The organism is Nonomuraea candida (genome assembly GCF_000725485.1).
Classification (GTDB): domain Bacteria; phylum Actinomycetota; class Actinomycetes; order Streptosporangiales; family Streptosporangiaceae; genus Nonomuraea; species Nonomuraea candida.
On record NZ_JOAG01000042.1, the window covers coordinates 1 to 112467 of the forward strand.

Sequence of the window (112467 nt, forward strand, 5' to 3'; positions counted from 1 at the left end):
CGTCGTCGTTGTAGGCGAACTCGACGCTCTCCGCGCGCCCGGTCCCGCCCTTGGTCCTGGTCGCCTTGACCAGGTTGCCGTTGGCGTCATAGGCGTAGGCGCTCTTGCGGGCCAGCTCGGAGGGGTCGAACGTCTCAGAGGTCAGGCGGCCCGCCGCGTCGATCGCGTAGGTCATCTCCTCGATGCCGCCACCACCGACGACCTTCACGACGTTGCCGGCCGCGTCGTAGGTGTTCTCCTCCAGCACCACGTCCCGCGCGGTGGTGGCGCCGTTCAGCTTGACGTCGTCGGCGATCACCTCGTGGAGCCGGTTGTCGCCGTGGTACGTGTAGCTGATCTTGCGGCCCATGGCGTCCGACTCGGCGACCAGTCGCCCCCCGGGGTCGTACGAGAACGACTGCAGCACCACGTCCACGGCCGGCTGCGGCGACACCGGGCTGCCGGTCCACCCCTTGAGCGTCGTGGTGTGCAGCTGGCCGCGCTCCGTGTACGCGTACTCGAAGCGGTTGCCCAGCTCGTCCACCATGTGGGTCTGGTTGCCCATGCCGTCATGGCCGTAGGAGACCTTGCCGCCCTCGGGGCCGGTCACCGTCTCCACCCGGCCGAAGTCGTCATAGGTGTATGTGACCGTGCGCGCAGGGTCCCCGCCGGTCAGGTCGGAGGCGGTCTCCGTGAGGGTGTTGCCGTCCGGGTCGTAGGTGTACGTCACCTCAGAGGTGTGCGTGACCCCGGTGACCTCGTTCTTGACGCCCGGCCCCTTGTTGGAGACCAACCGGCCGACGGCGTCGTAGGCGTAGGTCGTCGTCACGCCGTCGGGATGGGCCGACGACACCTCGGTCTTGGACACCACCCGGCCCAGCGCGTCGTGACCGTACCTGGTCACCAGGCCGGCCGGCAGCCGCACCTCCGCGTGGTCGCCCGCGGCCGTGTAGGCGTGGGTGGTGGTCTTGCCCCGGTAGTCCGTCTCCGACTTCACCAGCCCGGCCGGCATGGTGCCGCCGCCCACCGCGGGCTCGGTGCCGTCAGTGTAGGCGATCGTCGAGGAGCGCCCGTCGGGGAAGTCCGGCGTGGCCGGGATCGTGTGCTTGACCTGCTCGCCGAAGGAGTTGTAGTCGATCGTGGTGGCGTAGGTGTTGTCGCTCTCGTCGGACGAGCGGGCGTCGCGCACGGCGGTGAGCCGGTTGTTGCGCGGGTCGAGGGGCTCGTCCGCGTTCCAGTAGTAGCTGCGGTAAACGAACTGGCAGTCACCGGCCTTGCGGCAGGTCTTCACCTTGATGGCGTTACCGCGCTTGTCGTGCCACTGCTCGGAGAGGTTGCCGTTGGGGTCGGTCTGCTTGACCGCGAATCCGCCGGTGTCGTACTCGTAGGTGGTCTTGCCCCCGGCCTGGTCGATCGTGTACGCCAGCCGCAGGTTGCGCAGCGAGTCGTAGGCGTAGGTCATCTTCTCGCCGCGCGGGTCGGTCAGCTCGAACTCGTAGACTCCCTCGACCCACTCGATGTCGTAGTCGCCGAGCTGCCAGGCGCCGCCGTTGCCGTCGGTGTGGGTCTGGAGGCGGTCGGTCGCGGGATGGTAGACGTTCTCGGCCCAGATCCGGCCGGACGGCAGCGTGGTCCGCGCCAGCTTGTTGCCGACCTTCACCCGGGCGGCGTGATGCGCGGAGATCTCGGCGCCCGTCAGCGGCTTGCCGTAGAGCGCGAACTCGTCGATCGTGCCCTTGAACGCGAACGCGCCCGTCGCGGTCTGGCCACCGGGGACGTCCCGCCAGGAGGTCGCCCGGTCGCCGCTGCCCACGTACGCTTCGGCGCGGTACTCCTCCGTCAGGGTCCCGGTCAGCTCCCCGACCTGCTGCCCGTCGAGGTAGAGCCGCTGCTTGTCGCCCGCCACGGTGAGCGCCACGTGGTGCCACCGGTCGTCGTTGACGGGACCGGCCGACGTGATCGGGGTGTAGTCGCCATTCACGTAGCCGAGCTGGCCGCGCAGCTTGCCGTCCGTCCCCACGTACAGGACGGGCTCCGTGGCTCCGAACTCGTAGCCGAACTGCCCGGCGGAGAAGATGACACCGTTCTGGGCGGTCTTGATCCAGCCCTCGATGGTGACCTGGTCGCCGAGCTCGTCCAGTATGTTCGTCGGCAGCATCATCGTGGACTTGGTGAAGCCCGCGGCGGTGTCTCCGGTGCCCTCCAGCGCGCCAGGCTGCCCGACGGTGACGTTGTTGTAGATGCCGGTGCCGCCGCCGGTGCCCAGGTTCATGGCCGGCTCGTACTGCGCGTCGCCCAGCCGCCAGTAGCCCACCGGTTCCGCGTCCAGGATCAGGCCCTTGTAGCGGGAACCGTCACCGTAGGAGTAGGTGGTGCAGTTCGGGGCGGCCAGGGGCGAGCACACCGAGGTCAGGTTGTCGCCGGTGTAGCCGTAGGTCCACTTCTGCGCCTTGCCGTCCACCGGATCGGTGGACACCGCGACCACTCGGGAGTTCTCCCATGTGAAGGTCAGCTTCCGGCCGCCGGTCCCGGTGATCGTGCTGAAGAGGCCGTCGGTGCCGTAGGCCAGGGTCTGCGCCCGGCCGCGGTTGTCCTCGATCCTGGTCAGCCGGCCCTGCGCGTTGAACACGTACGTCGTCGCGTAGGTGTCCTTCAGCCGCCAGCCGCCGCCTTCCTCGTCCGCCAGCACGTCCTTCCGTCCCGGCGGGGGCTGGTACGTGCCGTCGCCCTTGGGCGCGAACCGGACCCGCCGGCCGCTCGCGTACGTGACCAGCAGCCCCGTGATCGCCGTCCCCGATCGCTCGGCGACCACGTTCATGTCCCAGGGGGTCGACCAACCGGCGCCGAAGATGCCGGTGGTGCGCGAGTCCATGCTGTTGTACGTGCGCACCACCGCCAGGTCCGGACCCGCCGTCTGCACCTGCGCGTCCACCACCGTCGTGGTGTAGTTGCCGGAGACCAGCGAGAACTCCTTGCCCTCGCCGAGTTGCTCGCCCAGGTGCGGGCTGTTGATCGGCTGGGGTGCGGCAGTGGCGATCAGCTGCTTGTCGCTGACGCTGACACTGCCGTCCGCGGGGTCGGCGACGCGCACCCACCACTCGTACTGCTTGCCCCATTCGATCGTGCCGGCCGGCACGAGCCAGGTGTCCTGCCCCAGCTTGGCGCCGGAGTTCCAGCACGGCGGCGGTGGCGGCGGCGGAAAGACGATCTCGTCGGTCGTCTCGGGCTTCTCACAGATGTTGAAGGTGAACCGCAGGTCGGCGGACGATCCGCCGCCCAGTCTCGTGGCCCGCACCCGAAGCAGCGGGGTGATGCTGCCCACCAGCGAGCCCGCCTCGGGGTACAGCGCGTCGATGAGCGCCCCCGCGGCCAGTGTCTCCCGGTCGGCCTGCTCGGCGCGCCGCACGCCGGGAGGCAGCTTCTTCTCCTCCGCCTTCGGCTCCGCTTCCGACCGCGTCGCCTGCCGCGGCCACCCGCCGGCGTCGCGCGGCAGGGCACCCTTCACCGGGGCGCGCCCGGACGTGTCAGGTCGCGCGGCGGGCAGCTTCGTCAGGCCGGGCAAGACTCCCGCGGAGCCCCGCTGCTGCTTGGGAGTCACCACGGCCGTCTGCCCGGTGCTCACCTCCGCGGCTGCGGGAAGCGCCGGAAGCTGGAGGAGTCCGGGGAGAGCGGCGATCAGGACGACGGCCGCCGTACGGGAGAAGAGGGCATGCGAAAAGAACCGGTGCACGAACCGTCACACTCCGAACCACAACGAGGGACGTCCCGTCAGGGAACGTCAAACGCCGCTCCACCCCACCCGGCAGGCGTCACTCCTGACTCGTGCGGCTCTGGAGCTCTGACCAAACGGGCAAAGAATAACCATGCCCTATTCGGCTCGACAAGATCCCTTTTGCCACCATATTTGTACGTACAGTAACTTTCGCCATTAAATGCAGGATCTTTGACAAAAGCGGCATATGGCACGGCAGGGGGAGTCGCACCCGGCCCCGGAGCAGGGCCGGGTGTGGGGCCGGTCAGACGGTGATCAGCTCGGCTTCCGTCAGGTCGCGGAAGGCCGTGGTCACCACGTCCTCCGACCGGCGCTGGAAGAGCGCCCCGGACGACCGGTGGGGCAGGTCCACCGTGCGGACGTGGCGGAAGCCGCGGGCCCGGTAGTAGTTCTGCAGCCGCGGGTTGGCCTTGGCGCAGTCGAGGCGGAGCCAGGGCAGGCCCGCGGCGTAGGCCGAGGCGCAGGCCCAGTCCAGGAGCGCGTCCCCGAGGCCGGAGCCCGACCAGGGGCGGGCCACGGCCAGTTTGTGGACGTAGAGCGCCGACGCCGGCGCGTCGGCCGGGGTCCAGAACTCGGGGTCGGCGTGGTCGTCGACGGCGATGGTGGCCACCGGAGGTGCCGACTCGTCGGGGTCGAGGTAGCGGAGCTCGTCGTCGAGCAGGAACAGCACGCGCTCCTCGATGAGCGGCTCGATCCGCTCGGGGCCGAATCCGCCGCGGGGCCACTGCCGCACCCCTTGCGTGTGCAGCCACTCGGCGGTGTCGGCGAGCAGCGTGAGGACGCCGGGAAGGTCCGCGGGCTCCGCCCTTCTGAGCGAGAGCGGATGAAGCAGGGTGTTTGTGTGCATAATGGAATCCTTCATTGCCGTGGGTGTTCACCCCGACGCACAGCGTGATGACGCAATGTCGCGAGGGGGCGAAATGGGGCCTCAACCCGATATATATGGATAAATGGCGATTTAGGGGAGTATGCACGACTCCCCTTGGCCAGCGAGGCGGCTATTTCTCGCTGCGCCCGGCCGGCGGGATCACCCCTTCACCCACGAGCTCGTCAGCGGCGACGATCGAGCTCGTATCTGATCAGATGTTTGTCGGCTGGCAACACCGACACGGCGACACGCACTGGCATGTCTGCCCCGTCGTACCCCACTCGGACATAAACCATGACTGGCGTGCCGAGCTCAAGCTGGAGGCGCTCGGCCTCCTCCTGGTTGGGCATGCGGGCCCAGATGTCGTCGACGACGCGCACCTGCGCATGACCCAGCTCTTCCAGCACCCGGTTGGCTCCTCGCGCGATGTCCCCGGGTCTGGCTATCTCGGAATCGGCGACCAAGTCGCGGGGGAAATAGGAATCGTTGGTGTTGTACGGCTGCCCGTCCACGAAACGCAGACGGCGTCTCACCACCGCCAGCTCACCGTCCGCCAGTTCGAGCCTGCTGGCGATCTCCTCGACGGGAGACACGGTCAGCACCTCGATGTACTGGCTCGGCGCCCGGCCCTCCTGCGCGACGGCGTAGGCGAACGCCTCGCGCAGTTCCCCTCTGGGTTGCGGCTCCAGCTCCCGCTGCGGATAGATCAGCAGCGGTCTGCGGTCTCTGACCACGGTCCCGCGCCGCGGCGTGCGCGTGACGAGTCCCTCGTTGACGAGTTCCCCAAGGGCCAGCCTCACGGTGTTCCTGCTCACCCCATGGTCTTCCATGAGCTGCGCCTCGGTCGGCAGCTGTGCCCCGGGGCCGAGGACACCCGAGTAGATGGCTCGTCGCAACTCCGAAGCCACCTGCTGATACAGCACCGACCTTGCCACTTTCACCCCTTTTGTTCCAACAATTTAGACGATCTGGTTCTAACTGGCCACAACCCCTTGACCGAGGCCCCTGGACCGGCCCATCATCCATTCGTTGGTACAAATCCATCTAAAGGCCGGTGAGGGGGTGAAGGCCAGTGTCGCCGGTCCGCACGGCCACGCCGCACCTGTTCTGGCATGACCCTCGCGAAACAACGCGTTCACTGCGTTACGCGTTGACTCGCCAGCGGTTCACCCACACCTACCAGAGCAGTGCTGACGGCATGTCCGCGCCATCGGTGTCGTCCGAGCTGACCGTGTGGTGCGAAGACGGATCCTTAATCTGCGACGAGGAGGGTGGCGCCCCCGTCACGCATCGCATTGATGACCCGGTAAGCACAGCTCGACGCATCGCCGCACGTCGCCGGCAACTGGGGCCTTCGCGCTCCCCCATCGACTCCGCGTGCGAGCCAACGGTCTAGGACTCCATCCCTCGCCGGAGTCCTGGCGCCGTCGCACGCGGGGCAGGAAGCGCGTCCTGGCGGGTCCCCCACGCCCGCCAGGACGCGTTTTCCTCCGAGGACCGAGCCGAGAGCACACGCCTCCATCTCCCGACGGGGGCCTTTCGCTTTTCCGGGGGGGCGCGGGCGACGCGGCCCGGGCGGGGGCAGGCGGGCAGGAGCGGGCGGGAAGGCAGGAGCGGGCAGGCGGGCAGGAGCGGGCGCCGCGACCTCGCGGTCACGCCTGCCACCGGATTCACACCGCTCACCTCTGCCGCCCAGTCCGAGCCGTCCACGTCGACGATGCCTACTGCCTCATCATCAACCCTCGGAGCCCAACCTGGGGGCTGCTTCGTGAGTGTGGGACTGGTGGGATTTTCCGGTACCAATCCATTTTCCGGATCAACGTCGACCAGCGGGAGAATTTTCGCCCCAGCGGATGGCGATGCAGGTTTCAGACATCGGCCGGCGTCCAGTCCACGAGCGTGACCTCCGCCTCCACCTCGGTGAACACGGCCACGACCGGCTCCAGGTGCTTCGGCGGGCGCGCGGCGCGCCAGTTTCCATGCACCAGGCAGCCCGGAACCGCCGTCAGGCGGGCCATTACCACTAGGTATGGATCGCGCCGTCCCGGCACGAAGGGCTGGTGGTTGACGATCCAGCTCTCGACCGTCCCTTCGGGTGCGATCCGCCGCCAGTGCCACGCCTCCCTGCGGCAGGCGGCACAGAACGCGCGCGGGGGGAAGCGAAGTGTGCCGCAGGAGTCGCATTCCTGTACGGCGAACTCACGCCGGCCGGCCCGCGCCCACCACGGGGCCGAGTCACGGTCGGGCTGCGGCGGATACGCAAGGGTCATGTCGGGCGCTCCTCAGGATCGGGGCGGGCAAGGGCCGCGTCTCAGGCGTTCCTCGCGGGCGGGGGTCGCGTGTCAGGCGTTCCTCGATCGGGCGGGCGGGGGCCGGGTCTCAGGCGCGCCGCAGGATCAGGGCGGAGGTGGCGGGGAGGATGTAGCCGGGCTGGGCCGTCGAGAGCGCCACCTCGGCGCCCGGCACCTGCCGGTCCCCGGCCTCGCCCCTGAGCTGGGAGACCGCCTCGGCGACGTGGTTGAGGCCGTGCACGTACCCCTCGGACAGGAAGCCGCCGTGCGTGTTGACCGGCAGCTCGCCGCCCGGCCCGATCGCGCCCGAGGCCGCGTACGGCCCACCCTCGCCCTTCGGGCAGAAGCCGTAGTCCTCCAGTTGCACGATCACCGAGTAGGTGAAGCAGTCGTACAGCTCGGCCACGTCGATGTCGCCCGGCCCGAGCCCGGCCTGCGCGTACAGGCGCGGGGCCAGCGCGGCCGCGCCGGTGACGGTGGGGTCGTCGCAGGAGAGGTGGGAGGTGCCGCCGCCCCACGCCGCGGCCGAGATGAGGACCCGGGGGCGGCGCAGCGCGCGGGCGCGTTCGGCCGTGGTGACGACCACGGCGCAGGCCCCGTCCGTCTCCAGGCAGCAGTCCAGGAGACGGAAGGGCTCGGCGATCCACCGGCTGGCCAGGTAGTCGTCGAGAGTGATGGGCGTGCGCATGAGGGCGCGCGGGTTCTTGACGGCGTTGGCGCGCTGGGTGACGGCCAGGTGGCCGAAGTGCTCGGGTCTGGTGCCGTAGCGCAGCATGTGGGCGCGGGCGTACAGGGCGAAGTGCTGGGCGGGGGCGACGAGCCCGTACGGGGCCTGGTACTGCACCTCGGGGCTCACCGGCACGCCCCGGCCGGTGCCGCCCATGCGGAACTCCGAGCGCGCGTTGATGGCCCGGTAGCAGACGACGGTGTCGGCCACGCCCGCGGCCACCGCCAGCGCGGCCTGGCCGACGACGGCGTGGGAGACGCTGCCGCCGCCGAACTGGTCGAGGTGCCAGGTCACGTCCAGCCCCAGCGCGGGGGCGACCAGGGAGGGGGCGGCCGAGTCGCCGACCCGGTGGGTGGCCAGGCCGTCCACGTCGTCCGGTGTCAGGCCCGCGTCCTCCAGGGCGGCGAGCACGGCGCGGCAGGCCAGGGTCAGCGTGCTGACGCCGGAGTCCTTGGTGAAGGGCGTGTAGCCGATGCCGGCGATGGCGGTGCGGTCACGGAGTTCAAGCAAGCGCTTGGGCACAAGCGTCACGGTAGGCGGGCCCGTTCCCGGCTGTCAACGCAGGTGGGAGGGCCCGACTTGACAGCCTTTCCGGTATCCCCCTAGCGTCCAAGCAAGCGCTTGGTATGATAGCGCCAGTCGGTGGACGAGGAGGCGGACCCATGAGCACACACACCGCCCGGCTGATCGCGCCGGACGGCTGTCGCGGCCTTCCGACGCCCCATCAGCGCAGGATTCGCAACGGAGCCGCCATGCCGACGGGGCACTCCCACCACGGCCAGGACGGGCAGAACGGCCAGCTCGACAGCCGCCGCTTCCGGCAGGTGCTGGGCAGGTTCGCGACCGGCGTGGTGGCGATCACCGCTCTCGACCCCGTGGACGGCCGGCCCTGCGGCCTGGCCGCCAACTCCTTCACCTCGGTCTCGCTCGACCCGCCCCTGGTCGCCTTCTGCGTGGCCTACACCAGCACGAGCTGGCCCCGGCTGCGCGGCGCCAAGACGCTGACCGTGAACGTGCTGGCCGAGCACCAGCAGGCGGTCTGCGCGCAACTGGCGACCAAGGGCGGCGACAAGTTCGCGGGCCTGTCGTGGACGGTCTCCCCCGGCGGCAGCCCGGTGCTCGAAGGGGCGCTGGCCTGGCTCGACTGCGCGGTCGAGGCCGAGCACCCGGCCGGCGACCACATGATCGTGGTGGCCCGGGTGCTGCAGCTCGACACGTACGCCGAGGGCGGCCCGCTGGTGTTCTTCCAGGGCGGCTACGGGGGGTTCGTTGAGCCTGCGTGAGCAGGCGCGGGCCTGGCTGGAGGAGAGCCTGCGCGGCGAGTTCGCCGGCGCCAGGGGCCTGGGCGGCCCCGGGCGCGAGCACGAGGGGCAGGAGCTGCGCCTGGCGTGGGAGCGCCACCTCGGCAAGCACGGCTGGACTTGTCTGGCCTGGCCCGAGCGGTACGGCGGCCGCGCCGCCTCCCTGGAGGACCAGGTCGCCTTCCACGAGGAGTACGCCAGGGCCGACGCCCCCGCCCGGGTCGGCCACATCGGCGAGGGCCTCCTCGGCCCGACCCTCCTGGAGTTCGGCACCGAGGAGCAGAAGGAGCGCTTCCTGCCGCCGATCCGGCGCGGCGAGGAGCTGTGGTGCCAGGGCTACTCCGAGCCGGAGGCCGGGTCCGACCTGGCGAACGTGCGCACCAGGGCGCGGCTCGAAGGGGACACCTGGGTGATCACCGGCCAGAAGGTGTGGACGTCGCTGGCCCACCTGGCCGACTGGTGCTTCGTGTTGTGCCGTACCGAGGAGGGCTCGACGCGGCATCGCGGGCTGTCGTACCTGCTGGTGCCCATGCGCGCGCCGGGCGTGGAGGTGCGGCCGATCGTGCAGCTCACCGGCACCTCCGAGTTCAACGAGGTGTTCTTCGACGGCGCGCGCACGGCGGCGGGCAACATCGTCGGGGCACCCGGCGACGGCTGGCGGGTGGCCATGGCCACGCTGGGCCACGAGCGCGGCGCGTCCACGCTGGGGCAGCAGATCGGGTTCAGACGGGAGCTGGACGCGGTCATCGACCTGGCCGGGCGGACCGGCGCGGCCGAGGACCCGGTGCTGCGCGACCTGCTGGTGCGGTCGTGGCTGGAGCTGGAGGTCATGCGGCGCAACGCGCTGCGCATGCTGCGGGCGGGGCCCGGGCCGGAGGCGTCGATCGCCAAGCTGTACTGGTCGGAGTGGCACCGCCGGCTGGGCGAGCTGGCGCAGGCCGTGCAGGGCAGGGCCGGGCTGGTCGCGGGCGACGGCGGGCTCGGGCCGTTGCAGCGGCTCTACCTGTTCAGCCGGGCCGACACGATCTACGCCGGCTCCAGCGAGATCCAGCGCAACATCATCGCCGAGCGCACCCTGGGCCTGCCCCGCTGACGGGATCGGCCCCTGACAGGTCGTCCCCCCTGACAGGTCAGCCCCGCTGACCGGATCACCCCCCCTGACAGGTCGGCCCGCCGGTGGGACCATCCCCCTGACAGGTCGTCCCCGTTGATTGGAGCAGCCCATGTCACCGCCCTATCCGAAGGCGCACGGCCTGCTGGACGGCAAGGTCACGCTGGTGACCGCCGCCGCCGGCGCGGGCATCGGCTACGCCACGGCCAGGCGCTGCGCCGAGGAGGGGGCCACGATCGTGCTCTCGGATCGGCACGAGCGCCGCCTGGCCGCCGCCGCCGAGTCGCTGACCGAGCTCACCGGCGTCAAGCCGCTGGCCGTCCCGTGCGACGTCACCTCCGAGCCGCAGGTGCGGGCGCTGTTCGACGCGGTGGCCGAGGCGCACGGGCGGCTGGACGTGGTGGTCAACAACGCCGGGCTCGGCGGCACGGCGCCGCTGGCCGAGATGACCGACGAGCAGTGGCACGCCGTCATCGACGTCACCCTGAACGGCACCATGCGCTGCACCAGGGCCGCGCTCCGCCAGATGACGGCCCAGGGCTCCGGCGTCATCGTCAACAACGCCTCCGTCGTCGGCTGGCGGGCGCAGCGGGGGCAGGCGCACTACGCGGCGGCCAAGGCCGGGGTGATGGCGCTGACCAGGTGCGTGGCGGTGGAGGCCGCCGAGCACGGCGTCCGGGTCAACGCCGTGGCGCCGTCGCTGGCCGTGCACCCGTTCCTGGCGAAGGTGACCAGCGAGGAACTGCTGGCGGAGCTGGCGGCCAAGGAGGCGTTCGGGCGTTCGGCGGAGCCGTGGGAGGTGGCGAACGTCATCGTCTTCCTGGCCAGCGACTATGCCTCGTACATGACGGGTGAGGTGGTGTCGGTCTCCTCGCAGCACCCCTGACGATATCCTGTGAGACAGGATATGGTGGGCTGGTGAATATCACGGAGCCCATGTTCCTGGCGCTGACCGCGCTGGTGGACGAGCCCCGGCACGGCTACGGGATCGTCCAGGAGGTCGATCGGCTGTCCGGGGGGCGCGTCCAGCTCAAGATCGGCACGCTCTACGGCGTGCTGGACCGGCTCTCGGCGGCCGGGCTGGTGGTGCTGGACCGGGAGGAGGCCCAGCGGGGGCGGCTGCGCCGCTACTACCGGCTGACCGACGACGGCGCCGAGGCGCTGCGCGCGGAGGCCGCCCGGCTGGCCGCCACCGCCGCCACCGCCACGGCCCGCCTGCGCGCCAGGACGGCCGGTGGCGCCGCATGACCTCCCGGCGAGACGACGGGACAAGCCGCCCTCGGGAAGACGACCTGACGGGCCGCCCTGGCCCGCGAGAGACAAGCCGCCCGGCCTCTCGGGAAGAGGCGGGGCCGGTGAGCCTGCTCGAACGGCGCTACCGGTCCGTGCTGCGCCTGCTGCCCGCCTCCTACCGCGCCGAGCGCGAGGAGGAGATGGTGGACGCGTTCATGGAGCTGTCCGGCGACGTGCCCGACGAGGAGGGGCCGCGGCCCCGCTGGGGCGAGGTGGCCGGCGTGCTGGCCCTGTCCGTGCGGGTGCGTCTCGGCGGCGCGGGAGCCTCCTCCCCCTACGTCGCCGTCGGTGCGGCGGTCCGGCTCCTGGCGCTGCTCGGGCTGGCCACGCAGGCCGCCTTCGCGCTGGCCGGCCTGATCCAGACGCTCCCGTCCGGCCTCCATCCCGTCCTGGCGGGAGAGCCGGGGTCGGCGCAGAGGCTGGCGGCCATCGCCGGCCTGGGGGCCGGCGCCTGCGCGGTCGCCGCCGTCGTGGCGCTCCTGCGCGGCCACGTCCCGGCGGCGAAGCTCCTGGCCGTGGCCGGCGTCGCGCCCGCCGCCGCCTCCTTCGTGCCGACCTGGCAGGCCGGCGCGGGGGCGCTGCAGAACGTGGCCCACCTCGTCTTCGCGGTCGTCCCGGTGCTCGCGCTCCTCGTGGGCTACCACGGCGACGTGACGCCGCGGCGGCACCGGTGGGCGCTCGTCCTGCCGCCGCTCGCCGCGGGCGCGGCGGTGCTGGTGACGCCCACGCTGCTGTACGCGGCGACGCCGGCCAGCCCGTCGTGGTTGTTCCTGTGGGTCCATCTGGGCTCGGTCATCCCTGTGTGGGCGGTGGCCGCGCTGGCCGTCCTGGCCCGCCGGAGCGGCCCGGCCCCGGCGCTGGCCCTGTCGGCCGCCGGGCTGCTCCTGCTGATGACCCGGCTGCCCGAGCTCCGCTCGCTGCCCGAGGCGACGCTGCGGGCGATGGCGGTCGCGCAGTGCGCGCTGCTCGCGACGCTGACCGTCGCGCTCGCCGTGGCGGGAGCCCGCGCCCTGGCGAAGGCACGTCCCCTGCCCGCCGCACGGCCATGACCCCGCGCCGCGAGCGAAGGCACGTCCCCTGCCCGCCGCTCCGGGACCGCCTGCCGCCCTGACTCGTGGCGTCAGGGAAAGATCGGGCTAGGCGGCAAGGGGATCGGGCTCTAGGGTCCGGAACATGGGCACACGCTCCTCCTTCCTGCTCGACGTCCTCATGACGGAGTTCGGCGAGTCGATCAAGCAAGACCCCGCCGCCTTCAGGCGGAAGTTCCGGAAGATGGCGGCCTCGCCGTTCGCCTTCTACCGCGGCAGCGCCTGCCTGTTCTACGCGGACATGGCGGGCGCGTACGCCGACGAGTCCTACCTCGACGGGCCGACCGGCAGGGTGTGGATCCACGGCGACCTGCACGCGGAGAACTTCGGCACCTACATGAACGCCTCCGGCGTGCTGGTGTTCAACGTCAACGACTTCGACGAGGCGTACGTGGGGCCCTACGTCTGGGACCTGAAGCGGTTCGCGGCCAGCGTGGCGCTGATCGGGTACGCCAAGGCCCTGTCCGACGACTCGATCAGCGTGCTCGTGACCGACTTCGCCGGGGCGTACCTGGTGGAGCTGGGCGCGATCGCGGCGGGCGGGGACGACGCGATCGGCGCGCTCACGCTGGAGACCACCGGCGGCGTGCTGCACCGGGTGCTGCAGCGCGCCCGGCTGAGCACCCGGGTGGCGCTGCTGGACGTCGAGACCGTGATCGACGACTACGACCGGCGCTTCGCGCTCACGGAGGGGCGCGAGCCGGTGGACGAGCCGACCAGGCGGGCCGTGCTGGAGGCGTTCGAGGACTATCTGGCCACGCTGCCCGCGACCGTCAACCCGGTCGAGCACGTGATCAAGGACGTGGCGCTGCGCAAGGGCGTGGGCATCGGGTCGGCGGGGCTGCCGTCGTACAACCTGCTGCTCGAAGGGCGTTCGCAGGCGCTGGAGAACGACGTCATCCTCTACATGAAGCAGGCGGCGGCGCCGGCGGTGGCCCGCCACGTCACCGACGAGCGGGTGGTTTCTTATTTCCTGCACCAGGGGCATCGCACGGCCGAGTCGCAGCGGGCGCTGCAGGCCTACGCCGATCCGTGGCTGGGCTACACGACGCTGCACGGGGTGGGGCAGCTCGTGGCGGAGGTGTCGCCGTACTCGGCGGACCTGGACTGGGACGACGTCAACGAGCCGGACGAGCTGCGCTCGATCATCCAGGACCTGGGGCGGGCGGTGGCGCGCATGCACGCGGTGGCCGACGACGAGTCCAGCCACGACCTGGTGGACTTCTCGACGGAGGAGGCGATCACGGCGGTGATCGGCGACGACCGGTCGGGGTTCGTCGCGATGCTGGTGGACTTCGCCCACCGGTACGGCGCGCAGGCCCGCGAGGATCACCGGCGGTTCGTGGACCTGTTCCGCAACGGCCGGCTTCCCGGGATCTGAACGATGGCGACCGACCAGTCGGTATGGCATGCTTCCAGAACATGACTCTGTTCTCAGTGGAAGGCAAGACCGTCGTCGTCACCGGCGGCTCGCGCGGCATCGGCCGCATGATCGCCGCCGGGTTCGTGGAGGCGGGGGCGAGCGTCTACATCTCCGCCCGCAAGACGGCCGAGGTGGAGAAGACGGCCGCCGAGCTCGGCTGCGTCGCCGTGCCGGCCGACCTGTCCACGCCGGAGGGCCTGGAGCGGCTGGTCTCGGCCGTGGACGGGCCGCTGCACGTGCTGGTGAACAACGCGGGGGCGACCTGGGGCGCCCCCTTGGAGGAATATCCCGAGCACGCCTTCGACAAGCTCTGGAACATCAACGTCAAGGGCGTGTTCTACCTGACCCAGCGCTTCCTGCCCAAGCTGCGCGAGGCGGCCGGCGCCGACGACCCGGCCCGGGTGATCAACGTGGGCTCGATCGACGGCATCAAGGTGCCCGCGCTGGAGAGCTTCGCCTACTCCTCGACGAAGTCGGCGGTGCACATGCTGACCCGGCACCTGGCCAAGCGCCTGGCCAAGGAGCACATCACGGTCAACGCGATCGCCCCCGGGCCGTTCGACTCCAAGATGATGGCCTTCGCGCTCGACGATCCCGCCACGCGCGAGGCCATCGCCACCAGCGTGCCCCTGGGCCGCATCGGCAGGCCGGAGGACATGGCGGGGGCGGCCATCTACCTGGCCTCGCGGGCGGGGGCGTACCTCACCGGCACGGTCATCCCGGTGGACGGCGGGATCTCCTGCTGATCGCGCGGGCCGATCAGAGCAGCTCGCGCAGCGCGGCGGCGAAGTTCGCCGCCGCCGACGGGTCGTAGCCCAGGAAGAGGTAGGGCTCGGTCAGCTCCAGCTCGATGACCGCGGGCGCGCCGCCGGGCAGCCGGACCAGGTCGACCCTGGCATAGAGAAGGTCATGGGGTACGGCGGCGAGCACCTTCTCGGCCAGCTCGACCTGGTCCGGGGCCGGGGTGCGGAGCTGGGCCCGCGCGTTGTCGTCCACGCCCATGCCCGGGACGAGCATGGGGGTGCGCCGGACGGCGTGGCTGAGGCGGCCGTTGAAGTACAGCAGCGAGGTCTCGCCCTCCGACTCGACCATGTCGAGATACGGCTGCACCATCGGCGTGCGCCCCGTGGCCTCCAGCGCGGCGGCCAGCGCCGCGGCCTCCCCGCGGTCGGCGGTCCTCGTCGTGTCGCGGGCGCCGCCGGAGACGGACGGCTTGACGACGTATTCGGGCCAGTCCGGCAGGTCGCGCGACGACCAGTGCGTCGGCACGGTCGGCACGCCCAGGTCTCGCAGGTAGGTCTTGTCGGTGTTGGCCTCGATCACGGTGTACGGGTTGAGCAGCCGCGTGACCGACTCCACCCCGCGCGCCCAGGCCAGGAACTCCTCCCGGCGCAGGATGTAGTCCCAGACGGACCGGACCACCACGGCGTCATAGCCGCTCCAGTCGACCGCCGGATCGTCCCAGCGCTCGACGCGCCCCTCGATGCCCGCCGCCCGCCAGGCGGCCAGCACCGGCTCGCGCTCGTCGTCGCCGTCAAAATCGGCATATGTCGCATAAGCACAGGTAGTCACGCATGGATGCTAATACGCCGCGAGCCGGGCCATATCCGGCCCGGCTCGCTCGTATCAGGCGCACCACGATTCGGCGGTCCGCGACGCGCCCGCCCGGCCGGACGTCTGCCTCCGGCCGGCCCTCACCGCCCGATCAGTCGTTCAGGTCGTCGGTGACGATGTCGCTGCCGTTGCTGGCGGTCAGGGCGATGCCGTTGACGTTGTTGACGCTGGTCGCCCCGCGCCCGCTGGCGTTGTCGTTGACGACGTTGCCGAAGTTGTTGCCCGACTGCGACGAGTTGCGGTTGTCGCTGGAGTTGCCGGCGTTGGTGTCGGCGTGGGCGGGGGCCGACAGCAGGGTCACGCCGGCCGCCGCGGCGACGGCGGCCGCCGCGCAGAGCTTCTTCATCATGTCGGTGTCCTTTCAGAGTGCTCGTGGTCGGGACGTCAACCGGTCAGTCGAAGATGTACGTCACCGTGATCCCGCCGTAGGAGGCGGTCGGGGCGAAGCCGTTGACGTTGTTGACGTTGGTCGAGTGACCCTCACCGCGGTTGGCGTTGAGTACGTCACCGAAGTTGTTTCCCGACTGGGACGAATCGCTGTTGCCGCTCCGGTTGGCGGCCCAACTGTCACCGGTGAACGGGCCGGCCCAGTCGTCATCAGCGTGAGCGGGAACCGCAAGTAGCGCACCGCCGACGACCGCCGCCAGGACGACCATGGCGGCACACGCCTTTCTGATCACTTGTGCTCCTTCGCCAGTGGGGAAGCCCCCGGGACAGCGGCCGCCGGGCCCTGGCGTGCCACCCTCCCCCTTTGACCTTCCTTGACCACAGCGGATCAAGGTCATGGCGAGCATATAACCTGCAGTGATCGTTCGGCGGCGAAGCGTGATCAGAATATTGTTCGACCCGAACCCTGACACGAGGTGTCAGTGACCCGGCCCTAGCCTCCGGCGCATGATCTACGAGTTGCGGCGCTACCGGATGCGCCCGGGCCGCAGGGACGAGCTGATCTCGCTGTTCGAGCGGGAGTTCATCGAGACGCAGGAGGCGGTGGGCATCCGCGTCTGCGGGGTGTTCCGCGAGGCGGGCGAGCCCGACACCTTCCCCTGGTTGCGCGCCTTTCCCGACATGCCCGCCAGGAAGGCGTCGCTGGAGGCGTTCTACGGCGGGCCCGTGTGGCGCGCCCACCGCGACGCGGCCAACGCCACGATGGCCGACTCCGGCGACGTGCTCCTGCTGCGCTCCGTGGGGCCGGACCTGCCCTCCCGGGAGCGGCCGGCGCCAGGGGCCGGGGAGCCGCCGCCGTCCCTCTACGTGGCCACGACCTACCACGTCGAAGGGGACGGCTTCGCCGCCTTCTTCCTGGAGGAGGCCGTGCCCGTGCTGGCCGCCGCCGGGGTGCCGCCGGTGGCCTGCCTGGAGAGCGAGCACTCGGAGAACACCTTTCCGTGCCTGCCGGTGCGGGAGGGGGAGAACGTGTTCGTGTGGTTCGCCCGGTTCGACCGGCCGGAGGAGGAGCGGGAGGTGGACCTGCCGATGCTCGGGCCGCACCTCACCGCGCCCCCCGAACGGCTCCGCCTGCGCCCCGCCGCCCGCTCCTCGCTCCGGTGACGCCTCCCGGCTGACCCGCACCGGCTCGTCCCGGGTGACCCGCACCGGCTCGTCCCAGGTGGCCCGCACCGGCTCGTCCCAGGTGGCCCGCACCGGCTCGCCACTCCCGCGAAGCGACCGGGCGGTCCGCCGCCCGCCCGGCGCTCAGGGCTCCGTGACCAGGTGGCGCCAGGCGGGGATCTCGCCGCCGCCGTCCACCCGCACCTCGGCGCCGGTCACGTAGCCGGGGGCGGCCAGCCACAGGCAGGCCGCGGCCACGTCGGCGGGGGTGGCCATGCGGCCGGCCGGGATGGCCCTGCCGTCCAGGTCGGAGCGGCCCCCGTAGTGGTCCGACGCCTCCCGGGTGGCGGCCAGGCCCACGACGACCGTGTTGACCCGCACCAGCGGGGCCCACTCGGCGGCCAGGCAGCGGGCCAGGTGGTGCAGGCCGGCCTTGGCGGCGCCGTACGCGGAGGTGCCGGGCGAGGGGCGGGCGCCGCCGGCGCTGCCGATCATCACGACGGCCCCGCCCGTGGCCGCGAGCAGCGGGTAGGCGCGCTGCGCGACCAGGAGCGGGGCCGTCAGGTTGAGCTCGATGACGCGGGCGTGCAGGCGCGGGGAGGTGCCGTCCACGGGGGCGGGGGGCGAGCCGCCGGCGTTGTTGACCACGACGTCGAGCCGGTCGAACGTGCCGATCAGCCGGTCGACCTCCTCGGGGTCGCGCACGTCGGCCCGCACGAACCTGATCCCGGCCCCACCGGTGGAGGCCCTGGCGGACCTGATCCCGGCCCCTTCAGGGGAGGCCCGGACGGAGCCGTCCCCGGCCCCTTCCGGGGAGGCGGGTTCCGGTGGGGTGCGGGCGCAGACGGTGACCTCGGCGCCCGCGGCGCGGAAGGCGGCGGCGATGCCCGCGCCGATGCCCCTGGTGCCACCGGTCACCAGGACGGACTTGCCCGCGTAGTCGTAAGTCACGGTCACGGGTGCTACCGTACCAAGCAAGCGTTAGGGAGGTACATTGGGGATCTCACTGCGGGCGGGGCCGGTCGCCGAGGTGGTCGTGGACGTCCCGCCGGTCAACGCCCTGCCGGTGCGGGGCTGGGAGGAGCTGGCGCGGGCCGTGCGGGAGGCCGGGGAGGACCCCGGGACGCGGGTCGTCGTGCTGCGGGCCGAGGGGCGCGGGTTCAACGCCGGGGTGGACATCAAGGAGATGCGGGACACCGAGGGCTTCACCGCCCTGGTCGGGGCCAACCGCGCCTGCCACGCGGCGTTCGCCGCCGTGTACGAGTGCGCCGTCCCCGTGATCGCGGCCGTGCACGGCTTCTGCCTCGGCGGCGGCATCGGGCTGGCGGGCAACGCCGACATCGTGGTGGCCGCCGAGGACGCCTACTTCGGGCTGCCGGAGGTGGACCGGGGCGCGCTGGGCGCGGCCACGCACCTGTCCAGGCTGGTGCCGGGGCACCTGGTCCGCGCCATGGTCTACACGTGCAGGAACGTGACGGCCGCCGAGCTGCACGCGTTCGGGTCCGTGCTGGAGGTGGTGCCGCGTGACAAGCTGCGCGAGGCCGCCATGGAGGTGGCCGGGCAGATCGCGGCCAAGGACCCGTACGTCATCCGACGGGCCAAGGAGTCGCTCAACGGCATCGACCCCGTCGACGTCAACCGCAGCTACCGCTTCGAGCAGGGCTTCACCTTCGAGCTGAACCTCATGGGCATCGGCGACCGGCACCGGGAGCGCTTCACGTGATCAAGCTGATGACGGCCGAGCGGGTGGCCGAGTCGGTGGAGAGCGGGATGACGGTCGGGATCGGCGGCTGGGGCTCGCGCCGCAAGCCGATGGCGCTCGTCCGGGCCCTCATCCGCGCCCCGGCCACCGGCCTGACGATCGTCTCGTACGGCGGCCCCGACGTCGGCATGCTCTGCGCGGCCGGGAAGGTGCGCAGGGTCGTGGCCCCGTTCGTCACGCTCGACTCCATCCCCCTGGAGCCGAACTTCCGGCGCGCCAGGCAGGCCGGGGAGATCGAGTTCACCGAGTACGACGAGGGCATGTTCATGTTCGGGCTGCTGGCCGCCGCGCACCGGCTGCCGTTCCTGCCGACGCGGGCGGGGCTGGGCTCGGACGTCATGCGCGTCAACCCGGGCCTGCGCACGGTGCGCTCCCCCTACGCCGACGGCGAGGAGCTGGTCGCGGTGCCGGCGCTGACCATGGACGTGGCGCTGGTGCACCTGAACCGGGCCGACGCGCGGGGCAACGCCCAGTACCTGGGGCCCGATCCCTACTTCGACGACCTCTACGCCAAGGCCGCCGCGCGGTGCTACGTCTCGTGCGAGCGGGTGGTGGACACCGCCGACCTGCTCAAGGAGGGTCCCGTGCAGTCGTTGCTGATCAGCCGGTCGATGGTGGCGGGCGTGGTGGAGGCGCCGGGCGGGGCCGGGTTCACCTCGTGCGAGCCGGACTACGGGCGCGACGAGGCGGCGCAGCGGCGCTACGTGGAGGAATCCCGTGAGCAGGGCTGACGTGTGCGTGGTGGCGTGCGCGGAGGCGTTCAGGGGCGACGGGGAGATCCTCGCGGCCGGGATCGGCGGCGCGATCACGGTGCTGGCGGCGCGGCTGGCGCGGCTGACGTTCGAGCCCGAGCTGCTCACGCACGACGGCGTCTGCCTCCTCACCGGCGACGTGCCCGCGCTGGGCGAGGCGCCGGAGGTGGTGGAGGGGTGGCTGCCGTTCCGCGAGCACCTGTGGCTGGTGCTGAACGGGCGGCGGCACGTCATGCTCGGGGCGAGCCAGATCGACCGGTACGGCAACACCAACATCTCCTGCGTCGGCGACTGGGCGCGGCCCAAGGCGCAACTGCTCGGGGTGCGCGGCGCGCCGGGGAACACGCGCTGCGACCCGACGAGCTACTGGATCCCCCGGCATTCACGGCGCGCGTTCGTCGCGGAGGTGGACCTGGTCAGCGGGCTGGGGACGGATCGGGGGGCGTACGAGCTGCGGCGGGTGGTGACGGACCTGGCCGTGCTGGACTTCGGCGCGCCCGGCGGGACGATGCGGCTGGTGTCGGTGCACCCCGGGGTGAGCGTGGCCGACGTGGTGGCCGCCACGGGCTTCGAGCTGGACCTGCCCCGCGAGGTCCCCCTGACGCGGGAGCCGTCCGCCGAGGAGCTGCGCGTCCTGGACCGCCTCGACCCCGCCCGGCTGCGCGACCGGGAGGTGGCGGCGTGAGGGCGGCCGGGGAGGTCGTGGGGTGAACACGGCGCTGACGTCGCTGGTCGGGTGCCGGCATCCGATCGTGCAGACCGGCATGGGGTACGTCGCCGGCGCCCGGCTGGCGGCGGCCACCTCCCAGGCGGGCGGGCTGGGCGTGATCGGGGCGGCCACCTTGTCGGTGCCCGAGATGCGGGCGGCCATCCGGCGGGTGAAGGAGCGCACCGAGGCGCCCTTCGGGGTGAACATCCGCGCCGACGCCGACGACGCGGCCGAGCGGGTGGAGGTGCTGATCGGCGAGGGCGTGCGGGTGGCGTCGTTCGCGATGGCGCCGCGCGGGGAGCTGATCGCGCGGCTCAAGGACGCGGGCGTGCTGACGATCCCGTCGGTCGGGGCGCGGCGGCACGCGGAGAAGGTCGCGGCGTGGGGCGCGGACGCGGTGATCGTCCAGGGTGGCGAGGGCGGCGGGCACACCGGCCCGCTGGCCACCACGCTGCTGCTGCCGCAGGTCGTGGACGCGGTGGACATCCCGGTGATCGCGGCGGGCGGCTTCTTCGACGGGCGGGGGCTGGTGGCGGCGCTGGCGTACGGGGCGTGCGGGATCGCCATGGGCACCCGCTTCCTGCTGACCAGCGACTCGCCGGTGCCCGAGGAGGTGAAGAGGTTCTACCTGGCCGCCCGCGAGACCGTGGTGACCAGGAACGTGGACGGCGTGCCGCACCGGGTGCTCAGCACGCCGTTCGTGGCCTCGCTCGAACGCTCCCGGCTGCTGCGGGCGGTGGTGAACGGGGCCAGGTTCAAGCGGCTGTCGGGGTTGTCGTGGCGCTCGATGCTGCGCGAGGGGCGCCGGATGCGGCGCGGGCGCGAGCTGACGTGGGCGCAGGTGCTCCAGGCGGCGAACACGCCCGTGCTGCTGCGCGCGGCCATGGTGGAAGGACGGGTCGATCTCGGCGTGATGGCCTCGGGCCAGGTCGTGGGCGTCATCGACGACCTGCCGTCCTGCCACGACCTGATCGCCCGCATCATGACCGAAGCCACCGAAACCCTCACCCGCCTCCCCTGACCCGCCATGGCTCGGCGGGGCGGCGGGTCACAGGACGGTGATGCCGCGGGCGGCGAGGATGGCGTTGGCCTGGGCCTGGGTGATGACGGCGCCCGCGAACGCCCGCAGCTTGGCGTCGTCGGGCTCCCCCAGGTCGGCCCCGCGCAGGTCGGCCTTGGCGAACTTCGTGTTGAGCAGCCGCGTGCCGCGCAGCCGGCAGTCGCTCAGCGTGGCCTCGGTGAAGTCGCAGCCCGACAGGTCGGCGTCGTCGAAGCGCACGCCCTCGATGACCTCCTTGCGCAGGGAGCAGCCGCCGAGGTTGGCCAGGGTCAGGTTGGAGCGGCTGACCCTGAAGCCGGTGCCGCGCGAGCCGGTCAGGGAGGCGCCGATCATGCGGCAGCCCGTGAAGGAGACGTCGGTCAGCAGGGCGCCCCCGAACTGGGCCGACGACAGGTCCACGTCGGTGAAGCTGACGTCGATGAGGTCGGCGTCGTTGAACCTGGCCCCCATCCCGCCCCCGCCGGTGAACACCGCCCCGTCGAGGTCGGCCTTGCGGAAGTCGGTCCGGTCCAGCACGCAGGACTCGAAGCGGGCCTCGGCCAGCGAGGCGCCCCACAGGTCGGTCTCGGTCAGGTCGCAGCCGCGGAAGACGTGCGTCTCCCCCGCCGGCAGCCGATCGCCCAATGCCCTGTGTGAAAGATCCTCACCGTCGAATTCCACCGTCAGAGACTACCGGTCAGCGCCTCCGCCGCGGCCTGGCCGCAGACGCGGGCGGCGCCGTACGTGGCGATGTGCACGGCGCCCAGGTCGGAGCGGGCGGGCAGGCCCATCTCCACCACCACGGCGTCGGGGCGGGCGCTGAGCAGGTGCCGCAGGGCCTCGGACTGCCAGGCGTAGCGGTGCACGTCCCTGACCACGACGACGAGCGGCCGGCCGGCGGCCTGGCCGAGCAGGCGTTCCAGCTCGGGCCCGGCGGTCTGTCCCGCGACCAGGCGGACGACCGTGGTGCCGGGGAGCAGCCGGCTGAGCGGCGCGCCGACGCCCCACGGGGTGTTCCTGTCGATGGCCAGGTTCATCTCGGGGGCCAGCTCCACGACGTACGGGGGCGTGGTGAGCGGCAGGACGGGCGCGGTGGAGCGGCGGGTGACGCGGACGGCCCGCCGCGCCGCGACCAGCCCGACCTCACCGTCGCCGAAGCCCGGCCCGCCCGGAAGGCCGGCCGGGCCGCCGGAGGAAGCGACCGGGCCGCCCGTAAGAGTGGCCGGGCCGCCCGTGAGGGTGACCGGGCCGCCGGGAGGAGCGGCCGGGCTGCCCGAGGAGGCGGCCCAGGCGGCCAGCTCGCGGACCCTTCGAGCGGCGTCGGCCAGTCGCTCCTCGGGCAGCAGCCCCTCGGTCACCGCCGCCGCGATCGCGTCGCGGATCCCGGCGGCGGTGGCCTCGTCGGCATGCTCGCCGCCGACGCAGACGGCGTCCGCGCCGGCGGCTATGGCGCGGGCGGAGGCGCCCCCGATCCCGTACGCCCCCGCCACCGCCGCCATCTCGATGCCGTCCGTGATGATCACGCCGTCGAAGCCCAGCTCCTCGCGCAGCAGCCCGGTCAGGACCTTGGTGCTGAGCGTGGCGGGCCGTTCGGCGTCGTACGAGGGCACCAGGAGATGCCCCGTCATGATGACCTTGACCCCCTCGGCGATGGCCTCGCGGAAGGGCAGCAGCGCGTCGTCGATCCCGCTCTCGGCGACGACCGGCACGCCGTGATGGGAGTCGACGGAGGTGTCCCCGTGCCCCGGGAAGTGCTTGGCGCAGGCGGCCACCCCGGCCGACTGCAGGCCCCGGACGAACGCCCTGGTGTGCCGGGCGACCAGGGACGGGTCGGCGCCGAAGGCGCGCAGGCCGATGACGGGGTTGTCGGGGTTGGAGTTCACGTCGGCCGAGGGGGCGAAGTCGATCGTGATGCCCACCCTGGCCAGGTCGTGGCCGAGGTCCCTGGCCAGCGACTCGGTGAGCGCCACGTCGTCCACGACGCCGAGGGCGTATCCGCCGGGGCGGCTGCTGCCGGTGGCCGCCTCCAGCCTGGTGACGTCGCCGGACTCCTCGTCCACGCCGACCAGCACGGAGGGGTTCTCGGCGCGCAGCGCGGCGGTCAGCCGGGCCACCTGGGCGGCGTCGGCGATGTTGCGGGAGAACAGGGCGACGCCCGCCAGTCCCCGGCCGAGCCGGCGGCGCAGCCAGTCGGGCGGGGTGTGGCCGGGGAATCCGGGGAAGAGGACGGCGTCGGCGAGGCGAAGCAGGTCACCGCTCAGGGGCATGCCCCAGAATCTAATAGGAAAGTTTCTTATTTGCTAGACGTATTTTCTGACGTCAACCCGCTCCCATCCGTCACAAGCTCCCTCACCGTGCGCACCGGCGCGCCCTCGCCGTCCGCGAAGCCACCGCGCGGAAGGCCGCCCGCGACTCCTCGGGCCCGGCCGTGCACGCCGGGTGACCGCGACGGCCGTCGAAGAACCGCAGATGCGCGCCGGAGGCGACGCCGAGGGTGAAGGGATTCGCCCTGTCTTCAGGGTGCGGGAGTCAGGCGTTCGATGACGGTGACGTTCGCCTGACCGCCTCCCTCGCACATGGTCAGCAGGCCGTACCTGCCTTCGGTGCGCTCCAGCTCGTGCAGCAGCTTGACCGCCAGCACCGCGCCGGTCGCGCCGAGGGGGTGGCCGAGCGCGATGGCGCCGCCGTTGGGGTTGACCCTGGCCGGGTCGGCGCCGGTCTCCTTGATCCAGGCCAGCACGACCGGCGCGAACGCCTCGTTGATCTCGATGGCGTCGAAGTCGCCGATGGACAGGCCGGTCCTGGCGAGCGCGTGCGCGGTGGCGGGGATCGGGGCGGTGAGCATCATGATCGGGTCGTCGCCGCGCGCCGACAGGTGGTGCACGCGGGCGCGCGGGGTCAGGCCGTGCTCGCGTACGGCGCGGGGCGAGGCGACGAGCAGGGCGGCGGCGCCGTCGGAGATCTGCGAGGCCAGGGCGGCGGTCAGGCGGCCGCCCTCGGTCAGGGGCTTGAGCGCGGCCATCCGCTCGGGGGTGGTGTCGGCGCGCGGGCCCTCGTCGGTGGCGACGCCCTCGTAGGGGGCGATCTCGCGCCGGAAGTGCCCGGCCTCGATGGCGCGCAGGGCGCGGCGGTGCGACTCGTACGCGTACGCCTCCATCTCCTCCCGGGAGAGGTCCCACCGGGCGGCGATCATCTCGGCGGCGGCGAACTGGGAGACCTCCTGGGCGCCGTACCGCCGCGTCCAGCCCTTGGAGCCCGAGAAGGGGCTCTCGTGGCCGAGCGGGCGGCCCGCGAGCATCGCGGACGAGATGGGCACCATCGTCATGTTCTGCACGCCCCCGGCCACCACCAGGTCGTTCGTGCCGGACAGCACGGCCTGGGCGGCGAAGTGCAGCGCCTGCTGCGCGGAGCCGCACTGGCGGTCGACCGTGACGCCCGGCACCTCCTCCGGCAGCCCGGCGGCCAGCCAGCAGGTGCGCGCGACGTCGCCGGCCTGCGGGCCGATCGTGTCCACGCAGCCGAAGATCACGTCCTCGACGGCGGCCGGCTCGGCGCCGGCGCGCTCCATCAGCTCCCTGAGCACGTGCGCCCCGAGGTCGGCGGGGTGGGCCGCGGCCAGGCCGCCGTTCCGGCGCCCGACGGGGGTGCGGACGGCGCCGACGATGTACGCCTCGCTCATCCCCGCATCGTAGCAAGCGCTTGGTATACGCGGGAACGCCGTATGAGCAGGGCCGGTCAGGCGAACAAGCGATTGTCTGAGGGCTCATAATGGTGACGTGACCACGCGAAAGAACTCCGGCACGACCACCACCCCGGCGAAGCGCCAGCGCACGACCTCATCGGGGCCGGCGTCAGAGCGCCGTGACCACCTCGTCAAGCTCGCCGCGGAGCTCTTCGCGCGCAAGGGCTTCCAAGCCACGACCGTACGCGAGATCGCCGATGAGGCCGGCATCCTCTCGGGAAGTCTCTACCACCACTTCGACTCCAAGGAGACGATCGTCGACGAGGTGCTGTCCACCTTCCTCGACGACCTGATCGCCCGCTACCGCGCGGCCCTCGACAGCGGCTCCGACGCCCGCACGGTGCTGTCGGAGATGGTGCGCATCGGCTTCGGCACGCTGGAGCCCCACCGCGCCGCCATCACCGTGATGCAGAACGACTGGAACTACCTGCGGCAGTTCGAGCGCTTCAACTACCTGGTCAAGGCCGAGGACGAGGTCGAGCAGATGTGGGTGACGCAGATCAAGGCCGGGCAGGCGGCCGGGCTGTTCCGGCCCGACGTCGATCCCAAGCTCACCTACCGGATGATCCGCGACACGATCTGGGTGGCGGTGCGCTGGTTCCGTCCCGGCGGCAGGCTCAACACCACCGCGCTGGCCGAGCACTACATCACGGTGCTCTTCGACGGGCTCGCGACCGGCGAGCGCACCACCCACAAGGGATGAGCCTCGGCAAGGCGGTGCGCCTGGCACTGCAGGAGGCGGCCGAGCCGGGCAAGGCCGAGACCATGCGCGCCTACATGAAGTCGCCGATGCCGTTCCTGGGCGTGCAGGCGGTGCCCCGGCGGGCGGCGCTGCGCCGGGTCTTCGCCGAGCACCGGCTGGACAGCGCGCCGGAGTGGCGGCGCGCCGTGCTGGCGCTGTGGCGGGAGGCCGAATACCGCGAGGAGCGCTACGCGGCCATCGACCTGTCCGGCCACCACCTCTACCGGGAGTTCCAGACCCTCTACACGGTGCCGATGTACGAGGAGATGATCGTCTCCGGCGCCTGGTGGGACCTGGTGGACGAGCTGGCCACCCACCGGATCGGCGGCCTGCTGGCCGCCTACCCCGACGCGATGCGGCCGCTCATGCTGGAGTGGGCCCACGACGGCGACCTGTGGAAGCGGCGCACGGCCATCCTGTGCCAGAACCGCTTCAAGTCGCGCACCGACACCGCGCTGCTGTACGCCTGCATCGAGCCCAGCCTGTCCGACAACGACTTCTTCGCCCGCAAGGCGATCGGCTGGGCGTTACGCGAATACGCCAAGTGCAATCCCGGTGAGGTGCTGCGCTACGTCAAGGCCAAGGGCATCACCGGCCTGAGCCGCCGCGAGGCCCTGAAGAACCTCCCCGCCACCTGACCTCACTCCACCCGGTCCCGCTCGCCGCCGTCCCGCTCCGCGCGGCTCCACTCGGCGCGGCTCCACTCGGCGCGGCTCCACTCGGCGCGCAGCGACCGGGCCACCTCCGCGAGCGCCGTCACGGTCGGCTCGGGGTCGCGGCGGCGCCAGGCCAGCGCGGTGGTGAGGACGAAACCGGCGTCCTCGATCGGCCGGTACACCACCCCCGGGTACGGGTGCCGGCGCAGCGCGGCCGGCACCACCGACGCGCCGAGCCCGGCGGCCACGAGCGCGATGATCGTCTGCTTGGGGCTGGCCTCCCTGGCGATGCGCGGGCGCAGCCCCCGCTCCCGGCAGGCCGCGATCACGCTGTCGTACCCCTCGGGGTTGACGGACCTGGGCGCCTGGATGAGCGGTTGCGCGCACGCCTCGGCCAGCGTCACGCCCTCGCGGGCGGCCAGCGGGTGGCCCTCCGGCAGCGCCAGCACGTACGGCTCGGTGTGCAGCTCCATCACGGCCACCTCCGGCCGGTGCGCCGGCGGGTGCAGGATGCCCGCGTGCAGCCTCCCCTCCTCGATCAGCGCCAGTTGCTCGTCGCCGCGACGCTCGCTCACGGTCAGCTCCACCTGGGGACACCGCTCGGTGAACCGGCGGATGAGCTCCGGGGCCACGCCGTAGAGCGCGGCATCCACCACGCCGAGGTCGAGCCGGCCCAGCTCGCCCCGCGCCGCCGCGCGGGCCCGCTCGCCGGCGCGGGCGGCCTGCCGCAGCGTGGCCCGCGCCTCGCCCAGGAACACCTCTCCCGCCGCCGTCAGCTCGACGCTCCTCTTGGTACGGCGCAGCAGCCGGACCCCGACCTCCTGCTCCAGCCGCTGGATCTGGGTGCTGAGCGGCGGCTGTGACATGTGCAGCCGGCGGGCGGCCCGGCCGAAGTGCAGCTCTTCGGCCACGGCGACGAAGTACTCCATCCGCCGCAGGTCGGAGCCGCTTGATACGCGATCGCTATTTGTCGGCACCGAATCAGATATTGGACGTATCACTCCTTCCCGGTCAACCCTGGTCGAGCCAGGAACGACGATCGAGGGGGAAGCCCTTGCCCGGTCAGCCCATGTCCAGAAGAGAGACCCTGCGCGCGTCGGCCGCCATGCTGGGCGCCACGGCGGGAGCGGCGGCGGCGCTCGCCGGCGCGCCCGCCGCGCGCGCCGGCTCCCGCCAGGGGGACGCCGAAGGAGACGCCGCGAAAGACGCCACGAGAGACGTCACGGTGCGCCCGCCCAAGGGCGCCTACGCCCGCAACGTCGAGGTGCTCGGCTACTGCGACCTCGACGAGCGGCCCGCGTTCAAGATGTCGATCAAGAAGCAGAACGGCCGCTGGTACCTCTACACCGGCCACTTCTGGGAGGCCGGGTGGAGCGTCGTGGACGTGACGGACCCGGCCGCGGCGAAGGTGCTGCGGTTCACCCCGATCCCCGGGCCGCAGGGCAACACCATCGGCAACCAGGTCACGCTGCACGGCGACACGATGATCACGGCGATGGAGAAGGTGTTCCCCGAGGGCGCGCCCGGCTCGGACCCGACGGTGCCCTTCCTGGAAGGGGTGCTGATCTGGGACATCTCGGACCCGGCACGGCCGGTTCAGCTCTCCCACTGGAAGACGGGCGGCACGGGCACGCATCGCAACCTCTACGCGGGCGGCGACCTGGTGCACCTGTCGGCGGCGATGCCCGGGTTCACCGGCAACATCTACGTCATCCTCGACATCTCCGACCGCCGCGCGCCGCGGATCGCGGGCCGGTGGTGGGTGCCCGGCCAGGAACGGGGCCGGGCCACGCCCCCGCCGGCGGGCGCGCCGCACGCCCATGGCTTCTGCTGCGGCAACGGCGCCCACGTGCACCTGCACGGCCCGCCGTACCCCGTGGGCGACCTCGTCTACCTGCCCTACGGGGCGGCGGGGCTGATCATCCTCGACATCTCGGACGTCTCGCGCCCGCGGCAGGTGGGGCACCTGCCGTTCAGCCCGCCCTTCCACGCCCAGTTCGGCGTCCACGGCGTGCTGCCGATCCCGGAGCGCGGCATCGCCTTCGCCAATTCCGAGAACATCTCCTACGGCACGGGCCCGGCGCACCACTCCTCGATCATCGACATCTCCGACCCGGCGAACCCGTTCCTGCTGTCGCTGCTGCCGGAGCCGATCCCGCCGGCGGGCGCGCCGTACGACGACTTCACGACCCGGGGCGGCTGGTCGGGCCCGCACAACATGAACCACCACCTCTACAGCCCCGACGTGCAGCCCATGAACGGGCTGTTCTACATGGCCCACTTCAACGCCGGGCTGCGCGTCTACGACGTGACGAACACGCGGCTGCCGCGCGAGGTCGGCTACTTCGTCCCGCCCGAGCCCCGCAAGCGCTACGGCCCCCTGCCCCTGCCCCGCGAGGGTGAGCCCGCCGACGCCCCGCCCGTCCTGCAGACGGAAGACGTGGTCGTGGACCGGCGCGGCCACATCTACATCACCGACAAGAACCAGGGCCTGTGGATCCTCAGGTACGTCGGCCCGCGGCCCGGCTCTCGCTGACCGGATGCCCCCCTTGCATGACGCGAGCGATGACTCGTATATTTCACGAGTGATCGCTCGTATCTTTTCTGGGGGTTCAGCATGACCAGTTCCATGGGGCGCCGTTCGCTGCTCGCGGGGGCGGCCGGGGCGGCCGGGATGATCGGCCTGGCGCAGGCGGGCACGACCGCCCCGGCCTCGGCGGCGACGGCGCCCCCGGCCCGGCGCTACGAGGGCAAGGTGGTGCTCGTCACCGGCGCCACCTCCGGCATCGGCAGGGCGGCCGCGCTCGCCTTCGCCGGCGAGGGCGCCAAGGTGGGCTTCTGCGGCCGGCGCGAGAACCTCGGCCGCGAGGTCGAGCGGGAGATCCGGCGCAAGGGCGGCGAGGCCACCTACATCAGGGCCGACGTCCGCGACCCGGGCCAGATCAAGACGTTCGTGGACCGGGTCGCCCAGAAGTACGGCGGCCTGCACATCGCGCTGAACAACGCCGGCATCCAGTACCGCAAGCGCATCGCCGACATGAGCGTCGCCGAGTGGGAGGACACCCTGGCCACCAACGCCAGGGCGGTGTTCCTCGGCATCAAGCACCAGGCTCCGCACATCACCGCGTCCGGCGGCGGGGTGATCCTGGTGACGGGCTCGGCCAACGAGTTCGCCACCAGGGAGTTCATCACCGCCTACGCCGCGAGCAAGGGGGCGGTCACCGGCCTGGTGCGCGGCGCCGCCATCGAGTACGGCTCCGCGGGCATCCGGGTCGTCGCGCTCTCCCCCGGCACCACCGACACCGCCATGGTGGACGCCTGGCGCCCCATCCTGGCCCCCGAGGCGAACGACGAGCAGTGGAAGGCGCTCAAGGCCGGCGAGCAGCCGGGCATCGACGGGCTCAAGCGCATGGCCCAGCCGGCCGAGATGGCCAACGCGGCCCTGGCGCTGGCCTCCGACGACATGAGCTTCCTGACCGGGGTGTCGGTGCTGGTGGACGGCGGCATGCTGGCCGGCATCTGACCCCTCACCTGGTCCACAGGGCGTCCTGGACGGCCTGGACCAGGGCCATCAGCTCCGGGGTGACCCGTTCGCGCGACCACGCCAGCGCGTACGTGATGCGCAGGCCGCCCGCGTCCAGCGGCACGAAGCGCACGTCCTCCCGCCGGACCGTCCTGACCAGGAGCTGCGGGATGGGCAGCACCCCGGCCCCGGCCGCCACCAGGTCGAGCGCGGCCGCGAAGTCGTCGCCGGGCACCAGCCGGGTGCGGCCGGGCAGCCCCTGCCAGGGGCGGTCGCCCGGCGTGAGCAGCACCTGTCCGCCCAGCTCGGCCGCGCCGACCCGGGGCCACGACTCCAGCCGGTGCCCGGCGGGGACGGCCAGGTGATCGACGGTGACGTGGAACCTGGCCGCCGTGACGAACGGCGCGGGCGCCGGCGTGGCCAGGATCGCCGCCGACACCTCGCCGTCCGCCAGCGCCCGCGCCGCCTCGCCCCGCCCGGCCGCGCGCAGCTCCACGCCGATGGCGGGCGAGCGCCCCGCCAGCCTCCTCGCGATGCGCGCGGCGAGCGCCCCGACGAGTGGTGGATAAGCCAGGTGAATGGTGGGCCTCGCCAGCCGGGCGGCTTCCGCGCCGAACGCCCGCACCGAGTCGATCACCTGCTCCGCGTACGCCAGCAGCGCCTTGCCCTCCGCCGTCAGCCGCACTTCGCGCGCCGTCCGCTGGAAGAGGCGGACGCCGGCGGCGCGTTCGAGCCGGGTGATGGCCTGGCTCATGGCGGGCTGGGACATCCCCAGGTCGGCGGCGGCGGCCGAGAAGCTGAGCCGGTCGGCGACCCTGGTGAAGCAGTGGATCTCCCTGAGCATAAGCAGCATCAATCCATGGTGCACGACATCGGAGGGCTCGGCAGGATTCCCAGCGACCTGATCCAGATGAGGGAGTCCACGATGTCGTCATTTCCCCAGCCCGCCGGTCACCAGGCGGCGTTTCCCCGGTCCACCGTGCTCGGCTATCCGCGGATCGGGCCGCGCAGGGAGCTGAAGCGGGCGCTGGAGTCCTACTGGGCCGGGCGCTCGACCCGGGCCGAGCTCGACGCCGTGGGCGCCGGGCTGCGGGAGCGGACCTGGCGCAGGCTGGCCGAGCTCGGGCTGGAAGGGCTGCCGTCGAACACGTTCTCGCTCTACGACCAGGTGCTGGACACGGCGGTGCTGCTCGGCGCGGTGCCCGCGCGCTACCGCGACGCCGCCGACCCCTACTTCGCGATGGCCAGGGGCACCGACGGGCTGGCGCCGCTGCGGATGACGAAGTGGTTCGACACCAACTACCACTACATCGTGCCCGAGATCGGGCCGGAGACCGTGTTCGCGCTCGACGCGGCCAAGCCGCTGGGCGAGGTGCGGGAGGCGCGGGCGCTGGGGTACGAGACGCGGCCCGTGGTGGTGGGGCCGGTGACGTTCCTGCTGCTGAGCTCGGCGCTCGACCGGCTGGAGGAGGTGCTGGGCTGTTACGAGGAGCTGCTGGCCGCGCTGGCCGCCGAGGGGGTCGCGTGGGTGCAGCTCGACGAGCCCGCGCTGGTGGGCGACCGGACGGCGGAGGAGCTGGCCGCCGTGCGGGCAGCGTACGAGCGGCTGGGCTCGTTCGGGCCGCGGCCCGGGCTGTTCGTCGCCTCCTCCTTCGGGGACCTGGGCGAGTCGCTGCCCGTGCTGGCCGGCACGCCGGTCGAGGCGATCGGGCTCGACCTGGTGCGGGGCGGCGTTCCCGGCGTGGACGCGGGCGGCCGGACAGTGGTGGCCGGCGCGGCTCCCGGCGTCGACCTGAGCGGGAAGACCGTGGTGGCGGGGGTCGTGTCCGGGCGTGACGTGTGGCGCACGCCGGCCGCCCGGGCCTCGGCCGCCCTGGCGGCGGTACGGGCCACGGGGGCGGCGCGGGTGGTGGTGGGCACGTCCTGCTCGCTGCTCCATGTGCCGTACTCGGTGGCGGACGAGCCCGACCTCGCGCCGGAGCTGCGGGGGCGGCTGGCGTTCGCGGAGGAGAAGGTGGCCGAGGTGGTCGCGCTGGCCGCCGCCCACGCCGGCGCCCCGGCCCCCGCCGGTCCCGGCCGAGCACAGACCGGCGCCGCACAGACCGGGGAGGCCCTGGGCGGGGAGGCGCCGGTCGGAAGCGGGGGCGGGGGCGAGGAGCCGTCCGTGGCGCTGTCGGAGCCCGCGCCGGTGGCGGAGCGCTCCCCGTACGCGGTGCGCGCCGCCGCCCAGGCCGGGCACCTGCGGCTGCCCCTGCTGCCGACCACCACGATCGGCTCGTTCCCGCAGACCGGCGAGCTGCGCGCGGCCCGCGCCGCGGTGGCGGCCGGCACGCTGTCGCAGGCCGGCTACGAGGCCCGGGTCGAGGCCGAGATCGAGCGCGTGATCCGCGCGCAGGAGCGGCTCGGCCTCGACGTCCTCGTGCACGGGGAGCCGGAGCGCAACGACATGGTGCAGTACTTCGCCGAGCACCTCGACGGGTTCGCGGTGACCAGGAACGGCTGGGTGCAGTCGTACGGATCTCGCTGCACGCGGCCGCCGATCCTGCACGGCGACGTGAGCCGGCCGGGGCCGATCACCGTGCGGTGGGCCCGGTACGCGCAGTCGCTCACGGACCTGCCGGTCAAGGGCATGCTCACCGGCCCCGTCACGATCGTGGCCTGGTCGTTCGTCCGTGACGACCTGCCGCTGCGTGACGTGGTGTTCCAGGTGGCGGACGCGGTGCGGGAGGAGGTACGGGACCTGGAGGCGGCCGGGGTGTCGATCATCCAGGTGGACGAGCCGGCGCTGCGCGAGCTGCTGCCGCTGCGGCGGGCGGCGCAGGCCGACTATCTGGAGTGGGCGGTGGCGGCGTACCGGCGGGCCACGTCGGGGGCGGGTGACCGTACCCAGATCCACACCCACCTGTGCTACTCCGACGCCGATGAGATCCTGGCCGCCATCGACGGCCTGGACGCCGACGTCACCACGATCGAGTCCGCCCGCTCCGGCGCGCGGATCCTGGGCGCGGTGTCGTCCTTCGGCCGGGGGCTGGGGCCCGGCGTCTACGACATCCACTCCCCGCGCGTGCCCTCGGCCGGGGAGGTCGAGTCGCTGCTGCGGCGGACGGTGTCGGCCCTGCCGGTGGAGCGGGTGTGGGTCAACCCGGACTGCGGGCTGAAGACCCGTACGTACGAGGAGGCCGAGGCCTCCCTGGCCAACGTGGTCGCGGCCACCCGCCGCCTGCGCGCCGAACTCGGCGCCTGATCGTCGGCGGGCGGCGGTCACCGCAAGCCGCCGATCACCAGCGGCCGGCGGTCACACCAGTGATCACACGAGCGATCACACGAGTGGTCACACCAGGCCGCCGTCCGCGGTGAGGTTCTGGCCGGTGAGCCAGGCGGCGTCCGGGCTCAGCAGCAGCGCGACCACCGAGGCGATGTCGGCGGGCACGCCCACGCGGCCCAGCGCCGTCATGTGCGCGACCCCGGCCATGCCCTCCGGCGACACCCCGGCGCGCAGCAGGTCGGTGTCGGTCGGGCCGGGCGAGACCGCGTTGACGGTGATCCCGCGCCGTCCCAGCTCGCGCGAGGCGACCCGGGTGAGCTGCTCGACGGCGGCCTTGCTCGCCGCGTAGACCGACTCGCCCGGGCTGGGCCAGGCGGTGCCGGTGGAGGAGACGGTGACGATCCGGCCGCCGTCGGCCATCCGGCGCGCCGCCGCCCGCACCGCGAAGAACGCGCCCCGGACGTTGACCGCCATCACCCGCTCGAACGCCTCGGGGGTCAGCGCGTCGATCGGCGTGTGCTCCATCACGCCCGCGTTGTTCACCAGCGCGGTCAGCGGGCCCGCCGCCCGGTCGGCGAACACCCGGTCCGCGGCGGCGAACAGCGACTCCACCTGGCCGGGGTCGGCCGAGTCCGCCCGTACGGCGACCGCCCGCCCGTCGCAAACCTCCTCCACCAGCCGCGCCGCCTGCTCGTCGGCCACGTAGCTGAACACCACGGTCGCGCCGTCGCCCGCCAGCCGCTCCACCACGGCCCGGCCGATGCCGCGCGATCCACCCGTCACCACTGCTGCGGTCATGAGACTCCCTTTCACCGTCTTCGTCAGAGGGAGCCCTCACCATGACAGCCCTCGCGGAAGCAGGACTTCCGCGAGGTGCGCGAGGATGAACTCCCGTGACCACCAGAGATCCCGCGGCGCGGCTGCTGCGGCTGTTGTCGCTGCTCCAGTCCCGCACCGACTGGCCCGGCCCCGAGCTGGCCGACCGGCTCGGGGTCAGCACCCGCACCATCCGCTCCGACGTCGAGCGGCTGCGCGACCTCGGCTACCCGGTCTCGGCCACGTCCGGCACGGCGGGCGGCTACCGGCTGGGCTCCGGCGCCCGGCTGCCGCCCCTGCTGCTGGACGACGAGGAGGCGGTCGCGGTGGCGGTGGGGCTGCGCACGGCGGCGGCTCAGACGGTGGGCGGCATCGAGGAGACCTCGCTGCGCGCGCTGGCCAAGCTCGAACAGGTGCTGCCGGCCCGGTTGCGGCCCCGGCTGGCGGCGCTGGCGGCGTACATGGTGCCCGTGCCGGGGACGGGGCCGGCGGTGGACCCGGACGTGCTGGCCACGCTCGCCGCGGCCTGCCGGGACCGGCGGCGGCTGCGCTTCGACTACCGCGACCACGACGGCAACGCCACCGTGCGCGACACCGAGCCGCACCGGCTGGTCTCGACCGGGCGGCGCTGGTACCTGGTGGCGTGGGACCTCGGGCGGGAGGAGTGGCGGACGTTCCGGATCGACCGGCTGACGCCGCGCACGCCGCCGGGGCCGTCCTTCCCGGGGCGGCCGATGCCCGCGGGGGACGCGATCGACTTCGTGACCAGGGGCGTCGCCTCGACGCTCGGGCCGTGCCGCACGGTCGCGACCGTGCACGCGCCGGCCGCGGTGGTGAGCGAGCGGGTGCCGCCGGTGGCCCGGGTGGAGCACCTCGGCGACGACCGCTGCCTGCTGCACATCGGCGCGGGCACGCCCCTGACGCTGGCCGTCTACCTGGCGGCGCTGGGCCTGCCCTTCACGGTGGACGGGCCCGGCGAGCTGCTGGAGGCGCTGCGGCAGGTGGCGGCGCACTGCGGGGCCGCCACCGGCGACCCGTGAGTCCGGGCGGCCGGCGCCACTCCCCGGGCGGGCGGCCTCCTGCCGGTTCGCCGCAGGGTCCCGTCACCTTCTCCGCCGTACGAGCAGCATGCGTGCTATTTCAGGGCTCCCGTCGTCAGACCGGACTGGATCTGGCGCTGGAAGACGGTGTAGACGATCAGCATCGGCAGGATGGCCAGGGTGAGCGCGGCGAACATGGCCGACCAGTCCTGGTCGTATCCGGCCGCCGCGGAGATGTCGGCGATGCCCTGGGGCAGCACCCACATCTCCCGGTCCTGCAGCAGCACCAGCGGCAGCTGGTACTGGTTCCACTGGCCGAGCACGTTGAAGATGGTGATGCTCACCAGGCCCGGCCGCGCCATCGGCAACATGATCTGGAAGAACACGCGCGTGTGCGAGGCGCCGTCGACCATCGCCGCCTCCGCCACCGCCGTCGGCAGCGTACGGAAGAACGCCGACAGGAAGAACACCGTGAACGGCATCGAGTACGCGATGTACACCAGCACGATCCCCGCGTGCGTGTTCAGCCCGATGAACGGCCCGATCAGCGGCACGTTGCCCATGTTCTGCACCACGAAGAACAGCGGCGTCAGCGCCAGGTAGACGGGGAACGCCAGCCCGGAGACGAACAGCAGGTAGAAGGCCCGGTTGCCGCGGAACGGATACCGGGCCAGCACGTAGGCCGCCATCGAGCCGAGCAGCATCGTGCCGAACGTGCTGAACGAGACGACGAGGACGCTGTTCAGCATGTACTGGCCGATGTGGAAGTCGTCCCAGGCGCGCTGGAAGTTGTCCCAGCGCAGCGCGGCCGGCAGTGACCAGGCGTCGCCGAAGATCTCGTCCTCGCTCTTGACCGAGGCCAGGAACGTCCACAGGATCGGCACCACCACGAGGACGGTCCACACGGCCAGCGCGAGGTGCGACAGCATCCCGAGCGGGCCGAGCCTGCGCCGGCGTTCCCGCCGGGCGAGCTTGCGGGAGTTCGCCACGGTCCAGGAGGTCATCGAGGTCATCAGTACTCAATCCGTTCGCGTCGGGACAGGCGGAGCGACAGGAACGCGAACCCGACGGTGAAGAAGAACATCACCACGCCCAGGGCCGAGGCGTAGCCGAACCTGAAGTAGCCGAAGGCGTTGCGGTAGATCTCGGCGGCCATGACCGTCGTCGACCAGTCCGGGCCGCCGTGCTGGTCGGTCATCACCCACACGATCGCGAACACGTCCAGCGCGAGGATGCCCAGGTAGACCCAGGCCACCTGGACGGTGTCCCACAGCAGCGGCAGCGTGATGCGGAAGAACAGGCTGACCCGGCCGGCCCCGTCGATCTGCGCCGCCTCGAACATGTCCCGGGGGATGGAGGCCAGGCCGGCGGAGAACAGCACCACGTAGAAGCCGACCGCCTGCCAGACCATCACCCCCAGCACCGACCAGAACGCCACGTCCGAGTCGGACAGGAAGCCGATCGGCTGGAGCCCGAGCGACATCAGCGGCGCGTTGAGCATGCCGCTGCCGTCGGGCCGGAACACCTGCTGGAACAGCACCGCCACCACGGCGACGGCCAGGACCTGCGGGAAGAAGAACACCACCCGGTAGAACTTCGACCCGGCGATCCCCTCGTTGCCCTTCGCCCCGCCCACGTTGAGCAGGAAGGCGAAGAACAGCGCGATGACGATCGTGATCAGCGGCAGCAGCAGGAGGAGCGCGCCGTTGTGCTGGACGGCCTTCCAGAAGTTGCCGTCGTTGAACAGCCGGACGAAGTTGTCGAACCCGATGAAGGCCGGCGAGGCCGTGACGCCCCGCCAGTCCGTCATCGAGATGTAGAACGCCTGGATGTACGGCGAGATGACGTACACCAGGTAGAGCGCCACCGGGGCCGCCAGGAACGCGGCGATGAACAGCCCGCGGCGATAGCGGTTGAACGTCATGAGCGGGTGAACTTCTTGATGGAGGAGTCGTTCTTGATCTCGTCGGCCTTCTTCTGCATGCGCTCCAGGTACTTCTCCGGCGTCAGGCCGCCGTTCATCAGCTCGCCGGTGGCCGCCTTGCACTCGTCCTTGAGCTGGGCGTACCAGCGCTCCCACATGTAGTAGACGACGTTCTCGCCGGCCGTGGTGACGGCCGCGGTGGCGCTGGAGACGCCCGGGGACAGCTGCCGGCCCTCGCCGGCGCCCTTGACCACGGTCACGGTGCGCACCAGCTCGCTGAAGTCGCCGGCCGCCTTCTTCGACAGCATCGCGCGCAGGTACTCCATGCCGCCCTGCGGGTTGGCGCTCTTGGACGGGACGATGAAGTTCTCGCCGGGGCTGGTGTGGATCGTGCCGTACGGCAGCTTGTCGGAGCCGGTGAGGTCGGGCAGCGTGAACATGCCGTACTCGAAGTCGTCGGGGGTGGTGGTCTTCTGCTCGTTCTCCAGCCACGAGCCGGAGGGCAGCATGGCCACCTGGTACTTGTTCTGGGCGGTCTGGGTCTGCACGTGGTCGAGACCGGCGGTGCCCTGCATGAGATATTTCGCGCCGATCTCGGCCCAGGCGGTGGCGGCGGTCTTCATGGGCTCGCTGGTCCAGGCGCCGTCCTCGAGGTTGTCGATGTTCACCATCACCTCGTTGCCGCCGATCTTGGCGGCCAGGGTGACCAGCGGCTCGTACAGGTACTGCGGGTGCTTGCCGGCGTAGGTGAAGGGGGCCATCTTGCCGGACTTCTTGATCGTCTCGCAGAGCTTCAGGAACTCGTCCCAGGTCTTGGGCGGCTCCCAGCCGTTCTCGCGGAACGCCTTCTGCGAGTACCAGATGCCGAAGATGTAGTTCACGTAGCCGAGCACGCTGAACTTGCCGTCGTAGGTGCCGATGTCGATGACGGACTGGTCGATGGTGTCCCTGACCTTGACGTTCGGGTCGTCCCAGCTCGGCGCGTCGAGCAGCGCGGTCAGGTCCTGGAGCTGGCCGTCCTGGGAGAGGGCGCCGAAGTCCATGAAGTTGGCGCCGGAGTTGTCGATGACGTCCGGCGGGTTGCCGCCCGCGAAGCGCGGCTGCAGGACCTTGGTGATCTCCTTGGTGGCATTGTGCTTGATCTCGGCGCCGGGGTACTTCGACTTGTACAGCGGCTGGTGGATGTTCTTGGCGTAGTCCTGGCCGAAGCCGCCGTCGAAGATCCACACCTCCAGCGGCTTGTCGCCCGCCACGCCGAAGGGGTTGGCCGCGCTGGTCGCGGCCGGGGCCGCCGAGCCGGAGGCGGCGGGCGGCGCCTGCGGCGTGGCGCACGCCGCCAGGGCGCCGGCCACGGGCACGAGCGCGGCGCCGCGGAGGAGTTCTCGCCTGCTGAGGTGGGGGGTGTGAGGCATGGTGGCTACTCCTGACCTTTCATGTTCCGCGCCTGATGCGCCCTGCGTAACGGCGCTCCAGGGCCTGGTTGTGCTCGTCGCCGCCGGTCACGTTGGCCGACAGGTAGATGGGAGGCGTCTCGCCGAGCGCGAGGAGCTCGTCCACCGCCTCGGTGACCACCAGCTGCGCCAGCAGGGCGGAGGTGATCGTGGAAACCGCACCGTAGCGGCCGCCGCCCGGCAGGTCGAGGATCGCGTCGCCGTACGGCGCGCCGTTGTCCAGGACCACGTCGGCCAGGTCCATCAGCTTGCCGCCGGACGGGTGGCGGGAGGCCATGCGGCCGCTGTGCTCGACCGAGGTGATGGCGACGAGCGGGTGGCCGCGGTCCTTGACGATCCGGGCCAGCTCGACGACCGCGCCGTTCACGCCCGAGCTGGAGATCAGCACGAACACGTCCTCGGGCGCGACCGGGGCCAGGTCGTAGATCTGGTGCGCGATGGCCGGGTCGCGCTCCAGCTCGGGGGTGAGCACGCTCGGGGGCTGCCCGCCGTACAGGACGAGGTCCCTGGGGCTCAGGCGGTTGCCCGGCACGAGACCGCCCGCCCGGCCGGCCAGCTCCATGGCGATGGCCTCGGAGTGGCCGGAGCCGAAAGCGTTTACCACACCGCCCGCCCTGATCGCGGTCACGAGCAGCGCGGCGGCCCGGCGGACCGGCCCGGCCTGGCTCCGCGCCACCCGGTCCGCCAGATCGAGGACCTTGGATGCGTACGTCATTCAGCCTCTCTCGACTCGGTGGCTCTCCACGGCGCTGATGGTGCGCTCGAAGGCCTCGTTCGTGCGTTCGTAGGTGCGTTGCGCGACGGCCACGTACACCGCGTCCAGCACGAACAGCTGCGAGTGCACCGCGGCCAGGCCGCCCAGCCGGAACGTGGTCTCCCTGCTGGCCGTGGTCAGCACCAGATCGGCCAGCTCGGCCAGCGGCGAGCGGGCGAAGGAGGTGACCGCGACCGTCAGCGCGCCGTGGCTGCCGGCCTCGGCCAGCGACTCCATGACCTCCCGCGTGCGGCCCCGGTGGCTGATGCCGATGGCGACGTCGCCCGCCGTCAGAAGCGCCGCCTCCGACAGCGCCACGTGCGCGTCGCCCGCGCTCCAGCCGGGGATGCCGATGCGGCGCAGCCGCCCCTCCAGCATGGTGGCGACGTTGCCACTGGTGGAGACGCCGACGAGCAGGACGCGCGGCGCGGCCACGATCGCGTCGGCCACCTGGGCGACGACCATGGGGTCGAGCCCGGCGGCGGTGTCCTGGATGAGCCGGGTGTCGGCGGCGGCCATCACCTCGATGGCGGCGTCGAGCGGGTCGTCGGGGCCGATCTCGTGGCCGACGCCCGCGCCCCAGCCGGCCTGGGCGGCCCTGCCGGTCTCGGTCGCCAGCGCGACGCGCAGCTCGGCGTAGCCGGAGAAGCCGAAGGCCCGGCAGAACCTCGTGACCGTGGCCGGCGAGCTGCCCGCGCGCTCGGCCAGGGCGATGATCGTCGACCGCGCGGCCTCCGCCGGATCGCCGAGGATCACCTCGCCGACCCTGCGTAACGCCTCCGGCAAACCGGGCAGTTCCGTTTCGACGCGCGCGAGCGCTCCTGAAGTCACGAATATTCCTTCCGGATACCCGGTCTTCTGGCGAAAATTATTCTTGCTTCTCCGTCACGTCAACCCCCACACTCGGACCGTGACGCAATCGCTAGTCGTCGGCGTCGACGCCGGCGCCACCTCCACCCGCATCGCCGTGCACCGGCTGGACGGGGTCCGGGTCGGATACGCGCGGGCGGGGGCGGGCAACCCCACCGCCCACGGGCTGGACAAGGCGGTGGCCGCGATCGCGACCGCCCTGAAGGCGGCGCTGCCCGCCGGGAACGCGCCGCGCGTGGCCGCCTCGCTGGCCGGGGTGGCGGGGCTCAGCCCGGAGATCGTGACCGCGCTGGCGGACGTCTGGGCCGCGCACGGGCTCCCCGCCGCGCCGCAGTGCGTCGGCGACGACATCACCGCCTACGCCGCCGGCTCCGCCGCGCCCGACGGGACCTTGCTGATGTCCGGCACGGGGGCGGGGGCGGCCAGGGTGGCGGGATACGAGCGGGTGGCGGTCGCGGACGCGCTGGGCTGGCTGCTCGGCGACGCGGGCTCCGGCTTCTGGATCGGCCGCGCCGCCGCCAAGCACGTCATCGAGGCCCTCGACCGCGGCATGCCCGTGCCGCCCGCCGACCCCGGCGGCAAGGCGGAGGAGGGTGAAGGCGTTCTGGCGGGGCTCGTCGTGCGGCACTTCCTCGGCGACGAGCGGCCGGCCACGCCGCGCCTCGCGGCCGACCGCATCGTCCGGCTGGCGCAGGCCGAGCACATGCGGCTGGCCGCGCTGTCCCCGCTGGTCAGCCGGGCCGCCATGGACGGCGACCCGGTGGCCGTCAAGATCGTGCAGGAGGCGGCCGGATGCCTGGTCACGACCCTGCGCCGGGTCCACCGGACCGGGCCCGTGGTGCTGGCGGGCAGCGTGCTGACCACCGACGGGCCGGTGCGGCGGGCGGTGGGCGAGCTGCTGGCCGGCGAGACGGTCGTGACGTCGGGTGACGCGGCGGGCGCGGCGGCCTGGCTGGCGGCCCGCCCCCTGCTCCCGGCGGCGGACGCGACCGCGCGGCACGCCGCCTTCACCGATCCGGCCTAGGTGAGTTCTGCGAACTTTGGCTGGATAACATCGCGCCTGTGGTGAATTGGAACCTTCGGGCGGCTTCGGCGGCCGACGTCGAGGCGGTGGCCGAGTTGCGGGCCGTCGTGCTGCGGCCGGACCTGACCCGGCTCGGGCGCTACGACCCCCACCGGGTGCGGCAACGGCTGCGCGACGGGTTCGCGCCCGCGCACACCTGGGTGGTCGAGGTGGGCGGCACGATGGCCGGCTGCGTGGCGCTGCGGCCGGAGCGGGACGCGTACTGGCTGGAGCACTTCTACCTGGACCCGCGGGTGCAGGGCAGGGGCATCGGCTCGGCCGTGCTGGCCGGGCTGCTGGAGCGCTGCGACCGCGAGAGCGCCACGGTCCGGCTGCAGGTGCTGCAGGGCAGCCAGGCCCGCCGGTTGTACGAGCGGCACGGCTTCACCCCGGAGACCGAGGACGAGGTGGACGTCTTCATGGTGCGCCCGCCGGGAGCGGCGCTCTAGGCGGGCGATCCCGCGGAACGGCCGGCGGACCGGCCCGCGGACCCTGCCGAGTGAACGACGTGGCCGGCCCGGGCGTCGCCCGCGCGGTACCAGCCGAGCGAGCCCGTGAGCCGGCCGGCCAGCCGCGTGTCGCCCAGGCTCAGGGCCGCCTCCAGCGCGCCGCCGAGATTGGCGGTCTCGGCGTCCAGCCGCCGCAGCCAGCGGTGCCGCGCCGGCCCGCTCCGGTAGGCCTCGGCGCACTCGGCGAGCTGGGTGTAGTAGGTGGCGTACCAGCGCAGCACGCGCTCGTGCTCGCCGGCCTCGCGCAGCCGCTCCAGCGCGTACGCCGCCACCGACTCCGGCAACCGGTACCTGTCTCCCGCCCGCACCACCAGCGAGCGGTCCACCAGCCGGCTCAGCAGGTCCACCACCTCGCCCGGCTCGATGTCCGGCCGGGCGGCGGGCTGGGCGGCGGGCTGGGCACCGGACTGGGCACCGGACTGGGCAACGGACTGCGCACCGGACCGGGCAACGGACTGGGCCTCGGCCGCCAGGTCGGCGTCGCCCGGCGGGCCGCCGGGGATCGGCATGGGCACCGCGCACACCCGTTCGGCGGCCTCCAGCGTGCAGCCGCCCGCCTGCACGGCCAGGCGGCGCAGCACGACGCGCTCCGGCTCGGTCAGCAGCTCCCAGCTCCAGTCGATCGTGGCCCGGAGCGTGCGCTGGTGCGCGGGGCCGGCCCGGCGGCCGGCCGACAGCAGGCGGAAGCGGTCGTCGAGCCGCTCTGCCAGGGCGCGCACGCCCAGGGACCGCACCCGGGCGGCGGCCAGCTCCAGCGCCAGCGGGATGCCGTCGAGCCGGTGGCAGATCAGCTCGGCGGCCTCGGCGTCGCCGGGCGTCAGGGCGAAGCCCGGCGCGGCCTCGGCGGCGCGCGCGGCGAACAGCCGCACGGCGGCGCCGGGGTCCAGCGGCGGGACCTGGCGCACCACCTCGCCGGCGATCCCGAGCGGCTCCCTGCTGGTGGCGATGACGCGGGGCCCGGGGCCGGCGCGCAGCAGCAGCTCGGTCAGCTTGGCCACCGGCTCGACGACGTGCTCGCAGTTGTCGAGCACCAGCAGCGCCCGCCGGCCCCCGACGGCCGCGGCGACGCGCTCGCCCGGGTCGGCCGGGCCGTCGGCGTGCAGCCCGAGCGCCGCCGCGACCGCCGCGGCCGCCTCGGACGGCGATCCCGCGGGCACGGCCGACAGCTCCACCAGATAGGCCCCGTCCGGGTATGAGCCGGCCAGCCGGCGGGCGGCCTCCAGCGCGAGCCGGCTCTTGCCCACGCCGCCGGCGCCGGTGAGCGTGACCAGCCGCGCCGCGCCGGCCAGCGCGACCACGTCGGCCAGCGCGTCGTCCCGGCCCACCAGGTCGGTGAGCGGCTCGGGCAGCCGGGCGGGCAGCGGCGCGGGGGTGCCCGGCGGGCGGCCCAGACCGGGGCGCTGCTCCAGGATCGCCTGGTGCAGGGCGACGATCTCGGGGCCCGGGTCGAGGCCCAGCTCGTCACGCAGGCGCTCACGCAGGGCCCGGTAGACCTCCAGCGCCTCGGACTGCCGGCCGGAGCGGTAGAGCGCGCGCATGAGCAGGGCGTGGAAACGCTCCCGCGCGGGATGCTGCCCGGCCAGCTCGGCCAGCTCGCCGACCTGGGAGGCGTCCTGGCCCAGCGCGAGGCGCGCGTCGGCGTAGTCCTCCAGGGCGCTCAGCCGCAGCTCCTCCAGCCGGGCCGCGGCGGCGTGCACCAGCGGCTCGCCGGCGAAGTCGGCGAAGGCCGGCCCGCGCCACCACGACAGCGCCTCGGCCAGCAGCGCGGCGCGCTCGCCCGGCCCGGTCATGGCCCGGGAGCGCTCGACGGCCTCCTGGAAGCGGCGCGCGTCGGTGTCGCCATCGACAAGGTAGCCGGGCGGGCGGCTGACGACCAGCTCCCTGGCTCCCGGCTCGGCCTCGTCGAGCGCCCTGCGCAGTTGCGACACCCTGGCCCGCAGCGCGCCCAGCGGCCTGGCCGGCGGGCGCGGCCCCCACAGGTTGTCGATCAGCCGCTCGGCCGGCACGACCCGGCCCCGGTGGGCGAGCAGGCACGCCAGCAGCGCGCGCACCTTGAGCTCGGGCACCCGCACGGCGCGGCCGTCGTGCGTGGCCACCTCCAGCGGGCCCAGTACGGCGAAGCGCATGAACCTCACCCTAAGCAGTTCCGAACCGGACCCGAACGCCCGATCCGCAAGCTGATCGCATGACCACTATCGCAACCCGTCCGGGCACCCGCGCGTGGCTGGGGCTGTCGGTGCTCTGCCTGGGCACGCTCCTGCTCGCGGTGGACAACACGGTCCTGCTGCTGGCGCTGCCCCATCTGGCCGCCGACCTGGATCCCAGCAGCACGGAGCTGCTGTGGATCACCGACGTGTACGGCTTCATGATCGCCGGTTTCATCATCACCATGGGCTCGCTCGGCGACCGCATCGGCCGGCGCCGGCTGCTGGTGATCGGCGCCGCGGCCTTCGCCGCCTCCTCCGTCGTGGCCGCCTACGCCGGCACGACGGAGATCCTGATCGCCGCCCGGGTGCTGCTCGGCCTGTCCGCCGCCGCGATGGGGCCGTCCGCCCTCGCGCTGGTGGCCGGGCTGTTCCCCGACGGCAGGCGGCGGGCCATGGCCATCGGCGTGTTCACCGCCTGCTTCATGGGAGGGGGCGCGGCCGGGCCCGTGATCGGCGGAGCCCTGCTGGAGAGCTTCTGGTGGGGGTCGGTGTTCCTCATGGGGGTGCCGGTCATGGTCCTGGTCGTGGCCGGCGGGCTGTTCCTGCTGCCGAAGTCCGAGGCGACCGGCGGCCACGCCCGGCTCGACCCGGCCAGCGTGGCCATGTCGCTGGCGGCGATCCTGCCGGCGGTCTACGGGCTGAAGGAGCTGGCCGGCGACCCCGCGCGGGCCGACGCGTACGTGGCGCTCGCCGCCGGCCTGGCCTTCGGCGCGGCGTTCGCCCGGCGGCAGCGCCGGCTCGCGGAGCCGCTGGTGGACCTGCGCCTGTTCGGCGACCGCACGTTCACCGCGGCCCTGCTGATCCTGGCGGCGGTCATGGTGGTGCAGGGCGGCATCTACCTCTTCGTGAGCCAGCACATGCAGCTCGTCGAGGGGCTCTCGCCGCTGGCCGCGGGCCTGTGGATGGCGGTCCCGGCCCTCGGCCTGGTGGCCGGCTCCCTCGCCGCCCCCGCCCTCGCCGGGACGGTCCGCCCCGGTCTGGTCGTCGGGGCGGGGCTGCTGGTGGCGGTGGCCGGGTTCGCCGTGGTCGCGGTGGCCGACGGGGTGGGGGCACTGGTCGCCGGCGTCACGGTGGCGTGCCTGGGCATGGCGCCGGTGGGCGCCCTGGGCCTCGGCCTCATCGTCGGGGCCGCGCCGCCGGAGCGGGCCGGGTCGGCCTCGGCGATGGCGGAGAGCGGCGGCGAGCTGGGCATCGCGCTCGGCATCGCGCTGCTCGGCAGCCTCGGCACCGCCGTCTACGGCCGCTCCGTCACCTCCCCGGAGGCGGGCGGCTCGCTGAACGAGGCGCTCGACGCCGCCGCGGGCCTGCCGTCCGGCGCGGCGGCGGCGCTGGTGTCGGAGGCGCGGGCGGCGTTCGCCCAGGGACTGCTCGCGGTCACCGTGGTCTGCGGGGTGCTGGTGCTCGGCCTGGCCGTGCTCTCCATGACGCTGCTGCGGCACCTGCGCCCGGTCGGCGAGGAAAGCCGGTCACCGGCGCCTCCGGCCTGATGGCGGGGCCGGGGCCGGCCTGATGGCGCGCCGGGCCCGGCCGACCGGAGGGGGCGCGGTCGGCCGGCGCCGGGGCGCGGTGCACTGGAGCGCGGTGCGGTTGGGCGCGGTGCACTGGGGCGCGGTGTACTGGGGCGCGGTGCACTGGAGCGCGGTGTACTGGGGCGCGGTGTACTGGGGCGCGGTGTACCGAGGGCCGGACCGCGGGCGGGGTCAGCCCTTGACCGCGCCCGCCGTCATCCCGGTGCCGACGCTGCGCTGCAGGAAGAGGAAGAGCAGCAGGACCGGCAGGGCGAACAGGCTGGCGGCGGCCATCGTGGCGCCCCAGTCCGTGCCGAACACGTCCCTGAACGACGACAACCACACCGGCAGCGTGCGCTTGTCCTGGTCTTTGATGATCAGCACGTTGACGAAGGCGAACTCGTTCCAGGCCGTGATGAAGCCGAACAGCGAGGTGGCCATCAGCCCCGGCGCCAGCAGCGGGAAGACCACCCGCCGGAAGGCCGCCGGCCGGCTGCAGCCGTCCACCTGCGCCGCCTCCTCCAGTTCCAGGGGGATGGCCGCCAGGAAGCCGCGCAGCGTCACGATCGTGAACGGCAGCGTGATCATGAAGTACACGCCGGTCAGCATGGCCAGCGAGTCCAGCAGGTCGGTGTCGCGGGCGATGATGAAGACCGGCACCAGCAGCGCCTCCCACGGCGCCATCTGCGCCGCGAACACCGCCACCACGAACGCGCCCCTCCCCCGCCACCGCATCCTGGACACCGCGAACGCCGCCAGCAGCGCCACCACCAGCGCGATCAGCACCGCCGCCGCGGTGACGAGCAGGCTGTTGCGCCAGTAGGTCCAAAAGCCCGGCGCGTTCACGGCGGTGATGAAGTGGTCGAGCGTGGGCGCGGTGGGCCAGAACGTCGGGGTGTCGGCCTGGATGTCCCGGGTCGGCTTGAACGCGGTCAGGAACATCCAGTAGACCGGGAAGATCGTCACCGCGAAGACCACCACGGCCGCCGCGTTGAGCAGGAGTCTCTTCATCACGTACGCACCATCCGGCGCAGGTTGCTGATCAGGGCGACGGCCAGGATGACGACCGTGAGCATGGCCACGGCCGAGCCGAGGTCGTAGCGGTGCAGCACGCGGGCGATCTTGAACGCGTACACCGGCAGGGTGGTCGTGGCGTCGTCGGGGCCGCCCTGGCTGAGCACCCAGATCTGCGGGAAGCACTTGGCCACCCAGATCACCTCCAGCGAGGCGACCAGCGCGAAGAGCTGCCGGAGCATGGGGAAGGTGACCTTGGTGAAGACCTGCCGGCCGGTGCCGCCGTCGATCCTGGCCGACTCGAACAGCTCCACCGGGATCGTGGTCAGCCCGGCGTACAGGGTGAGCGCGGCGAACGGGACCGACTGCCACACGACCAGGACCACCAGCACGGCGAACGTCGCCGTGCCGTCGGCGAACCACGTGTAGCCCCGGAAGGAGTCGAGGCCGAGCGTGACCAGCAGCCAGTTGACCACGCCCAGCTCCGACTGGAACAACCACTGGAAGACGGTGGTGGCGGCGATGATCGGCGTCGCCCAGGCCAGCGCGAGCGCGCTCATCAGCGCCAGCCGCAGGCCGCGGCGCAGGCGGGGCAGCATGAGGGCGACGCCGGTGCCCAGGACCACGATGAGCACCACGTTGATCACGGTCCACACCAGCGTGCGCAGCAGCACCTGCCAGAACTCGGCGCCGGACAGCAGCTCGGCGTAGTTCTCCAGGCCCGCGAAGGCCGCCCCGCCCCTGATCAGCTCTCCCATGCGGAAGTGCTGGAAGGAGATCACCGCCGCCTTGAGCAGCGGATAGAGCAGGAGGAAGGCCCCGCCCGCCACCGTGGGCGCGATGAGCAGGTAGGGCCAGAGCGAGCGGCTCCTCGTGCGCATCAGGATCCGCTGTTCAGGGTCGTGGTGATCGCCTCCGAGACCTTCTTCGCCTCCGCCGCGGGGTCGCCGCCGGTGAGCACGGCCGTCATGTACTGCTTGATCACGGAGGTGGCCTCGACGGCGGCCCAGTTGGGGGTGTTCGGGGTGGCCCGGCCGTGGGCCGCGCCCTTGGCCATGGCCGCGGTGCCCTCGTCGCCCGACAGCACGCCGGCCAGCGACGTGCGGTTGGGCACGAAGCTCATGGCCTTGGCCAGCTCGGTCTGGAACTGCTCGCCCGCCAGCGCCTTGACCAGCTCGTACGCCTCCTCCTGGCGCTGCGAGGCGGCCGGGATGATCAGGTCGGAGCCGCCGGTGAAGACCGCGCCCGGCTTGTCGGCCGTCTTGCCCGGGATGGGGAAGAAGCCCAGCTTGTCCTTGAGCTTCGGGTCCACCTCCAGGACGCGGGCGGCGATGCCGGGGACGGCGATGATCTGGGCGACCTTGCCCTGCGCGAACACCTCGTGCTGGGGCGGGTTGGCCTCGTCGGCGTCCTTGGGGCCCTTGCCGAGGGCCTGGAGCCGCCGGTAGAAGTCCATGCCGGCCAGGGCCTGGGGCGTGTCGAGCGCGCCCTTCCAGCCCCCGCCCTCCTGGACGGCCAGGTCGCCGCCCTCGTCCCAGATGAAGCCGGCCAGGGCGTACCAGGTCTGGCCGGTCAGGTAGATGCCCTGGTTACCGCCCTGGTTGAGCTTTTCGGTGATCTCCAGCCATTCGTCGCGGGTCTTGGGGGGCTCCTTGACGCCGGCCTCGGCGAACAGGTCCTTGTTGTAGACGACGACGCGGTTGGCGGCGTACCACGGGATGCCGTACTGCTTGCCGTCGATCCTGCCCGGCTGGGCCAGGCCCGGTAGCCAGTCCTCGCCCTTCAGCTCGGCCACCTTGGCGCTCAGGTCGGTCACGCCGCCGCTGGCCGAGTACTGCGCGACCTGGGTGTTGCCCACCTCGATCACGTCGGGGGCGTCGGTGCTGGCCAGGGCCGCGGTGACGCGCTCGCCGATGCCGTCCCACGCCTGGATCTGGATGTCGAGGTCGATACCCCGGTGCGCCGCCTCGTACTCGGTCTCGAACTTCTTCAGCAGGTCCTGGGTGACGCTGCCGTCCATGATCCAGACGGTCAGCTCCGCGGGGGCCGCGGCCTTCGGCTCCTCGGCCGTGCCGCACGCGCCGAGCGCGAACACGGCCGCCAGGGCCAGGATGCGGTGTCTCATGGCGTTCCTTCTCACGGGGGGTGCCCGCGCCCGGCCTCATACGCGGCCGGGCGCGGGGGGTTTCGTCACGGGCTGGGGACGGTGTCCTTGAAGGCGGTGCCGGCGGCGCGCAGCGCGGCGACGCGGGTCAGCACGTCGGCGGGGGCGACGACCTCGTTCTTGCTGTGGTAGAGGTAGTCGACCTGCTGCCGGTACGTACGCGTCCCCGTGGCCCCCTGCAGATCGATGAACCACTGGTTGAACATGATCCACATCGGGGTCTCGGGATAGTAGATGTCACCGTGGTCGGCGAACAGGCGGCCGTCCACGTAATACTTGATCCGGCCGCCCGCGACCTGGATGACCAGGTCGTGCCAGCCGGCGAAGCTCGTGCGCTCGGCGGTGTGGGTGTTGACGGCCTGCCAGGGGTCGCCCTGGTAAGTCTCCCAGCTCGTGGCGTAGAGGATGTTGGACGGCTCGCCCCAGCCGCCGTTCGGCAGATACTCGAAGTCGAGCTCGCCGTAGTCGGGGTCCAGGTTGTAGCGCAGCGGGGTGATGGTGAAGAACGTCTGCACCACGTGCTCACCGTCGGGGCCGCTGGTGGGGGCGTCGCTGAAGCGCACGCGGGCGGCGTAGGTGCCCTCGCGGAACTTGCGGCTCGTGGTGGACAGCTCGGTCTGCACGGTGCCGGCGGCGGTGCCGTTGGTCGAGGAGTCGAGCGTCAGCAGGCCGCCGGGGAACGACACGCCCGAGGGCGACCAGGTCGCGCCGGGCACGCCGGGCCCTCCCGCGCTGGAGCGCACCGTCCAGCCGCGCTGGGCGAGCCGCGGGTCGTTGGAGGCGGAGTAGGTGAAGTCGTCGAACAGCTCGCCGGAGCCGCCGGGCGGGCCGGTCGGCGTGGGGTCGGGGTCGGGCTCGGAGCCGGTGGGCTTGCCCCAGGCGAGCTGGCCGTTCACGTAGACGGCGATCCTGTCCCAGTCGGCGTAGGAGGTGCCGGGGCCGTAGGAGTAGTCGTCGCCCTGGTTGAACGTCTGCCAGTCGGCGCGGTAGAAGCGCAGCTGCATGTCGCCGGTGTTCTGGCCGGGGGCCAGGCTTCCCGAGGTGAAGCCCACCTCCAGGTACTGCTTGCCGCCCTCCTGCGGGGCGAAGCGCCCGGTGATCGTGGCGCAGCCGGCCACGGCCCAGGAGCAGGCGAAGCGGTAGGTCTCGGCGCCGGTCAGGTAGTAGCGGATCTTGACCTGGCCGAGCGGGACCGTGGTGGTGCCGTCGTTGAACAGGCGCAGCCAGGGCTCGGCCTGGGCGGTGCTGGCGCCGGGCGCGCTGGTGCGGTACTGGAGGCGGACGGCCTGGGCGGCGCTCGCGGGAGCGACCAGGGAGACCGCGATCAGGATGGCGGGGATGGCCAAGGAGAGAAACAGTTTTCCGAAATTTCGGGACATGGGCGGGGTTCTCCTTGCGGGTTGTGCGGGCCCCCGAATGTGTGCATGCCGAAGAGACGGGTGGTGCGGATCGACAGGTTGTGCGGGCCGACGGGTCGTGCGGCCGGCCGGTCGTGCGGGTCGAGGCGGAGCCGGGGTGGGGTCGCGGGGTGGGGTCGCGGGCGGTCAGGCGCCGCGGCGGATGCGGCCCGCGTAGAGCGCCTCCAGGCGGAGGTTGTGCGCGTCGCCCTCCGGGACGTTGGCCGAGAGGTAGACGGGCGGCACCTCCCCGGCTTCGAGCAGGGCGGCCACCGTCCGGGTGACCACGAGCTGGGCCAGCAGGGCGGAGGTGATCGTGGAGACGGAGCCGGTCGCGCCTCCGTCGGGCAGGGACAGGACCGAGTCGCCGTACGGGGCGCGGTTGTCCAGGACGACGTCGGCCAGGTCGGCCAGCTTGCGTCCCGAGGGGTGGCGGGAGGCGACGGCATCGCCGTGGGCGCGGGAGGTGATCGCGATCAGGTCGTGACCGCGCTCCTTGACGAGGGTGGCGAGCTCGACGACCACGCCGTTCACGCCGGAGTTGGAGATGATGACGAACAGGTCGTGCGGCTGGACGGGGGCCAGGTCGAGGATGGTGCGGGCGATGGCGGGGTCGCGTTCGAGGTCGTAGCGGTCGAGCTCGGAGCGGGGCGCGTCGCCGTACAGGACGATGTCGCGCAGGGCCAGGCGGTTGGTGGGGACGAACCCGCCGGCCCGGCCGGCGATCTCCATCGCGACCGCCTCGGAGTGGCCCGAGCCGAACGCCTGGATGACGCCGCCGCCGGTGAGCGCCTTGGTGAACAGGTCGGCGGCGCGGTCGATCTCGGGGTCTTCCGGGATCGTCCGTACGAGGTGGGTGATGTGGTCGACGTATTGCTGCGGATCAATCCTCATAAATCCCCTTCCGGGAGGCGGTGTCCGGCTACCGCGCGAACGGTCACGTCGAAGGCCTGCCTCGTGCGCTCGTACGTCTGCTGGGCGACCGACACGTACACGACGTCGAGCACCAGGAGCTGCGAGTGGATCGCGGCGAACCCCTCCGACCGGAAGCTCGTCGCCCGGCTGGCCGTGGTGAGCACCAGCTCGGCCACCTCCGCCAGCGGCGATCGGGGCTGCGAGGTGACGGCGACGGTGATCGCGCCGTGGCTGCCCGCCTCCGCCAGCACCTCGATGACCTCGCGCGTCCTGCCGCTGTGGGAGATCCCGATGGCCACGTCGCCCTGGCCGAGCAGCGCCGCGTCCGTCAGCGCGCTGTGCGCGTCGGACCTGCTCCAGGTCGGCACGCGCATCCGCTGCAGCCGGTATTCCATCTCGCTGGCCACGGCCGCGCTGCTCGACACCCCGAACAGCAGCACCCGCCCCGCCCGGGCCACGGCCTGCGCCACCTTCTCCACCACGGCCAGGTCGAGCTGGTCGCGGGTCTCCTGGATCAGGCGCAGGTCGTTGCCCGACACGACGCTCAGCACGCGTTCGAGGCTGTCGTCGGGCAGGATCTCCTGGCCGATGTCGGTCTCCCACGTCTGCTGCGCCACCCTGCCGGTCTCGGTGGCGATGGCCACGCGCAGCTCCGCGTAGCCGGCGAAACCGAGGGCGCGGCAGAAGCGCGTGATGGTGGCCGTGGACGTCCCGCTCCGCTCCGCCAGGTCGACGATGGTCATCCGCGCGGCCTCGGCCGGGCCCGCGAGGATGGCCTCGGCGACCTTACGCAGGGCCTCCGGCAGGTCGGGCTGCTCGGCTCTGATGCGGTTGAGGAGTTCCACGCCGTGATAATTATGCTCAGACAGTGGTGCCGTCAAGGCGGTTCGGCAATAATTTTTGACATGACGATGGTGCTGGGCATCGACGCCGGAGGCACGTCCACCCGGGCGGCGCTGTTCACGCTGGAGGGCGCGCCGGTGCGGCGGGGGCGCGCGGGCGGGGCCAACCCGGGGGCGCTGGGCGGCGACGTGGCCGCCGCCAACCTGGCCGCCGCCGTCCGGGCCGTCCTGGTGGACGGGGTCGCGTCGCAGGTCAAGAGCGTGGTGGCAGGGGTGGCGGGCAATCCCGAGGCGTGCGCGGCGCTGGCCGGGAGGGTCCTGCCGGAGCTGCTGCCCGGGGCCGCGATCGCGTCGGTGGGCGACCTCGTGACCGCCTTCGCGGCCGGCACCGCCGCGCCCTCGGGGAGCGTGCTGATCTCGGGGACCGGCGCCATCGCGGCAAAAATTACCGAACGGCGGCCCACCGCCATCGCCGACGGGTTCGGCTGGTTGCTCGGCGACGAAGGGTCGGCCTTCTGGCTCGGCCACGCCGCCGCCCGCGCCGCCATCCGCGCCCTCTCCCCCACCGGCCCCTCATCCGGCCCCTCATCCGGCCCCTCATCCGGCCCCTCATCCCGCGTTGCGCAGGGGTTCCCGGGCGGTGAGGGGCTGGTGGAGCTGGTCGTGCGGGAGCTGGCGCCCGAGGGGCCGGGGCCCGACCCGGTGGCGCGGCTGGCGGCGGCGGTGCACGCGCGCCCGCCGCTCGCGCTGGCCGAGCTGGCGCCGCTGGTCAGCCGGGCGGCGGCGGCCGGAGACCCCCTGGCGGTGGAGATCGTGCGCGAGGCGGCCGCCCGCCTGGCGGCGACCCTGCGCGCGGTGCACGGCTCCGGCCCCGTGGTCCTCGCCGGCAGCGTGCTCACCAGCGCGGGGCCGGTCCGCCAGGCCGTCACCGACCTGCTGGCGGGTGCGATCGGGGCCGGTGCGATCAGGACGGCGGGTGACGTGGCCGGGGCGGCGGCCTGGCTGGCGGCGCGGCCGTCGCTGGGCCCCCACGAGGCCGAGGCGCGTCATCCGCGCTTCGTGCGGGCCCTCACCTGACGCGGCAGGGCGTGGCTCTCACTCCGCGGGGTCGGCGGGCTTGGGGCCGCCGTAGACGGGATTCTTCGGCAGGCGCTCCTCGGTCACCAGCAGGCGGACGACCCCGGCCTGCTCGGACTGCGCCTCCCAGACGATCCAGTCGTCGCCGACCTCGTCCGGCCGCTGCTCCTTCCGGAGCCCGTAGCCCTGCCGGCCGGGAGCGGGCTCGATGACCTGGAAGACGGCCGACAGGTCGCGGCGGCGCACCTCGGCCAGGACCTCGCCCACGGTCTTCTCGTCGGCGCGGAACCCCTCCAGCATCTCGCCCCTGCTCGTGGCCGAGCGCCAGTTCTGGTACTTCTCCCCCGGCTCGGCCGCCCGCCCGAGCCGCACGGAGGCCCAGCCGGTCCAGTCGCGGGGCACGGTGAGGGACATCGCGCAGCCGGCCTGGCCCAGGGTGCATCCGGCGGGCTCGGTGCCGCTCTCGATGGACCTGCCGTTGCTCGCCGGCATGCCGCTGATGCGTATGCCGGTGAGCTCGCCCACCTGGCTCGGGGACGCGGGCACCAGCGTCAGGTTCACGTCCAGGCCCACGGCCTTGAACCCCTCGGTGTACTTGGCGTAGTCCGCGAAGGGGTCCTTGATGACGGCCACGTACGAGTCGCCGCGCAGCCGGATGTCGATGGCCGCGTTGGCGTAGGAGGGGGTCACGCCGCGCTCGCCGAGCAGGGAGGGCCCGATGACGATCGCCGTGGCCAGCCCCAGCGCGGCCACGGCCCCCACCGCCAGCCGCACGGCCCGGTTGCCGGGCACCAGGCGGCCGAGAAGCCCCCGAAGCCGCCCACCCGCCACGGCGGCCCCGGCGGCCCCGGCGGAGGCCGCCCCCGCGACCGGATCGGCGGTGAGAGCGGCGGAGGCGGTTCCCGGGAGCGGCTCGGCCGTGATCGCGGCGGAGGCGGTTCCCGGGATCGGCTCGGCGGTGATCGCGGCGAGCAGGGCCCGCGCGCCCGGGCCGGACGCCCGGCCGGCCAGGTCCTCGTCACGGACCCTGGCGAGGTTCTTCAGCTCGTTCATAGAGACTCCAGGACGAGGTGACCGACGGTGACACCGGCTCCGGCCAGCGCCTTGGACAGGCGCCTGCGCGCCCGGTGGAGCCTGATCCGCACGGCGTTGCGCGAGCAGCCGAGCACCCGGGCGATCTGCCCGTGATCCAGCCCTTCCCAGGCGACCAGGGAGATCAGCTCCCGGTCGTCGTCCGGCAGCGCGCGGAAGGCGTCCGCGATGGCGCGCAGTTCGAGGCCGCCCTCCGGCGAGTGGGCGTACAGGTCGGCGAGGTCGGCGGCGAGCTCCACGCTGCCGTGCCGGTGTCTGGCGACGCCGCGCCGGTGGTTGGCCAGCACGTTCCTGGCCACGCCGTACAACCAGAGCCTGGCCTCCGCGCCGGACGGCAGCGCGTCGAAGCGGCGCCAGGCGATGGTGAAGGTCTCGGCCACCACGTCCGCCGCGTCCTCGGGCGAGTCGCAGCGGCGCAGGGCGTAGCCGAGGATGGGTTCGTACGTCTGCTTGTAGATGGCCTCGAACCGGTCTTTCCGGTCGTCATCCACGGGCGGTCCCCATGGTCGGCCTCCTCGGGATCGGGGTCGGGAACACCCCCTACATGTCGCGGGTGCCGTCAGCATTTCACCCGATTTTTCAGCGTAAGAGTCTCACCGTAAGAGGTTCACCGTACGAGGAGGGCCGCGCTCCCGTAGCTGCCGCCGAACCCGGTCACCAGCGCCACCTCGCGCCCCGAACGCAGCTCGCGCACGGCCTGGGCCACGTTGTTCAGCCCGTGCACGTAGCCCTCGGACAGCAGCCCGCCGTGCGGGTTCACCCAGGCGTGACGCCCCTCCAGCAGGTACGGCCCCAGCTCCCCCCGCGCCACCAGCCCGAAGTCCTCCAGCTGCCGGGGCACCAGCCAGGAGTAGGCGTCGTACGGCAGCGCCACGTCCACGTCCGACGGCCGCAGCCCCGACGCCTCCCAGAGCATGGGCGCCACGTACGCCGAGAAGATCGCCGTGACGTCCGGCGACCGGTCCATCGCCGAGCAGCCGGGCCCGCCCCCGCGCACCACGGCCCGGACGCGCGGCCCGTCGAGCACCCCGCTGACCAGCAGGGCGCAGGCCCCGTCGGTCTCCTGGCAGCAGTCGACCGTGCGCAGCGGGGTGCAGACGTACGGCCTGGCCAGGTAGTCGGCCAGGGCCAGCGGCTCGCGGCGCAGGGCCCGGGGGTTGCCCCCGGCGTTCCGCCTGGACTGGGCGACGACGGCGTGCAGGTGCTCGGCGGTGAGCCCGGTGTCGTGCAGGTAGCGGGTGGCGGCCAGGGCGAACAGCGGGACGGGCCCGGCCAGGCCGTAGGTGTGGCGTTCCTGGGGGCCGGTGGAGACGGTGTTCATGCGCTTGCCGGAGCGGCCGTTGAGCGCCCGGTAGATCAGGATGTTGCGGGCCAGGCCGGCGTGGATCAGCATCGCCGCGTCGCCCAGGATCGAGGCCGCCTGGGTGCCCCCTCCGGCGATGTCGTTGTGCCAGCCGAGCCGCTCGATGCCCAGGGCCCTGGCGACCTGGACGACGGGTGCGGAGTCGTTCAGGTGGTAGCTGAGCACGGCGTCCACGTCGCGGGGCGGCACGCCGGCGTCCGCGCACGCCGCGCGGCACGCCTGCGTCGCGAGCTCCAGCTCCGTGCGCCCGGACTCCCTGCTCAGGGCCGTCATCCCGATCCCGGCCACGGCCGCCCGCCCGGCGAAGGGCTGCATGGGACCTCCTCTGCCCCCGCCAACATACCAAGCGCTTGCTACACGTCCACATGGGCCCGTTTCCGGCTGGCCGGAACATCGTTGTTTTCCGTCCCGAGAAGTTCCCTCGCCTTCCCGCACGCCCCTCCCGCACCCGCCCTGAGCTGCACTTTAAGCCGATATAACGGCAAACATCGCCGCATGCCGGTGACTGGGGACCTTCACGGGAGCTATCCCCTCTTGTAATACGGAGGTGCGATCTGCCGATAGCCCATCACCATCACGGCCGAGGTGAGCGATGGATCTACGCTATGTCCGATATGCCATGGCGATTGCGCGGGCGGGCAGTCTCCGCCGGGCCGCCGCCGCGCTGCACATCGCGCAGCCCACGTTGTCCGAGCAACTGCGGGCACTGGAGAAGGAGATCGGGGTCGAGCTGTTCAGCCGGTCGTCGAGCGGCGTGACGCTGACCGAGGCGGGCGAGGCGTTCCTGGCCCGGGCCACGGTCGCCCTCGACGCCTTCGAGCGCGCCGTCACCGCCGCCAGGAGCACGGGCGAGCGGCCCCGCCTGGGCGTGGCGGACGGCCTGGCCGACGTCGCCGCCCGGCTGCTCTCCCAGCTCCACACCGTCCACCTACGTATGGCCCCCATGGGCACGGCCGAGCAGATCGTCTCGATCGCCGACGGCGCCCTCCAGGCGGGCCTCGGGTACGCTCCCGGCTCCCTGCCCAGGGGCGTGGGCCGGATGCTGATCCAGCGCTTCCCGGTCCGGGTGCTGCTGCACCGCGAGCACCACCTGGCGCAGTACGAGGCCCTGTCGCTGGCGGACCTGGCGGCCGAGCCGCTGATCATGCCCGAGTCGGACGCGGTGGCCGGGGCCCGCCGCTTCCTGGAGGGCTTCGTACGCCACCGGCTCCACCCCCGCCTCGGCCCGTCGGCGGCCACCCACGACCAGGTGGTCAACCTGGTGGAGGAGGGGACGGGCTACGCTTTGTGCGTGCGGGAGGGCGCCACCGTCCCCGGCGCCCTGGCGTTCGTCCCGATCAAGGAGGACGTGCCGCCGCTGGAGGTGGTCTTCCTCTGGAACAGGCAGGCCGGCGTGCACGAGCTCGTGAGCGCGGCCCGGCACCTGGCCCGATCTGGATAGCACTATTATCTAATAATGCGCATCTCCGAACTCAGCGCCAAGTCCGGCGTCGCGATCCCGACGATCAAGTACTACCTGCGCGAGGGCATGCTGCACCAGGGCGAGCAGACCGCCGCGACCAGGGCCGAGTACGACGAGACGCACCTGCGCAGGCTCCGCATGATCCGGGCCATGCTCGAAGTGGGCCGGCTCCCCGTGGCCGCGATCAAGAAGATCGTCGCCGCCGTCGAGGACGAGTCGCTGCCCGTGCACGAGATGCTGGGCACCGCCCACTACGCGCTGGCCCCGGCGGTCGAGCCCGAGCCGGGCGAGGAGTGGCACTCCGCCCGCGCCGAGGTCGACGACCTGGTCGCCGAGCTGGGCTGGGACGTCCACCCCGACGCCCCCACCCGCGACGAGCTGACGCAGACCCTCGTCCGGATGCGCCAGCTCGGCATGCCGGTCCACCTGGGGCCGTACGCGGAGACGGCCAGGAAGCTGGTGGCCGAGGTGGAGATGGACCTCCTCCCCTACGACGGCCCGCGCGACGCCGCCGTGGAGACGCTGGTGCTCGGCACGGTCCTGTACGGCCGGGCGCTCGACGCGCTGCGCCGCATGGCCCAGGAGTCGGAGTCGGCCCGCCGCCTCGGTCTCAGGCCAGACCGTTCGCACGCAGAATGCGAATCGCCCGCACCGTGACCGCCCCGCGCCACTCCAGCGAACCGGCCGGCGAGATGCGCGCGTAGTCCACGGTCCACCCGCCGTCGTCCTGCTGCTCCCCCGCCAGCCGGACGAGGTCGGCCGCGATCACGTCGGGCGCGAACAGCTCGCGCGCCGGCCGGCCGGGGAAGGGCGCGAAGTCCAGGGGCCGCAGGGCCTCGCTCTCCGTGCCGCCCTCGACCGGCACCCGCCCGTCCTCGGGAATGTGCTCGCCGAGCCGCTTGAGCAGGCCGGCCGCGCGGGGCTCGGTGTCGTGCACGGCGTCGAGGAAGCGCACGGCGAACGCCAGCACGTACGCGTGCGGCGGCCCCTCCAGCGCCGCGATCGTGTCGAGGCAGTACCGCGTCGCCTTCTCCAGCCACGGGTGCCCGGCCACGGCCGAGTCGTGCGCGGCCACGGCGTGGGCGGCGGCGGCCGAGACGGCGGTGATCTGCAGGGAGGAGGTGGTCGCGTCGCCGTCCGACCACCAGGGCGCGGTGGCGTCGGAGACCGTGAGCGGCAGCGAGAAGGGCAGCCCCCCGTCGGGCAGGGTCACGGAGTCCAGGTAGTCGCACAGCGCCACGGCGTGCGGCGAGGTGACCGGGGCGGCCTCCTCGAACACCTCGAAGGCGTGCAGCGCGGCGCCCGGCTGGCTCTCGGGCGAGCGCAGGTCCGGCTCCAGGCCCCAGCCGTAGCCTCCGTCGGGGTTGCGGTAGGCGTCGAGGGCCGCCAGCACGCCGGTCGCGTCGCCCTCCCCCATGAGCAGGTCGTAGCGGCGGCGGTCAAGGACTCGGGCGTGCCCGGCCATGAAGCCGGGCACGGTGGAAAGGCTCACGTTCATGCCGTCATCGTGCCCGGATCCGCGCGGTCCGGTCTTGTAGGTACCGGACACGCCGGACACCCGGCCCCGCCTCGCCGATCGCCACCGCCGCGCCCGGCGCCACGGCCCTCACCGATCGTCGCCGGCCGCGCCACGGCCCTCACCGATCGCCGCCGGCCGCGCCCCGCGCGCCCGCTACTCGTTGATCGTCACCGGTCGTTTCAGCAGCCACAGCGCCGCCCGCTGGAGCAGCGTGCGGTGCACCTCGTTGCCGTAGGAACGCGTGTCGTGCCCCAGCGCGTCGTAGAACACCCGCCCGCGCCGCACCGGCCGCGCCCAGACCAGCGGCTGGCCGTTGGCGGAGGCCAGCGGCTCGACGTCGGGCAGCACGTCCAGGTCGCTGTAGACCTCGTCCACCACGTCGAAGTCGCGCAGCCCCTCGACCACCGGATGCTTGCCGTGCACCCGCACCCCCGTCCAGCCCAGCGGCGGGTGGTGGGACTTGGGCCAGGTCCAGCAGCCGCCCAGCACGCGCGGCCAGCCCTGCCAGTCGTCGAAGCAGATCGACGCCGAGTGCATGCACAGCAGCCCGCCGCCCCGGTCGAGGTGGTCGAGCAGGGTGGTGCGCGCCTGCGCGGGCAGCGTGAAGCGCCACTCGTCGCGCAGGTCGGCGAAGCGGTCCTGGCCCATCTGCCAGCGCAGCGCGTTGACCGTGATGAGCTGGACCTCCGGCGGCTCGCTCAGCGCGCCCGCGATGTCCTCGGTGATCTCCGACTCGACCCCCACCTCGGCGAGCACCTCCGCGAGCGCGGCCGACGTGGCGGCGAAGTCATGGAACAGTCCTCCAGAAAGGATCAGATTTCTCGCCACTTGCCCAGCTCATCATGGTTACCCATGGTTTTCCACCCCGTTGGCCGCCGCGACCGGCCCGACCGGCCCGACCGGCGCGAGCGGCCCACCGGCGCGAGCGGCACGACCGGCCCGACCGGTGCCCCCGGCACGCGGACCGCCCCGCCGAGGAGGCATGATGCGGGGCGTGGACTTCGAGGACTACCGGCCGATGCTGCTCGGGCTGGCCTACCGGCTGCTGGGCAGCATGTGGGACGCCGAGGACGTGGTGCAGGAGGCGTGGCTGCGCTGGCAGGGCACCGACCGCGACACGGTCAGGGAGCCACGGGCGTTCCTGCTGACCGTGGTCTCACGGCTGGCGCTCGACCAGCTCCGCTCCGCGCGGGTCAAGCGGGAGGCCTACACCGGGCCGTGGCTGCCGGAGCCGGTCGCGACGTCGGAGGCGGGGCCGCTGGACACGGCCGAGCTGCGCGACACGGTCTCGTACGCGACGCTGCACATGATGGAGCGGCTCTCGCCGCCGGAGCGGGCGGTGTTCGTGCTCCGGGAGGCGTTCGAGCTGCCCTACGACCAGATCGCCGAGATCGTCGGCCTCTCCGTGGCCAACGCCAGGCAGCTGCACCACCGGGCCGAGACGCGGCTGACCCGGGGGCGTGACCGGTTCCGGCCGTCCAGCGAGGAGCACGCGGCGCTGCTGGCCTCGTTCATGCGGGCGGCCGAGGGCGGCGACCTGTCCGCGCTCACCGACCTGCTCCACGAGGACGTCGTGGCCTACAACGACGGCGGCGGCAAGGTCAGGGCGGCGCTGCGGCCGATCTTCGGCCGGCGCAAGGTCCTGGCGTTCCTGGGCGGGCTGCTGGCCCGCTACGACTTCTCGGGCGCGCGTCTGGTGGAGATCAACGGCGGGCCCGCGTTCGCGGTCCGGCTCGGCGGGTTCACGCAGCTCGTCCTGGTCGACATCGAGGACGGCCGGATCAAGGAGCTCTACGGCGTGCTGAACCCCGACAAGCTCGCGCACGCCCGGCTCGACTGACCCGGCAGGCTCCCGCACGCGCGGCCGGACCGACCCGACAAGCCGGCGCACGCGCGGCCGGACTGGCGCGACAAGCTCGCGCACGCGCGGGCGGACTCGGCCGCGCCGGGGGTCGCACGATCTATAGTCGCCCGTATGGATCTCGGCATCTCAGGCAAGGTCGCCCTCGTCACCGGAGGCAGCGCGGGCATCGGGCTCGCCGCCGCCAAGAGCCTCGCGCGGGAGGGCTGCGACGTCTGCGTCTGCGCCCGCGACCCGGAGAAGCTCGCGGACGCGGTGGTGGAGCTGCAGGAGTTCGGCAAGGTGGTGCACGCCGTGCTGGCCGACGTGGAGGATCCGGCCGCCGCCCGCCGGGTGGTCGAGGAGACGCGCGACGTGCTCGGGCCCGTCGACATCCTCGTGGCCAACGCGGGCGGGCCGCCGCCCGGCCGCTTCGACGAGCTCGGGCTCGACGGCTGGGACGTCGCCGTCCAGCGCAACCTGCTCGGCACCGTGCGCCTCATGCACGCGGTGCTGCCCGAGATGCGCTCGCGCGGCTGGGGCCGGATCGTCACGATCACCAGCAGGTCGGCCCGCGAGGTGATCGACGGGCTCGCGCTGTCCAACGCCATGCGCCCGGCCGTGGCCGGCGTGGTGCGCACGCTGGCCCGCGAGGTCGGCCGCGACGGCGTGCGGGTCAACAACGTGATGCCCGGCCCCATCGACACCGACCGGCTGCGGGAGACCACCGGCGGCGAGGAGGCGCTGCGCGCACGCGGGGAGAGCGTGCCCGTGGGGCGCATCGGCCGGCCGGAGGAGGTGGGGGACGTGGTGGCGTTCCTGGCCAGCGAGCGGGCGTCGTTCGTGAACGGCGTCTCGCTGCTGGTGGACGGCGGGGAGAGCCGCGTCGTCTCCTGAGCGATGCCCGCCCGCGCCGGGGCGCCGGTCACGGGAGGGCGGGCGCGCCGGGGCGGGTCATCTCCTGACCAGCGTGTCGACGATCGTGGCGGCCCAGGCGTGGTCGTCGCCGAGGTGGTCGACGAAGCAGGCCAGGTTGGCCCGGTGGAAGCAGGCGCCCATGAGCAGGGAGGCGGCGGCGTCGGCGTCGATGCCCGCCTCTATCCGGCCGGCGGCCTGCTCGGCCCGCAGGATGTCGGCCAGCGCCTCGATCGGCAGGTGCGGGCCGATGCCGGCCTCGGCCAGCATCTTCCTGAACCCGGCCAGCAGCGGCGGGTCGCCCAGCACGCCCCCGGCGACGGCCATGGCCCTGGCGTAGAACTCCAGCGCCGTGGTGGTGAACGCGGTCAGATTGGCGGCCACGTCGCCCTGCCCCACGTCACGCCGCAGCCGCGTCAGCGCGGGGCCGAGCGCGGGCATCCGCTCCAGCAGCACGGCGAGGAAGAGCTGCTCCTTGCCGGCGAAGTGCTTGTAGAGCAGCGCCTCGGAGCAGCCCGCCTCCTGCGCGATCCGCTTGGTCGTGGCCCCCGAGATGCCGAACTGGTGAATGGCCTGCTCAGCGGCGTCGATGATGCGGTCGCGTGTGCCCATCAGCCCATGATAAGAGCGCCTGCCCGACCACATCGGGGTCCATGGCATTCTTCCCTTAGGAAGACCATGGGAAAGGGCGTGGGCATGGACAAGCCGGTCATCGTGACGGTGGACGACGATCCAGGCGTCTCGCGGGCGGTCGCCCGCGACCTGAGACGCCGTTACGGGCAGGAATATCGCATCGTCCGCGCCGAGACGGCCAGGGACGGCATCGACGCCGTCAGGGAGATGCGGTTGCGGGGCGACGACGTGGCGGCGATCCTGGCCGACTATCGCATGCCCCAGATGAACGGCGTGCAGTTCCTTGAGGCCGCCATGGACCTGTATCCGTACGCGCGCCGGGTGTTGCTGACCGCCTATGCCGACACCGACGCGGCGATCCAGGCGATCAACGTGGTGGACCTCGACCATTATCTGCTCAAGCCGTGGGACCCGCCGGAGGAGAAGTTCTATCCGGTGATGGACGGGCAGCTCGACGCCTGGTTGCGGACCGAGCGGGTGGACAGGGCCGAGTTGCGCGTGGTGGGCGACCGGTGGTCGGCGCAGTCGTACAAGGTGAGGGACTTCCTGGCGCGCAACCACGTGCCGTACCAGTGGATGTTGTCGGACGACCCGGAGGGCGCGCAGCTCGTGAAGGCGGCCGGCGAGGGCTGCCACCTGCCGCTGGTGGTGACCTCCGACGGCGTCACGCTGGAGTCGCCCGACCAGGCGACGCTGGCCACGGCGGTGGGGCTGTCCACGACGCCGGCCACCGACTTCTACGACCTGATCGTGGTGGGCGGGGGCCCGGCGGGGCTCGGCGCGGCCGTCTACGGCGCCTCCGAGGGGCTCAACACGGTGCTGGTGGAGGCCTACTCCTCCGGCGGCCAGGCGGGTCAGAGCTCCCGGATCGAGAACTACCTGGGCTTCCCCGACGGCGTCTCCGGGCAGCAGCTCGCCGACCGGGCGCGCAGGCAGGCGCTGAAGTTCGGGGCGGAGCTGCTGACCGCGCGCAAGGTGACCAGCCTGGAGCCGCGGGGGCAGGCGCGGGTGGTCGGGTTCCAGGACGGCGGGGAGATCGCGGCGCACGCGGTGATCCTGGCCACCGGCGTGGCCTACCGGCGGCTGGAGGCGCCGGGGCTCGGCGAGTTCGTGGGCCGGGGCGTCTTCTACGGCGCCGCCCTGACCGAGGCGCCCGCCTGCGCCGACACCGAGGTGTTCATCGTGGGGGCGGCCAACTCGGCCGGGCAGGCCGCGGTCTACCTGTCGGGATTCGCGAGCAAGGTTCATTTGTTGGTGCGGAGTGATGGTTTGGAGAAGTCCATGTCTCACTACCTCATCGAGCAGATCGCCGCGATCCCCAACATCGAGGTGCACGTGCAGACGCAGGTCGTCGGGGCCGGCGGCGAGGGTCACCTGGAGCGGCTGACGCTGTCCACCAAGGGCGAGGAGCGCACGGTGGACGCGCAGTGGTTGTTCGTGTTCATCGGGGCCGAGCCGTACACGTCGTGGCTGGGCGAGACGGTCGAGCGGGACGCGCGCGGGTTCGTGCTGACCGGGCCCGACCTGGTGCAGGGCGGGCGGCGGCCGCGCAACTGGCCGCTGCGGCGCGAGCCGTACTTCCTGGAGACGAACGTGCCCGGGGTGCTGGCGGCCGGCGACGTGCGCGCGGAGTCGATCAAGAGGGTGGCCTCCGCCGTCGGGGAGGGCGCGATGGCCGTCGCGCTCGTGCACCGTTATCTGGAGAAGCAGTGAGCGACAACACCTCAGCCGGCGGCGGAGTCCCGGCCGGCACCGACAGCATGATCGACATCGGCGAGCTGCGCAAGCTCTTCCTGTTCGAGCGGCTCACCGACGAGCAGCTCACCAAGCTCGCCGGCAGCGGCCGGGTGCGCAGCTACGCCCAGGACGAGGACATCGTCCGGCAGGGCGAGCCCGCCGAGTGCTTCGCGGTGCTGCTCGAAGGCGAGATCCAGATGATCAACGAGACGGTCAGCGCCGGCACCGTCGCGATGCCCCGCACCTCCCAGCCCGGCGTCTACGGCGGCGCCACCTCCGCCTACCTGGGCGACCGCGCGCCGCAGACCTACCAGCACACGCTGCGCGCCACCGCGCCGTCGCGGATGTTCCTGCTGCCGGCCAAGAAGTTCGCCTACATCGTGGCCGAGTGGTTCCCGATGGCGATGCACCTGCTCGACGGGCTGCTGTCCGGCGGGCGCATGCAGCGCGAGATCATCGACCGGCGGCAGCGGCTGACCGCGCTCGGCACGATCACGGCCGGGCTCACCCACGAGCTGAACAACCCGGCGGCGGCCGCGGTCCGCGCGGTGAGCGAGCTGCGCTCCCTGATCAAGGACTCCCGCATGCGGCTGGCCAAGCTCGCCGAGGACGGCATCCCGCCGGAGAAGCTGCGCGCGCTGATCGAGGCGCAGGAGGCGTGCACGAGCAACCTGGGCAGCCAGCCCAAGCGCTCGCCGCTGGAGATCTCCGACGCCGAGGAGGAGCTCGGCGAGGCGCTGGAGGAGGCGGGCGTGGACGACGCGTGGGAGCTGGCTCCCGCGCTGGTCAACGTAGGTTTCGACAGCGCCTACCTGAACAAGATCCGCGGCAAGGTGGGCGAGGAGCACACCTCGCCGGCGGTGCACTGGCTGGCCGAGGCCATCGAGATCTCGCAGATGCTCAACGAGGTGACCGAGGCGACCGAGCGCATCACCACGCTGATCCGCTCGGCCAAGCAGTATTCCCAGATGGACCGGGCGCCGTTCCAGCAGGTGGACGTGCACGACCTGCTCGACAGCACGGTCGCGATCTTCCGGGGCAAGGTGCCGCCGGGCATCAGCGTGGTCACCGACTACGACCGTACGCTGCCGCCCATCCCCTGCTACGCCGGCGAGCTCAACCAGGTGTGGACGAACCTCATCCACAACGCGCTCGACGCGATGGGCGAGGAGGGCACGCTGACGATCCGCACCGCGTACGACGAGGACGAGGCGATCGTCGAGATCGGCGACACCGGCCCCGGCGTGCCCGAGGCGATCAAGGACCGGATCTTCGAGCCGTTCTTCACCACCAAGAGCGTGGGCGAGGGCACGGGGCTCGGCCTCGACATCTCCTACCGCATCGTCGCAGGCCGGCACGGGGGTGAGATCAAAGTGCGGTCGGTGCCCGGCGACACCTGGTTCGAGGTGCGCCTGCCGCTCAGGGAGCCCACGGCCACCGCCTGATCGCTCTTCGTTACCTTCCCCGACTTGTCAGGACGCGTCCTGACCCCGTGTAATGGGTGACCGAAATGCGGGAAGGAGTCGGGCCGGGTGAGCACGTCGGAGTCCGTGACGGAATCGCGTTCGCTGAACGCGCTGCTCAAGGCGCTCGGCGGCATCGAGCGGCTGGGCAACAAGCTGCCCCATCCCTTCTGGTTGTTCGTCATCCTGGCCGCGCTGCTGTCCCTGGCGAGCTGGGGGCTGGCGGCGGCCGGGGTCTCGGCCGTCAACCCGGCCACGGGCAAGACCGTCGAGGTCCGCAACCTGCTGTCCGACGAGGGCGTGCGGATGATGGTCGGCGACGCGATCGAGAACTACACCTCGTTCCCGCCGCTCGGCACGATCCTCGTCGTCATGCTCGGCGTCGCGGTCGCCGAACGCTCGGGGCTGCTCGCGGCGGTGCTGCGCTCCGGGGTGGCGAAGGTGTCGCCGCGCTGGGTGACGTTCGCGCTGGCGTTCACCGGGATGGTCTCGCACGCGGCCTCCGACGCCGCGTACGTCGTGCTCATCCCGCTCGGCGCGCTGGCCTTCCGCGCGGTGGGCCGCAGCCCGCTGCTCGGCATCGTGGTGGCGTTCGTGTCGATCTCGGCCGGCTACGACGCCAGCCCGCTGATCACGCCGACCGACGCCATCCTGTCCGGGCTGACCACGGCCGCCGCGCACACCATCGACCCCTCCTACGTCGTCACGCCGCTGGCCAACTACTTCTTCTCGCTGGCCTCGTCCCTGGTGCTGGCCGCGACGATCACGCTGGTGACCGAGCGGGTGCTGGCGCGCCGGGTCGAGTCGATGCCCGTCGACCCCGACGCCGTCGAGGACGACCTCGGCTCGCTGACGCTCACCCCGGCCGAGCGGCGGGGCCTGCGGGCCGCGCTGGTCACGCTCGTGGTCTTCGCCGCGGCCCTGACGGCCGCCGTGCTGCCCGCGGGCTCGCCGCTGCGGGGCGAGGGCGGCAGCATCGTGCAGTCGCCGCTGCTCACCTCGATCGCGGTCTTCCTCGGGCTGGCGTTCCTGGCCGTCGGCTGGGCGTACGGCAAGGCCGCGGGGACGATCGCGGGCAGCGGCGCCGTGCCGTCCTTCATGGCCCACGGGTTGCGGGAGATGGCGCCGATCCTGGTGCTGTTCTTCGCGATCGCGCAGTTCCTGGCCTTCTTCAAGTGGACCGGCGTGGGCGAGATCATCGCCATCCACGGCGCGGGCCTGCTGCGGGCGGCCGGGGTGAGCGGGCCGGTGGTGTTCCTGGGCATCCTGCTCGTGGTCACGGTGATCAACCTCGTGGTGACCAGCGGGTCGGCCCAGTGGGCGCTGGTCGGGCCGGTGTTCGTGCCGATGCTCATGCTGCTGAACATCCCGCCCGAATACACCCAGGCCCTCTACCGCATCGCCGACTCGTGCACGAACGCGATCACGCCGATGAGCCCGTACTTCGTGATGGCGCTCGGCTTCCTGCAGCGTTACCGCCGCTCGGCCGGCATCGGCACGCTCGCCTCGATGACGATCCCGCTGGCGCTCGCCCTGCTCGTCGTCTGGACGCTGCTGTTCTTCGTGTTCTGGTGGCTGAAGATCCCGCTCGGCCCCGGAGCGCCCGTCCCCTGATCATGTGGAAAGGATTCTCGTGTTGATCACCGACTGGACCCGGCACGCCCTGCCGGCCATGCTCGACGACCTCAGGGCCCTGGTGGAGCTGGAGACCCACAGCTACGACAAGGCCATGCTGGTCAAGGGGCTGCGCGGGATCAGGGCGCGGGCGGTGGCGCACCTGGGGACACCCGACGACGAGATCCTGCACGAGGGCGGCGGGCACGGCGACGTCCTGGAGCTCTACTACCGCGGCACCGCGCCGGGGACCGTGCTCATGCTCGGCCACTACGACACGGTCTGGCCGACCGGCACGCTGGCGAGCTGGCCGTTCACGGTGGTCGAGGGCAAGGCCACGGGGCCGGGCGTGTTCGACATGAAGGCGGGGCTGGTGCAGGCGATCTGGGCGCTGCGCGGGCTGCGGGAGCTGGGGCTGCCGCATCCGGGCGTGCGGTTGCTGTTCAACGGGGACGAGGAGATCGGCAGCCCGGCCTCGCGCCCGCACATCGAGGCGGCCGGCGAGGACGCGCTGGCGACGCTGGTCTTCGAGGCGTCCATGGACGGCGCGCTGAAGACCGCGCGCAAGGGCGTGGGGCTGTTCAACGTCACGGTGACCGGGGTGGAGGCGCACGCGGGGCTGGACCCGTACGCGGGGGCGAACGCCATCCACGCGCTGGCCGAGATCGTCACCACGCTGGCGGCGGCCGGCTCGCGGGAGCACGGCACCACCGTGAACGTCGGCATGATCAGCGGCGGCACCGGCCGGAACGTGGCCGCCGGGCGGGCGACGTGCGGCATCGACGTGCGCGTCACCGACGCGTACGAGATGGGGCGGATCGACGACCTCTTCGCCGGTCTGCGGGCCGCGGACCCGCGCGTGAAGATCTCCGTCACCGGCGAGTGGAACCGCCCTCCCATGATCCCGAACCCCGCCTCCCAGCGGCTGTTCAAGGAGGCGCAGGAGGTGGCGGCCGGGTTCGGCTGGCCGGTGGACGAGGCGTCGGTCGGGGGCGCCGGCGACGCGAACTTCCTCTCGGCGCTGGGGCTGGCCGTGCTGGACGGGATGGGCGCGGTGGGCGACGGGGCTCATGCGCGGCACGAGCACGTGGTGATCGAGCACATCCCGGAGCGCACGGCGCTGACCATGGGCCTGATCACCGCCCTCGCCTGACCCGTGGCCGCCCGCCGGCCGCCGCACCGGCGGCGAGCCCGGGGCGAGGGCGGCACTCCGGCCTCGCGCCCGGCGTGCCCGGCGTGCCCGGCGCGAGCGATGAGAGCGCTCTCAGCCTCAGCCGAAGACGCGGTCCCGCACCAGGTCGAGGGCCGTCAGCACGGCGCCCTGGAGCACGGCGTTGCCCGCCACCGTGCTGGCGCGCACCTCGGTCGGGGCCGGTGACAGCTCGCGCAGGCGGTCGGCCACCAGGGCGGCCAGCTCGTCGCCGCCCTCGTGCCCGTTCTCGCCGCCGAGCACGACGAGCCCCGGGTCGAGGAGCGTGACGAAGGCGAAGGCGCCCTTGGCCAGCCGGGCGGCGAACTCCGCCCGGTCCACCCGGCGGGCCGCGCTGTCGGCCACCAGATGGCAGAAGGCGGTGCCGTCCACGTCGAGGAAGCCGATCTCCCCCGCGCCGCCGGAGGCGCCCCTGCGCAGCCGCCCGCCGAGCACGACCGCCGCGCCGACCCCGTCCCCCACCCAGATCAGCACGAAGTCCTCGGCCCCCTGCGCGGCGCCGGTGCGCAGCTCGGCGATGGCGGCCAGGTTGACCTCGTTCTCGAGGATGACCGGCACGCCCAGCCGGTCGCGCCACGCCGGCACGAGCCCTGGCCGCCAGCCCGGCACGTCGTTGGCCGACACCAGCTCCCCGTCCCGGGGCGCGACCAGCCCCGGCGCGCCGACCACCACCGTGTCCACCGCGCGCTCCCCCGCGGCCTCGGCGACGGCGCCGGCGACCAGCTCCACCAGGTCGCCGCCGACCGTCCCGGCGCTCGACCCGACGACCCGGCCGGTGATGTCGGCGACGGTGACGGAGATCGCGTCGCGCCGCAGGTCCACGCCCGCCACGTGGGCCCGGTCCGGGACCAGCGCGTACATGCGCGCGTTCGGCCCCCGCCGGTCTTCTCCCGACTCGCCCGCGGCCTCGATCAGGCCGCCCCGGATGAGCCGCTCGACGAGGTCGGAGACGGTCGGCCGGGACAGGCCGGTGAGCTCGCGGAGCTGGGGCGCGGTCAGCGGGCCCCGTTCGAGCAGCAGGTCGAGGGCCAGCCGGTCGTTGATCGCCCGGGCCATGGAGGGGGTCGCGGTCTTCGCGCCGGTTGCGGCGGGGGTCGCGGTCTTCACCTCGCCCATATTAGTCAGGGTCCCTGCCTGAAAACCTCTTTTCATCAGGAAACCTGCCTGATAGTTTTCCGGGCCATGAGTTCCCATCGCGCCATCGCCGCCGTTTTCGCCGTGCACGGGGCAGTGGCCGGCAGCATGTCCACCCGCATCCCCTGGCTGCAGGACCACCTCGACCTGGACCCGGCGACCCTGGGCCTGGTGCTGCTGTGCCCGCCGATCGGCGCGTTCATCGCCATGCCCATGTCGAGCCGGCTGGCCTACCGGATCAGCGGCCGCAGCGCGACGCGCGTCCTGATCGCCGTGTGGTGCGCGGCCCTCGCGATACCCGCGCTCTCGCCGTCGGCGGCCTGGCTGTTCCCGGCGTTCCTGCTGTTCGGGGCGGCGGCGGGGATGTCCGACGTGGTCATGAACGCGCACGGCGTCGTCACCGAACGCCACCTGGGCCGTTCGATCATGTCCGGGCTGCACGGCATGTGGGCGGTCGGCAGCCTGGCGGCCGGCGGCGTCGGCACCGTGGCCGCGCAGGCCGGCGTCGACGCCCGGCTGCACCTGGCGGGGGTCTCCGCCACGCTGCTCGCGATCGGCGCCCTGGCCGGCCGCGCCCTCCACCGCGACGGCCTCGCGGGCGGCGCGCCCGCCGGCGTGCCGGCGCCACGGCGGTTCGCGCTGCCCCCGCTCGCGATCCTGCCCATCGGCCTGGTCGGCTTCTGCGCGACGTTCGCCGAGGGCGCCAGCGCGAACTGGGCCGCCGTCTACCTCACGGCGGTCACCGACGCGGGCCCCGGCGTGGCGGCGGCCGGCTACACGGTCCTGATGTTCTGCATGGCCGGCACCCGGCTGATCGGCGACCGCATCATCCGGCTCCTCGGCCCCGTGACCGCCGTCAGGGCGGGCGGCGCGGTGGCGGCGCTCGGGGGCGTCCTCGTGGTCATCGCCCGCACGCCCGTGCTCGGCATCGCCGGGTTCGCCCTGATCGGGCTCGGGGTGGCGGTCATCATGCCGCTGGTCCTGGCGGCGGCCGGCAACGCGGGCGCCACGCCGGGCGAGGGGGTGACGGGGGTGGCCTCGATCACGTACCTGTCGGGGATGGTCGCGCCGCCGGTCACGGGGTGGCTGGCGGGCGGGTTGTCCTATCCGGTGGCGTTCGCTGTGATCACGGGGGTCGTGGTGACGATGACGCTGTTCGCCCACGTCCTGCGCACTTCTCCGGACGCCGGGCGGCAGGCGTCACCCGGCCGCCACGAACGAGACAGCCTCGCCAGAGGCTGACCCCGGCCAGGGCGCGCACAGCCGCCAGACTGTTCGATGTTCGTCAACCATCGAACATCGGAATCGGGGCGGGCGCGGGGGTTCATGGTTGGTGTTGGGGTGGGTACGGCGTCATGGTACGCTCCCAAGCGAGCGCTTGGTTCACCCGAGGGGACGCCGCATGAAGTTCTCGACCTTCCACCTCTTCCACCGCTTCGACGGGCAGAGCTTCAAGGACGTCTACGACTACCACCTGGAGCTCGCCGAGCTGGCCGAGGAGCTGGGGTTCGACGGGGTGCGGCTGGCCGAGCACCACTTCCGCGACTACGGCGTCGTCCCCAGCCTGTTCACCATGCTCGCCCACCTCGCCGCCCGCACCTCCCGCATCAGGCTGGGCACCGGCATCGTCGTGCTGCCCCTGCACAACCCCATCCACGTCGCCGAGGAGGCCGCGCAGGTGGACGTGCTGTCCGGGGGGCGGCTGGAGCTGGGGATCGGGCGGGGGTACCAGAGCTTCGAGTTCGAGGGGTTCGGGATCGATCTGGCGGAGGCGCGCGACCGGTTCAACGAGGCGCTCGAGGTGATCGTGGGCCTCTGGTCGCAGGAGACGTACCGGCACGAGGGGAAGTTCTACCGGACCGGGACCGAGGTGTCGCTGGTGCCCAGGCCGCTGCAGGACCCCCACCCGCCGCTGCACGTCGCGGCCGTCTCGCCGGAGACCGTGACCATGTACGCCGAGCGCGGCCTGCCCATCCTGGCCGACCCCGCGGCCCCGTTCCGCAAGGTCGTCAAGGCGGCCGAGACCTGGCGGGAGACGGCCGCGCGGGCCGGGCACGCGCCGGGCGCGGAGCTGGTGGTGGCCCGCAGCGTGTACGTCGCCCCCACCCTGGAGCAGGCCCGGGCCGACCAGGAGCGGTTCGAGGCGTCGTTCGACCGTTCGCGCATCTTCAACGAGCGCAGCGCGCCCATCGACCCCAGGACGGGCCGGGCCGCGCAGGGGTTCGAGTACTACCAGGACCGTTACCTCAAGGGCGGCGCGCTCTCCTCCGACTTCCGGTGGGAGCAGCTGGAGGTCATCGGCGACCCGGCGCGGGTGATCGAGCAGATCTCGCTGCTCAGGGAGGCCGGGTTCGGCAACCTCCTGTGCGACTTCGGCAGCACCCGGCCGATGCCGCTGGAGGACATGAAGCGGGTCATGCGCTTCTTCGCGACCGAAGTCATGCCGGCCTTCGCCGGCTGAAGTCCTGCCGGCCGTCGTGCCGGCTGAAGGGGGCTGACGATGATCCACAGCCTGTCCCTGTCCGACGTCCTCGCCGATCACGCCCGCAGCCGTCCGCAGGTGACGGCGGTGGTGGACGGGCAGCTCCGGCTCGGCTATCCGGAGCTGGACGAGCGGGTCTCCCGGCTGGCGGCGGCGCTGGACGGGCGGGGCGTGAGCGCCGGCGACCGGGTGTTGTGGCTGGGCCGCAACTCGCACGCGGTGCTGGAGCTGCTGCTGGCCTGCTCGCGGCTGGGCGCGGTCTGCTGCCCGGCGAACTGGCGGCAGTCGGAGGACGAGCTGCGCTTCGTGCTCGCCGACCTGGCCCCCGCGGCCGTGTTCCACGAGGAGTCCGAGACCGTCGCGGCGCTGCGCGAGCCGTCGTGGGTGCGGGCCGGCGAGGAGTACGAGCGGCTGCTCGGCCAGGCCGCCCCCCGGGAGTTCCCCCAGGTCGCCGACACCGAGCCGGTCCTGGCCCTCTACACCGCCGCGTTCGGGGGCCGGCCGGCCGCCGCCCTGCTCAGCAGCGCCGCGCTGGTCGCGCACGCCACGTCGCTGCTGGTCGTACGGCAGATGGAGCCCGGCTTCACCTTCCTCAACAACGGCCCGCTCTTCCACGTCGGGACCATGATGTTCTGCCTGGCCACGTTCCAGATCGGCGGCACGAACGTCTTCACCCCGGCCTTCGACGCCGAGGAGGTGTGCCGGCTGATCGACGCCGAGCGGGTGACGCAGGCGTTCCTGTTCGGGCCGATGATCGACGCGGTGGCCAGGGCGAACGCCGGCGGCAAGTACGACCTGTCGTCGCTCCGCTTCGTCTCCCACTCCCCCGAGTGGGACGACATGATCACCGTGGACGACTCGCCCTGGTGCCGCTCGAAGATGGGCGGCTACGGGCAGACCGAGGTGGGCGGCATGCTGACGTTCCTGGGGCTGGCGGAGGGCGGGGCCGGGTTCGCGGGGCGGCCGTCGCCGCTGGTGCAGGTACGCCTGCTGGCGCCGGACGGGAGCGAGGTGCCGGCGGGCGAGGTCGGGGAGATCTGCGCCCGCGGCAAGACCCTCTTTTCCGGATATTTCGCCCGGCCCGGCTTAAATGCGGAAAAGGTGCGGTACGGCTGGCACCACACCGGCGACCTCGGCCGCCGCGAACCCGACGGCACCATCACCTTCATCGGCCCCAGGCTCCGCATGATCAAGTCGGGGGCCGAGAACATCTACCCGGCCGAGGTGGAACGCGCGCTCAAGTCCCACCCCGCCGTGGCCGACGCCGCCGTCATCGGGGTGCCCGACCCCGACTGGCACCAGACGGTCAAGGCCCTGGTGGTGCTGGAGGGCGGGGCGCGGGCGACGGAGGACGACCTGGTGGAGCACGTCAGGGGGCTGCTGGCGGCGTACAAGCGCCCACGTCACGTCACGTTCGTGCCGGAGCTCCCCAAGCGCGGCTTCACCCCCGACTACGACGCGCTGGACGCGGCCCACGGCGGCGGCAACTACCCGGGCGAGTGAACCGGCCCCGCGACTATCCGGGCGAGTGAACCGGCCCCGCGACTACCCCGGCGAGCGAACCGGCCCCGCGACCGCCCGGGCGGGTGATCAGCCCCGCGTCAGGGGCAGTCCCGCCTCCAGGTGGGCCATGGCCTCGTCGAGCCGGGCCGGCGCGTCCATCTCCGGATGCTCCACCCACTCGAACCAGAGCGCCAGGATCACCCCCATGATCGCCCCCGTCACGTTGCGGATCTCCGGATCGTCCGGGGCGCGCCCCTCGCGCCGCGCGAGCCGCTCCTGGAGGGTCCGGGCCACGCCGGTCACGTTGGCGATGCTCGCCGCCCACAGCTCGGGCATCGTGAGCATGAGCAGCTCGCGCGCCACGCTGTCGGCGCGCTCCTGCGGCGTCTGCCCCTCGATCACGGCCCGCATGGCCGTGCGCACCGCCCGCACCGGCCCGAACTCGGGCGGCACCGCGTCCAGCGCCTCGACGAACGGCGGGAACTGGTCCACCAGCACCAGGTCCTCTTTGGTGGGGAAATAGCGGAAGACGGTGCTGGGCGCGACCTCGGCCGCCTCGGCGATCTGCTCGACCGTGGTGGCCGCGTAGCCCTGGTCGCGGAACAGCCGCAGCGCCTCCTTCTGGATCAACGCCCTCGTCTTGGCCTTCTTCCGCTCGCGCAGGCCCGGTCGCTCGCTCATGGCACCGCATTCTCGGGGGTACGGGGGCGCGCGTCCACTCCCGGGAGTTCACCGCATTTCGCTACCCTGCTCTCCTTTGCGACCGGGCACCCCTCACCGCGCCTCAGAGGATCGCCAGCGGGGTGAGCGGGCTGCCGGTGCCGCCCTCGATGCGCAGCGGCGCCGCCACGAACACGAACTCCGTACGGCCCCCGCGCTCCAGGGCGGCTCCCAGCTCCTCCAGCCAGAGCATCTCGATCAGGTGCACGCCGTGCCGGTGGAGCAGGACGAGGTGCAGGTCGTCCTCCGGCGGCTCGTCGGCCAGCCCGCGCCCGTCGAGCCCGCCGATGGCGGCGTTGTCGCAGGCCACCGCGGCCACGTCGTGCGCCGCCAGCCACCGGCCCGCCTCCGCCGACAGCCCCGGCTGGCCCGACCAGTACTCCTCGCGCGAGCGTTCCCACACCGCCGGCCAGCCGGTGCGGATCACCGCCACGTCGCCGGGGCGCGGCTCGGCGATCTCGGCCAGCAGCCCGGCCGGGACGCGGTGGCCGGCGGGCAGGTGGTCCAGGCCGAGCCGGCGGGGCACGTCGTACAGCACCCCTCGGGCCACCACCCCGCCCACCTGCTCGATCCCGCAGCGGGTGGCGCCGTAGGAGCGGACCCGGGCGGCCGGGTGGCCGTTGTAGAGCTCGTCGCCCGACCACATGTGGCACAGCGCGTCCATGTGGGTGGTGGTGCCGTGCGGGGTGACGATCAGGGCGTCGTCGGCCACCCGCAGGCCGTGGCCGATCGGGCGGGCGCCGGCCGCGTAGTCGCCGCCGTCCACGGACATGAAGTGCTGCGGCAGCGGGCGGCCCGGCAGGTGCGGCATCGTGCCGGGAGCGGGCGAGGAGGTGGCGCCCCTGATCGGCATGGCCAGGCTCAGCACCTCGCCGGTGGCGGCGCTGCGCAGGGCGTCGAGGACCACGGCCGGGGTGAGGAGGTTGAGGGTGCCACGCTGATCGTCTGGGCCGAATCGTCCCCAGTTGTTAGGCTCGGTGGCCAAGTAAGCGCTTCCTTTCGGTGTGGAGGTCTGATGCACTGCGATCCCCGGTTCTCCCGCGTGCGCGAGGTGTTCGAGCGGCAGTTCGCCGACGGCTCCGAGCTGGGCGCGGCCTTCGCCGTCTACCTGGACGGCGAGCTGGTCGTGGACCTGTGGGACGGCGTCGCCGACCGGCACACCGGGCGGCCCTGGGAGCGCGGCACGCCCGCCTTCGCCTACTCCTGCACCAAGGCGATCACCGCCGCCGTGCTGCTGCGGCTCGCGGAGCGGGGTCTGGTGGACGTGCGCGCGCCGGTGGCCGAGGTGTGGCCCGAGTTCGCGGCCGGCGGCAAGGGGGCGACCACGGTCGAGCACCTCCTCAGCCACCAGGCCGGGCTGCCGGTGGTGGAGGAGCCGGTGCCGGTGGCGGAGTTCGAGGACCAGCCGGCCATCGCCGCCCGGCTCGCCCGCCAGACGCCGCTGTGGGAGCCGGGCAGCGCGCACGGCTATCACGCGCTGTCGTACGGGTTCCTGGTGGGCGAGGTGGTCAGGCGGGTGACGGGCAAGTCGGTCGGCGAGCTGGTCGCGGCCGAGATCGCGGGGCCGCAGAAGCTGGAGTTGTGGGTGGGCGCGCCGGACGACGTGATCGACGGGGCGGCCCGGCTCACGGCGGGCGCGCGCCCGGGTGCCGACCGGCCCCTGAAGGTGACGGAGACCGAGGAGCCGGCCCGCGACCGGCCGCGGGCAGTTCAAGACGGCGAGCGCGCGCAGGCAGTTCAAGGCGGCGAGCGGGCGCAGGCGGCACAGGACGGCGAGCGGGCGCAGGACCCGGTGACCGCGCTGACCAGGGCGGCGCTCGACCCGCAGAGCCTGATGAACCGCGCGCTCGGCAACCCGGGCATGAACCTGCTCAAAGGCGGCGCGAACCATCCGGTGATCCTGCGGGCCGGCTGGCCGGCGGCGGGCGTCGTCACCACCGCCAGGGGCCTGGCCGGGTTCTACCGTGCGCTGATCGGCGGCGACCTGCTGGCCCCCGCGACGCTGCGGGAGGCGCTGCGGCCCCGGGTGGCCGGTCCCGATCGGGTGCTGCTCATGGAGACCTCGTTCGGGCTGGGCTTCATGCGGCCGTCGATGACGTTCCTGGCGCCGTCGCGCACCGCGTTCGGCCACTCGGGGATGGGCGGCTCCCTCGGGATGGCCGACCCGGAGCGCGGCCTGGCCGTCGGGTACGTGATGAACCGGATGGCCGACGCGCTCTCCGGCAACCTGCGCGGGGTGCGGCTGCTGGGGGCCGTCTACGACTCGTTGTGAGCGCATCGCCACGTCAGTGCATGGTCACGCCGCCGCTCACCGACAGGGTCTGCCCGGTGATGTACGCGGCGCGTTCCGTACAGAGGTAGGCCACCAGCCCGGCCACGTCGGCGGGTGTGCCGAGGCGGCGCAGCGGGATGCCCCGCGTGATCTTGCCGACCAGGGCCGGGTCGGCGGCGGAGACCCGGCGCAGCATGGGGGTGTCGGTCGGGCCGGGGCAGACCACGTTGGAGGTGACGTGCGCCCCGGCGGCCTCCCTGGCGAGGGTCTTGGCCAGGCCGAACAGCCCGGCCTTGGTCGCCGCGTACGCCCCCTCGCCCCCGGACCCGGCCCTGGCCCCGTCGGAGGAGACGAACACCAGCCGCCCCCACCCCCTGGCCAGCATGCCCGGCAGCAGCAGCTTGGTCAGCAGCATCGGGCCGCGCAGGTTGACCTGCCACATGAGGTCCCAGCCCGCCGGGTCGCTTTCGGTGAACGGCTCCACGATCGCCACCCCGGCGTTGTGCACCAGCACGTCCACCTCGCCCGCCGCGTCCGCGAACCGCTCGACGGAGGCCGGCGCGGCCAGGTCCACGGGCAGGGCCCGCGCGCCGGGCAGGCCCGCCGCCACCTTCTCGGCGTTCGGCAGGTCCACGTCGGCGACCAGCACGCGGGCGCCGAGCGCGGCCAGGTCCGCGGCGATGGCGGCGCCGATCGCGCCCGCTCCCCCGGTCACCACGGCCATCCGGCCGTCCAGGCGCAGCCCGTCCATCAGCGCCACACCCCGGCCAGCTCGGTGGCGGTGGCGCGGCCGGCCAGCAGGCTGATCGTGTGCTTCAGCACGGCCCGCGCGTAGTCCTCGGGGATGCCCGCGACCGCGTCGGTGACCACGGTCACCCGGTAGCCCAGGTTGACCGCCTCCAGGGCCAGGCCGGGGATGCCGAGGTTGAGCGAGACGCCGAGCGCGACCACGGCCGTGACGCCCAGCGAGCGCAGCGTCATGTCCAGGGAGGTGCCGGTGAACGGGGAGAAGCCGTGGTGGCGCCGGCTCTCCAGGTCGCCGTCCGCGCGCAGCTCGGGCAGCACCTCGGTGGCGGCCGTGCCCTCCAGCATGTGGCCGGGGTCCTTCAGCAGCGAGACGATGAACGGGCAGTTGCCGGCGTGGGAGCCGGCCCGGTCGGGCCGGAACGCGGCGGTGCAGTGGATCACCGGCAGCCCCGCCCGGCGGGCCGCGCCCAGCACCCGGGCGGCGTTGGCCACCACGTCGTGGCGGGCGCACGCCGCCACCAGCTCGGGGAACTTCGTCAGGTCGCCGACGACGCCCCGCTGCATCTCCATGACCAGCACCGCCACGCGCTCCACCGGCGACCTCCACAAGCGCTTGCTTGGCGAGGAGCATAACATCCCCGGCCGTGACAACCCGAACCCCAGGTGAGACCGTCGAAGTGGAAGACGCTTATGGGGGGTGGGACTTGGTCCCCGGTTACCGTGAGGCGCGCCAGCTCGGCGCCGGTCGCACCGGCCGCGTGCACCTGGCCACCTACGAGCCGACCGGCGCGTACGTGGCCGTCAAGTACCTCAACGCCACCCTGCGCAGGGACGCCGAGTTCATGGAGCGCTTCCGGTCCGACGCCCCCCGGCTCGTCGAGCTCGACGACCCGAACGTGGTGCGCCTGTACGAGTACGTCGAGACCCCGGAGCGGGCGGCCGTGGTCATGGAGCTGGTGGACGGCGTGTCGCTGCGCACGCTGCTGGCCGAGCACGGCCGGCTGAGCCCGGAGGCGGCGCTGGCCGTGGTGAAGAGCACGCTGGCGGCGCTGGTCGTGGCCCACGAGCGGGGCGTGCCGCACCGGGACGTGCAGCCGGGCAACATCCTGGTCCAGGCCGACGGCGGCGCCAAGCTGGGCGACTTCGGCGTCGTGGTGCACGCCGAGGCGCCGGGGGTGCCCGCGGGCACCCCCGCGTACATGGCGCCGGAGTTGTGGACGCGGCACCGGGCGGGGCCGGCGGCCGACGTGTACGCGGCGGCGTGCGTGCTGTTCGAGTCGGTCCGGGGGCGGCCGCCGTACCGGGCGTACCGGGAGGGCGGGGAGCAGGACGTGCCCGCGCTGCGCGAGCGGCACCTGACCGAGCCGGTGCCGCTGGAGGAGGCGCCGGACACGCTGCGCGACCTGCTCAGGCGGGGGCTGGCCAAGGGCCCGGAGGCCAGGTACGCCACGGCCGCGGCGTTCGCCAGGGAGCTGGAGGAGGACGCGGTCGTCGGGTACGGCCGGGACTGGGAGCAGCGCGGGCGGCGGCAGCTCGCGGAGCTGGCCACGCTGCTGGCGCTGCGCTTCCCGCTGGCCGGGAGCGGCGGCGGAGCCCGCGCGGCGCGGCCACGCGTCCGGGTGCCCCGGCTGCCGCCGCAGCTCTGGATGGCGGGCGCGGCGGTGGTGGCGGCGCTGGTCGCGATCCTGCTGTCGGGCGGGCGGCTGCCGTCGGGGCCGGGGACCATCCTCATGCCGCCGCCCGGCGCGGAGCCCGGGCCCGCCGCCACCTCCACCCCTCCGGAGCCCGGGGAGCCCGGGGAGCCCGCCCGCACCACTCCCCGCACCACTCCCCCGCCGCCCCCGCCGCCGCCGTCCCGGTCTTCCCCGCCTCCGCCGTCCCCGCCTCCCGGCCCCACCCGGCAGGGCGGCGGGCTCGTGCCGGGGCCCGCCGTGCTGGCCGTCACCATCCTGCGGTGGAACGGCACGGCCGGGTCGATCGCCGTCTCGGTGGACGGCGCGGCGTCGGTGCGGCTGCGGGTGGCGTACACGCGGCGGAACGGGGAGCGCGGCGTGGCCAGGAGGGTGCGGGAGGAGAGCCGCACCCTGAGCGGCCGGACCTCCTACACCGTCGGCGTGCGGCACGAGCCCGGCCGGGTGGCGTGCGGCGGGCGGGCGTACGCCGGGATCGTGGTCATGACGGAGCCGGCGGCGGGGAACGGGCCGCAGGTGGGCGAGGCGGCGGTGCACGGACCCGCCTGCCCGGAACCACCCGCCCCCACCCCCCCCCCCGACCCCGCCTGCCCCTGGTGCGGCGGCCGCGACCTGACCTTCGCCCCGGTCTCCGGCGAGGGCGTGGTGCACACCTACACCTCCCCGAGCCCGCCTGCCCCTGGTGCGGCGGCCGCGACCTGACCTTCGACCCGGTCTCCGGCGAGGGCGTGGTGCACACCTACACGGTCGTGCACCGCTCGTTCGCCCCCGGCTACCGGGGCCGCGAGCCGTACGTCATGGCCTGGGTGGACCTGCCGGAAGGTGTGCGGGCCTTCGGGCACGTGGTGGGGTGCCCGCCCGAGCGGGTGCGCATCGGCCTGCCCGTACGCGTGACGTTCCTCGACGACCTGCCCCATTGGAGGCCCGCGTGAAGCTCGGCAACATCCTGATCCCCGTCACCGACCTGGACGAGGCCATCGCCTTCTACGGGCTGCCGGTGAAGTTCCGCGACGGCGACCGGTTCGCCGCGCTCGACGGGGGCGGGGTCACCGTGGCGCTGGCGGGGCCGGCCGAGCACGTGACCGCGGGGGCGGCGCCGTCGTACAAGGTGGACGACGTGGCGCGGGCCGTGCGGGAGATGGCGGCGCGCGGGGCCGAGGTGGTGCGGGCGCCCGAGGCGGGGCCGCACGAGACGCGAGCCGTGCTGCGCGACCCCTCGGGCAACGCCTTCGTGCTCTATTCGCCCCTCTGACCCGCCCGTGGAGGCACCCATGGCACGATCACCCTACGGCAACTACGGTCACGCGATCCTGACCGCCGCGGCGCTGCGCACGCCCGACCGGGTGGCGCTGACCTACTGCGGCGAGCGGAGCTTCACCTACGACCAGCTCAACAGGAACGTCAACCGCCGCGCCCACGCCCTGCTCGCCGCCGGGGTGGCGCCGGGCACGCGGGTGGCGGCGCTGCTCAACGAGACGTTGCGGGTGGCCGAGGTGTACCTGGCGCAGGCCAAGATCGGGGCGGTCACGGCGGCGCTGAACCCGTACTGGCCGGAGGAGACGCTGCGCGCGGTGGTGGCGGCGGCGCAGTGCACGGCGTTCGTGTACGACGCCACCGTGGAGTCCGTGGTCGAGCGGATCAGACCGGCCCTGCCGCAGGTGAGCGCGTGGATCCACGTACGCGACCTGGAGGGCGGCTCCGACGCCGAGCCCCCGCTGGGCGGGCACCACGACGACCCGCTGGCCCTCTACTTCACCTCGGGCACGACCGGGCTGCCCAAGGCCGTGGTGCACACGCACGCGTCGTCGCTGGCCACGGCGCAGATCTGGCTGGACGTGCCGCGCGCGCCGGACTCGGTGTTCGGGACGGGCGCGATCATCTGGGGCATCGGCTTCCCGGCCATCGTGGGGCCGGCGCTGTACGCGGGGATGCGGCTGGTGCTGGAGCAGGACTGGGGGCCGGCGAACTTCCTGCGCGTGGTGCCGCGCGAGCGGGTCACCCATCTGTCGCAGATCCCGTCGTTCTACTCGGCCCTGCTGTCCTCGCCGGAGCACGAGGGCGTGGACCTGTCGTCGATCAGGGTGATCATGCTGGGCGGGGAGCCGCTGACGGCGACCATGCTCGACCGGATCAAGGCCAGGCTGCCCCAGGCGGGCGTGTACGCGTACTACGGGCAGACCGAGGCGCCGTACACGTGCATGGGGCGGGTGGACGACGGCTCCATCCCGCTGGGCTCCTCGGGGCGCGCCCGCACGGGGAACGCGGTGCGCGTCACCGGGCCGAGCGGTGAGCCGGTGATCGACGAGGTCGGCGAGATCAACCTGGCCGGGCCGCACCGGATGGCCGGATATGACGGCCTGCCGGAGCGGACGGCCGAGGTGCTGCGCGGCGAGTGGTACGTGGGCGGCGACCTCGGGACGCTCTCCGCCGACGGCGTGCTGCGCGTGCTCGGGCGCAGGGAGGACGCGATACTCAAGGGCGGCGTCTGGACCCAGCCGGCCGTGATCGAGGAGGCCGCCGCGGCGCTCGACGGCGTGGCCGAGGCGGGCGCGGTCGGGGTTCCTGAAGGGGCCTCCGAGCAGCGGGTGCTGCTGGCCGTGGTGCCCCGGGCCGGGCACACGCTCGATCCCGCCAAGCTGGCGCTGGCGCTGGCCGACCGGCTGCCGGAGCACCGGCGCCCCGACGACATCGTGGTCACCGCCGAGCTGCCGCACTCGCAGGACGCCTCGGGCGGGCCCGGCAAGCTGCTGCGCCGGCGGATCCGCGAGCTGCTCGCGTGAGCCTCCCTTACGAGCACGAGATCAAGACGCTGCTCGCCGCGGCCGGCGTGCCGGTGCCGCGCGGCGTCGTGGTGCCCTGCGACGGCTCCGGACCGAACGGCGACCGCGGACGCGACGCCCCGGCGCGCGACGGCTCCGGGACGCGCGGCGAGCGCGGGCGCGGCGGCTCCGGGACGGACGGCGAGCGCGGGCGCGGCGGCCCGGGGCGCGACGAGTTCGGGGCGGCCGGGGAGCTGGCGGGGCCGCTGGTGCTGAAGGCGTTCGGGCCGGGGCTGACGCACAAGTCCGAGGCCGGGGCGGTGGTGCTGGGGCTGTCGCACGAGGAGCTGCCCGCCGCGGCGGCCCGGATGCGGGAGCGGCTGGAGCCGGCCGGGTTCCTGGTCGAGGAGCAGGCCGCGCCCGGCGTCGAGCTGATCGTGGGGCTGGTGCGGGACCCGGCGTTCGGGCCGGTGCTGCTCGCCGGGCTGGGCGGCGTGTTCGCCGAGGCGCTGCGGGACACGGCGCTACGGCTCTGCCCGATCACCGAGCCGGACGCGCGGCGCATGCTGGCCTCGCTGCGCGGGGCGGCGGTGCTGGACGGCTGGCGCGGCGGGCCCGCCGTGGACGTGGCCGCCGTCGTCAAGGTGCTCATGGCGGTCGGCGGGGCCGGCGGGTTGTGGGAGCGGCTGGAGCTGGGCGAGTTCGAGCTGAACCCGATCATCGCCGGCCCGTCCGGCGCGATCGCGGTCGACGCCCGCTACCTCCCCGAACGTTCCGCCCCGCGCGGGAACGCCCCCTCCCGGACGGCGCGCACCGATCCGGACCGGAGCGAGCCCTCGCAGGCGACGCGGAGCGATCCCGGCCGGGCCGATCAGGGGCGGGAGACGGACTTCCTGCCGCTCTTCGAGCCGCGGGCGGTGGCCGTCGTCGGAGCGTCCACGTCGCGGCCGAACTTCGGGAACCTGTTCCTCGGCTTCTACCGGGACGCGGGCGTCCCCCTGGTCGCCGTGCACCCCACGGCGGAGGAGGTGGCCGGGGTGCCGGCCGTGCCCTCCCTGGCGCGGGCGGAGGCGGACTACGCGCTCGTGGCCGTGCCCGCCGGGCGCTGCGCCGAGGTGGTGCGGCAGGCGGGCGGGGTGCCGTTCGTGCAGGTGATGAGCGGCGGCTTCGGCGAGGCCGGGCGGCCGGAGCTGGAGGCGGAGCTGGTCGCGGCGGCCCGCGCGGCGGGGACGCGGCTGCTCGGGCCCAACTGCATGGGCGTGTACTGCCCCCGGGGCCGCCAGACGTTCGTCGGCGGCGGCCTGGGACCGGCCGGGACGGTGGCGCTGATCTCGCAGAGCGGCGGCCTCGCGGGCGAGGTGATCAAGGTCGGGGAGCGGCGGGGGCTGGCGTTCAGCCGGGTCGTCACCGTCGGGAACGCGAGCGACGTCACCCCCGCCGAGCTGCTGCGCTGGCTGGCGGGCGACGCCGAGACGCGGGTGATCGGCCTCTACCTGGAGGATCCGAGGGACGGGCGCGAGCTGTACGCGGCGCTGCGGGCCACGGACCTGCCCGTGGTGCTGCTGGCCGGCGGGCGCACCGCGCAGGGCCGCCGGGCGGCGGCCTCCCACACGGGCGGCCTGGTGAGCGACCGGCGCGTCTGGGAGGCGATGGCCGAGCAGGCGGGCGCGGCGCTGGTGTCCGCGCAGGACGACCTGATCGGGGCGCTGGCCTACTTCCAGGCGCACGGCGCGCGCGTCACCTCGGGGGACGGCGTGCTGGTGGTGGGGCCGAGCGGGGGCGCGAGCGTGCTGGCGGCGGACGCGTTCGACGGGGCCGGGGTGCGGCTCGACCCGCTGCCCGGCGACCGCCTGGACGCGCTGCGCGCGCTCGGGGTGGCGGCGGCGGGCAACCCGCTGGAGGTGCCGGTGGGGCCGCTGGGCCGGGCCGGGCTCGTGGCCGACGTGATCGGCGTGCTGGCGGGGCCGTACCGGGACGTGGTGGCGCACGTGAACGTCCAGGCCTTCTTCACGTACGGGGACGCCGCCGAGCCCCTGTACGCCTACGCGCGGGCGCTGGCCGGAGCCCAGGCCGCGCGGCCGGGCGTCAGGATCACCCTCGTCACCAGGAACGGCGAGTGCGCGCCCGCCGGCGTGGCGGACGAGGTCGGCCGGATCGCGGCGGAGGCGGGCATCCCCGTCTACCGCTCCATGGAGGCGGCCGCCGTGGCCGTCGCGGCAGGAGGACGTCATGGGGTTGCTTGACGGCAAGGTCGCGCTGATCACCGGCGGGGCGCGGGGCATGGGCGCCGCGCACGTGCGCCTGTTCCTGGAGGAGGGGGCGCGGGTGGTGTTCGGGGACGTGCTGGAGGAGGAGGGCGAGGCGCTGGCGAAGGAGACGGGGGCGACGTTCGTGCGTCATGACGTGACGAGCCCCCGGGAGTGGGAGCGGGCCGTGGGGACGGCCGGGGAGGCGTACGGCAGGCTCGACGTGCTGGTCAACAACGCCGGAATCCTGAAATATGGGCGTATCGCCGACATGTCGCTCGAAGACTTCGACCGGGTGATCGGCGTGAACCTCCGGGGGACGTGGCTGGGGATCAAGTCGGTCATCGAGCCGATGAAGGCGGCCGGGCGCGGCTCGATCGTGAACATCTCCTCCATCGAGGGCTACATCGGGGCGGAGGGGCTGTCGGCGTACGCGGGGTCGAAGTTCGGCGTGCGCGGCGTCACCAAGTCGGCGGCGCGGGAGCTGGCCAGGTTCAAGATCCGGGTGAACTCCGTGCACCCCGGCGCGATCAACACCTCGATGGTCAAGGACCCGGACCTGATGAAGGAGGTCGACGCCGACGCCTTCGTGAAGTCCATGGTCATCAAGCGCTTCGCCAAGCCTGTCGAGGTCTCGCACGTGGTGGCGTTCCTGGCTTCGGACCGGGCCGGCTACTGCACGGGCAGCGAGTTCACGGTGGACGGCGGCCTGCTGACCGGCGCAGGATACTGAGATCTCACCCAAAGGTAGATCTTTTAGCGTTAAACCACCCAACCTTGGACATCTCTGGCAACATCACTGACCTGCGGTTCCTCACCCGAGAGAGGCATGGGCCTTCTTGGGGCGTGCGTGAGCTGGGGTTACGACCAGATAACATCACTCATCACGGAAGACGACAGGTCTCCGGTTTTGTCACACAAGTCCCCGGGTTCCCTCCTGACCCGGTGCTGCGTGGATAAACCCGGTCTTGCCCGGAAGGTTCCCCCATACTTCCATGACGCCAGAGATCCAGAAGTACATCGAACTGCTCGAGAGCCAGCTCGGCTACTCGGAGAAGGCCGGAGCGTACACCAAGTTCGGCGACTGGTACGGCAAGAACGTCGAGTTCGACGCCGACTACAGCTCCGCGCCGTGGTGCGACATGTACCTCTCATGGGCCGCGCACAAGCTCGGCTACGAGGAGTGGATCGGCCAGTTCGCGTGGACGGTCGCGCACGCGAAGTGGTTCAAGGAGCAGGGCGCCTGGGGGAAGAAGCCCCAGGTCGGAGCCCTCGTCTTCTACGACTGGAGCGGCTCGAACGACATCGACCGCATCGACCACGTCGGCATCGTCACCCGGGTCGAGGGCGACACGATCTACACGATCGAGGGCAACATCGACGGGGGCGTCGCCAAGCGCAAGGAGCGCGACACCAGCAAGGTGGTCGGCTACGGCTACCCGCAGCGCGTCAAGGAGCGGCTCGACAGGGCGGCGGCGAAGAAGAAGGCCGAGAAGCAGGCGTCCTCGCCCGGCGGGCCCGGCGGTGAGGTTGGCACGCTCCAGATCCCGGAGGAGTCGCTCAGCTCGCTGATCCCCCGGGCCGACGCGGGCCCCGCCCCCCGGATCCCGCTGGCCGGCGAGCATCTCCGCTCCCAGGACCCCACGCGCGAGGCGACCGGCGCCCAGGGTCAGGTGGAGGGCCAGACCCCCGGCCAGACCCAGGGGCAGCCCCAGCCCGGCTCCTCGGACAAGACCTCCGGCTCCGCCTCCCAGCGGAAGAGCCACTCCGACGCCACCGCGCAGTCGCCCGCCACCTCGGGCGCCGGCTCCTCCTCCAAGTCGCACGCCACCCGGGGCTCCGACTCCGCCACCGCTTCCGGCTCCCACTCAGCCTCGGCCCCGAACTCCACCTCGGCCAAGCAGGGCCCGCGGACGGCGGCCTCCGCCGCCCCCGGCACGGCCACGAAGGGCAAGCACGCCAAGCCCTCCACGGCCGACACCGAGGAGGCCACCACCGAGCCCCTCCCCACGCTCACCGACGCCTCCGCCACCGGACCGCTGTCGGCCATCGACTCGCCGACGCTGGTCGGCTCGGCCCTGGTCGCCGCCCTCGCGCTGCTCGCCGTGGCCAAGACCCGCCGCCTGCGCCTGAGCCCGGTGGGCGCCACGGCCGGCAAGCCCGCCAAGACTCCGCGCCCGTCCCGGGCCAAGGGCCGCCGCCGCCGTGGCAGGACGGCCGAGGTCCCGGCGCCCCCGTCCCACCGCCGCGACGCCGACCGCCGCCCGGCCACCACCGAGCGCCGCGACGCCGACCGCCGCCACCTCGACACCCCCGAGCGCCGCTACCTGGACACGAGCGAGCGCCGCAACGCGGTCGAGCTCCAGGAGACCGCCGAGCGTCTGGCCACGTCGGCCGCCCTGCGCTCGCTCGCCGCCTCGGAGGCCGCCCGGCCCGCCGGCGCCAGGCACCGCAGGCTCCCCCTCGACACCAGGCCCTTCGACCTGGCCACGGACACCACCCGCCACCACGCCGCGGACCACCACGCCGCGGACCACCGCGCCCCGGGCGCCCCCGCCACGGGCCACCCCACCTTCGACCACCGCACCGCCGACCACCGCACCCCGGGCCGCCGCACCCCGGACCCCGCCTTCGGCAGCCGGCCCTACGAGCCGGACTTCGACCGCACCCGCTTCACGTTCACGGACGAGACGGGCCCCATGGAACGCCTCACGTTCACGGACGAGACAGGCCCGCTGGAGCGCCTGACCTTCACGGACGAGACCGGCCCCATGGAGCGCCTGACCTTCACGGACGAGACGGGGCCGCTGGAGGTCGTGCTCGACACGGGCCCGCTGCGGCGCGTCGTCGACACCGCCCCCTTCGAACGCATCGTCATCCCGGGCGCGAGCAGCGCGTTCGACGCCTTCGCCCCGCCCATGAGCCGGCGCGGCGGCGACGGCGGCGACCTCCTCGGCACCCCCGTGCCCGCCTCCGGGACCGGGTACCGGGGCCGCCGGCGGCGTCACTCGGCCGAGGAGCGCAACGCGTTCTCCCCCGACCTCCCGCTCCGGGGCCGCCGCCACCGCCGTACGGACGCCGAGCCCCTCCAGCAGCACGACACCGCCCTCCGGGGCCGCCGCCACCGGCGCGGCCACCCCGAGGACGAGCACCGCCTCGTCGGCGCGGGCAGCACGGAGCGAGGCCGCCACCGCGCCTGACCCATCCCGGGACCGTGACCACCGCAGGCGGGTGGGATCACGGCTCCGGGGCGTGGCCGAGGCCGTGGTCGGCGGCGAAGGCGGCCAGGCGGGAGACGGCGTCCCGGCTGCGGGTCCAGGGGCGTACGATCAGGCGCTCCACCCCGAGCGCCGCCCAGGCGGGCACCTCGTCGGGGTCGGCCAGCGCGTACGCGTGGGCGGTCACCGGCACGCCCGTGCCGAGCCGTTCGAGCTGCGGCCGGATCGAGTCGATGGTGTGCGGCATGCTGATCCAGCCGTCGCAGAGCCGTGCCGCCCGGCGCAGGGCGGCGGGCGACTCCCCGCCCGCCAGGACGGGCAGGCGCGGTTGGACCGGCTTGGGCTCGAAGGCCACCTCCCGGAAGGAGTAGAAGCGGCCGGTGTGGGAGACCACGGGCTCGCTCCAGAGCCGCCTGACCACCTCGATCGCCTCGTCCAGCCGCGCTCCCCTGCTCTCGAAGGGCACCCCGGCCGCGTCCCACTCGCCCCGGTACCAGCCCGCGCCGACGCCGCAGATGGCCCGTCCCGACGAGACCACGTCGAGGGTGGCGAACGCGCGGGCCGACACGAACGGGTGGCGCAGGGCGAGGAGCTGCACCGCCGTGCCCAGCCGGACCCGGGAGGTGAGGGCGGCCAGCCAGCACAGGTACGCGGGCGCGTCGAACAGCGGCGTCTCCGGCCTGATCCCCGGATCGGACGCGCCCGGATAGACGGCCAGGGACAGGTCGGTGGCGAAGACGAGGTGCTCGGGCAGCCACACCGACTCGAACCCCAGCTCGTCGGCCGCCACCGCCACGTCCTTCCAGGCGTCGGGGTGCAGGAGGCCGAGGGGAACCCCGAACTTCATCATGGCCACCTGCTCGGGTGGCCGTCGACGATCGCGGTGCGCAGGCGTTCGCGGTGGGCGGCGGTGGTGCCGTACGCGGCGGCCAGCGACCAGGCGCGGGCCAGCCAGAACCGCAGGTCCAGCTCCTCGGTGTAGCCGATCGCGCCATGGATCTGCAGCGCCGCCCGCGCCGCCGCGGCGGCGGCCTCCCCCGCGGCCACCTTGGCGGCACTCGCGTCCCGCTCCGCGCCCGCGTCCCGCTCCCCACCCGCGTCCCGCTCCGCGCCCGCATCCCGCTCCCCACCCGCGTCCCGCTCCGCGCCCGCATCCCGCTCCCCACCCGCGTCCCGCTCCGCGCCCGCATCCCGCTCCGCACCGGCGTCCCGTGCCGACGCGGCATCCGAGGAGAGGGCCGCGCGGTGGACCAGGGGGGCCGCGAACTCCACCGCCACGGCCACGTCGGCGAGCTGGTGCTTGACGGCCTGGAACGAGCCGATGGGCGCGCCGAACTGGGTGCGCGCCCGCGCGTACGCGACCGTGACCGACAGCAGCTCCCTGGCGACGCCGACGAGCTGGGCGGCGGTCGCCACCGTGGCCGCCCGCACGGCGGGCCCGGCGGGCCCGGCGAGGTCCTCGGACTCGTCGAAGCCCACCTCGAACAGCGGCCGGCACGGGTCCACGCCGGGCCGGGCCGCCGCCCGCAGCGACCGGGCCGGGACCAGCCGCGCCCCGCCCTCCCGCACCACCACGAGCAGGTCGGCCAGGTCGGCGTCGGCCGCGTACGCCTGCCCGGGCGGCAGCGCCGCGACGCACACCGAGCCGGTGGCCAGCTTGGGCACCCCGGCCGGGAGGTACGGCGCCAGCACGGCCGTCTCCACGACCGGCCCCGGCAGGCACGCCCGCCCGGTCTCCTCCAGCGCCGGCAGCACGTCGGTCAGCCCGAGCCCCAGCCCGTCGGCCTCGGGCGGCAGCAGCAGCCCGAAGAACCCGAGCGCGGCCAGCTGCTCCCAGGCCGGCCGCCGCTCGGTCCGCAGCGCGGCGGGCGGGCAGTGGTCGCGCAGCACGTCCCGCACGGTCGCGCCCAGCGCGAGCTGCTCGCCGGTGAAGGCGAAGTTCATCCCGGACACCCCCGCTCCCCCGCCGAACCGGCCGCGACAGAGCCAAGACCGCCGCCCGCACCCGCGCCAGGGCAGGGAGCGGGGCTCATCGCGGCAGTCCCAGGACGCGTTCGGCGACGATGTTGCGCTGGATCTCGTTGGTGCCCGCGTAGATGGGCCCCGCCAGCGAGAACAGGAACCCGTCCAGCCATCCGGCCGTCCCCGCCCGGTCCCCCAGCAGCTCCATGGCCAGGGCGTGCATGCGCAGGTCCAGCTCCGACCAGAAGAGCTTGCCGAGGCTGGCGGCGGCGCCGATCTCCTCCCCCGCCGCGATGCGCCGCGCGACCCCGAACGTGTGCAGCCGGTACGCCTCCGCCGCCACCCAGCACCTGGCGGCCCGATCGGCCAGGGCCGGGTCGGCGGCGTCGCGGGCCAGCGCCACGAGCCGGTCGGCGGTGGCCAGGAAGCGTCCGGGGCTGCGCAGGGTCAGGCCGCGCTCGGAGGAGGTGGTGGCCATCGCGATGCGCCAGCCGTCGCCCTCCCGGCCGAGCACCATCGACTCGGGCACGTACACGCCGTCGAAGCGCAGCTCGGCGAAGCCCGGCAGCCCGTCGAGCTGCGCGATGGGCCGCACGGCGACGCCGGTCATGGGGAACATGAAGTACGTCAGCCCCTTGTGCCGGGCGCCCGAGGTGCGGAAGAGGCCGAACCCGTGGGTGGCGTACGCGGCCCGCGAGCTCCACGTCTTGTGCCCGTACAGCCGCCAGCCGCCGGGCGCGGGCTCGGCGCGGGAGGTCAGGGCGGCCAGGTCGCTGCCGGCCTCGGGCTCCGACCAGGCCTGCGCCCACACGTCCGTGCCGCCGGCCATGGCGGGCAGCAGGCGGGCGCGCTGCTCGGGGGTGCCGAACCGCAGGAGGGACGGGCCCAGCAGGAAGATCCCGTTCTGGGTGACGCGGGCGGGGCAGCCGGCGGCCCAGTACTCCTCCTCGAAGATCAGCCATTCGACGAGGGAGGCGCCGCGCCCGCCGTACTCCTCGGGCCAGGAGACGACCGACAGCCGCGCGCCGGCCAGCTCCGCCTCCCAGGCGCGGTGCGCGGCGAAGCCCTCGGGGGTGTCCATGGACGGGAGCGGCGGCGGCGCGTGGGCGCCGAGCCACTCGCGAACCTCGGCGCGGAAGTCCCGCTCGGCCGGGGAGAAGTCGAGATCCACGATCACCAACCTAGCGCACGCTTGGTGGAGGTGCCAGGCTACTCTGTCGTCATGCAGGGACTGCTGCTGCGGCTGTCCACCCTCGACGCCGACGCGGAGAGCGCGGTGCGCGTCATCGCCTACTTCGACTCGCTGGTGCGCGACCACGCCGGCGTGCCGGTGCTGCTCGCGGCCACGGCCCGGCTGACGCAGTGCCCGGCCGGGCTGCTCGACGCGGCCACCGGCCGGCGCGTGCGCGCCTCGCCCGACGGCTCGGTCGACACGCCCGCCTCCCTCCCGCGGGCGCAGGTCAGGGAGCTGGGCTCGGGGCTCGGGGCGGTGTGGATCGAGCGCCAGGGGGCCGCGCACGGCCTCGACGAGATCGTGCTCGAACGGTACGCCGCCGCGGCCGAGGTCATCCTCGAACGCGCCGCCGGCCTCATGCGCACGGGCCAGGACCCGGCCCTGGTCGAGCTGGCCCTGTCGGCAGAGACCGGGGAGGCCGAGCGGTCCCGCGCGCTGCGCCTGCTCGGCTTCGACCCGGCCGCGCCGCTGCGGGTCCTGGCCGTCGCGCCGCCCGGCGGGGCGCTGGCCGCCGGCCTGCGCGCCATGGGCCACCACGTGCGCGCCGCCAGAGTCGGCGACACGGAGGCCGTCCTGGTCGCCACCGCCTCCCCGCACGCCGACGCCGGGATCGGCCCCGACCTGCCCGAAGGCACCCGGGCCGGGATCGGGCCCGAGCTGCCCGGGGCGCGGGCGGCCGAGTCGTGGGCCGGCGCGCGTACGGCGCTGCGCTTCACCGGCCCCCACGACCGGGTGACGCGCTGGTCGGAGCTGGGCGCGCTGGCCCTGTTCGCCGGCCTGCCGGAGCAGGCGATCGCGGCGCTGCCCGACGTCCAGGCGATGGGCCGGCTCGGCGAGGAGTCCCGGCTCGCGGTGCGCGCGCTGTGCCTGGCCGGTTCGGTACGCGGCGCGGCCACCGCCCTGCACCTGCACCACAGCTCCCTGGCCGGCCGCATCACCCGCGCCGAGTCCGTGCTGGGCTTCTCCCTGGCCGACCAGCCCGGCAGGCTCCGCGCCCACCTGGCCCTGGCCCTGCACCGCCTGCTCGCCAACACCTGAAGCCTCCGGCCCCGGCCGATCGGGACCGGTCGCCGGTCAGAGACCGGTCATCGGTCAGAGGCCCCAGGCGCGCCTCAGCGCCGCCTCCCTGGCCTGCCTGGCCCGCCGGCTCAGCCCGGCGTCGGGCACCATCATGTCGAACCCGTGGAACGCCCCCGGATACAGGTGGAACTCGGTCGACACCCCGGCCCGCGCCAGCCGCAGCGCGTAGTCGGCGCACTCGTCCCTGAAGACCTCCAGCTCCCCCACGTCCACGAACGCCGGCGGCAGCCCCGACAGGTCCGTGGCCCGGGCCGGGGCGGCGTACGGCGGGACGTCGTCGGTGCCGATCCGGTCGCCGAGCAGCGCCGTCCAGCCGAAGAGGTTGGCCGTCCTGTCCCAGACCACGGCCTCGGTGAACTCGTGGCTGGACGGCGTGATGTTGCGGTCGTCGAGCATCGGGCAGACCAGCAGCTGGAAGACGATCTCCGGCCCGCCCCGGTCCCTGGCCAGCAGCACGGTCGCCGCCGCCAGCCCGCCGCCCGCGCTGGCCCCGCCCACCGCCAGCCGGCCGGGGTCCACGCCCAGCTCGGCGGCGTTCTTGGCGGTCCAGACGAGCCCGGCGTAGCAGTCTTCGACCGGTGCGGGATGCGGGTGCTCGGGCGCGAGCCGGTAGTCGACGGAGACGACGACCACGCCGAGGCGCTCGACGTAGTCGACCATCGTGGCGTCGTCGATCTCCGGCGTGCCGATCACCATGCCGCCGCCGTGGATCCAGTACAGCGCCGCCCTGCCCTCACCCGGCTCCTCGGGCCGGTAGACGCGCAGCCGCACGTCGGGCGCGCCCTCCGGCCCCGGCACCATGCGGTTCTCGATCGACACCCGCGTCTCGGGCGTGGGCATCGCGGCCAGCACGGCGTTCATCTGTGTCCGGTTGGCGACGAGGTCCTCGACGGACACGGCGGAGAAGTCGGTGGACGCGAGCGGAAACTGCTCGATCCCGGCGCGCAGCTCGGGGTCGAGATTGGGGTGCAGTGCCATGGGGTTTCCCTTCCACGGGGGACGGCGGGCTACTCTTCGATGGTCGAAGCCTCGCACCCCGGCGGACAACCGCCATCCGGCGGCGATCATCCGCCCCGCGCCCGCCGTTCGTCGAAAGCCCCCGATTCGGCGAAAACCCCAAGCCCCTCGCCGCAGACCCGGCGACCGCCGCAGACCCGGCGACCGCCGCAGGCCCGGCGACCGCCTCAGGCCGCCGGGCCGTCGAGGAGGTCGACGATCCGCTCGGCCAGGGGGCCGGCGCTGGCCGGGTTCTGGCCGGTGGCCAGGCGGCCGTCCACCACGACCTGGGCCTGCCAGGTCTCGCCCGGCACGTGCTCGGCGCCCCGCGCCACCAGGGCGTCCGCCAGCAGGAACGGCACCACGTGCGTCACCCCGCGCAGCTCCTCCTCGGTGTTGGTGAAGGCCGCCACCCGCCTGCCCGCCACCAGGTGCGTCCCGTCGGACAGCGTGAGGTTCACCAGCGCGGAGGGCCCGTGGCAGACGGCCGCGACGACGCCGCCCCGCTCGTACACCTCGCGCCCGATCCTGATCACGTCGGGGTCGTCGGGGAAGTCCCACATGGTGCCGTGGCCGCCCGCGTAGAGCACGGCGTCGTAGCGGGAGGCGTCCACGTCGGCCAGGCGGGCGGTGTCGTGGGGCTCGGGCGCGGCGAGGAAGGCGGCCTGGACGGGGTCGGCGGGGTCGTAGCCGTCCTGGGGCGGCTCGCCGCCGCGCACGCTGGCGAGGTCCACCTCGAAGCCGGCCTTGCGGAAGATCTCCCACGGGTGGGCGGCCTCGGGCACGTAGTATCCGGTCTTTTCCACGCCGCCGAGGTCGTCGTGGCTGGTCAGAGCGATGAGGATGCGCTTGGTCATGACCTCAGCATGGCTCCGTCCCGCCATCAGCGACAAATCACGAAACCCCGGCCGAGGCATCAGAATGGTGATATGCCGCCGCTCTCGCTCGACCTGCTCCGCACGTTCCTCGCCGTGCACAGGACCGGCTCCATCACCGCCGCCGCCCAGACGCTCGGCCTGTCGCAGCCGGCGGTGACCGCGCAGGTCAAGGCGCTGGAGTCGACGCTCGACCGGCCGCTGTTCGACCGGCTGCCGCGCGGCGTCGCGCCCACGCCCGCCGCCGACGAGCTGGCCCGCCGGGTCGCGCCGGGGCTCGACGCGCTGGACGAGGTGGTGGCCTCGGAGCTGCCCTCCGGCGAGGCCGTGCACCTGGGCGGGCCGGCCGAGTTCCTGTGCGAGGTGGTGATGCCGATGCTGGCCCCGCTCGTACGCGACGGGCTGCGGCTGCGCTTCACCCTGGGCCTGTCCGACGACCTGCTGGCGAGCCTGGCGGCCGGCCGGCTGGACCTGGTGCTGTCCACGATCAGGCCCCGGCTGCGCGGGGTGCGCGCGGACCCGGTGTACGACGAGGAGTTCCTGCTGGTCGCCTCCCCCGAGGTGGCGGCGCGGGCGTCCGGGGTGCGGGAGCTGGCCCGGGTGCCCCTGGTCGCCTACGCCGAGGAACTGCCGATCGTGCGCCGCTACTGGCGCACGGTGCTGGGCCGCCGCCCGTCGATGGCGGCCCAGGTCGTCATCCCCGACCTGCGCGGCGTGCTGGGCGCGGTCCGGGCGGGGGTGGGCTTCTCGGTCCTGCCCGCCTACCTGTGCCGCGCCGACCTGGAGCGCGGCACGCTCGTGGCGCTCGACCGGCCGGCGGAGCCGCCGATCAACACCGGCTATCTCGCGGTCCGCTCGGGCGCGCGGGCCAGGCCCGCCGTGGCGATGGTGCGCGCCCATCTGATGCGCGAGCTGCGCGCCGCGCCCTCCTACTAGGGCTGTGCGTCCGGCGCCCGCCGTACTCGGGGAACAGCGGGCGTGGGGAAGCGCACGTAGGTCAGCGCATCATGCGTCCTCATCCAACACACCAGAAATCGCGATGGAGTAGCCGAGCTGGGCGCGGCTGGTGCTGCCGAGACGGGCGGAGATCCGTCTGATGTGCTCGGCCACGGTGCGGCGGCCCATGCCGAGCTCTCGGGCGATTTTGTCTTCGGTGAGACCGGCGACGAGCATGCGCATGATGGCGCGCTGCTGGTCGTCCACCACTTGTCCCTCCCGTCGCGTGGTCGTGAGTATGGGGCTGGCGCGGATCCAGGCCAGTTCGAAGATGCGGGTCAGGTAGCGGACCAGAGCCGGCTGGCAGATCTCCACCAGTTCGTGCTCATCACCGGAGGGCGCGGAGACGTAGGCGATCTCGCCGTCGAAGATGATCAGGCGGTCAAACAGTTCACTGGAGGTACGAATTTCCGCCCCCTCCCCGGCAATGCGCTCGATGTATTCGAGGGTGGGGGCATGGTAGCGCGTGGTGTGCTGGTAGATGACGCGCTTGCGCACGCCCCGCCGCAGGACCGGCAGGTCACGTTGGAGGACTTGGGCGAGGATCTCGGGCGAGCGGCCGCTGCCGGGATGAGCGGTGATGATCTCCTTGCGGGATCGGGCCAGAGCCAGCTGCAGAGTGTCCTCCACCTCCTCGGGGCCCTCGATGAGCGCGATGTCGGGCCGCCGGCCCGCCCGGCCCCGCTCGTACGCCCGCTCGACCATGTCGATCACCTGGCTCGCCCGGGCCAGTTCGGCGCGGGTGGCGGAGATGGATTGTTCCAGGGGATTGAGCAGGCGCGCGGCGACAATGCCAGGCCCCACCGGCCGCACCAGATCCGGCTCTCCCTCCACCGATGCGACCAGACCCGATCGGAGAAGACATGCAGGGGTGGCCTCTCGCGGAATGCTCCGTTCCATCACCGCTCTTTCGTAAGCGGCCATCCCGCCATCACAGACATCTGCCTCTTCGCAAGAGATCGGACACGCACGGTTCATCGACACCTACCCATCCTGCATGTTCTTGCACTGCATAATCACGCACGCCGGGAAAGGTAGTCAACTCATTAGTTGTCATGGCAAAGTTCCGTCCGGGCGGGAACGTCAGTCAGCACAAACTGCTTTCCGCGGGCACACAGGAGGAACATTGGAAGCCTTTGCCAGTCGAATCGTCGTGATCGGCGCGGGCCACATGGGGCGAGCAATTATTGCCGGCCTTCACGAAAAAGCACTGGGCATTCCCCTCGATATCGTGGAGAACTCAAACGACAGGATGCGCCTTGTAGGTGAAGAATTCGGCATTGAGCCGCGTCCGCGATACGAACCCGGGCAGGACGACGTCGTCATCCTCGCCATCCAGCCCCAGGCCTTCGCGGAGTTCAGCGCGGCACAGCCGGCCGGAGCCTTCGCGAAAAGCCTGGTCATCTCCGTCATGGCCGGCGTGAGCATCGCGACCATGGAGAACGCGCTCAACACGTCCCGCATCGTCCGCACCATTCCCAACACGCCTTCCGAGATTTCGCAGGGCATGACCGTACTGTGCCCAGGAACGGCCGTCACCGACGGCGAGATCTTCCTCGCCGAGCAGATCATGTCGGTGATCGGCAGGACCGTCACGGTCCCGAGGAGATGTGCCGCGAGGTCATGACCCCGGGCGGAACCACCGAGCAGGGAATCTTCCACTACCGCGACAACGGCCTTCACGACCTGTTGGTCGAAGGCTTGAACCGGTCCGCGAACCGCTCGCGCGAACTGGGCCGGATCGGGCGGTAATCGACTGCCGAACCCCGATGGGAACGCTCCAGGAACCACCTTCGGCGCAAGGGAGAATCAGCGTGCTCGGCATCAGTCAGCGTGACCGCATCGGCATGGTCAGGGAGCTCGACGGCGTCGGCGACGCGCTGGAGTTCAAGCTGATCGAACGGCATACCTTCCCGTTGTTCTTCTACTCGGGCGGCTGGCGGGAATCACGCGACATCCTGCTGACCGAGTTCCACCGCTGGCGTGACCGCCATGGAATCGCCTTCAGCGTGAGCGACGACGGGACCATTCACTGGTCGTACGAGATCATCGAGTGCCGTCTCGCCTCCGGATTCCGGAAGGTCATCACGTGAGTCCGGTCCGCCCCAGGGCGGCCATGGCAGGCGTCGCCGCGATGGCACTCGCCAACGTGATTCTCGGTGCCTCCTCCCTCTACTGGCGGGCGCTTTCCCACGTGTCCCCGACGACACTGCTCGGCTACCGCATCCTGGTCTCGCTGATCACCCTGGGCATCGTACTGGCGTTGTTGAAGCGCATGAGGCCGGTCGTCGACGCGGCGTCCGACAGTCGTTTGCTGCTTCTGCACCTGATGGCCGCGATACTGGTTTGCGCCAACTGGCTCACCTTCATCTGGGGCTCGGTGCACGGCCACGTCCTGGAGACGGGCCTCGGCTATCTCATCGCTCCGGCGGTGACGATTGTTCTGGGAGCCGGGGTCATGCGGGAAAGGCTCGACTCCGTACGGGTCGTCGCCTTGGTTCTTTGCCTGTCGGGGATCATCCTGCTGATCGCCCGCAGCCACGAACTCGAATCGTGGGTCTACCTCACCATCGGTACGACCTGGGGAATCTACAGCTTCCTGAAGAAGCTCACCACGGCGGACCCTTTCACCGGGCTCACCCTGGAGACGGCCATACTCGCGGTTGGCGTCGGAGTGACCGTCCTGGCCTCCACCTACTCGCTCGCTCCTGGCCCGGACGCCGACACCTCCGACTTCGTCCTGCTCGCCCTGTGCGGCGTCGTGTCGGTCACCCCGCTGTGGCTGATCTCATTCGGAGCGAAGAAGATCACGCTGTCGACGGCTGGTTTTCTCCAATACGTGCTTCCCACGACCCAGCTCGTCGTCGCATTGGTCTTCTACGGCCAACAGCCGTCCGGCAACACATTGGTGTCGTACGCCATGGTCTGGCTTTCGTTGATTCTCATTCTCGTGTACCCGGTGTTGCGCGCACGCCGGCCGGGAAGCGCCCCCACCGAGCCGCCCGCCCTGGCGGAGGACAGGAGATCCGGCCTGTGACCGCGAACGCGACAACGTCATATCCCGCCAACGCGAACGTGACGACGTGCGACGTGGCCGTCGTCGGGCTCGGAATCTTCGGCTCCGCGACCGCGCATGCGCTGACCCGGCACGGCGCCAGGGTCATCGCCATCGAGGCTCACGGTCCCACCCACCGGTTCGGCTCCTCCTACGGGGAAAGCCGCATCTTTCGCCGGGCTTACTTGGTTCCGTACCTCCCGTTCCCTCGGCGCGGAGCGATTCCCGTCCTTCCTCTACGAGACCGCAGCCGGCGAGGTGATCTACGGCGTCACCGAGGGCGGACCGGATCGCGATCTTGTCAAGATCGGGTATCACAACCGGCAGCAGCGGCCCTGGGATCCGCAGGACCGGTCGGAAACCGAGGTGCCGCGAGCGTACCTGGACGAGATCCGCGAGATGGTCTCGCGGATCTTCAGGGGGGTCGAGCCCGAACCGGTGCGTGGACGTTACTGCTCCTACACGCTCACACCCGACTCCAGCTTCATCATCGACCGCTCACCCGCCCACACCGGCATCGTGCAGGTCTCCGCCTGCTCCGGTCACGGATTCAAGTTCGCCCCGGCGGTCGGGGAGTGCGCGGCCGAAATGGTCCTCGGCTTGCCGGGCCGGATCGACCCTGCCCCGTTCAGAGCCAGCCGCTTCGCGCCCGGAGCCATCCCCACGCCCAACTACAGCTCGATCGAGTAACCACGCGACAAACTGCCCGGCCCCCCGGCGGTCACCGGCACCGGCCCCGGCCTGGGTAGGGACGCGGGGGCCCGGGCATGCTGGTCCCATGTGTCATTCCACCGACAGCAGGCCGCCTGCTCCGCCCGTGCGGGGTGAGGTGGCCTCTCACCAGCAGATCGAGCTGACCGCCGCCGACGGCAACCGCTTCCTGGCCTACCGGGCCGAGCCCGCCGGGCCGAACGGGCGCTCCGTGGTGATCCTGCCGGACGTACGCGGCCTGCACCCCTTCTACCGGGACCTGGCCGTGCGCTTCGCCGAGGCCGGGTTCCGCACGATCGCGATCGACTACTTCGGCCGCACGGCGGGGCGGGGCGACCGGGGCGACGACTTCGACTTCATGACGCACGTCGGCCAGCTCACCCCCGAGGGCACCCGGGCCGACGCGCGGGCGGCCACCGAGGCGCTCGACGGCCCGGTGTTCACGGTGGGCTTCTGCATGGGCGGCGCGCTGTCGTGGCGGCAGGCCGCCGAGGGCAACGGGCTGGCGGGCGGCATCGGCTTCTACGGCGCCCTGCGCTTCATCGACGAGCCGGAGTCGGGGCCGGGCGCGCCGCTGCTGCTGCTCAGGGGCGGGGCCGACACGGTGTCCACGCCGGAGGAGTTCGCCGCGTACGAGGCCGCGCTCGACCGGGTCGGCACCGAGCACGAGACGCACGTCTACGAGGGCGCGCCGCACTCGTTCTTCGACCGCTCCTACGGCGAGTGGGCCGAGGCGTGCCAGGACGCCTGGCGCCGCATCCTCTCCTTCACCGAACGCCACTCCTGACCGCACCCGCCGGCGGAAAGGCACCTCGCCGGCCGGGACGCACCGTGCCGGCCGGGGCGCAGCGCGCCGGCGGACGCCGCGGCACACCGCCGCCGGAGCCGCGGGAGGCGGTCAGCCGAGGTAGGCGGCCCGGACGACCGGGTCCTGCCTGATCCCGGCCGGCGGGCCGGTGGCGATCACCTTGCCGAGGTCCAGCACGACGATCCGGTCGCAGGTGTCCATCACGAAGCCCATGTCGTGCTCGACCAGCAGCACGGTCGTGTCCAGGCCCCTGACGACCTCGCCCAGGCGTTCGGCCTGCCCGGCGTCCAGCCCGGAGGTGGGCTCGTCGAGCAGCAGCAGGCGGGGCCGGTCGGCCAGCGCCCTGGCCAGCTCGACGAGCCGGCGCCGGCCGACGGGGAGCGCTGCGGCGTACGCGTCGCGCTGGGAGGTGAGCCCGCACAGCTCCAGCACCTCGTCCACGCGCTCGCGCCGCTCCCGCTCCAGCCGCCGCCTGGCGGGCAGGCCGACCAGGTCGGCGGCGAGCCCGCCACCGCCGCCGTGCCAGTCGAGCGCGGCCAGCACGTTGCCGGCCACGGTGAGCCGGCCGAAGACCTGGGTGCGCTGGAACGTCCGGCGCAGCCCCGCCCTGGCCCGCTTGACCGCCGGCATCGCCGTCACGTCCCGGCCGGCGAGGAGCACGCGCCCTTCGGCGGGCCTGCGCAGCCCGGACACCACGTCGAAGAGCGTGGTCTTGCCCGCCCCGTTCGGCCCGATCACCCCGCACACGACGCCCGCGCCCACCTCGAACGAGACCCCGTCGAGCGCCCTGACCCCGCCGAAGGCCACGGACACGCCCTCCACCGCCAGCACCGTCCCCGCCCCGCTCTCCCCGGCCCGCCCGGCCACCGGCCGGTTCTCCCCGTCCGGCCCGGCCACCGACCCGTACTCCCCGTCCGGCCCGGACATCGACCCGTACTCCCCGTCCGGCCCCGACATCGGCCCGTTCTCCCTCTCCGGCCCGGTCATCGCACCCCCAGGTAGGCCGCGGTGAGCCGGTCGCCGTCCACCTCGGCGCGCGGCCCGGCCCAGGTGACGCGGCCGAGCCGCATGAAGGCGACCCGGTCGGCGATCGCCAGCGCCTCGGTGGCCTTCTCCTCGACCAGCAGCAGCGCGACCCCGCGCTCGCGCAGCTCGGCGAAGACCTCGAACACCTGCCGCACCACCATCGGGGCCAGCCCGAGCGACGGCTCGTCGGCGATCAGCACGCGCGGCGGCCGCACGAGCGCGGGCGCGAGCGTGAGAAGCTGCTGCTCGCCGCCGGACAGCGCGCCGGCCGGCACGGTACGGCGCCCGGCCAGGAGGGGCAGCCGCTCGTAGACGGGGGCGGGGTCGGCCAGCCAGGTGCGCAGGTTCTCCTCGACGGTCAGGCCGGGGAAGACGCCCCGGCCCTCGGGGGCGAGCAGGATGCCGGCGCGGGCCCTGCGGTGGGCGGGCCAGGCGGTGACGTCCTGGCCGTCGAGCAGGATCCGGCCGCCGCTCACGGGCAGGTCGCCCGCGGCGGCCGCGCAGGTGGTGGACTTGCCGGCGCCGTTCGCGCCGAGCAGGGCGACCACCTCGCCGGGCCGCACGGCCAGGTCGACGCCGCGCAGCACGACGGTGCCGGCGTACCCGGCGACGACGCCCTCCATCGTGAACAGCGCGGGCCCGCCCGGCGGCGCTGACGGCAGCGCTGACGGCAGCGCGGACGGGAGCGCTGACGGCGGCGCGGGCGGGAGCGCGGGCGGCGGCGCGGGCGGCAGCGCGGGCGGCGGCGCGGGCGGCAGCGCGGGCGGCGGCGCGGACGGCGGCGCGGACGGCAGCGCGGGCGGCGGCGCGGACGGCTGGGGCGCGGCGGGGGCCGGCCTCCGGCGGCGGTGGCGCAGCTCGGCGAGCTGGGTGAGCACCCCGTCGGGATGCTTGGCCAGGATCATGCCGCCGGCGCCGAAGAGGATGGAGCCGACGTGCGCGGAGACGTCCCAGGCGGACAGCAGCTCGGGCACGGCGACGGCGACGAGCCCGCCCAGCACGGCCCCGCCGATGCGCCGCACGCCCTGCAGCACCACCACGGCCAGCCAGACGAACCCGGCGAAGGCCGGCAGGTCGGTCGCGGTGATCGAGCCCTTGGAGATGGCGAACAGCACCCCGCCGAGCCCGGCGACGGCCGACGCCAGCACGAACAGCGTGATCTTCGTACGCGGCGCCGACAACCCCGACGTGACCGCGGCGGCCGGGGCCGAGCGCACGGCCAGGATCGCCCGCCCCGAGGCGGACCGCTCCAGGTTGCGCACCAGCAGCGCCACGGCCCCGATCAGCACGAGCAGCACGACCACCCGCACGCGCGGGTCGGAGGTGTCGGCGAAGCCGAACCCGAGCGCGGGCAGCGACCAGCCGATCGTGCCGTTGCTGAAGGCGTCCACCTGGAACAGCACCTGGTCGGCCAGCAGCGCCAGGGCGAGGGTGGCCAGCGTCAGCACCCGCCCGCCCAGCCGCAGCGCGGGCAGCGCCACCAGCATGCCCACGGCCGCCGCGGCGAGCACGCCCAGCACGATCGCGACGGCGAACGGCAGCCCGGAGGCGAACGCCCACCCGCAGGTCAGCGCCGCCATGGCGGCGAAGGCGGCCTGGGCCAGGTTCACCATGCCGCCGATCCCGGTCACGATCACGAACGAGCAGAAGATCAGCGCCAGCACGAGGCCGTGCGCGGCCACGCCCACGTAGTACTCCGGCCCCGCGAACGTGAACGCCACCAGCACGGCCATGCCCGCCGCCCACGGCAGGCGGCGCCGCCACGGCGGCAGCCCGGCCAGGTGGTCCGGCGGCGGCACGTCCTCGGCGGCGCTGCCCGCCACCCGCTCGCGCGACCTGTTGAGCAGCACGAGGCCGGCGAACAGCAGGATCACCGGCACGGCGGTGCGCAGCCCGGTCACCTCTTCGAGGAAGTCGGTGTAGCCGGCGACCAGGTTCTGCACCACGCCGAGCGCGAGCCCGGCGGCGAACGTCCAGGGGATCGAGCGCAGCCGCCCGAACACCGCCGCCGTGGCCGAGGCGAACAGCAGCACCGTGTACGCGGTCGCGTCCAGCCCCAGCACCGACACCGCCAGCACCCCGGCCAGGCCGGCCAGCCCGGAGCCGAGCATCCAGGCCAGCGCCGAGGTGGCGTCCGCGTCGATGCCCCGCAGGGTGGCCAGCCGGCGGCGGTCCACGCAGGCGCGCATGCGCAGCCCGTACGGGGTGTGCCGCATGAACGCCCACAGCCCGGCCGCCGCCACCGCCGACAGGCAGAACGTGATCACCTGGTCGCTGTCCAGCCGCACGCCGAGCACGTCGAAGGCGAGCGCCGGATGCGGGCCGGCGCCGCGCGGCAGCGCGGTCGCGTCGGCGGGCGGCAGCCCGGCCAGGTCCACGACGAGCAGGCCGAGCGCGGGCAGCGCGATCGTCAGCCCGATGGTGGCCACGATCTGCGCGGTCTCCCCCGCCTGGGCGAGCCCGCGGAACATGGCCTTGTGCAGGCCGAGGCCGAGCGCGGGCGCGAAGAGCGTCACCGACAGCAGGGCCGCGAGCCAGGCGGGCAGCCCGGCCTGGGTGAGCTGGTAGAACAGCAGGGCGGTCAGGAAGCCGACGGCGCCGTGGGCGAAGTTGAACACGCCCGTGGCCGCGTACGAGAGCGTCAGGCCCGAGCCCATGATCGCGAAGACGGCCCCGGTGACCAGGCCGCTCAGCACGTAGTCCAGGATCATTTCAGCGGCACGTTGTCGAAGCACTTCATGTTCTTGGCCACCTGGAAGGCGCCTTTCTCCAGCTTGACCAGCGCGCCGCAGCCGTTCGGCTCGTTGTGGTCCCGGGGATACCGGATGCGGCCGAAGCCGGGGTTCTCGTAGGTGTAGGAGCCGTTGGCCGTGGCCAGGAACCTCTCCCTGGTCAGGTCCTTGCCGGTCTTGTCCAGCAGGTCGAGGAAGATGTCGGCGGCCCAGTAGCCGATGGCCAGGTGCTGGGTGAGCTGCTGTCCGGGGGCCGCCTTCTCGACGTCCTGCTTGAGCAGGGCGATCTCGGGGGCGGTGGACTCGAACGGCTCGAACATGGGCGCCGCGATCACGCCCTCCAGGGCCCGGGCGCTGGCCGGGTCCTTGAGGATGGCGGCGTCGTAGCTGGTCGCGTCCGTGAGCACGCCCTGGTAGCCGGCCCGCTTGAGCGCCGCGTACAGGCCGACGTTGAACTTGGTGCCGGCGATCACCGAGACCACCACGTCGGGCGGGCCGCCGTCGTCGGAGGTCATGATCTTGTTGACGTACGGGAGCCAGTCGGGCGGCGGGGCGGCGCCGGGCAGCCCCGAGTTCACCCCGGCCAGCTCGAACCCGGCCGCGGTGAAGGACTGGGAGATGGTCGTGCCGCCGTACTTGCTGCCGCTGGAGTCGGAGGTCTGGACGTAGACGCTCTTGCCCTCGGCCCCGCCGAGCAGCTCGGCCATCTGCCTGCCCCACCACGTCTGCGAGCCCGCGCCCCGCTTGGGGGCCAGGCAGCCGTTGTAGCCGAAGCCGGTCTTCGTGCCGCACCACTGCGGGCCCGTCGCCCAGCCGAACCAGGGCACGCCCTGCTGCTCCAGGAAGGCCGCGCCGCCGAAGTTGGGGGCGTGCACGGGGACGAGCGCGAACACCCGGTCCTTCTGCACGAGCTTCTTGGCCGCGGCGTCGCCCTTGGCGGCGTCCTGCCCGTCGTCCTCGGCCCCGAGGAACTCGATCTTCCGGCCGTGCACGCCGCCCTCGGCGTTGGCCCGCTCGAACCTGGCCTTCGCGCCGATCTCGGCGTCCTTGGTGGAGTAGCCGCTGGCGCTGGTCTTGGTGAGCACGCCGCCGACCCTGATCGTCGTGCCGGTCACGCCGGCCGCGCTCCCGCCGCCCCCACCGGCCCCGCCGCCCGTGCCCCCGCCGGCGGCGCCCTGCTGCGGGGCCGCGCACCCCGCGGCGAGCACCGGGGCCAGCGCCGCGACCACGAACGCCGCCGTTCTCCTGCGCACCATGACGGCCTCCCACGTGTTTGGCCTAGCGCTCGCTTGGTTGTCCGAGCGTAAATTCGCCCGCCGGGGACGTCAACGGGCGTGATCGGGTTTACCTAACAACCGCTTGCTCGCCATCGGCCGCCGGGTTAGCGTGTGGCGCATGCTGATGCGCGCCGCCGTGCTCACCGCCTTCCACACCCCGCTGGAGCTGCGCGAGGTGGAGATCGCGGACCCCGCCCCCGGCGAGGTCCGGGTGCGGATCAGGGCCTCGGGCGTGTGCGGCTCCGACCTCAAGGCCATCGACGGCAAGAGCCCCGTGGTGAGCAGGCCGCCGTTCGTGCTCGGCCACGAGAGCGCCGGGGTGGTGGAGAGCACCGGCCCGGACGTCACTTCCGTCAAGCCCGGCGACCACGTCGTCATCGCCATGAACGGCCCTTGCGGGCGCTGCCGCGCCTGCGGCGCGGGCCGCTTCCACCTGTGCACGGGCCCGGCCCGGCTGCCCACCATCCTGGGCGGCCCGCCGCGCGTCACGCTGGACGGCGCGCAGGTGCGCCGCTTCATCGGCATCGGCTCCTTCGCCGAGTACGCCGTCGTGCCCGAGCCGATGTGCGTGCGGATCGGCGACTCCCTGCCCTTCGACGCGGTGTGCCTGCTGGCCTGCGGCGTGATCACCGGCGTCGGCGCGGTGCTCAACGTCGCCCGGGTGCCGCCCGGCGCGACGGTGCTCGTCGTCGGCTGCGGCGGCGTCGGGCTCAACGTCGTGCAGGGCGCGGTGCTCGCGGGCGCGACCACGATCATCGCCGCCGACGTGGCCGAGCCGAAGCTCAAGCTCGCCGAGCGCTTCGGCGCGACCCACTCCCTGGTGGTGTCGGACCTGCCCCGGCAGGTGGGCGAGCTGGTGAGGGGCGGCGTGGACTACGCCTTCGACGCGACGGGCGCGCCCGGCGTCCTGGCCCAGGCCTTCGCCTCGACCCAGCCCGGCGGCACCACGGTCATGGTGGGCAGCCCGCCCGCCGGGCACCCGATGGAGCTGGACACCGGCCTGCTGTTCGCCTCCCGCCGCCTCATGGGCACCCAGGGCGGCGACGCGGCCCCGCACCGCGACCTGCCCATGCTGGCCGGCCAGTATCTGACCGGCCGCCTGGACCTGGCCGGCCTGATCTCCGAACGCCTGCCCCTGGACCGCGTCAACGAGGCCGTCGCCCACGTCCGCCAGGGCACGGTGGCCCGCACGGTCATCACCTTCTGAAACGCGACCTTTCTTCAGACACGGCCCTTGACCGCGGACGCGTCCTCCCGGCTATTCTAAGGATCATTAGAAAGCTAGAGGAAACGGAAAGACGATGTCCTACCCCGAGCCCCGCTACTTCGCCGAGCAGGGCGAGCACAGCGGTGTCCTGCGCCCGGCAGACCAGGTGCCCGATCTGGTCGTCGGCACCAACACCCAGGTGCACTACCTGGCCACCGGCGGCACCACGAACGGCGCGTACGGGCTCTACCGGTGGGAGATGGGCCCCAAGCCCGGCGGGCCCGGCCCGCACTTCCACCGGACGATGACCGAGTCGTTCTACGTGCTGTCCGGCACGATCCGGCTGTTCAACGGCGAGAAGTGGGCCGAGGGGAAGCCGGGCGACTTCCTGTTCGTGCCCGAGGGCGGGGTGCACGCCTTCCGCAACGAGTCGGGCGAGCCGGCCACGATGCTGATCCTGTTCACGCCGGGGGCGCCGCGCGAGGCGTACTTCGAGGAGCTGGCCGAGATCGCGGCCTCGGGCCGGCAGCTCAGTCCGGAGGAGTGGACCGACGTCTATCTCCGTCACGACCAGTACATGGTCTGATGTTCCCCGAGGAGCCGATCTACGCGCAGCTCGCCCGCGTCGGCAAGGCCCTGGCCAGCCCGGTGCGGCTGCGCCTGCTGGACGTGCTCGACCAGCGCGAGCACACCGTCGAGGAGCTGGCGCAGGCGGCGGAGATCCCGCTGAAGAACACCTCGGCCCAGCTCCAGCAGTTGCGCGCGGCGCACCTGGTGGCCAGCAGGCGCGAGGGCACGCGCGTCTACTACCGGCTGGCCGGCGAGGAGGTCTCGCGTTTCCTCGGGCTGTTCCAGGCGTTCGCGCACGGGCGGCTGGCCGACCTGCGCGCGGCCGTGCGCGCCCGGCTGGGCTCCCTGGAGGGGGTGACGGCCGACGAGCTGGCGGCCCGGCTGTCCGACCCGGGCACGGTGATCGTGGACGTGCGGCCGGCGGCCGACTACGCGGCCGGGCACCTGCCGGGGGCGGTCTCGGTGCCCATGAAGGAGCTGCCCGCCAGGCTGGCGGAGCTGCCCGCCGACGCGGAGATCGTGGCGTACTGCGGGGGGCCGTACTGCGTGGTCTCCCCCGAGGCCGTGCGGCTGCTGCGCGAGCACGGCTACCACGCCCGGCCGCTGGACGGCGGTTTCCTCGGCTGGCGGCGCGGGGATAACCCGTGGGAACAGTGAGCGACCACGGCGCTGCGGGGAGCGATGAGACCAGCCGTCACGATCTGCCTGCTCGCGCCCCTGGCGCTGGCCGGCCCGGCGCCCGCCGCGGCCGCGCGCTCCGGGCCGCTGCACGACTTCGGCGCCCCCGGCGTGGTCATCTGGAGCGAGCCCCGCGCGGGGTCGGGCCGTAACGGGCTCGGCCACCCCGGCCAGGGGTTCGTCTCCGACCGGTCGGAGGAGCACGGGCCCTTCCGGTGCGGGCCGTTCGACAGCGTCCTGTGGCACCACGGCACCAACGCGACCACCGGCATCATCGGCTGGGTCCCGGCCTGCGCCCTCATCGACGACGACTGACGGGAGCCGGCCGCGGTCAGACCCCGGCCGTGACCGGCTCGCGGGCGGGCGGCGTGGGCTCGTCCGTGTCCTCGTCCGTGTCCGCGTCCTCGTCCTCCTCGTGCCCCTCGACCGACAGGTTCGGCAGGACGCGGTCGAGCCGGCGCGGGCACCACCAGTTGAGCCGCCCGAGCAGCACCATCGTGGCCGGCACCAGGAACCCGCGGATGATCGTGGCGTCCACCGCGATGGCCACGGCGAGTCCCACCCCGAACGTCTTGACCAGGGCGTCCGGATAGGCGATGAACGCCACGAACACCGCCACCATGATCAGCGCGGCCGACGTGATGACCCGCCCGGTCGAGCCGAGCCCCTCGGCCACCGCCCGCGCGTTGTCCCCGTGCCGCAGGTACGACTGCCGCACCGCCGTCAGCAGGAACACCTCGTAGTCCATCGACAGCCCGAACAGCACCGCGAACAGCATCAGCGGCACGTAGCTCTCGATCGGCACCGAGAAGAAGATCGTCTGCAGGTACGACGAGTTGACCGGCGGATCCATGCCGACCAGCCCGCTGCCCAGCCCGAACGAGAACACCAGGGCCAGCGCCCCGAAGGCCGCGCCCAGCGAGACCAGGTTCATCACGGCCGCCTTGATCGCGACGACCGGCGCGCGGAAGGCCAGCAGCAGGAGCAGCGCGCTCAGCAGCACGACGACGCCGATGACGAGCGGGGTGCGCTCGTTCATCCGGTCGCCGGCGTCGGTCAGGCCCGCGACCTTGCCGCCGACGTGCACGTCCACGCCGGGCAGCGCGATGGCCCTGACGTCCCTGACGACCTGGGCGGTGCGCTCGTCGCTGGGGGCGTACTCGGGGATGGCCTGGATCAGCACCGAGCGGCCGGACTCGTTGAGCTTGGGGTCGGCGACGTGCCTGACGCCGTCGACCGCCTTCACCTCGCGTACGAGGTCGGCCACGATCTCCGCGTCGGCGCCGGCCACCTTGGCGGGCAGCTCGGCGACCACGATCAGCGGGCCGTTGAACCCGGGGCCGAACCCGCCGGCCATCAGCTCGTACGCGCGGCGCGGCTCCGAGCCCTGCGTGCCGTACCCCTCGTCGATCGGCCCGAGCTTGAGCGCCAGCGCGGGCGCGGCCAGCAGGCCGAGCACGATCGCGCTGCCGAACAGCACCCGCCACGGGCGGCGGGCCACCCACGCGCCGAGCCCGGCCCAGCCGGCGCCGCCGTTGCCCGAGCCGCGCAGGAACGGCACCCTCAGCGCGTTGACGCGGTGGCCGAGCAGCCCGAGCAGGGCCGGCACGAGCGTGACCGAGGTCAGCACGGCGGCCACGACCGAGATGCCGGTGACCCAGCCGAGCGTGGCCAGCAGCGGGAAGCCGGCCAGCAGCAGCGCGCTCAGCGCGATGATGACCGTGCCGCCCGCGAACACCACGGCCCCGCCCGAACCGGCCACGGTCCTGCGCACGGACTCCGCGACCGGCACCCCCTGGGCGAGCAGGCGGCGGTGGCGCGACAGCAGGAACAACGCGTAGTCGATGCCCACGCCGAGGCCGATCATCGTGGCCATGATCCCGGCCTGCTTGGGCATGTCCACGACCCAGCCGAGCAGCCCGATCACGCCGAGCCCCGAGGCCACGCTGACCAGCGCGGCGAAGATGGGCACGACCGCGGCGACGAGCGTGCCGAACGCGAACACCAGCACCAGCAGCGCGCAGACGATGCCGATGATCTCGCTGGGGCCGGTCTTGATCTCCTTGTCGGCCGGGGTGGAGCTGTCCGCGGGCACCACCTCCAGCCCGGCCCGCCGCGCCGGGTCGGCGGCCTTCGACAGCTCCTGCGTGGTCTCGGCGATCTTGGTGGAGTCGTTGCCCTCCATGCGGATCGTGATGAGGCCGATCTGCAGGTTGGCGGAGATGCCGCCGGCGCGGAACGGGGTGTCCACCCGGGTGACGTGCGGCATCGTGCGCAGCCGGTCCATGGACTCCTCCACGGCCTTCTTGCGCGCCTCCTCGACCAGGGGCCCGTCGGCGGAGTAGAGCAGGAGCTGCACGGTCCCGCCCTGGCCGTAGCCGGCACCGAAGCCCTCCTTCATGAGGTCGTGCGCGCGCTGCGCGTCGGTGCCGGGGATGCTGGCGTCGCTGTTGGTGGGGCTGGGGAAGGCCAGGCTGGCGCCCATCAGGGCGGCGGCCGCGATCACCCAGGTGATCAGCACGATCCAACCGTGCCGCGCGCACCAGCCGCCCAGCCGTCCCAGCAACCGCGTCATCGTCAGCTCCCACTCGACGGCCGTCCTGTACGGTCGTACAGGACATACGATAAAACGGGAAATATCCGGAAGGCTGTCTCCCGTAGGGAAATGAGACGATGACCACAGCCGACGACACCCGCACCCGGATCCTCGCCGCCGCCAGAGAGCTGTTCGCCGAGCGCGGCTACGCGGCCACCTCCCTGGCCGACATCGCCGCCGCCGTCGGCCTGACCAAGACCGCGGTGGCCTACCACTTCCACCCCAAGGACCGGCTGGCCCTCGAACTGCTGTCACCGGTGGCCGGCGACATGCTGGCGCTGCTCGACGCGCCGTACCCGGACCGGGCCGCGTTCGTCGAGGCGCTGGTGGAGTTCGCGGTGCGCTACCGGTCGGTGATCCGGCTGTTCATGGAGGACCTGGCGGCCGACGACGCCACGCTGACCCCCGGCTCGGAGCGGGACCAGATCAGGACCTTCAGGGACGGCATCTACGCCAAGCTGGTCGGCGACGATCCCGGGCCGGAGATCAGGCTCAAGAGCTGGGCGCTGCTGGGGGCGTTGCAATGGGGCGCGGTCAAGACCATGGACCTGCCGGAGGAGCAGGTCAGGACCGTCCTGCTGGAGGCGTGCCGGGCCTTCTGACCGGTCCCGGCCACCGTCACCCGGGCCGCCGCCATCACCCCGGGCCGCCGCTCTCACCCGGGCCGCCATCACCCCAGGCCGCCGCCGTCACCCGCGCCGGCGCCGGGGAGCGCCCGCTCGTGCCGCTACTCCCGGATGGCCGTCAGGCCCTCGGCGATCTTGCGCAGCTCCCGGTTGACGGCCTCGGCGCTGCCCAGGTCCTTGGCGTAGACCGGGCTGAACATGATCTCCGCCCGCCGGTTCTCGCCCATGTTCAGGAAGAACGTGGGCGTGCCCTTCGTGCCGTCCTCGCCGACGTTCTGCACGACCGCGTAACCGCTACGGTCGCCGACGGCCACCTCCTCGCCCTCGCCCTCCTGCCGGTGGACGCTGACGCGGTCGTCGATCTCCAGCACGGCCGCGTTCTCGTGCACGAAGATCTGGACGCAGTAGAAGCCGTTCCTGTCGCCCTTGTAGTCGAAGGACGTCGTGTACGAGTCGCCGTGGTCCAGGGACCAGCGCTTCCACTGCAGGCCCTCGGGCAGGTAGCCCACCCTGACGTTCCCGAACTGCCGCCCGTCGCCCAGGTCCCCGAGCGTCTTCTCCGCGGGCCGCCCCGTGGGCCGCAGGTCGTCGATGGCGGGCGGGGGCGGCGTCTCGGTGACGATCGGCGTCGGCCCGGAGCCGGCCGCCGCCGTCAGATAGGCGGGGGCGGCGCCGGCGACGACCACGGTGGCGGCCAGCGCGGCGAACACGCCGCGCTTCCGCTTGCGCCGCGCGGATCGCACGACCCGCTCCCCGAGGTCGGGCGTGGCGTGCAGGCCCGCCGTCTCCTCCGCCATCAGCCGGCGGATCCGGTCCTCAAGCGCGGGCATTGCCGATCACTCCTTCCACGGATTCCTCGCCGAGCGCCATGCGCAGCTTGGCCATCGCCTTCGAGCTCTGGCTCTTGACCGTCCCGACCGTGCAGCCGAGCACCTCCGCCGTCTGGTGCTCGCTGAGGTCCTCCCAGTACCGCAGCACGACCACCGCGCGCTGCCGGGGCGGCAGCGCGCGCAGCGCGTCCATGAGGACCTGGCGCAGGTCCACGTCGGCCGAGCGCGCGGGCGTGTCGGGCAGGGACCGCACGGGGATGATCCGCAGGATCGCCCGGCGGCGGGCCCGGCTGATGGCCGCGTTCACGATCACGCGGCGCACGTAGGGCTCGGGGCTGTGGTGCCGCACCCTGTCCCAGTTCCGGTAGGTACGCTCCAGCGCCGTCTGCAGCAGGTCCTCCGCCTCCGACCGGTCCCCGCAGGCGAGGTAGGCGACCCGCAGCAGGGTCGTGGCCCGCGCGGCCACGAACGCGCCGAAGTCGTGCTCTGTGTCGCCGCTCACGGCTCTCTGTCCCATTTCACGCCCCCTAATACGCCCCGGCCGCCCGTACGGTTGCCTGGGCGTCGCAGGCAACCTCCCGGGGCGTTCGAGCGTATTTGGGGGCGTCACAACCGAATCACGGAGGATGCACATGAAGCTGGCGACCGTACCGGCGCGGCGGCTGATCGTCACCGGAGCCTGCCTGGCGGTGGGCGCCGCCGCGCTGCTGGCGCTGCCGGGCCTGGCCAAGGCGCCGGTCACGCGGCTGGCGTCCGCGTCGGCGCCGGAGGGCACGTACTGGCACACCAGGGTGTTGTCGCGCGATACCCACCACCGCCAGGTCGGCTCCCGCGCGAACCCGTACCGGGTGGTCGAGCAGCGGCTCATCGAACGGTGGCACACGACGGACGGGCGGAGCTGGCTCGGGTACCGGCAGCCGGGGGCGTACCCGAAGAGCGACAAGGACCGCGAGGCGTGGCGGCGCGACGGCTCGCCCGCCAGGTGGACCCGCGACGTGACCGGCCAGACCGTGGCGCTGTCCACCCGGCCGACCAAGGGGCACGTCACCCCGGTACGTGGCCAGAACGCCCAGTTCTTCCTGGCCGGGCAGTATCTGACGTACGAGGAGGTGCAGCGGCTGCCCGCCGACCCGGCCGCGCTGAAGGCGTGGCTGACGAAGGCCGCCCAGGTGGCCGAGGGCAGGGACGTCGAGCGCTTCGCCAGGGACTCGCTGCCCGACCTGTTCCACCGCCTTCCGGCGCCCAAGGAGGTCCGCGCCGCGGCCTACCAGGTGCTGCTGGGCATGCCCGGCGTGCACGTCCGGGGCGCGGCGCGCGACGGCCTGGGCCGCGAGGGCACCGCCCTCACGATCGACCAGCCGCAGGCCACCGGCCCGAAGGCCGAGAGGGGGACGATCATCAAGCGGCTGATCATCGACACCGCCGCCATGGTCCTGCTGTCCGACGAGTTCGGGCCGCAGGGCGCGGGCAGCGTCGATCTCGTCATGCGCGCAGGCTGGACGAACACCGGCCCCGCGGTGCCCGCCCTGCCCTGACCGGCACCGGTACCCGCCCTGCCCTTACCTGCACCGGCACCGGCTCCGCCCTGAGCGTGCCCGCCCTGCCCGCGGTCGTCAGAGACCCAGGACCTCGCGCTCGACGTGGTCGAGCGCGAGGCGTACCGCGCCGATCGCCACCCCCTCGTCGCCGAACGTGGAGGCCACCACCTCCGGCGCGCTGACGCACAGCTCGGCCAGGTGCCGCCGCACCGGTTCGAGCAGCACGTCGCCGGCCCGCGCGTAGCCGCCGCCGAGCACCAGCAGGTCCGGGTCGATGGCCAGGGCGAGCGCCGAGGCGCCGATCGCGAGGTTCTCGGCGTAGCGGTCCACCCGCCGCACGGCCTCCCGGTCACCCCCCAGCGCCGCCTCGAACACCTCCGCCGCCGAGGCGTCCTTGACCAGCTCGCGGGCGGCGTCCTCCCAGCCGACCTGGCGCAGGGTGCCGATCTCGCCCGCCGCCCCGTTGCGCCCCGGATGCAGCCGGCCGCCGATCAGGATGCCCGCGCCGGCCCGGTGGCCGATCAGGACGTAGACGACGTCCGAGGCGTGCTGGGCGCTGCCGCGCCAGTGCTCGGCCAGCGCCGCCAGGTTGGCGTCGTTGGCGGCCAGCGCCGGGCTGCCGAACCAGCGCCCGGCCAGCCCCGCCAGGTCCACGCCGGTCCAGCCGGGCAGCGTGATCGACAGGGAGACCCGCCCGGTCCTGTCCACGATGCCGGAGGTGCCGGCGGCCACGGCCCAGACGTGCCTGCGGGCCACCCCGGCCCCGTCCACGCAGGCCAGCGCCGTGCGCTCGGCCGCCTCCAGCCGCTGGTGCGCCGGCGCGTCGCCGGAGACCTCGGCCCGCTCCCAGGCGATCACCTCGCCGTTGAGGTCGGCCAGCGCGGCCACGATGGCGTCGCCGCCGACCTCGACGCCGACGACGTAGCCGGCGTCGGCCCGGAAGCCGAAGCGCCGCGCGGGCCGGCCCATGGCGCCCTCGTCGGGCGGCACCTCGCGGACGTAGCCGCGCTCGCCCAGCTCGTCGAGCACCGCCTCCACCGTCTGCCTGGACAGCCCGGTGACCCGCCCGAGCTGGGTCAGCGTGGCCACTCCCGCGCGGCGCAGGGCCCGCAGCGTGACCTGCGTGTTCACCTTGCGCAGCAGCGACGCGTCACCCGGCCGGAGCTCGGTCACTTATGAGACCCTTTCCCATAACTTCCCTATTGACGGCTTCCAGCGTGGATCCTAGCATCGGCCGACATACGTGAATTGGTTACATAAGTGGAGGCGCAATGGTGACTCTCGCCGTCGT

General features: G+C 73.2%; 106 protein-coding genes and 3 pseudogenes (1 of these 109 only partly in view). 58 read left to right on the forward strand and 51 right to left on the reverse strand.

Features of this window, described 5'->3' with window-relative positions; all coding sequences use genetic code 11:
• From IO39_RS33320 to IO39_RS33340, 5 genes are all read right to left on the reverse strand, one after another.
• Positions 1–3709: LamG-like jellyroll fold domain-containing protein (locus tag IO39_RS33320; protein ID WP_245642446.1), on the reverse strand; the 3709-nt coding region annotated here is incomplete at its 3' end.
• A 286-nt stretch (positions 3710–3995) separates the two neighbouring features.
• Positions 3996–4598, reverse strand: a complete 603-nt coding sequence (locus IO39_RS33325; RefSeq protein ID WP_043631618.1) for a GNAT family N-acetyltransferase — start codon at positions 4596–4598, stop codon at positions 3996–3998.
• 203 nt (positions 4599–4801) lie between these two features.
• Positions 4802–5542 carry a GntR family transcriptional regulator gene (locus tag IO39_RS33330; protein WP_084773919.1) on the reverse strand — a complete coding sequence of 247 codons (741 nt, stop codon included), beginning with the start codon at positions 5540–5542 and terminating at the stop codon, positions 4802–4804.
• A gap of 945 nt (positions 5543–6487) precedes the next feature.
• Positions 6488–6889, reverse strand: a complete 402-nt coding sequence (locus tag IO39_RS33335) for a Zn-ribbon domain-containing OB-fold protein (RefSeq protein WP_043631627.1) — start codon at positions 6887–6889, stop codon at positions 6488–6490.
• A 109-nt stretch (positions 6890–6998) separates the two neighbouring features.
• On the reverse strand, positions 6999–8159 hold the full coding sequence (locus IO39_RS33340; RefSeq protein ID WP_245642447.1) for a thiolase C-terminal domain-containing protein: 1161 nt from the start codon (positions 8157–8159) through the stop codon (positions 6999–7001).
• A 140-nt stretch (positions 8160–8299) separates the two neighbouring features.
• Between IO39_RS33340 and IO39_RS33345 the strand changes: the two genes are divergently transcribed.
• The 7 genes from IO39_RS33345 (at position 8300) to IO39_RS33375 (ending at position 14599) form a co-directional block, all read left to right on the forward strand.
• Positions 8300–8920 carry a flavin reductase family protein gene (locus IO39_RS33345; protein ID WP_157549204.1) on the forward strand — a complete coding sequence of 207 codons (621 nt, stop codon included), beginning with the start codon at positions 8300–8302 and terminating at the stop codon, positions 8918–8920.
• On the forward strand, positions 8907–10031 hold the full coding sequence (locus IO39_RS33350; protein ID WP_043631633.1) for an acyl-CoA dehydrogenase family protein: 1125 nt from the start codon (positions 8907–8909) through the stop codon (positions 10029–10031). The genes IO39_RS33345 and IO39_RS33350 overlap by 14 nt, the downstream gene beginning before the upstream one ends.
• A gap of 130 nt (positions 10032–10161) precedes the next feature.
• Positions 10162–10935: an SDR family oxidoreductase gene (locus tag IO39_RS33355; RefSeq protein WP_043631636.1), complete on the forward strand. Its 774-nt coding sequence runs from the start codon at positions 10162–10164 to the stop codon at positions 10933–10935.
• Positions 10936–10967: 32 nt separating this feature from the next.
• Complete coding sequence (locus tag IO39_RS33360) at positions 10968–11297, forward strand: PadR family transcriptional regulator (protein WP_245642448.1); 330 nt, start codon at positions 10968–10970, stop codon at positions 11295–11297.
• 107 nt (positions 11298–11404) lie between these two features.
• Positions 11405–12391, forward strand: a complete 987-nt coding sequence (locus IO39_RS33365; protein WP_043631640.1) for a hypothetical protein — start codon at positions 11405–11407, stop codon at positions 12389–12391.
• Between the two features lie 124 nt (positions 12392–12515).
• Positions 12516–13811 (forward strand): DUF2252 domain-containing protein, encoded by a 1296-nt coding sequence (locus IO39_RS33370; protein ID WP_043631643.1) that lies wholly within the window; start codon positions 12516–12518, stop codon positions 13809–13811.
• A 41-nt stretch (positions 13812–13852) separates the two neighbouring features.
• Positions 13853–14599: an SDR family oxidoreductase gene (locus IO39_RS33375; protein ID WP_043631900.1), complete on the forward strand. Its 747-nt coding sequence runs from the start codon at positions 13853–13855 to the stop codon at positions 14597–14599.
• Positions 14600–14612: 13 nt separating this feature from the next.
• On the opposite strand, the gene IO39_RS33380 is transcribed toward IO39_RS33375, so the two are convergent.
• The 3 genes from IO39_RS33380 to IO39_RS33390 form a co-directional block, all read right to left on the reverse strand.
• Positions 14613–15425: an ATP-grasp domain-containing protein gene (locus tag IO39_RS33380; RefSeq protein WP_043631646.1), complete on the reverse strand. Its 813-nt coding sequence runs from the start codon at positions 15423–15425 to the stop codon at positions 14613–14615.
• Positions 15426–15558: 133 nt separating this feature from the next.
• Positions 15559–15816: a hypothetical protein gene (locus IO39_RS33385; RefSeq protein ID WP_043631649.1), complete on the reverse strand. Its 258-nt coding sequence runs from the start codon at positions 15814–15816 to the stop codon at positions 15559–15561.
• Positions 15817–15859: 43 nt separating this feature from the next.
• Positions 15860–16147, reverse strand: coding sequence for a hypothetical protein (locus tag IO39_RS33390; RefSeq protein WP_157549205.1), 288 nt, complete (start codon positions 16145–16147; stop codon positions 15860–15862).
• A gap of 214 nt (positions 16148–16361) precedes the next feature.
• On the opposite strand from IO39_RS33390, the gene IO39_RS33395 reads away from it, so the two are divergent.
• The gene (locus IO39_RS33395; RefSeq protein ID WP_043631655.1) at positions 16362–17018 is read left to right on the forward strand and encodes an NIPSNAP family protein; all 657 of its coding nucleotides are present in this window, start codon (positions 16362–16364) and stop codon (positions 17016–17018) included.
• Between the two features lie 144 nt (positions 17019–17162).
• Here IO39_RS33395 and IO39_RS33400 read toward each other — a convergent pair whose 3' ends face one another.
• Positions 17163–17975 (reverse strand): SDR family oxidoreductase, encoded by an 813-nt coding sequence (locus IO39_RS33400; protein WP_043631658.1) that lies wholly within the window; start codon positions 17973–17975, stop codon positions 17163–17165.
• Between the two features lie 37 nt (positions 17976–18012).
• Between IO39_RS33400 and IO39_RS33405 the strand changes: the two genes are divergently transcribed.
• The 4 genes from IO39_RS33405 to IO39_RS33420 are packed head-to-tail and all read left to right on the forward strand — an operon-like array spanning position 18013 to position 21262.
• Positions 18013–18741 carry an enoyl-CoA hydratase family protein gene (locus IO39_RS33405; RefSeq protein ID WP_043631661.1) on the forward strand — a complete coding sequence of 243 codons (729 nt, stop codon included), beginning with the start codon at positions 18013–18015 and terminating at the stop codon, positions 18739–18741.
• Between the two features lie 8 nt (positions 18742–18749).
• Positions 18750–19511, forward strand: coding sequence for a CoA transferase subunit A (locus IO39_RS33410; RefSeq protein WP_043631903.1), 762 nt, complete (start codon positions 18750–18752; stop codon positions 19509–19511).
• Positions 19498–20217, forward strand: coding sequence for a CoA-transferase subunit beta (locus tag IO39_RS33415; protein ID WP_043631664.1), 720 nt, complete (start codon positions 19498–19500; stop codon positions 20215–20217). Before IO39_RS33410 ends, IO39_RS33415 begins: the two co-directional genes overlap by 14 nt.
• A 22-nt stretch (positions 20218–20239) precedes the next feature.
• Positions 20240–21262 carry an NAD(P)H-dependent flavin oxidoreductase gene (locus tag IO39_RS33420; protein WP_043631668.1) on the forward strand — a complete coding sequence of 341 codons (1023 nt, stop codon included), beginning with the start codon at positions 20240–20242 and terminating at the stop codon, positions 21260–21262.
• A 27-nt stretch (positions 21263–21289) separates the two neighbouring features.
• Here the strand turns inward: IO39_RS33420 and IO39_RS33425 are convergent, their stop codons facing one another.
• The 3 genes from IO39_RS33425 to IO39_RS33435 form a co-directional block, all read right to left on the reverse strand.
• Complete coding sequence (locus tag IO39_RS33425; protein ID WP_169789169.1) at positions 21290–21961, reverse strand: pentapeptide repeat-containing protein; 672 nt, start codon at positions 21959–21961, stop codon at positions 21290–21292.
• 2 nt (positions 21962–21963) lie between these two features.
• Positions 21964–23547, reverse strand: coding sequence for a glycoside hydrolase family 3 protein (locus IO39_RS33430; RefSeq protein ID WP_043631673.1), 1584 nt, complete (start codon positions 23545–23547; stop codon positions 21964–21966).
• A gap of 248 nt (positions 23548–23795) precedes the next feature.
• A complete protein-coding gene (locus IO39_RS33435) occupies positions 23796–24959 on the reverse strand; it encodes an acetyl-CoA C-acetyltransferase (RefSeq protein ID WP_043631675.1) in 1164 nt (387 codons plus the stop codon).
• Between the two features lie 97 nt (positions 24960–25056).
• Between IO39_RS33435 and IO39_RS33440 the strand changes: the two genes are divergently transcribed.
• Both IO39_RS33440 and IO39_RS33445 read left to right on the forward strand, forming a co-directional pair.
• Positions 25057–25725 carry a TetR/AcrR family transcriptional regulator gene (locus IO39_RS33440; RefSeq protein ID WP_043631678.1) on the forward strand — a complete coding sequence of 223 codons (669 nt, stop codon included), beginning with the start codon at positions 25057–25059 and terminating at the stop codon, positions 25723–25725.
• Positions 25722–26402, forward strand: a complete 681-nt coding sequence (locus IO39_RS33445; protein WP_043631682.1) for a DNA alkylation repair protein — start codon at positions 25722–25724, stop codon at positions 26400–26402. Before IO39_RS33440 ends, IO39_RS33445 begins: the two co-directional genes overlap by 4 nt.
• Positions 26403–26404: 2 nt before the next feature.
• Here IO39_RS33445 and IO39_RS33450 read toward each other — a convergent pair whose 3' ends face one another.
• On the reverse strand, positions 26405–27349 hold the full coding sequence (locus tag IO39_RS33450; RefSeq protein WP_063765389.1) for a LysR family transcriptional regulator: 945 nt from the start codon (positions 27347–27349) through the stop codon (positions 26405–26407).
• Between the two features lie 140 nt (positions 27350–27489).
• Between IO39_RS33450 and IO39_RS33455 the strand changes: the two genes are divergently transcribed.
• Both IO39_RS33455 and IO39_RS33460 read left to right on the forward strand, forming a co-directional pair.
• The gene (locus IO39_RS33455; protein ID WP_043631684.1) at positions 27490–28956 is read left to right on the forward strand and encodes an LVIVD repeat-containing protein; all 1467 of its coding nucleotides are present in this window, start codon (positions 27490–27492) and stop codon (positions 28954–28956) included.
• 81 nt (positions 28957–29037) lie between these two features.
• Positions 29038–29943, forward strand: a complete 906-nt coding sequence (locus tag IO39_RS33460; RefSeq protein WP_043631685.1) for an SDR family NAD(P)-dependent oxidoreductase — start codon at positions 29038–29040, stop codon at positions 29941–29943.
• Positions 29944–29947: 4 nt separating this feature from the next.
• Here the strand turns inward: IO39_RS33460 and IO39_RS51195 are convergent, their stop codons facing one another.
• Positions 29948–30796, reverse strand: a complete 849-nt coding sequence (locus IO39_RS51195) for a LysR family transcriptional regulator (protein ID WP_084773921.1) — start codon at positions 30794–30796, stop codon at positions 29948–29950.
• 72 nt (positions 30797–30868) lie between these two features.
• Between IO39_RS51195 and metE the strand changes: the two genes are divergently transcribed.
• Complete coding sequence (metE, locus tag IO39_RS33470) at positions 30869–33187, forward strand: 5-methyltetrahydropteroyltriglutamate--homocysteine S-methyltransferase (protein ID WP_052423695.1); 2319 nt, start codon at positions 30869–30871, stop codon at positions 33185–33187.
• Between the two features lie 87 nt (positions 33188–33274).
• Here metE and IO39_RS33475 read toward each other — a convergent pair whose 3' ends face one another.
• On the reverse strand, positions 33275–34006 hold the full coding sequence (locus IO39_RS33475; protein ID WP_043631686.1) for an SDR family oxidoreductase: 732 nt from the start codon (positions 34004–34006) through the stop codon (positions 33275–33277).
• Positions 34007–34101: 95 nt separating this feature from the next.
• Between IO39_RS33475 and IO39_RS33480 the strand changes: the two genes are divergently transcribed.
• Positions 34102–35064: a helix-turn-helix transcriptional regulator gene (locus IO39_RS33480; protein ID WP_043631689.1), complete on the forward strand. Its 963-nt coding sequence runs from the start codon at positions 34102–34104 to the stop codon at positions 35062–35064.
• A 95-nt stretch (positions 35065–35159) separates the two neighbouring features.
• On the opposite strand, the gene IO39_RS33485 is transcribed toward IO39_RS33480, so the two are convergent.
• The 5 genes from IO39_RS33485 to IO39_RS33505 are packed head-to-tail and all read right to left on the reverse strand — an operon-like array spanning position 35160 to position 40024.
• Positions 35160–36077 (reverse strand): carbohydrate ABC transporter permease, encoded by a 918-nt coding sequence (locus IO39_RS33485; RefSeq protein ID WP_157549207.1) that lies wholly within the window; start codon positions 36075–36077, stop codon positions 35160–35162.
• Complete coding sequence (locus IO39_RS33490) at positions 36077–36988, reverse strand: carbohydrate ABC transporter permease (protein ID WP_043631692.1); 912 nt, start codon at positions 36986–36988, stop codon at positions 36077–36079. Before IO39_RS33490 ends, IO39_RS33485 begins: the two co-directional genes overlap by 1 nt.
• Positions 36985–38400, reverse strand: a complete 1416-nt coding sequence (gene ngcE, locus IO39_RS33495) for an N-acetylglucosamine/diacetylchitobiose ABC transporter substrate-binding protein (protein WP_043631693.1) — start codon at positions 38398–38400, stop codon at positions 36985–36987. The genes IO39_RS33490 and ngcE overlap by 4 nt, the downstream gene beginning before the upstream one ends.
• Before the next feature lie 19 nt (positions 38401–38419).
• A complete protein-coding gene (locus IO39_RS33500) occupies positions 38420–39154 on the reverse strand; it encodes a sugar isomerase domain-containing protein (RefSeq protein WP_043631695.1) in 735 nt (244 codons plus the stop codon).
• Positions 39155–40024, reverse strand: coding sequence for a MurR/RpiR family transcriptional regulator (locus IO39_RS33505; RefSeq protein ID WP_084773923.1), 870 nt, complete (start codon positions 40022–40024; stop codon positions 39155–39157).
• A gap of 79 nt (positions 40025–40103) precedes the next feature.
• Here IO39_RS33505 and IO39_RS33510 point away from each other — a divergent pair, with 79 nt between their 5' ends.
• Together IO39_RS33510 and IO39_RS33515 are read left to right on the forward strand one after the other, a co-directional pair.
• A complete protein-coding gene (locus tag IO39_RS33510; RefSeq protein WP_043631699.1) occupies positions 40104–41087 on the forward strand; it encodes an N-acetylglucosamine kinase in 984 nt (327 codons plus the stop codon).
• Positions 41088–41128: 41 nt separating this feature from the next.
• The gene (locus IO39_RS33515; RefSeq protein WP_245642449.1) at positions 41129–41575 is read left to right on the forward strand and encodes a GNAT family N-acetyltransferase; all 447 of its coding nucleotides are present in this window, start codon (positions 41129–41131) and stop codon (positions 41573–41575) included.
• Here IO39_RS33515 and IO39_RS33520 read toward each other — a convergent pair.
• A complete protein-coding gene (locus IO39_RS33520) occupies positions 41572–43761 on the reverse strand; it encodes an AfsR/SARP family transcriptional regulator (RefSeq protein ID WP_063765390.1) in 2190 nt (729 codons plus the stop codon). The two genes, IO39_RS33515 and IO39_RS33520, sit on opposite strands and share 4 nt — an antisense overlap.
• A 59-nt stretch (positions 43762–43820) precedes the next feature.
• Between IO39_RS33520 and IO39_RS33525 the strand changes: the two genes are divergently transcribed.
• Together IO39_RS33525 and IO39_RS59725 are read left to right on the forward strand one after the other, a co-directional pair.
• Positions 43821–45329 carry an MFS transporter gene (locus IO39_RS33525; protein WP_043631707.1) on the forward strand — a complete coding sequence of 503 codons (1509 nt, stop codon included), beginning with the start codon at positions 43821–43823 and terminating at the stop codon, positions 45327–45329.
• Positions 45330–45418: 89 nt separating this feature from the next.
• Positions 45419–45553: pseudogene (locus IO39_RS59725) on the forward strand (pentapeptide repeat-containing protein); the annotation flags it as partial.
• Here IO39_RS59725 and IO39_RS33530 read toward each other — a convergent pair.
• The 6 genes from IO39_RS33530 to IO39_RS33555 form a co-directional block, all read right to left on the reverse strand.
• Positions 45543–46361, reverse strand: coding sequence for a carbohydrate ABC transporter permease (locus tag IO39_RS33530; RefSeq protein ID WP_043631710.1), 819 nt, complete (start codon positions 46359–46361; stop codon positions 45543–45545). The pseudogene IO39_RS59725 and the gene IO39_RS33530 sit on opposite strands and share 11 nt — an antisense overlap.
• Positions 46361–47245, reverse strand: coding sequence for a carbohydrate ABC transporter permease (locus IO39_RS33535; RefSeq protein ID WP_043631714.1), 885 nt, complete (start codon positions 47243–47245; stop codon positions 46361–46363). Before IO39_RS33535 ends, IO39_RS33530 begins: the two co-directional genes overlap by 1 nt.
• Positions 47245–48489, reverse strand: coding sequence for an extracellular solute-binding protein (locus IO39_RS33540; protein WP_043631717.1), 1245 nt, complete (start codon positions 48487–48489; stop codon positions 47245–47247). The genes IO39_RS33535 and IO39_RS33540 overlap by 1 nt, the downstream gene beginning before the upstream one ends.
• Positions 48490–48554: 65 nt before the next feature.
• Positions 48555–49907, reverse strand: a complete 1353-nt coding sequence (locus IO39_RS33545) for a cellulose binding domain-containing protein (RefSeq protein ID WP_043631720.1) — start codon at positions 49905–49907, stop codon at positions 48555–48557.
• A 165-nt stretch (positions 49908–50072) separates the two neighbouring features.
• Positions 50073–50819, reverse strand: coding sequence for a sugar isomerase domain-containing protein (locus IO39_RS33550; RefSeq protein WP_043631722.1), 747 nt, complete (start codon positions 50817–50819; stop codon positions 50073–50075).
• Positions 50816–51685, reverse strand: a complete 870-nt coding sequence (locus tag IO39_RS33555; protein ID WP_043631727.1) for a MurR/RpiR family transcriptional regulator — start codon at positions 51683–51685, stop codon at positions 50816–50818. The genes IO39_RS33550 and IO39_RS33555 overlap by 4 nt, the downstream gene beginning before the upstream one ends.
• A gap of 60 nt (positions 51686–51745) precedes the next feature.
• Between IO39_RS33555 and IO39_RS33560 the strand changes: the two genes are divergently transcribed.
• Entirely contained in the window at positions 51746–52759 is a 1014-nt protein-coding gene (locus IO39_RS33560; protein WP_063765391.1) for an N-acetylglucosamine kinase, read from the forward strand.
• Positions 52760–52777: 18 nt separating this feature from the next.
• On the opposite strand, the gene IO39_RS33565 is transcribed toward IO39_RS33560, so the two are convergent.
• The 3 genes from IO39_RS33565 to IO39_RS33575 all read right to left on the reverse strand — a co-directional run bounded on the left by IO39_RS33565 (position 52778) and on the right by IO39_RS33575 (position 55529).
• Complete coding sequence (locus tag IO39_RS33565) at positions 52778–53812, reverse strand: hypothetical protein (RefSeq protein ID WP_043631731.1); 1035 nt, start codon at positions 53810–53812, stop codon at positions 52778–52780.
• The gene (locus tag IO39_RS33570) at positions 53809–54342 is read right to left on the reverse strand and encodes an RNA polymerase sigma factor (RefSeq protein ID WP_043631734.1); all 534 of its coding nucleotides are present in this window, start codon (positions 54340–54342) and stop codon (positions 53809–53811) included. Before IO39_RS33570 ends, IO39_RS33565 begins: the two co-directional genes overlap by 4 nt.
• Positions 54343–54458: 116 nt before the next feature.
• A complete protein-coding gene (locus tag IO39_RS33575; RefSeq protein WP_043631736.1) occupies positions 54459–55529 on the reverse strand; it encodes a thiolase C-terminal domain-containing protein in 1071 nt (356 codons plus the stop codon).
• A 277-nt stretch (positions 55530–55806) separates the two neighbouring features.
• On the opposite strand from IO39_RS33575, the gene IO39_RS33580 reads away from it, so the two are divergent.
• Both IO39_RS33580 and IO39_RS33585 read left to right on the forward strand, forming a co-directional pair.
• Positions 55807–56655, forward strand: a complete 849-nt coding sequence (locus IO39_RS33580; RefSeq protein WP_084773925.1) for a LysR family transcriptional regulator — start codon at positions 55807–55809, stop codon at positions 56653–56655.
• Positions 56656–56670: 15 nt separating this feature from the next.
• Entirely contained in the window at positions 56671–57333 is a 663-nt protein-coding gene (locus IO39_RS33585) for a MerR family transcriptional regulator (protein WP_043631740.1), read from the forward strand.
• On the opposite strand, the gene IO39_RS33590 is transcribed toward IO39_RS33585, so the two are convergent.
• Together IO39_RS33590 and IO39_RS33595 are read right to left on the reverse strand one after the other, a co-directional pair.
• Positions 57287–58174: a hypothetical protein gene (locus tag IO39_RS33590; RefSeq protein WP_043631744.1), complete on the reverse strand. Its 888-nt coding sequence runs from the start codon at positions 58172–58174 to the stop codon at positions 57287–57289. The genes IO39_RS33585 and IO39_RS33590 overlap by 47 nt on opposite strands.
• A gap of 174 nt (positions 58175–58348) precedes the next feature.
• Positions 58349–59023, reverse strand: a complete 675-nt coding sequence (locus tag IO39_RS33595; protein WP_052423681.1) for a ThuA domain-containing protein — start codon at positions 59021–59023, stop codon at positions 58349–58351.
• Between the two features lie 166 nt (positions 59024–59189).
• Here IO39_RS33595 and IO39_RS33600 point away from each other — a divergent pair, with 166 nt between their 5' ends.
• Together IO39_RS33600 and IO39_RS33605 are read left to right on the forward strand one after the other, a co-directional pair.
• Positions 59190–60035, forward strand: coding sequence for an RNA polymerase sigma-70 factor (locus IO39_RS33600; protein WP_245642450.1), 846 nt, complete (start codon positions 59190–59192; stop codon positions 60033–60035).
• A gap of 135 nt (positions 60036–60170) precedes the next feature.
• Positions 60171–60932, forward strand: coding sequence for an SDR family NAD(P)-dependent oxidoreductase (locus IO39_RS33605; protein WP_043631749.1), 762 nt, complete (start codon positions 60171–60173; stop codon positions 60930–60932).
• Positions 60933–60989: 57 nt separating this feature from the next.
• Here the strand turns inward: IO39_RS33605 and IO39_RS33610 are convergent, their stop codons facing one another.
• The gene (locus IO39_RS33610) at positions 60990–61562 is read right to left on the reverse strand and encodes a TetR/AcrR family transcriptional regulator (protein ID WP_043631751.1); all 573 of its coding nucleotides are present in this window, start codon (positions 61560–61562) and stop codon (positions 60990–60992) included.
• A 66-nt stretch (positions 61563–61628) separates the two neighbouring features.
• Here IO39_RS33610 and IO39_RS33615 point away from each other — a divergent pair, with 66 nt between their 5' ends.
• The 4 genes from IO39_RS33615 to IO39_RS33630 all read left to right on the forward strand — a co-directional run bounded on the left by IO39_RS33615 (position 61629) and on the right by IO39_RS33630 (position 67550).
• On the forward strand, positions 61629–63296 hold the full coding sequence (locus IO39_RS33615; protein ID WP_043631753.1) for an NAD(P)/FAD-dependent oxidoreductase: 1668 nt from the start codon (positions 61629–61631) through the stop codon (positions 63294–63296).
• Positions 63293–64765 carry an ATP-binding protein gene (locus IO39_RS33620; protein WP_245642451.1) on the forward strand — a complete coding sequence of 491 codons (1473 nt, stop codon included), beginning with the start codon at positions 63293–63295 and terminating at the stop codon, positions 64763–64765. Before IO39_RS33615 ends, IO39_RS33620 begins: the two co-directional genes overlap by 4 nt.
• 87 nt (positions 64766–64852) lie before the next feature.
• Positions 64853–66397 carry an AbgT family transporter gene (locus tag IO39_RS33625; protein ID WP_043631755.1) on the forward strand — a complete coding sequence of 515 codons (1545 nt, stop codon included), beginning with the start codon at positions 64853–64855 and terminating at the stop codon, positions 66395–66397.
• A 19-nt stretch (positions 66398–66416) separates the two neighbouring features.
• Positions 66417–67550, forward strand: coding sequence for a M20 family metallopeptidase (locus IO39_RS33630; protein WP_245642452.1), 1134 nt, complete (start codon positions 66417–66419; stop codon positions 67548–67550).
• Between the two features lie 117 nt (positions 67551–67667).
• Here the strand turns inward: IO39_RS33630 and IO39_RS33635 are convergent, their stop codons facing one another.
• Positions 67668–68714 carry an ROK family transcriptional regulator gene (locus IO39_RS33635; protein ID WP_211267255.1) on the reverse strand — a complete coding sequence of 349 codons (1047 nt, stop codon included), beginning with the start codon at positions 68712–68714 and terminating at the stop codon, positions 67668–67670.
• A 75-nt stretch (positions 68715–68789) separates the two neighbouring features.
• Here IO39_RS33635 and IO39_RS33640 point away from each other — a divergent pair, with 75 nt between their 5' ends.
• From IO39_RS33640 to IO39_RS33650, 3 genes are all read left to right on the forward strand, one after another.
• Complete coding sequence (locus tag IO39_RS33640; RefSeq protein WP_052423682.1) at positions 68790–69983, forward strand: MFS transporter; 1194 nt, start codon at positions 68790–68792, stop codon at positions 69981–69983.
• Positions 69984–70143: 160 nt separating this feature from the next.
• Complete coding sequence (locus IO39_RS33645) at positions 70144–71202, forward strand: LLM class flavin-dependent oxidoreductase (RefSeq protein WP_043631762.1); 1059 nt, start codon at positions 70144–70146, stop codon at positions 71200–71202.
• A 39-nt stretch (positions 71203–71241) separates the two neighbouring features.
• Positions 71242–72726 carry an AMP-binding protein gene (locus IO39_RS33650; RefSeq protein WP_043631766.1) on the forward strand — a complete coding sequence of 495 codons (1485 nt, stop codon included), beginning with the start codon at positions 71242–71244 and terminating at the stop codon, positions 72724–72726.
• A gap of 87 nt (positions 72727–72813) precedes the next feature.
• On the opposite strand, the gene IO39_RS33655 is transcribed toward IO39_RS33650, so the two are convergent.
• Together IO39_RS33655 and IO39_RS33660 are read right to left on the reverse strand one after the other, a co-directional pair.
• Positions 72814–73407, reverse strand: coding sequence for a TetR/AcrR family transcriptional regulator (locus tag IO39_RS33655; RefSeq protein WP_043631769.1), 594 nt, complete (start codon positions 73405–73407; stop codon positions 72814–72816).
• 103 nt (positions 73408–73510) lie between these two features.
• Complete coding sequence (locus tag IO39_RS33660) at positions 73511–74431, reverse strand: cyclase family protein (protein WP_043631772.1); 921 nt, start codon at positions 74429–74431, stop codon at positions 73511–73513.
• Between the two features lie 30 nt (positions 74432–74461).
• Here IO39_RS33660 and IO39_RS33665 point away from each other — a divergent pair, with 30 nt between their 5' ends.
• Complete coding sequence (locus tag IO39_RS33665; protein ID WP_043631775.1) at positions 74462–75718, forward strand: serine hydrolase domain-containing protein; 1257 nt, start codon at positions 74462–74464, stop codon at positions 75716–75718.
• 13 nt (positions 75719–75731) lie between these two features.
• On the opposite strand, the gene IO39_RS33670 is transcribed toward IO39_RS33665, so the two are convergent.
• Both IO39_RS33670 and IO39_RS33675 read right to left on the reverse strand, forming a co-directional pair.
• Positions 75732–76469 carry an SDR family NAD(P)-dependent oxidoreductase gene (locus tag IO39_RS33670; protein WP_043631937.1) on the reverse strand — a complete coding sequence of 246 codons (738 nt, stop codon included), beginning with the start codon at positions 76467–76469 and terminating at the stop codon, positions 75732–75734.
• Positions 76469–77059, reverse strand: coding sequence for a cysteine hydrolase family protein (locus IO39_RS33675; RefSeq protein ID WP_043631778.1), 591 nt, complete (start codon positions 77057–77059; stop codon positions 76469–76471). The genes IO39_RS33670 and IO39_RS33675 overlap by 1 nt, the downstream gene beginning before the upstream one ends.
• Positions 77060–77169: 110 nt before the next feature.
• Here IO39_RS33675 and IO39_RS55095 point away from each other — a divergent pair, with 110 nt between their 5' ends.
• The 7 genes from IO39_RS55095 to IO39_RS51205 all read left to right on the forward strand — a co-directional run bounded on the left by IO39_RS55095 (position 77170) and on the right by IO39_RS51205 (position 86361).
• Positions 77170–78858 carry a serine/threonine-protein kinase gene (locus IO39_RS55095; protein ID WP_052423683.1) on the forward strand — a complete coding sequence of 563 codons (1689 nt, stop codon included), beginning with the start codon at positions 77170–77172 and terminating at the stop codon, positions 78856–78858.
• Positions 78859–78887: 29 nt separating this feature from the next.
• Positions 78888–79088, forward strand: a complete 201-nt coding sequence (locus IO39_RS59930; protein ID WP_245642453.1) for a Zn-ribbon domain-containing OB-fold protein — start codon at positions 78888–78890, stop codon at positions 79086–79088.
• A complete protein-coding gene (locus tag IO39_RS33690) occupies positions 79085–79408 on the forward strand; it encodes a VOC family protein (protein ID WP_245642454.1) in 324 nt (107 codons plus the stop codon). Before IO39_RS59930 ends, IO39_RS33690 begins: the two co-directional genes overlap by 4 nt.
• A gap of 19 nt (positions 79409–79427) precedes the next feature.
• The gene (locus IO39_RS33695; RefSeq protein WP_043631786.1) at positions 79428–80936 is read left to right on the forward strand and encodes a class I adenylate-forming enzyme family protein; all 1509 of its coding nucleotides are present in this window, start codon (positions 79428–79430) and stop codon (positions 80934–80936) included.
• Positions 80933–83158, forward strand: coding sequence for an acetate--CoA ligase family protein (locus tag IO39_RS53250; protein ID WP_043631789.1), 2226 nt, complete (start codon positions 80933–80935; stop codon positions 83156–83158). The genes IO39_RS33695 and IO39_RS53250 overlap by 4 nt, the downstream gene beginning before the upstream one ends.
• Complete coding sequence (locus IO39_RS33705) at positions 83145–83894, forward strand: glucose 1-dehydrogenase (protein WP_043631792.1); 750 nt, start codon at positions 83145–83147, stop codon at positions 83892–83894. The genes IO39_RS53250 and IO39_RS33705 overlap by 14 nt, the downstream gene beginning before the upstream one ends.
• A 262-nt stretch (positions 83895–84156) precedes the next feature.
• Entirely contained in the window at positions 84157–86361 is a 2205-nt protein-coding gene (locus tag IO39_RS51205; RefSeq protein ID WP_052423684.1) for a CHAP domain-containing protein, read from the forward strand.
• Positions 86362–86398: 37 nt separating this feature from the next.
• Here IO39_RS51205 and IO39_RS33715 read toward each other — a convergent pair whose 3' ends face one another.
• The 3 genes from IO39_RS33715 to IO39_RS33725 all read right to left on the reverse strand — a co-directional run bounded on the left by IO39_RS33715 (position 86399) and on the right by IO39_RS33725 (position 89512).
• On the reverse strand, positions 86399–87226 hold the full coding sequence (locus IO39_RS33715; RefSeq protein ID WP_043631949.1) for a TIGR03619 family F420-dependent LLM class oxidoreductase: 828 nt from the start codon (positions 87224–87226) through the stop codon (positions 86399–86401).
• On the reverse strand, positions 87226–88323 hold the full coding sequence (locus tag IO39_RS33720; RefSeq protein ID WP_043631794.1) for an acyl-CoA dehydrogenase family protein: 1098 nt from the start codon (positions 88321–88323) through the stop codon (positions 87226–87228). The genes IO39_RS33715 and IO39_RS33720 overlap by 1 nt, the downstream gene beginning before the upstream one ends.
• Positions 88324–88408: 85 nt before the next feature.
• Entirely contained in the window at positions 88409–89512 is a 1104-nt protein-coding gene (locus IO39_RS33725) for an acyl-CoA dehydrogenase family protein (protein WP_043631952.1), read from the reverse strand.
• A gap of 51 nt (positions 89513–89563) precedes the next feature.
• Here IO39_RS33725 and IO39_RS33730 point away from each other — a divergent pair, with 51 nt between their 5' ends.
• Positions 89564–90613, forward strand: coding sequence for a helix-turn-helix domain-containing protein (locus IO39_RS33730; RefSeq protein ID WP_043631796.1), 1050 nt, complete (start codon positions 89564–89566; stop codon positions 90611–90613).
• A 54-nt stretch (positions 90614–90667) separates the two neighbouring features.
• Here IO39_RS33730 and IO39_RS33735 read toward each other — a convergent pair whose 3' ends face one another.
• The gene (locus IO39_RS33735; protein ID WP_043631799.1) at positions 90668–91633 is read right to left on the reverse strand and encodes an alpha/beta hydrolase; all 966 of its coding nucleotides are present in this window, start codon (positions 91631–91633) and stop codon (positions 90668–90670) included.
• 206 nt (positions 91634–91839) lie between these two features.
• The gene (locus IO39_RS33740) at positions 91840–92508 is read right to left on the reverse strand and encodes a type 1 glutamine amidotransferase domain-containing protein (protein WP_043631802.1); all 669 of its coding nucleotides are present in this window, start codon (positions 92506–92508) and stop codon (positions 91840–91842) included.
• A 72-nt stretch (positions 92509–92580) separates the two neighbouring features.
• On the opposite strand from IO39_RS33740, the gene IO39_RS33745 reads away from it, so the two are divergent.
• Positions 92581–93462, forward strand: a complete 882-nt coding sequence (locus tag IO39_RS33745) for a LysR family transcriptional regulator (RefSeq protein WP_043631805.1) — start codon at positions 92581–92583, stop codon at positions 93460–93462.
• A gap of 69 nt (positions 93463–93531) precedes the next feature.
• Here the strand turns inward: IO39_RS33745 and IO39_RS33750 are convergent, their stop codons facing one another.
• A complete protein-coding gene (locus tag IO39_RS33750) occupies positions 93532–94446 on the reverse strand; it encodes a helix-turn-helix transcriptional regulator (RefSeq protein ID WP_169789170.1) in 915 nt (304 codons plus the stop codon).
• A gap of 202 nt (positions 94447–94648) precedes the next feature.
• Here IO39_RS33750 and IO39_RS33755 point away from each other — a divergent pair, with 202 nt between their 5' ends.
• From IO39_RS33755 to IO39_RS33775, 7 genes and pseudogenes are all read left to right on the forward strand, one after another.
• Positions 94649–95149, forward strand: coding sequence for a pyrroline-5-carboxylate reductase family protein (locus IO39_RS33755; protein ID WP_169789171.1), 501 nt, complete (start codon positions 94649–94651; stop codon positions 95147–95149).
• On the forward strand, positions 95146–95274 hold the full coding sequence (locus tag IO39_RS59730) for a pyrroline-5-carboxylate reductase dimerization domain-containing protein (RefSeq protein ID WP_369332897.1): 129 nt from the start codon (positions 95146–95148) through the stop codon (positions 95272–95274). Before IO39_RS33755 ends, IO39_RS59730 begins: the two co-directional genes overlap by 4 nt.
• Positions 95275–95336: 62 nt before the next feature.
• Positions 95337–95615 carry a hypothetical protein gene (locus tag IO39_RS33760; protein ID WP_043631809.1) on the forward strand — a complete coding sequence of 93 codons (279 nt, stop codon included), beginning with the start codon at positions 95337–95339 and terminating at the stop codon, positions 95613–95615.
• A complete protein-coding gene (rarD, locus tag IO39_RS33765; RefSeq protein ID WP_157549215.1) occupies positions 95612–96559 on the forward strand; it encodes an EamA family transporter RarD in 948 nt (315 codons plus the stop codon). Before IO39_RS33760 ends, rarD begins: the two co-directional genes overlap by 4 nt.
• A gap of 53 nt (positions 96560–96612) precedes the next feature.
• Positions 96613–96756, forward strand: a pseudogene (locus IO39_RS59735) (FAD-dependent oxidoreductase); the annotation flags it as partial.
• A 55-nt stretch (positions 96757–96811) separates the two neighbouring features.
• Positions 96812–97267: pseudogene (locus IO39_RS33770) on the forward strand (FAD-dependent oxidoreductase); the annotation flags it as partial.
• Positions 97268–97355: 88 nt separating this feature from the next.
• Positions 97356–98075 carry a dienelactone hydrolase family protein gene (locus IO39_RS33775; protein WP_043631813.1) on the forward strand — a complete coding sequence of 240 codons (720 nt, stop codon included), beginning with the start codon at positions 97356–97358 and terminating at the stop codon, positions 98073–98075.
• 111 nt (positions 98076–98186) lie between these two features.
• On the opposite strand, the gene IO39_RS33780 is transcribed toward IO39_RS33775, so the two are convergent.
• The 3 genes from IO39_RS33780 to IO39_RS33790 are packed head-to-tail and all read right to left on the reverse strand — an operon-like array spanning position 98187 to position 103110.
• Positions 98187–99083, reverse strand: a complete 897-nt coding sequence (locus IO39_RS33780) for an ABC transporter ATP-binding protein (protein ID WP_245642455.1) — start codon at positions 99081–99083, stop codon at positions 98187–98189.
• Positions 99080–101833, reverse strand: a complete 2754-nt coding sequence (locus IO39_RS33785) for an ABC transporter permease subunit (protein WP_043631816.1) — start codon at positions 101831–101833, stop codon at positions 99080–99082. The genes IO39_RS33780 and IO39_RS33785 overlap by 4 nt, the downstream gene beginning before the upstream one ends.
• On the reverse strand, positions 101830–103110 hold the full coding sequence (locus IO39_RS33790) for an ABC transporter substrate-binding protein (RefSeq protein ID WP_043631819.1): 1281 nt from the start codon (positions 103108–103110) through the stop codon (positions 101830–101832). Before IO39_RS33790 ends, IO39_RS33785 begins: the two co-directional genes overlap by 4 nt.
• Positions 103111–103249: 139 nt before the next feature.
• Here IO39_RS33790 and IO39_RS33795 point away from each other — a divergent pair, with 139 nt between their 5' ends.
• The 4 genes from IO39_RS33795 to IO39_RS33810 all read left to right on the forward strand — a co-directional run bounded on the left by IO39_RS33795 (position 103250) and on the right by IO39_RS33810 (position 105901).
• Positions 103250–104338, forward strand: a complete 1089-nt coding sequence (locus IO39_RS33795; RefSeq protein WP_052423700.1) for an alcohol dehydrogenase catalytic domain-containing protein — start codon at positions 103250–103252, stop codon at positions 104336–104338.
• A gap of 94 nt (positions 104339–104432) precedes the next feature.
• Positions 104433–104924: a cupin domain-containing protein gene (locus IO39_RS33800; RefSeq protein WP_043631822.1), complete on the forward strand. Its 492-nt coding sequence runs from the start codon at positions 104433–104435 to the stop codon at positions 104922–104924.
• Complete coding sequence (locus IO39_RS33805) at positions 104924–105565, forward strand: ArsR/SmtB family transcription factor (protein WP_043631824.1); 642 nt, start codon at positions 104924–104926, stop codon at positions 105563–105565. Before IO39_RS33800 ends, IO39_RS33805 begins: the two co-directional genes overlap by 1 nt.
• A 24-nt stretch (positions 105566–105589) precedes the next feature.
• The gene (locus IO39_RS33810; protein ID WP_043631827.1) at positions 105590–105901 is read left to right on the forward strand and encodes a hypothetical protein; all 312 of its coding nucleotides are present in this window, start codon (positions 105590–105592) and stop codon (positions 105899–105901) included.
• A 16-nt stretch (positions 105902–105917) separates the two neighbouring features.
• Here IO39_RS33810 and IO39_RS33815 read toward each other — a convergent pair whose 3' ends face one another.
• A complete protein-coding gene (locus IO39_RS33815) occupies positions 105918–108161 on the reverse strand; it encodes an MMPL family transporter (protein ID WP_052423689.1) in 2244 nt (747 codons plus the stop codon).
• A gap of 98 nt (positions 108162–108259) precedes the next feature.
• Here IO39_RS33815 and IO39_RS33820 point away from each other — a divergent pair, with 98 nt between their 5' ends.
• The gene (locus tag IO39_RS33820) at positions 108260–108784 is read left to right on the forward strand and encodes a TetR/AcrR family transcriptional regulator (protein ID WP_043631829.1); all 525 of its coding nucleotides are present in this window, start codon (positions 108260–108262) and stop codon (positions 108782–108784) included.
• Positions 108785–108909: 125 nt separating this feature from the next.
• Here the strand turns inward: IO39_RS33820 and IO39_RS33825 are convergent, their stop codons facing one another.
• Together IO39_RS33825 and IO39_RS33830 are read right to left on the reverse strand one after the other, a co-directional pair.
• Positions 108910–109638, reverse strand: a complete 729-nt coding sequence (locus IO39_RS33825) for a hypothetical protein (RefSeq protein ID WP_043631832.1) — start codon at positions 109636–109638, stop codon at positions 108910–108912.
• A complete protein-coding gene (locus tag IO39_RS33830) occupies positions 109625–110140 on the reverse strand; it encodes a SigE family RNA polymerase sigma factor (protein ID WP_043631836.1) in 516 nt (171 codons plus the stop codon). Before IO39_RS33830 ends, IO39_RS33825 begins: the two co-directional genes overlap by 14 nt.
• Positions 110141–110270: 130 nt before the next feature.
• Between IO39_RS33830 and IO39_RS33835 the strand changes: the two genes are divergently transcribed.
• The gene (locus IO39_RS33835; RefSeq protein WP_043631839.1) at positions 110271–111173 is read left to right on the forward strand and encodes a hypothetical protein; all 903 of its coding nucleotides are present in this window, start codon (positions 110271–110273) and stop codon (positions 111171–111173) included.
• A 78-nt stretch (positions 111174–111251) separates the two neighbouring features.
• On the opposite strand, the gene IO39_RS33840 is transcribed toward IO39_RS33835, so the two are convergent.
• Positions 111252–112349: an ROK family transcriptional regulator gene (locus IO39_RS33840; RefSeq protein ID WP_043631842.1), complete on the reverse strand. Its 1098-nt coding sequence runs from the start codon at positions 112347–112349 to the stop codon at positions 111252–111254.
• Positions 112350–112447: 98 nt separating this feature from the next.
• Between IO39_RS33840 and IO39_RS33845 the strand changes: the two genes are divergently transcribed.
• On the forward strand, positions 112448–112467 hold the 5' end (the start) of the coding sequence (locus IO39_RS33845; protein WP_043631845.1) for a Gfo/Idh/MocA family protein. Its footprint extends 1210 nt past the window's final position; the window shows 20 of its 1230 coding nt (coding positions 1–20); it begins with the start codon at positions 112448–112450; its stop codon lies off the right edge, out of view.

Excerpts from the sequence above, each read along its gene's own strand:
- IO39_RS33410 (WP_043631903.1), top strand. The coding sequence starts at position 18,750 with ATGACGGCCGAGCGGGTGGCCGAGTCGGTGGAGAGCGGGATGACGGTC.
- IO39_RS33535 (WP_043631714.1), bottom strand. The coding sequence starts at position 47,245 with ATGCGCACGAGGAGCCGCTCGCTCTGGCCCTACCTGCTCATCGCGCCC.
- IO39_RS33800 (WP_043631822.1), top strand. The coding sequence starts at position 104,433 with ATGTCCTACCCCGAGCCCCGCTACTTCGCCGAGCAGGGCGAGCACAGC.
- IO39_RS33550 (WP_043631722.1), bottom strand. The coding sequence starts at position 50,819 with ATGAGGATTGATCCGCAGCAATACGTCGACCACATCACCCACCTCGTA.
- IO39_RS33590 (WP_043631744.1), bottom strand. The coding sequence starts at position 58,174 with ATGAACGTGAGCCTTTCCACCGTGCCCGGCTTCATGGCCGGGCACGCC.
- IO39_RS33325 (WP_043631618.1), bottom strand. The coding sequence starts at position 4,598 with ATGCACACAAACACCCTGCTTCATCCGCTCTCGCTCAGAAGGGCGGAG.
- IO39_RS33585 (WP_043631740.1), top strand. The coding sequence starts at position 56,671 with ATGCGCATCTCCGAACTCAGCGCCAAGTCCGGCGTCGCGATCCCGACG.
- IO39_RS33485 (WP_157549207.1), bottom strand. The coding sequence starts at position 36,077 with ATGACCTCGATGACCTCCTGGACCGTGGCGAACTCCCGCAAGCTCGCC.
- metE (WP_052423695.1), top strand. The coding sequence starts at position 30,869 with ATGTCGTCATTTCCCCAGCCCGCCGGTCACCAGGCGGCGTTTCCCCGG.
- IO39_RS51205 (WP_052423684.1), top strand. The coding sequence starts at position 84,157 with ATGACGCCAGAGATCCAGAAGTACATCGAACTGCTCGAGAGCCAGCTC.
- IO39_RS33460 (WP_043631685.1), top strand. The coding sequence starts at position 29,038 with ATGACCAGTTCCATGGGGCGCCGTTCGCTGCTCGCGGGGGCGGCCGGG.
- IO39_RS33665 (WP_043631775.1), top strand. The coding sequence starts at position 74,462 with ATGCACTGCGATCCCCGGTTCTCCCGCGTGCGCGAGGTGTTCGAGCGG.
- IO39_RS33345 (WP_157549204.1), top strand. The coding sequence starts at position 8,300 with ATGAGCACACACACCGCCCGGCTGATCGCGCCGGACGGCTGTCGCGGC.
- IO39_RS33445 (WP_043631682.1), top strand. The coding sequence starts at position 25,722 with ATGAGCCTCGGCAAGGCGGTGCGCCTGGCACTGCAGGAGGCGGCCGAG.
- IO39_RS33335 (WP_043631627.1), bottom strand. The coding sequence starts at position 6,889 with ATGACCCTTGCGTATCCGCCGCAGCCCGACCGTGACTCGGCCCCGTGG.
- IO39_RS33375 (WP_043631900.1), top strand. The coding sequence starts at position 13,853 with ATGACTCTGTTCTCAGTGGAAGGCAAGACCGTCGTCGTCACCGGCGGC.
- IO39_RS33560 (WP_063765391.1), top strand. The coding sequence starts at position 51,746 with ATGACGATGGTGCTGGGCATCGACGCCGGAGGCACGTCCACCCGGGCG.
- IO39_RS33715 (WP_043631949.1), bottom strand. The coding sequence starts at position 87,226 with ATGAAGTTCGGGGTTCCCCTCGGCCTCCTGCACCCCGACGCCTGGAAG.
- IO39_RS33645 (WP_043631762.1), top strand. The coding sequence starts at position 70,144 with ATGAAGTTCTCGACCTTCCACCTCTTCCACCGCTTCGACGGGCAGAGC.
- IO39_RS33430 (WP_043631673.1), bottom strand. The coding sequence starts at position 23,547 with ATGCCCCTGAGCGGTGACCTGCTTCGCCTCGCCGACGCCGTCCTCTTC.
- IO39_RS51195 (WP_084773921.1), bottom strand. The coding sequence starts at position 30,796 with ATGCTGCTTATGCTCAGGGAGATCCACTGCTTCACCAGGGTCGCCGAC.
- IO39_RS33355 (WP_043631636.1), top strand. The coding sequence starts at position 10,162 with ATGTCACCGCCCTATCCGAAGGCGCACGGCCTGCTGGACGGCAAGGTC.
- IO39_RS33525 (WP_043631707.1), top strand. The coding sequence starts at position 43,821 with ATGACCACTATCGCAACCCGTCCGGGCACCCGCGCGTGGCTGGGGCTG.
- IO39_RS33500 (WP_043631695.1), bottom strand. The coding sequence starts at position 39,154 with ATGACGTACGCATCCAAGGTCCTCGATCTGGCGGACCGGGTGGCGCGG.
- IO39_RS33655 (WP_043631769.1), bottom strand. The coding sequence starts at position 73,407 with ATGAGCGAGCGACCGGGCCTGCGCGAGCGGAAGAAGGCCAAGACGAGG.
- IO39_RS33805 (WP_043631824.1), top strand. The coding sequence starts at position 104,924 with ATGTTCCCCGAGGAGCCGATCTACGCGCAGCTCGCCCGCGTCGGCAAG.
- IO39_RS33750 (WP_169789170.1), bottom strand. The coding sequence starts at position 94,446 with ATGGCCGCTTACGAAAGAGCGGTGATGGAACGGAGCATTCCGCGAGAG.
- IO39_RS33705 (WP_043631792.1), top strand. The coding sequence starts at position 83,145 with ATGGGGTTGCTTGACGGCAAGGTCGCGCTGATCACCGGCGGGGCGCGG.
- IO39_RS33605 (WP_043631749.1), top strand. The coding sequence starts at position 60,171 with ATGGATCTCGGCATCTCAGGCAAGGTCGCCCTCGTCACCGGAGGCAGC.
- IO39_RS33740 (WP_043631802.1), bottom strand. The coding sequence starts at position 92,508 with ATGACCAAGCGCATCCTCATCGCTCTGACCAGCCACGACGACCTCGGC.
- IO39_RS33795 (WP_052423700.1), top strand. The coding sequence starts at position 103,250 with ATGCTGATGCGCGCCGCCGTGCTCACCGCCTTCCACACCCCGCTGGAG.
- IO39_RS33790 (WP_043631819.1), bottom strand. The coding sequence starts at position 103,110 with ATGGTGCGCAGGAGAACGGCGGCGTTCGTGGTCGCGGCGCTGGCCCCG.
- IO39_RS33455 (WP_043631684.1), top strand. The coding sequence starts at position 27,490 with ATGTCCAGAAGAGAGACCCTGCGCGCGTCGGCCGCCATGCTGGGCGCC.
- IO39_RS33815 (WP_052423689.1), bottom strand. The coding sequence starts at position 108,161 with ATGACGCGGTTGCTGGGACGGCTGGGCGGCTGGTGCGCGCGGCACGGT.
- IO39_RS33610 (WP_043631751.1), bottom strand. The coding sequence starts at position 61,562 with ATGGGCACACGCGACCGCATCATCGACGCCGCTGAGCAGGCCATTCAC.
- IO39_RS33720 (WP_043631794.1), bottom strand. The coding sequence starts at position 88,323 with ATGAACTTCGCCTTCACCGGCGAGCAGCTCGCGCTGGGCGCGACCGTG.
- IO39_RS33640 (WP_052423682.1), top strand. The coding sequence starts at position 68,790 with ATGAGTTCCCATCGCGCCATCGCCGCCGTTTTCGCCGTGCACGGGGCA.
- IO39_RS33780 (WP_245642455.1), bottom strand. The coding sequence starts at position 99,083 with ATGACCGGGCCGGAGAGGGAGAACGGGCCGATGTCGGGGCCGGACGGG.
- IO39_RS33615 (WP_043631753.1), top strand. The coding sequence starts at position 61,629 with ATGGGAAAGGGCGTGGGCATGGACAAGCCGGTCATCGTGACGGTGGAC.
- IO39_RS33530 (WP_043631710.1), bottom strand. The coding sequence starts at position 46,361 with ATGAAGAGACTCCTGCTCAACGCGGCGGCCGTGGTGGTCTTCGCGGTG.
- IO39_RS33730 (WP_043631796.1), top strand. The coding sequence starts at position 89,564 with ATGCAGGGACTGCTGCTGCGGCTGTCCACCCTCGACGCCGACGCGGAG.
- IO39_RS33435 (WP_043631675.1), bottom strand. The coding sequence starts at position 24,959 with ATGAGCGAGGCGTACATCGTCGGCGCCGTCCGCACCCCCGTCGGGCGC.
- IO39_RS33820 (WP_043631829.1), top strand. The coding sequence starts at position 108,260 with ATGACCACAGCCGACGACACCCGCACCCGGATCCTCGCCGCCGCCAGA.
- ngcE (WP_043631693.1), bottom strand. The coding sequence starts at position 38,400 with ATGCCTCACACCCCCCACCTCAGCAGGCGAGAACTCCTCCGCGGCGCC.
- IO39_RS33835 (WP_043631839.1), top strand. The coding sequence starts at position 110,271 with ATGAAGCTGGCGACCGTACCGGCGCGGCGGCTGATCGTCACCGGAGCC.
- IO39_RS33650 (WP_043631766.1), top strand. The coding sequence starts at position 71,242 with ATGATCCACAGCCTGTCCCTGTCCGACGTCCTCGCCGATCACGCCCGC.
- IO39_RS33490 (WP_043631692.1), bottom strand. The coding sequence starts at position 36,988 with ATGACGTTCAACCGCTATCGCCGCGGGCTGTTCATCGCCGCGTTCCTG.
- IO39_RS33540 (WP_043631717.1), bottom strand. The coding sequence starts at position 48,489 with ATGAGACACCGCATCCTGGCCCTGGCGGCCGTGTTCGCGCTCGGCGCG.
- IO39_RS33520 (WP_063765390.1), bottom strand. The coding sequence starts at position 43,761 with ATGCGCTTCGCCGTACTGGGCCCGCTGGAGGTGGCCACGCACGACGGC.
- IO39_RS33545 (WP_043631720.1), bottom strand. The coding sequence starts at position 49,907 with ATGTCCCGAAATTTCGGAAAACTGTTTCTCTCCTTGGCCATCCCCGCC.
- IO39_RS33370 (WP_043631643.1), top strand. The coding sequence starts at position 12,516 with ATGGGCACACGCTCCTCCTTCCTGCTCGACGTCCTCATGACGGAGTTC.
- IO39_RS33735 (WP_043631799.1), bottom strand. The coding sequence starts at position 91,633 with ATGGCACTGCACCCCAATCTCGACCCCGAGCTGCGCGCCGGGATCGAG.
- IO39_RS59730 (WP_369332897.1), top strand. The coding sequence starts at position 95,146 with ATGACCCCGGGCGGAACCACCGAGCAGGGAATCTTCCACTACCGCGAC.
- IO39_RS33450 (WP_063765389.1), bottom strand. The coding sequence starts at position 27,349 with ATGGAGTACTTCGTCGCCGTGGCCGAAGAGCTGCACTTCGGCCGGGCC.
- IO39_RS33775 (WP_043631813.1), top strand. The coding sequence starts at position 97,356 with ATGTGTCATTCCACCGACAGCAGGCCGCCTGCTCCGCCCGTGCGGGGT.
- IO39_RS33785 (WP_043631816.1), bottom strand. The coding sequence starts at position 101,833 with ATGATCCTGGACTACGTGCTGAGCGGCCTGGTCACCGGGGCCGTCTTC.
- IO39_RS33745 (WP_043631805.1), top strand. The coding sequence starts at position 92,581 with ATGCCGCCGCTCTCGCTCGACCTGCTCCGCACGTTCCTCGCCGTGCAC.
- IO39_RS33385 (WP_043631649.1), bottom strand. The coding sequence starts at position 15,816 with ATGATGAAGAAGCTCTGCGCGGCGGCCGCCGTCGCCGCGGCGGCCGGC.
- IO39_RS33575 (WP_043631736.1), bottom strand. The coding sequence starts at position 55,529 with ATGCAGCCCTTCGCCGGGCGGGCGGCCGTGGCCGGGATCGGGATGACG.
- IO39_RS33825 (WP_043631832.1), bottom strand. The coding sequence starts at position 109,638 with ATGCCCGCGCTTGAGGACCGGATCCGCCGGCTGATGGCGGAGGAGACG.
- IO39_RS33810 (WP_043631827.1), top strand. The coding sequence starts at position 105,590 with ATGAGACCAGCCGTCACGATCTGCCTGCTCGCGCCCCTGGCGCTGGCC.
- IO39_RS33395 (WP_043631655.1), top strand. The coding sequence starts at position 16,362 with ATGATCTACGAGTTGCGGCGCTACCGGATGCGCCCGGGCCGCAGGGAC.
- IO39_RS33475 (WP_043631686.1), bottom strand. The coding sequence starts at position 34,006 with ATGACCGCAGCAGTGGTGACGGGTGGATCGCGCGGCATCGGCCGGGCC.
- IO39_RS33695 (WP_043631786.1), top strand. The coding sequence starts at position 79,428 with ATGGCACGATCACCCTACGGCAACTACGGTCACGCGATCCTGACCGCC.
- IO39_RS33565 (WP_043631731.1), bottom strand. The coding sequence starts at position 53,812 with ATGAACGAGCTGAAGAACCTCGCCAGGGTCCGTGACGAGGACCTGGCC.
- IO39_RS33580 (WP_084773925.1), top strand. The coding sequence starts at position 55,807 with ATGGATCTACGCTATGTCCGATATGCCATGGCGATTGCGCGGGCGGGC.
- IO39_RS33670 (WP_043631937.1), bottom strand. The coding sequence starts at position 76,469 with ATGGACGGGCTGCGCCTGGACGGCCGGATGGCCGTGGTGACCGGGGGA.